Source organism: Mycobacterium asiaticum, from assembly GCF_001673635.1.
In the GTDB taxonomy this organism is placed as follows: Bacteria; Actinomycetota; Actinomycetes; order Mycobacteriales; family Mycobacteriaceae; genus Mycobacterium; species Mycobacterium asiaticum_C.
In genome coordinates, this window is record NZ_LZMH01000051.1 from 1 (window position 1) to 115343 (window position 115343).

General features: G+C 68.1%; 101 protein-coding genes and 3 pseudogenes (1 of these 104 running past the window's edge). 42 read left to right on the forward strand and 62 right to left on the reverse strand.

The features are described 5' to 3' along the window. Positions 1-110: 110 nt before the first annotated feature. From secA to A5645_RS14275, 3 genes are all read right to left on the reverse strand, one after another. Entirely contained in the window at positions 111-2969 is a 2859-nt protein-coding gene (gene secA, locus A5645_RS14265; RefSeq protein ID WP_065129966.1) for a preprotein translocase subunit SecA, read from the reverse strand. Between the two features lie 74 nt (positions 2970-3043). Next, complete coding sequence (gene hpf, locus A5645_RS14270) at positions 3044-3730, reverse strand: ribosome hibernation-promoting factor, HPF/YfiA family (protein WP_065033858.1); 687 nt, start codon at positions 3728-3730, stop codon at positions 3044-3046. 301 nt (positions 3731-4031) lie between these two features. Further along, the gene (locus A5645_RS14275) at positions 4032-4664 is read right to left on the reverse strand and encodes a ComF family protein (RefSeq protein WP_065129967.1); all 633 of its coding nucleotides are present in this window, start codon (positions 4662-4664) and stop codon (positions 4032-4034) included. A 159-nt stretch (positions 4665-4823) separates the two neighbouring features. Between A5645_RS14275 and A5645_RS14280 the strand changes: the two genes are divergently transcribed. Continuing rightward, complete coding sequence (locus tag A5645_RS14280; RefSeq protein ID WP_081288351.1) at positions 4824-5711, forward strand: L,D-transpeptidase; 888 nt, start codon at positions 4824-4826, stop codon at positions 5709-5711. Between the two features lie 9 nt (positions 5712-5720). Here the strand turns inward: A5645_RS14280 and A5645_RS14285 are convergent, their stop codons facing one another. From A5645_RS14285 to A5645_RS14335, 12 genes are all read right to left on the reverse strand, one after another. Then, positions 5721-6254, reverse strand: coding sequence for a hypothetical protein (locus A5645_RS14285; RefSeq protein WP_231122943.1), 534 nt, complete (start codon positions 6252-6254; stop codon positions 5721-5723). 258 nt (positions 6255-6512) lie between these two features. After that, entirely contained in the window at positions 6513-7355 is an 843-nt protein-coding gene (locus tag A5645_RS14290; RefSeq protein WP_065129969.1) for a hypothetical protein, read from the reverse strand. Between the two features lie 28 nt (positions 7356-7383). Then, complete coding sequence (gene lpqB, locus A5645_RS14295; RefSeq protein WP_065129971.1) at positions 7384-9141, reverse strand: MtrAB system accessory lipoprotein LpqB; 1758 nt, start codon at positions 9139-9141, stop codon at positions 7384-7386. Then, a complete protein-coding gene (gene mtrB / locus A5645_RS14300) occupies positions 9142-10839 on the reverse strand; it encodes an MtrAB system histidine kinase MtrB (protein ID WP_065129973.1) in 1698 nt (565 codons plus the stop codon). It lies immediately after the preceding gene. Between the two features lie 34 nt (positions 10840-10873). Beyond that, on the reverse strand, positions 10874-11560 hold the full coding sequence (mtrA, locus tag A5645_RS14305) for a two-component system response regulator MtrA (RefSeq protein ID WP_036353256.1): 687 nt from the start codon (positions 11558-11560) through the stop codon (positions 10874-10876). 90 nt (positions 11561-11650) lie between these two features. Next, complete coding sequence (locus A5645_RS14310; RefSeq protein WP_065129975.1) at positions 11651-12283, reverse strand: dTMP kinase; 633 nt, start codon at positions 12281-12283, stop codon at positions 11651-11653. Positions 12284-12376: 93 nt separating this feature from the next. Further along, on the reverse strand, positions 12377-13855 hold the full coding sequence (gene ahcY, locus A5645_RS14315) for an adenosylhomocysteinase (RefSeq protein WP_065033886.1): 1479 nt from the start codon (positions 13853-13855) through the stop codon (positions 12377-12379). A 136-nt stretch (positions 13856-13991) separates the two neighbouring features. After that, positions 13992-14597 (reverse strand): TetR family transcriptional regulator AlkX, encoded by a 606-nt coding sequence (gene alkX / locus A5645_RS14320; RefSeq protein WP_065033889.1) that lies wholly within the window; start codon positions 14595-14597, stop codon positions 13992-13994. Positions 14598-14638: 41 nt separating this feature from the next. Next, positions 14639-14821 (reverse strand): rubredoxin, encoded by a 183-nt coding sequence (locus A5645_RS14325; RefSeq protein WP_036353246.1) that lies wholly within the window; start codon positions 14819-14821, stop codon positions 14639-14641. A 12-nt stretch (positions 14822-14833) separates the two neighbouring features. Further along, on the reverse strand, positions 14834-15013 hold the full coding sequence (locus A5645_RS27130) for a rubredoxin (protein WP_081288353.1): 180 nt from the start codon (positions 15011-15013) through the stop codon (positions 14834-14836). Further along, complete coding sequence (locus tag A5645_RS14330) at positions 15010-16266, reverse strand: alkane 1-monooxygenase (RefSeq protein ID WP_065033885.1); 1257 nt, start codon at positions 16264-16266, stop codon at positions 15010-15012. The genes A5645_RS27130 and A5645_RS14330 overlap by 4 nt, the downstream gene beginning before the upstream one ends. Before the next feature lie 120 nt (positions 16267-16386). Next, the gene (locus tag A5645_RS14335; protein WP_065129977.1) at positions 16387-17877 is read right to left on the reverse strand and encodes an APC family permease; all 1491 of its coding nucleotides are present in this window, start codon (positions 17875-17877) and stop codon (positions 16387-16389) included. Between the two features lie 63 nt (positions 17878-17940). Here A5645_RS14335 and A5645_RS14340 point away from each other — a divergent pair, with 63 nt between their 5' ends. Beyond that, entirely contained in the window at positions 17941-19356 is a 1416-nt protein-coding gene (locus A5645_RS14340; protein WP_065129979.1) for an FAD-dependent oxidoreductase, read from the forward strand. On the opposite strand, the gene manA is transcribed toward A5645_RS14340, so the two are convergent. The 4 genes from manA to A5645_RS14360 all read right to left on the reverse strand — a co-directional run bounded on the left by manA (position 19340) and on the right by A5645_RS14360 (position 23617). After that, the gene (manA, locus tag A5645_RS14345; protein ID WP_065129981.1) at positions 19340-20578 is read right to left on the reverse strand and encodes a mannose-6-phosphate isomerase, class I; all 1239 of its coding nucleotides are present in this window, start codon (positions 20576-20578) and stop codon (positions 19340-19342) included. The two genes, A5645_RS14340 and manA, sit on opposite strands and share 17 nt — an antisense overlap. Positions 20579-20585: 7 nt before the next feature. Further along, entirely contained in the window at positions 20586-21653 is a 1068-nt protein-coding gene (locus A5645_RS14350) for a TobH protein (protein WP_065129983.1), read from the reverse strand. Beyond that, positions 21650-23047 carry a phosphomannomutase/phosphoglucomutase gene (locus tag A5645_RS14355; RefSeq protein ID WP_065129986.1) on the reverse strand — a complete coding sequence of 466 codons (1398 nt, stop codon included), beginning with the start codon at positions 23045-23047 and terminating at the stop codon, positions 21650-21652. The genes A5645_RS14350 and A5645_RS14355 overlap by 4 nt, the downstream gene beginning before the upstream one ends. A gap of 90 nt (positions 23048-23137) precedes the next feature. Further along, positions 23138-23617, reverse strand: a complete 480-nt coding sequence (locus A5645_RS14360) for a DUF3499 domain-containing protein (protein ID WP_216638316.1) — start codon at positions 23615-23617, stop codon at positions 23138-23140. A 170-nt stretch (positions 23618-23787) separates the two neighbouring features. On the opposite strand from A5645_RS14360, the gene A5645_RS14365 reads away from it, so the two are divergent. Next, a complete protein-coding gene (locus A5645_RS14365) occupies positions 23788-24207 on the forward strand; it encodes a metallopeptidase family protein (RefSeq protein ID WP_065037384.1) in 420 nt (139 codons plus the stop codon). A gap of 15 nt (positions 24208-24222) precedes the next feature. On the opposite strand, the gene A5645_RS14370 is transcribed toward A5645_RS14365, so the two are convergent. Continuing rightward, complete coding sequence (locus A5645_RS14370; protein WP_081288361.1) at positions 24223-24573, reverse strand: WhiB family transcriptional regulator; 351 nt, start codon at positions 24571-24573, stop codon at positions 24223-24225. 351 nt (positions 24574-24924) lie between these two features. Between A5645_RS14370 and cofD the strand changes: the two genes are divergently transcribed. Genes cofD through A5645_RS14390 form a run of 4 tightly spaced genes read left to right on the forward strand, consistent with a single transcriptional unit; the run spans position 24925 to position 29400 of the window. After that, positions 24925-25911, forward strand: a complete 987-nt coding sequence (cofD, locus tag A5645_RS14375) for a 2-phospho-L-lactate transferase (protein ID WP_065129990.1) — start codon at positions 24925-24927, stop codon at positions 25909-25911. 20 nt (positions 25912-25931) lie between these two features. Further along, positions 25932-27272 (forward strand): coenzyme F420-0:L-glutamate ligase, encoded by a 1341-nt coding sequence (locus A5645_RS14380; RefSeq protein ID WP_253867006.1) that lies wholly within the window; start codon positions 25932-25934, stop codon positions 27270-27272. Next, positions 27269-28849 carry an Eco57I restriction-modification methylase domain-containing protein gene (locus tag A5645_RS14385; protein WP_065129994.1) on the forward strand — a complete coding sequence of 527 codons (1581 nt, stop codon included), beginning with the start codon at positions 27269-27271 and terminating at the stop codon, positions 28847-28849. The genes A5645_RS14380 and A5645_RS14385 overlap by 4 nt, the downstream gene beginning before the upstream one ends. Then, a complete protein-coding gene (locus A5645_RS14390; protein WP_065130062.1) occupies positions 28846-29400 on the forward strand; it encodes an NUDIX domain-containing protein in 555 nt (184 codons plus the stop codon). Before A5645_RS14385 ends, A5645_RS14390 begins: the two co-directional genes overlap by 4 nt. 77 nt (positions 29401-29477) lie before the next feature. Here A5645_RS14390 and A5645_RS29105 read toward each other — a convergent pair whose 3' ends face one another. The 4 genes from A5645_RS29105 to rfbD all read right to left on the reverse strand — a co-directional run bounded on the left by A5645_RS29105 (position 29478) and on the right by rfbD (position 34714). Beyond that, the gene (locus A5645_RS29105; RefSeq protein ID WP_065129996.1) at positions 29478-31457 is read right to left on the reverse strand and encodes a PE family protein; all 1980 of its coding nucleotides are present in this window, start codon (positions 31455-31457) and stop codon (positions 29478-29480) included. 378 nt (positions 31458-31835) lie between these two features. Beyond that, positions 31836-32915 carry a mannose-1-phosphate guanylyltransferase gene (manB, locus tag A5645_RS14400; RefSeq protein ID WP_065037328.1) on the reverse strand — a complete coding sequence of 360 codons (1080 nt, stop codon included), beginning with the start codon at positions 32913-32915 and terminating at the stop codon, positions 31836-31838. Position 32916: 1 nt separating this feature from the next. Beyond that, positions 32917-33828, reverse strand: a complete 912-nt coding sequence (locus A5645_RS14405) for a glycosyltransferase family 2 protein (protein ID WP_036353207.1) — start codon at positions 33826-33828, stop codon at positions 32917-32919. Next, entirely contained in the window at positions 33821-34714 is an 894-nt protein-coding gene (gene rfbD, locus A5645_RS14410) for a dTDP-4-dehydrorhamnose reductase (protein WP_065129998.1), read from the reverse strand. The genes A5645_RS14405 and rfbD overlap by 8 nt, the downstream gene beginning before the upstream one ends. Before the next feature lie 64 nt (positions 34715-34778). Between rfbD and A5645_RS14415 the strand changes: the two genes are divergently transcribed. From A5645_RS14415 to ctpC, 4 genes are all read left to right on the forward strand, one after another. Continuing rightward, positions 34779-36269 carry an LCP family protein gene (locus A5645_RS14415; RefSeq protein ID WP_436405500.1) on the forward strand — a complete coding sequence of 497 codons (1491 nt, stop codon included), beginning with the start codon at positions 34779-34781 and terminating at the stop codon, positions 36267-36269. A gap of 49 nt (positions 36270-36318) precedes the next feature. Beyond that, on the forward strand, positions 36319-36993 hold the full coding sequence (locus tag A5645_RS14420; protein ID WP_065130063.1) for a TIGR03089 family protein: 675 nt from the start codon (positions 36319-36321) through the stop codon (positions 36991-36993). Between the two features lie 98 nt (positions 36994-37091). Next, positions 37092-37373 (forward strand): DUF1490 family protein, encoded by a 282-nt coding sequence (locus tag A5645_RS14425; RefSeq protein WP_065037332.1) that lies wholly within the window; start codon positions 37092-37094, stop codon positions 37371-37373. Positions 37374-37376: 3 nt separating this feature from the next. After that, positions 37377-39548: a manganese-exporting P-type ATPase CtpC gene (gene ctpC / locus A5645_RS14430; protein WP_065037333.1), complete on the forward strand. Its 2172-nt coding sequence runs from the start codon at positions 37377-37379 to the stop codon at positions 39546-39548. Between the two features lie 9 nt (positions 39549-39557). Here the strand turns inward: ctpC and A5645_RS29110 are convergent, their stop codons facing one another. The 3 genes from A5645_RS29110 to A5645_RS14445 form a co-directional block, all read right to left on the reverse strand. Next, the gene (locus A5645_RS29110; protein WP_065130002.1) at positions 39558-40910 is read right to left on the reverse strand and encodes a PPE family protein; all 1353 of its coding nucleotides are present in this window, start codon (positions 40908-40910) and stop codon (positions 39558-39560) included. Positions 40911-40958: 48 nt separating this feature from the next. Beyond that, entirely contained in the window at positions 40959-42374 is a 1416-nt protein-coding gene (locus A5645_RS14440) for a PPE family protein, SVP subgroup (protein ID WP_065130004.1), read from the reverse strand. A gap of 208 nt (positions 42375-42582) precedes the next feature. After that, entirely contained in the window at positions 42583-43233 is a 651-nt protein-coding gene (locus A5645_RS14445) for a cation efflux transmembrane domain-containing protein (protein WP_065130006.1), read from the reverse strand. A gap of 81 nt (positions 43234-43314) precedes the next feature. Here A5645_RS14445 and A5645_RS14450 point away from each other — a divergent pair, with 81 nt between their 5' ends. The 3 genes from A5645_RS14450 (at position 43315) to A5645_RS14460 (ending at position 47902) form a co-directional block, all read left to right on the forward strand. Beyond that, positions 43315-44244, forward strand: coding sequence for an SAM-dependent methyltransferase (locus tag A5645_RS14450; RefSeq protein WP_065130008.1), 930 nt, complete (start codon positions 43315-43317; stop codon positions 44242-44244). Then, positions 44244-45416, forward strand: coding sequence for a CoA transferase (locus tag A5645_RS14455; RefSeq protein ID WP_065130010.1), 1173 nt, complete (start codon positions 44244-44246; stop codon positions 45414-45416). The genes A5645_RS14450 and A5645_RS14455 overlap by 1 nt, the downstream gene beginning before the upstream one ends. 236 nt (positions 45417-45652) lie before the next feature. Beyond that, positions 45653-47902 carry a SulP family inorganic anion transporter gene (locus A5645_RS14460; RefSeq protein WP_065130012.1) on the forward strand — a complete coding sequence of 750 codons (2250 nt, stop codon included), beginning with the start codon at positions 45653-45655 and terminating at the stop codon, positions 47900-47902. A gap of 11 nt (positions 47903-47913) precedes the next feature. Here A5645_RS14460 and A5645_RS14465 read toward each other — a convergent pair whose 3' ends face one another. From A5645_RS14465 to A5645_RS14490, 6 genes are all read right to left on the reverse strand, one after another. After that, entirely contained in the window at positions 47914-48354 is a 441-nt protein-coding gene (locus tag A5645_RS14465; RefSeq protein WP_065037340.1) for a response regulator, read from the reverse strand. Continuing rightward, a complete protein-coding gene (locus A5645_RS14470) occupies positions 48338-49879 on the reverse strand; it encodes a sensor histidine kinase (protein ID WP_081288362.1) in 1542 nt (513 codons plus the stop codon). Before A5645_RS14470 ends, A5645_RS14465 begins: the two co-directional genes overlap by 17 nt. Before the next feature lie 74 nt (positions 49880-49953). After that, complete coding sequence (locus A5645_RS14475; RefSeq protein WP_065130016.1) at positions 49954-51108, reverse strand: PP2C family protein-serine/threonine phosphatase; 1155 nt, start codon at positions 51106-51108, stop codon at positions 49954-49956. Positions 51109-51304: 196 nt separating this feature from the next. Next, complete coding sequence (locus A5645_RS14480; RefSeq protein WP_065037343.1) at positions 51305-52474, reverse strand: acyl-CoA dehydrogenase; 1170 nt, start codon at positions 52472-52474, stop codon at positions 51305-51307. Positions 52475-52496: 22 nt separating this feature from the next. Then, positions 52497-53012, reverse strand: a complete 516-nt coding sequence (gene purE / locus A5645_RS14485; RefSeq protein WP_065037344.1) for a 5-(carboxyamino)imidazole ribonucleotide mutase — start codon at positions 53010-53012, stop codon at positions 52497-52499. Between the two features lie 51 nt (positions 53013-53063). Further along, positions 53064-54326: a 5-(carboxyamino)imidazole ribonucleotide synthase gene (locus A5645_RS14490; protein ID WP_065130018.1), complete on the reverse strand. Its 1263-nt coding sequence runs from the start codon at positions 54324-54326 to the stop codon at positions 53064-53066. 99 nt (positions 54327-54425) lie between these two features. On the opposite strand from A5645_RS14490, the gene A5645_RS14495 reads away from it, so the two are divergent. After that, entirely contained in the window at positions 54426-55115 is a 690-nt protein-coding gene (locus A5645_RS14495) for a GtrA family protein (protein ID WP_065037346.1), read from the forward strand. Here the strand turns inward: A5645_RS14495 and A5645_RS14500 are convergent. The 3 genes from A5645_RS14500 to A5645_RS14510 are packed head-to-tail and all read right to left on the reverse strand — an operon-like array spanning position 55070 to position 58044. Further along, positions 55070-55588: a PH domain-containing protein gene (locus A5645_RS14500; RefSeq protein WP_065037347.1), complete on the reverse strand. Its 519-nt coding sequence runs from the start codon at positions 55586-55588 to the stop codon at positions 55070-55072. The genes A5645_RS14495 and A5645_RS14500 overlap by 46 nt on opposite strands. A 41-nt stretch (positions 55589-55629) precedes the next feature. Continuing rightward, on the reverse strand, positions 55630-56454 hold the full coding sequence (locus A5645_RS14505) for a biotin--[acetyl-CoA-carboxylase] ligase (protein ID WP_065130020.1): 825 nt from the start codon (positions 56452-56454) through the stop codon (positions 55630-55632). A 9-nt stretch (positions 56455-56463) separates the two neighbouring features. Beyond that, positions 56464-58044, reverse strand: a complete 1581-nt coding sequence (locus tag A5645_RS14510) for an FAD-binding protein (RefSeq protein ID WP_065130022.1) — start codon at positions 58042-58044, stop codon at positions 56464-56466. Between the two features lie 73 nt (positions 58045-58117). Between A5645_RS14510 and A5645_RS14515 the strand changes: the two genes are divergently transcribed. The 8 genes and pseudogenes from A5645_RS14515 to A5645_RS14550 all read left to right on the forward strand — a co-directional run bounded on the left by A5645_RS14515 (position 58118) and on the right by A5645_RS14550 (position 65092). Further along, entirely contained in the window at positions 58118-59767 is a 1650-nt protein-coding gene (locus A5645_RS14515; protein ID WP_065130024.1) for an acyl-CoA carboxylase subunit beta, read from the forward strand. 47 nt (positions 59768-59814) lie between these two features. Then, positions 59815-60030: pseudogene (locus A5645_RS14520) on the forward strand (acyl-CoA carboxylase subunit epsilon); the annotation flags it as partial. Further along, positions 60027-60680: a Maf family protein gene (locus tag A5645_RS14525; RefSeq protein ID WP_065130028.1), complete on the forward strand. Its 654-nt coding sequence runs from the start codon at positions 60027-60029 to the stop codon at positions 60678-60680. The pseudogene A5645_RS14520 and the gene A5645_RS14525, both read left to right, overlap by 4 nt. Positions 60681-60782: 102 nt before the next feature. Beyond that, entirely contained in the window at positions 60783-61271 is a 489-nt protein-coding gene (locus A5645_RS14530) for a pyridoxamine 5'-phosphate oxidase family protein (protein WP_065037353.1), read from the forward strand. A gap of 13 nt (positions 61272-61284) precedes the next feature. Then, entirely contained in the window at positions 61285-62175 is an 891-nt protein-coding gene (locus tag A5645_RS14535; protein WP_065037354.1) for a sulfurtransferase, read from the forward strand. After that, positions 62175-62609 carry a SufE family protein gene (locus tag A5645_RS14540; RefSeq protein ID WP_065130030.1) on the forward strand — a complete coding sequence of 145 codons (435 nt, stop codon included), beginning with the start codon at positions 62175-62177 and terminating at the stop codon, positions 62607-62609. Before A5645_RS14535 ends, A5645_RS14540 begins: the two co-directional genes overlap by 1 nt. Positions 62610-62700: 91 nt before the next feature. Beyond that, on the forward strand, positions 62701-64485 hold the full coding sequence (locus A5645_RS14545; protein WP_065037356.1) for an acetyl/propionyl/methylcrotonyl-CoA carboxylase subunit alpha: 1785 nt from the start codon (positions 62701-62703) through the stop codon (positions 64483-64485). A 211-nt stretch (positions 64486-64696) separates the two neighbouring features. Next, complete coding sequence (locus A5645_RS14550) at positions 64697-65092, forward strand: STAS domain-containing protein (RefSeq protein WP_231123272.1); 396 nt, start codon at positions 64697-64699, stop codon at positions 65090-65092. On the opposite strand, the gene A5645_RS14555 is transcribed toward A5645_RS14550, so the two are convergent. The 4 genes from A5645_RS14555 to A5645_RS14570 all read right to left on the reverse strand — a co-directional run bounded on the left by A5645_RS14555 (position 65063) and on the right by A5645_RS14570 (position 67504). Further along, a complete protein-coding gene (locus A5645_RS14555) occupies positions 65063-65851 on the reverse strand; it encodes an RNA polymerase sigma factor SigF (protein ID WP_065037357.1) in 789 nt (262 codons plus the stop codon). The genes A5645_RS14550 and A5645_RS14555 overlap by 30 nt on opposite strands. Before the next feature lie 7 nt (positions 65852-65858). After that, positions 65859-66296: an ATP-binding protein gene (locus A5645_RS14560; protein ID WP_065037388.1), complete on the reverse strand. Its 438-nt coding sequence runs from the start codon at positions 66294-66296 to the stop codon at positions 65859-65861. Between the two features lie 412 nt (positions 66297-66708). Next, positions 66709-67020, reverse strand: a complete 312-nt coding sequence (gene usfY, locus A5645_RS14565; protein WP_065037358.1) for a protein UsfY — start codon at positions 67018-67020, stop codon at positions 66709-66711. 100 nt (positions 67021-67120) lie between these two features. Further along, positions 67121-67504, reverse strand: coding sequence for a hypothetical protein (locus A5645_RS14570; protein ID WP_065130032.1), 384 nt, complete (start codon positions 67502-67504; stop codon positions 67121-67123). Between the two features lie 174 nt (positions 67505-67678). On the opposite strand from A5645_RS14570, the gene A5645_RS14575 reads away from it, so the two are divergent. From A5645_RS14575 to nei2, 3 genes are read left to right on the forward strand one after another with little or no spacing between them, the layout of a single operon-like run. Then, positions 67679-68356 (forward strand): TetR/AcrR family transcriptional regulator, encoded by a 678-nt coding sequence (locus tag A5645_RS14575; RefSeq protein WP_065037360.1) that lies wholly within the window; start codon positions 67679-67681, stop codon positions 68354-68356. Between the two features lie 41 nt (positions 68357-68397). Next, positions 68398-72951 carry an ATP-dependent helicase gene (locus tag A5645_RS14580; protein ID WP_065130034.1) on the forward strand — a complete coding sequence of 1518 codons (4554 nt, stop codon included), beginning with the start codon at positions 68398-68400 and terminating at the stop codon, positions 72949-72951. 2 nt (positions 72952-72953) lie between these two features. Continuing rightward, complete coding sequence (nei2, locus tag A5645_RS14585; protein ID WP_065130036.1) at positions 72954-73721, forward strand: endonuclease VIII Nei2; 768 nt, start codon at positions 72954-72956, stop codon at positions 73719-73721. A gap of 7 nt (positions 73722-73728) precedes the next feature. Here nei2 and A5645_RS14590 read toward each other — a convergent pair whose 3' ends face one another. The 3 genes from A5645_RS14590 to pstS all read right to left on the reverse strand — a co-directional run bounded on the left by A5645_RS14590 (position 73729) and on the right by pstS (position 77071). Further along, entirely contained in the window at positions 73729-74646 is a 918-nt protein-coding gene (locus A5645_RS14590) for an extracellular catalytic domain type 1 short-chain-length polyhydroxyalkanoate depolymerase (protein WP_065037363.1), read from the reverse strand. 27 nt (positions 74647-74673) lie between these two features. Then, positions 74674-75834, reverse strand: coding sequence for a PPE family protein (locus tag A5645_RS14595; protein WP_065130038.1), 1161 nt, complete (start codon positions 75832-75834; stop codon positions 74674-74676). Positions 75835-75952: 118 nt separating this feature from the next. Then, positions 75953-77071, reverse strand: a complete 1119-nt coding sequence (gene pstS / locus A5645_RS14600) for a phosphate ABC transporter substrate-binding protein PstS (RefSeq protein ID WP_065037365.1) — start codon at positions 77069-77071, stop codon at positions 75953-75955. A 307-nt stretch (positions 77072-77378) separates the two neighbouring features. On the opposite strand from pstS, the gene A5645_RS14605 reads away from it, so the two are divergent. Both A5645_RS14605 and A5645_RS14610 read left to right on the forward strand, forming a co-directional pair. Next, positions 77379-77642 carry a DUF732 domain-containing protein gene (locus tag A5645_RS14605; protein WP_231123273.1) on the forward strand — a complete coding sequence of 88 codons (264 nt, stop codon included), beginning with the start codon at positions 77379-77381 and terminating at the stop codon, positions 77640-77642. Positions 77643-77721: 79 nt separating this feature from the next. Continuing rightward, a complete protein-coding gene (locus tag A5645_RS14610; RefSeq protein ID WP_065037367.1) occupies positions 77722-77934 on the forward strand; it encodes a hypothetical protein in 213 nt (70 codons plus the stop codon). Here the strand turns inward: A5645_RS14610 and A5645_RS14615 are convergent. The 4 genes and pseudogenes from A5645_RS14615 to A5645_RS14630 form a co-directional block, all read right to left on the reverse strand. After that, positions 77931-80834 (reverse strand): arylsulfatase, encoded by a 2904-nt coding sequence (locus A5645_RS14615; RefSeq protein WP_065037368.1) that lies wholly within the window; start codon positions 80832-80834, stop codon positions 77931-77933. The genes A5645_RS14610 and A5645_RS14615 overlap by 4 nt on opposite strands. Further along, positions 80831-81697 (reverse strand): pseudouridine synthase, encoded by an 867-nt coding sequence (locus A5645_RS14620; protein ID WP_065130040.1) that lies wholly within the window; start codon positions 81695-81697, stop codon positions 80831-80833. The genes A5645_RS14615 and A5645_RS14620 overlap by 4 nt, the downstream gene beginning before the upstream one ends. Then, entirely contained in the window at positions 81694-83433 is a 1740-nt protein-coding gene (locus A5645_RS14625) for a glycerol-3-phosphate dehydrogenase/oxidase (RefSeq protein ID WP_065037370.1), read from the reverse strand. Before A5645_RS14625 ends, A5645_RS14620 begins: the two co-directional genes overlap by 4 nt. An 18-nt stretch (positions 83434-83451) precedes the next feature. Then, positions 83452-84944: pseudogene (locus A5645_RS14630) on the reverse strand (NAD(P)H-quinone dehydrogenase); the annotation flags it as partial. 168 nt (positions 84945-85112) lie between these two features. Between A5645_RS14630 and A5645_RS14635 the strand changes: the two are divergent. Further along, a complete protein-coding gene (locus tag A5645_RS14635; protein ID WP_065037372.1) occupies positions 85113-85592 on the forward strand; it encodes a gamma-glutamylcyclotransferase family protein in 480 nt (159 codons plus the stop codon). Positions 85593-85709: 117 nt separating this feature from the next. On the opposite strand, the gene A5645_RS14640 is transcribed toward A5645_RS14635, so the two are convergent. The 3 genes from A5645_RS14640 to A5645_RS14650 all read right to left on the reverse strand — a co-directional run bounded on the left by A5645_RS14640 (position 85710) and on the right by A5645_RS14650 (position 89173). Then, on the reverse strand, positions 85710-86597 hold the full coding sequence (locus A5645_RS14640; RefSeq protein WP_065130044.1) for a type IV toxin-antitoxin system AbiEi family antitoxin: 888 nt from the start codon (positions 86595-86597) through the stop codon (positions 85710-85712). A 228-nt stretch (positions 86598-86825) separates the two neighbouring features. Next, positions 86826-87995, reverse strand: a complete 1170-nt coding sequence (locus A5645_RS14645; RefSeq protein WP_036353101.1) for a M20 family metallopeptidase — start codon at positions 87993-87995, stop codon at positions 86826-86828. Continuing rightward, positions 87992-89173 carry an amidohydrolase gene (locus tag A5645_RS14650; RefSeq protein ID WP_065037374.1) on the reverse strand — a complete coding sequence of 394 codons (1182 nt, stop codon included), beginning with the start codon at positions 89171-89173 and terminating at the stop codon, positions 87992-87994. Before A5645_RS14650 ends, A5645_RS14645 begins: the two co-directional genes overlap by 4 nt. Positions 89174-89226: 53 nt before the next feature. On the opposite strand from A5645_RS14650, the gene A5645_RS14655 reads away from it, so the two are divergent. Both A5645_RS14655 and A5645_RS14660 read left to right on the forward strand, forming a co-directional pair. Next, positions 89227-90033, forward strand: a complete 807-nt coding sequence (locus A5645_RS14655; protein ID WP_065037375.1) for a purine-nucleoside phosphorylase — start codon at positions 89227-89229, stop codon at positions 90031-90033. Continuing rightward, a complete protein-coding gene (locus tag A5645_RS14660; protein ID WP_065130046.1) occupies positions 90033-91592 on the forward strand; it encodes a phospho-sugar mutase in 1560 nt (519 codons plus the stop codon). Before A5645_RS14655 ends, A5645_RS14660 begins: the two co-directional genes overlap by 1 nt. A gap of 1 nt (position 91593) precedes the next feature. On the opposite strand, the gene upp is transcribed toward A5645_RS14660, so the two are convergent. Next, positions 91594-92217, reverse strand: a complete 624-nt coding sequence (gene upp, locus A5645_RS14665) for a uracil phosphoribosyltransferase (protein WP_065037377.1) — start codon at positions 92215-92217, stop codon at positions 91594-91596. Positions 92218-92308: 91 nt separating this feature from the next. On the opposite strand from upp, the gene A5645_RS14670 reads away from it, so the two are divergent. The 3 genes from A5645_RS14670 (at position 92309) to A5645_RS14680 (ending at position 95121) form a co-directional block, all read left to right on the forward strand. Further along, positions 92309-93172 (forward strand): alkaline phosphatase family protein, encoded by an 864-nt coding sequence (locus A5645_RS14670; protein ID WP_065037378.1) that lies wholly within the window; start codon positions 92309-92311, stop codon positions 93170-93172. A 33-nt stretch (positions 93173-93205) separates the two neighbouring features. Beyond that, a complete protein-coding gene (satS, locus tag A5645_RS14675; protein WP_065037379.1) occupies positions 93206-94534 on the forward strand; it encodes a protein export chaperone SatS in 1329 nt (442 codons plus the stop codon). Between the two features lie 128 nt (positions 94535-94662). Continuing rightward, positions 94663-95121 (forward strand): PE family protein, encoded by a 459-nt coding sequence (locus tag A5645_RS14680; RefSeq protein ID WP_065037389.1) that lies wholly within the window; start codon positions 94663-94665, stop codon positions 95119-95121. 31 nt (positions 95122-95152) lie between these two features. Here the strand turns inward: A5645_RS14680 and A5645_RS14685 are convergent, their stop codons facing one another. The 6 genes from A5645_RS14685 to A5645_RS14710 all read right to left on the reverse strand — a co-directional run bounded on the left by A5645_RS14685 (position 95153) and on the right by A5645_RS14710 (position 100317). Further along, the gene (locus A5645_RS14685; RefSeq protein ID WP_065037380.1) at positions 95153-96046 is read right to left on the reverse strand and encodes an alpha/beta fold hydrolase; all 894 of its coding nucleotides are present in this window, start codon (positions 96044-96046) and stop codon (positions 95153-95155) included. Further along, on the reverse strand, positions 96046-96627 hold the full coding sequence (locus A5645_RS14690; RefSeq protein ID WP_065037381.1) for a hypothetical protein: 582 nt from the start codon (positions 96625-96627) through the stop codon (positions 96046-96048). Before A5645_RS14690 ends, A5645_RS14685 begins: the two co-directional genes overlap by 1 nt. Positions 96628-96706: 79 nt before the next feature. Next, the gene (locus A5645_RS14695; protein WP_081288356.1) at positions 96707-97210 is read right to left on the reverse strand and encodes a PE family protein; all 504 of its coding nucleotides are present in this window, start codon (positions 97208-97210) and stop codon (positions 96707-96709) included. 343 nt (positions 97211-97553) lie between these two features. Beyond that, positions 97554-98636, reverse strand: a complete 1083-nt coding sequence (locus A5645_RS14700) for an adenosine deaminase (protein ID WP_065130049.1) — start codon at positions 98634-98636, stop codon at positions 97554-97556. Continuing rightward, entirely contained in the window at positions 98633-99919 is a 1287-nt protein-coding gene (locus A5645_RS14705) for a thymidine phosphorylase (RefSeq protein ID WP_065130050.1), read from the reverse strand. The genes A5645_RS14700 and A5645_RS14705 overlap by 4 nt, the downstream gene beginning before the upstream one ends. Further along, positions 99916-100317, reverse strand: coding sequence for a cytidine deaminase (locus A5645_RS14710; protein WP_065130051.1), 402 nt, complete (start codon positions 100315-100317; stop codon positions 99916-99918). The genes A5645_RS14705 and A5645_RS14710 overlap by 4 nt, the downstream gene beginning before the upstream one ends. Positions 100318-100578: 261 nt before the next feature. On the opposite strand from A5645_RS14710, the gene sdhC reads away from it, so the two are divergent. The 4 genes from sdhC (at position 100579) to A5645_RS14730 (ending at position 104025) form a co-directional block, all read left to right on the forward strand. Next, positions 100579-100917: a succinate dehydrogenase, cytochrome b556 subunit gene (gene sdhC, locus A5645_RS14715; protein WP_036353070.1), complete on the forward strand. Its 339-nt coding sequence runs from the start codon at positions 100579-100581 to the stop codon at positions 100915-100917. Then, positions 100914-101381: a succinate dehydrogenase hydrophobic membrane anchor subunit gene (locus tag A5645_RS14720; RefSeq protein WP_065033737.1), complete on the forward strand. Its 468-nt coding sequence runs from the start codon at positions 100914-100916 to the stop codon at positions 101379-101381. Before sdhC ends, A5645_RS14720 begins: the two co-directional genes overlap by 4 nt. Before the next feature lie 98 nt (positions 101382-101479). Then, on the forward strand, positions 101480-103234 hold the full coding sequence (sdhA, locus tag A5645_RS14725; RefSeq protein WP_065033736.1) for a succinate dehydrogenase flavoprotein subunit: 1755 nt from the start codon (positions 101480-101482) through the stop codon (positions 103232-103234). Then, positions 103234-104025, forward strand: coding sequence for a succinate dehydrogenase iron-sulfur subunit (locus tag A5645_RS14730; RefSeq protein ID WP_065033735.1), 792 nt, complete (start codon positions 103234-103236; stop codon positions 104023-104025). The genes sdhA and A5645_RS14730 overlap by 1 nt, the downstream gene beginning before the upstream one ends. An 81-nt stretch (positions 104026-104106) precedes the next feature. Here A5645_RS14730 and A5645_RS14735 read toward each other — a convergent pair whose 3' ends face one another. Continuing rightward, complete coding sequence (locus A5645_RS14735; protein ID WP_081288358.1) at positions 104107-106743, reverse strand: serine/threonine-protein kinase PknD; 2637 nt, start codon at positions 106741-106743, stop codon at positions 104107-104109. Between the two features lie 63 nt (positions 106744-106806). Here A5645_RS14735 and A5645_RS14740 point away from each other — a divergent pair, with 63 nt between their 5' ends. After that, on the forward strand, positions 106807-107667 hold the full coding sequence (locus A5645_RS14740; RefSeq protein WP_065130052.1) for an SCO6745 family protein: 861 nt from the start codon (positions 106807-106809) through the stop codon (positions 107665-107667). On the opposite strand, the gene A5645_RS14745 is transcribed toward A5645_RS14740, so the two are convergent. Further along, complete coding sequence (locus A5645_RS14745; protein ID WP_065130053.1) at positions 107588-108124, reverse strand: condensation domain-containing protein; 537 nt, start codon at positions 108122-108124, stop codon at positions 107588-107590. The genes A5645_RS14740 and A5645_RS14745 overlap by 80 nt on opposite strands. 71 nt (positions 108125-108195) lie before the next feature. Here A5645_RS14745 and A5645_RS14750 point away from each other — a divergent pair. Both A5645_RS14750 and A5645_RS14755 read left to right on the forward strand, forming a co-directional pair. Then, a pseudogene (locus A5645_RS14750) lies at positions 108196-108834 on the forward strand (carboxymuconolactone decarboxylase family protein); the annotation flags it as partial. Positions 108835-108843: 9 nt separating this feature from the next. Further along, positions 108844-110241 carry a PE family protein gene (locus tag A5645_RS14755; protein WP_065130054.1) on the forward strand — a complete coding sequence of 466 codons (1398 nt, stop codon included), beginning with the start codon at positions 108844-108846 and terminating at the stop codon, positions 110239-110241. Positions 110242-110262: 21 nt separating this feature from the next. Here the strand turns inward: A5645_RS14755 and A5645_RS14760 are convergent, their stop codons facing one another. Further along, positions 110263-111174, reverse strand: coding sequence for a sigma-70 family RNA polymerase sigma factor (locus tag A5645_RS14760; RefSeq protein WP_065130055.1), 912 nt, complete (start codon positions 111172-111174; stop codon positions 110263-110265). Between the two features lie 32 nt (positions 111175-111206). Between A5645_RS14760 and A5645_RS14765 the strand changes: the two genes are divergently transcribed. Further along, positions 111207-112535 carry an aspartate aminotransferase family protein gene (locus A5645_RS14765; RefSeq protein ID WP_065033729.1) on the forward strand — a complete coding sequence of 443 codons (1329 nt, stop codon included), beginning with the start codon at positions 111207-111209 and terminating at the stop codon, positions 112533-112535. An 85-nt stretch (positions 112536-112620) separates the two neighbouring features. On the opposite strand, the gene A5645_RS14770 is transcribed toward A5645_RS14765, so the two are convergent. Both A5645_RS14770 and A5645_RS14775 read right to left on the reverse strand, forming a co-directional pair. Next, a complete protein-coding gene (locus A5645_RS14770) occupies positions 112621-114876 on the reverse strand; it encodes a VIT domain-containing protein (RefSeq protein ID WP_065033728.1) in 2256 nt (751 codons plus the stop codon). After that, on the reverse strand, positions 114873-115343 hold the 3' portion of the coding sequence (locus A5645_RS14775; protein ID WP_172830537.1) for a MerR family transcriptional regulator. It continues 99 nt past the right edge of the window; 471 of the gene's 570 nt are visible here — the last part of the coding sequence; its start codon lies beyond the right edge, outside the window; it ends in the stop codon at positions 114873-114875. The genes A5645_RS14770 and A5645_RS14775 overlap by 4 nt, the downstream gene beginning before the upstream one ends.

Genomic DNA, 115343 nt, shown 5'->3' on the forward strand with positions numbered 1-115343 from the left:
CCCCCCACTGGCGCCGCGCCCCACAACTTGGCGCGGCTGGGCCCCCGCGCGCACCCGCGAAAGCCCCCGACACGCCGAGCGTGCGGGGGCTTTCGCGTCTGCTCGCGGGTCTAACGCTTCTTGACCGATTTCGGCGGCTTGGCGCCGCGGCCCTGCTGTCGCGCAGCGGCGCGCCGTTCCCGTCGACTGCCACCGGCGGCGGCCCCCGCTGCGGCCTTGGCCGCCGCACCACCGTTGCGCTGCACCTGCGCCGAACCGTCCTCCGACGGCCCGCTGTAGGTGAGCGCCGGCGCCTCGTTCTCAATTCCCTTGGCGCGCAACGTGCTAACCGGTTCCTTGAGAGCCGGCGTGGGCGCCGGTGCTTCGTCGGCCGTTTCGTCGCCGGCCTCAGCGGAACCCAACTCGGCAAGGCCTTCCGGCGGTTCGACCGGGGCGAGGTCGACCTGCGGGGCCGGGACCGCTTCCACGCTGACGTTGAACAGGAAGCCGACCGACTCCTCTTTCATGCCCTCGAGCATGGCGGTGAACATGTCGTATCCCTCGCGCTGGTACTCCACCAGCGGGTCGCGCTGGGCCATCGCGCGCAGCCCGATGCCCTCCTTGAGGTAGTCCATCTCGTAGAGGTGCTCGCGCCACTTGCGGTCGATGACGTTGAGCAGCACGTTGCGCTCGAGCTGCCGCATTGCGCCCTCGCCGGCGATCTCCTCCAGCTCGGCTTCCCGTTTCGCATAGGCACGGTCGGCGTCCTCGAGCAGCGCCTCGAGCAGCTCTTCGCGGGTCAGGTCGTCGCGCTCGGACTCCTCGTCGCGATGGGTGAGCTCCTCGTGCGAGATGCCCACCGGATACAGCGTCTTGAGCGCCGTCCACAGCGCGTCGAGGTCCCAGTCCTCGGCGTAGCCCTCGGCGGTAGCGCCGTTGACATAGGCGGTGATGACGTCGGTCAGCATCTCCTTCGCCTGCTGCTGCAGGTTCTCACCCTCGAGGATGCGGCGACGCTCGGCGTAGATGACCTTGCGCTGCTGGTTCATCACCTCGTCGTACTTCAAGACGTTCTTACGCATCTCGAAGTTCTGCTGCTCGACCTGCGTCTGCGCGCTCTTGATGGCCCGGGTGACCATCTTGGCCTCGATCGGCACGTCATCGGGCAGGTTCAGCCGGGTCAGCAGGCTTTCCAGCGCCGCCCCGTTGAAGCGGCGCATGAGCTCGTCGCCCAGCGAGAGGTAGAACCGCGACTCGCCGGGGTCGCCCTGGCGGCCGGACCGGCCGCGCAGCTGGTTGTCGATGCGGCGCGACTCGTGCCGTTCGGTGCCCAGCACGTAGAGACCGCCGGCCTCGATGACCTCCTCGGCCTCCTCGCCGGCCTCTTCCTTGACCTTCGGCAGCTCCTCGTGCCAGGCCTGCTCGTACTCGTCCGGCGTCTCCACCGGGTCCAGGCCGCGCTCGCGCAGCCGCTTGTCGGTGAGAAAGTCGACGTTGCCACCCAGCACGATGTCGGTGCCACGGCCGGCCATGTTGGTGGCCACGGTGATGCCACCGCGCCGGCCCGCCTCGGCGATGATGCCGGCCTCTTGTTCGTGGTACTTGGCGTTGAGCACATTGTGCGGGATGCGCCGCTTGGTGAACTGGCGGGACAGGTACTCCGAGCGCTCCACGCTGGTGGTGCCGATCAGCACCGGCTGGCCCTTCTCGTAGCGCTCGACGACGTCGTCGACCACCGCGATGTATTTGGCCTCTTCGGTCTTGTAGATCAGGTCGGACTGGTCGGTCCGGATCATCGGCTTGTTGGTCGGGATCGGCACCACACCCAGCTTGTAGATCTCGTGCAGCTCGGCCGCCTCGGTCTGGGCGGTACCGGTCATGCCGGCCAGCTTGTCGTAGAGACGGAAGTAATTCTGCAGGGTGATGGTGGCCAGCGTCTGGTTCTCGGCCTTGATCTCGACGTGCTCCTTGGCCTCGATGGCCTGGTGCATGCCCTCGTTGTAGCGGCGGCCGATCAGCACGCGGCCAGTGAACTCGTCGACGATCAGCACTTCGCCGTTGCGGACGATGTAGTCCTTGTCGCGGTTGAACAGCTCCTTGGCCTTCAGCGCGTTGTTGAGGTAGCTGACCAGCGGGGAGTTGGCGGCCTCGTAGAGGTTGTCGATGCCGAGCTGGTCCTCGACGAACTCCACACCCTTCTCGTGCACGCCGACGGTGCGTTTGCGCAGGTCGACCTCGTAGTGGACGTCCTTCTCCATCAGCGGCGCCAGCCGGGCGAACTCGGTGTACCAGCTGGAGGCGCCGTCGGCCGGCCCCGAGATGATCAGCGGGGTGCGCGCCTCGTCGATCAGGATGGAGTCGACCTCGTCGACGATCGCGAAGTTGTGGCCGCGCTGCACCAGGTCGTCCAGCGAGTGGGCCATGTTGTCGCGCAGGTAGTCGAAGCCGAACTCGTTGTTGGTGCCGTAGGTGATGTCGGCGTTGTAGGCGACGCGGCGCTCGTCGGGCGTCATCTGGGCGAGGATGACGCCGACCTCCAGGCCCAGGAAGCGGTGCACCCGGCCCATCCACTCGCTGTCGCGTTTGGCCAGGTAATCGTTGACGGTGACGACGTGGACGCCCTTGCCGGCCAGTGCGTTGAGGTAGGCGGGCAGCACGCAGGTCAGCGTCTTGCCTTCACCGGTCTTCATCTCGGCGACGTTGCCCAGGTGAAGGGCGGCCGCCCCCATCACCTGGACGTCGAACGGGCGCTGGTCCAGCACGCGCCAGGCGGCCTCGCGGGCCACCGCGAACGCCTCGGGCAGCAGGTCTTCGAGCGTCTCGGGGTTCGTGTCGTCGTTGAGACGCTTCTTGAACTCGTCGGTCTTGGCCTTCAGCTCCGCGTCGGTGAGTTTTTCAACGTCGTCGGACAACGTGTTGACATAGTCGGCCACCTTCTTGAGGCGCTTGACCATGCGACCTTCACCAAGGCGCAGCAACTTCGACAGCACAGCTATGTCCCTCGCGGGTAGGAGTCTCGGGCGACCCCCATCCTAGGTGACGACCGAGCGAAGGCCGCTGATCGTCAGGCCAGCCGGATCAAGCCGTAGTCGTAGGCGTGCCGGCGGTAGACCACCGAGGGCCGTTCGGTCTCCTTGTCCAGGAACATGAAGAAGTCGTGCCCGACCAGCTCCATCTCGTAGAGGGCGTCGTCGACCGACATCGGCTTGGCGGGGTGCTCCTTGACGCGCACGACCCGGCCGGGCTGGTGGTCTGGCACCTCGCCGTAGTGGTCGTGCGGTTCGGCCGGCTGGCTGTCGAAGGGGTTGTCGCCGGGCACCACGGCCGTGGCCTCGGCCAGCGACACAGGCGTCTTGTCTCCGTAGTGCACCTTGCGACGATCCTTGGTGCGCCGCAGCCGGTTCTCCAGCTTGCTGACGGCGGATTCCAGCGCGGCGTAGAAGCTGTCGGCGCAGGCCTCGCCGCGCACGACCGGCCCGCGACCGCGCGCGGTGATCTCGACGCGCTGACAGGATTTGCGTTGGCGACGGTTGCGCTCGTGGTCGAGTTCGACGTCGAACAGATAAATGGTTCGGTCGAACCGCTCCAAGCGTGCGAGCTTCTGTGAAACGTAGATGCGGTAGTGGTCGGGGATTTCGACGTTGCGGCCCTTGAACACGATTTCGGCGTTAGCCATCGGTTCCGTTTGGCCGTCGTCAGCCGCCGGCGTCTGGTCCAGAACTTGTTCGGAATCCACGGTAAGCCTTGACATTCGTGACAACTCGTTTCTCTCTTCACGTCACACGCGCCCTGCGTGCCGGTTATTCGGATACGCGCCGACGAGGGTGTAAGCGGTTAAGACACATCGAGAGATGTTCGCCGCCGCAGGCTGCCCGCCGGAGCAAGAAATCGAATTCTCACCTCCTACTCCGGGGTGCTGATCAACCTGGCATTTCGCGACAGTGAGTCGTTGATTCTGATGTCGACGTTAGCCCGAGTTCGCCCAAGCGTGCCACCCCATTCGCGGACCTGTTGCGAGTTCTTCACGTTCTCTTGCGGATTGCTGATTTTCTTCAGGCGCTGGCGATCGTCAGCACCGCCGCCACCGGCACTCCCACGGCGCGCAGCACCCGCACCGATTCGCGCGCCGTGGCGCCGGTGGTGACGATGTCGTCGACGATCAGGACCTCGGTGCTCGGCCGAGGCCCGCGCAGCAGCACCCGCCCGGTGATGTTGCGTTCCCGGGCCGCGGTGCCCAGGCCCACCGAGTCGCGCGCGAACGCCCTGATGCGCAGCGCGGCCGCGACGGCGATGTCCGGGTGCCCGGCGACCGCCAGCCGCGTCATCCGCGCGACCGGGTCACCACCGCGTCGGCGCGCCGCCGAACGCCGCGTCGGCGCCGGCACCACCGTCAGAGGCGTGTCGACCATGCCCCAAACCAGCAGCCGATGGATGCCGAGGGCCAAATGCCGGGCCAGCGGCGCGACGAGGTCCGCGCGGCCCCGTTCCTTGACGGCCAGCAACGCCTGGCGGCGGGCCCCGGTATAGCGGCCCAGGGCGAACACCGGCACCTGCGGGTCGACCCGCGGACACACCACATGCGGCTCGTCGGCCTTGACCGCGAGCTCTCGCGCACAGGACCCACACCATGGGGTCGCCGGTGCGCCGCACCCCGCGCACTGCAGTGGAAGGACCAGGTCAAGCACGGTGCCAGTGTGCCGGACCTGGGTGACACACCGATTTCACCAGTGACCAACCTGTAACCGAACCCTGACCGAAACGCTCACTGTCGCTTGCATATTCGCACGTCGCGCCGGCCCTACGATCGACGGCAATCTGCTATTTGAAAGGTGTTGAAAAAAGCGATGCGGGCGGCAATGCGGTCGGTTCTTGTGGTGATCGGTATCGCTGCGACGGTGTTGGCCGGGCCCACCGGCGTGACGATGACGAGCGCGTCGCGGGGTTATTTCGACATCGCATCGATCGCGCCGGGGCGCGGCGCGGTGGTCGGCGTCGCGCATCCGGTGGTGGTGACCTTCCACAATCGGGTGGTCAATCGCGCCGCGGTGGAACGCGCCATCGCGGTGACGTCGGTGCCCGAGATGACGGGCCGGTTCGAGTGGATCGAGGACAACGTCGTGCAGTGGGTCCCAGACAGGTACTGGCCGGCGCACAGCACGATCGCGCTGTCGGTGGGCGGCCTGCGTACCGACTTCAAAACGGGTCCCAAGGTCGTCGGCGTCGCCAACATCGCCAACCACACCTTCACCGTGAGCATCGACGGCGCCGACCCGGAATCGCCGCCGTCACTACCCGCACCGCATCACCGTTCGCACTTCGGCGAGACCGGGGTGCTGCCGGCCAGCATGGGCAGACCGGAGTTCGCGACGCCGGTCGGCACCTACACCGTGCTCGCCAAAGACCGTTCGGTGATGATGGATTCGAGCAGTGTCGGCATCCCCGTCAACGACCCCGACGGTTACCGGCTCAACGTGGAGTACGCCGTCCGAATCACCAACCGCGGTCTGTACGTGCATTCCGCGCCCTGGGCGGTGCCGTCGATGGGGGTCGACAACGTCAGCCACGGCTGTATCAGCCTTACCCCCACCGACGCCGAGTGGTACTACGACACCGTCCACATCGGCGACCCGGTGATCGTCGAGGAAGGCGTCGCCACGATCCGCAGCGACAAGGAAGCGGACCCGAAACCGGTGCAACCGTCGACCCTCAACCCTGAGCGGCCGCCCTCATGAGACGCAGCGCTACTGCGCCGGAGCCAGGGCCGCCCCACAGGTTGGCAGCGCCGTCGTCATACCGGCCAGGAACGCCGGAATGGGCGCGGGCGGCGGCACTTCGGCCGCGGCGGGTGCTGCCGGACCGGGCACCACCACCGGCGCGGGCGCCGGCGCTACCGTGCTCGGTGCGCCCTTGCCCGTCCCCGCCATGGTGGTCAGCGGAGCACCCGGGACAACGTCGGCGGGCAGCGCCGCGCCGGCACCCGCAGGCACCACCGGCGGCACCACCGGCACCGGCGGCACGACCGGCACGGGCGGTGGCCCCGCCAGCGGCGGCACGACCGGCACGGGCGGCACGATCGGCGCCAGCGGCACGGCGCCGGCTACCGGACCGGGCAGCACCACCGGTGCAGCCGCACCCAACCCGGCCTGCTGCTCAATGCAGCTCGCTCCGCCGGTCGGGAACGGGGTTGCCCCCGCGCCCGGGCTGAAGGCCAGAGCCGCACCACACAACCCCGCGCCGGCAGCAACCGCTACGCAGAATCGATTCTTGATTGGCAACGCCAACTCCGTTCGTCTTCCCCATCGCCCCCGCAGTCATTCGACAATGCGGAACCGTATCGGCGCGTCGAATCCTTGCCTAGACCACCGATTTGTTGGATGCCGAACCGATACCGCGCCCCCGCCGGGTCGTGATCGCGGCTTTCCCAAATGGTGATTTAGGCAAGGCTTTTGACCGAACGGGGCCGGGTGTCGTCGTAGCGGGCCGGCCGTGCTCAGGTAGCCGGACGAGGCTACACAGCAAACATCGGCCGCCGGTCAGTCCGACCGCCACAGCAGCGACGGCCAGCTGAAGCTGAGCGCCCCCTGGCTCAACCGCGTGATCAGGTCTTCCAGCGCCCGCATCGGCAGCTCCATGCGCCACTCGGGAAGCAGGCCGGACACCCGCAGCGAGTCCTCCGCCATCTCCACCCCGGTGATCATCAGCCCGTGTGGCAACTCGGGCAGCGGGACCTCGTACGCCGGGGTGCGTACCGGCAGCTTCCAGCGGCGCTGCCCGGTGACCAATGCCCGCGGGCGCAGCCACAACGTCGTTCCCGTCACCTCGGCGTCGACCTCCAGGCCGCCCCACCCCGGCCGGCGCGCCCAGCGCAGCCGTGTGGTCCCGTCCTGGCCCAGCTCACTGCGCAAATGTGGCGCCGCCTGTTCCAGCACGCCGTCGAAGACCTCTTTCGGCAACTCGGTGGACAACTCGGCGGGGGCGGCCACCACCAGCGGCGGGACGCCGGGCCGGATGTGGACGTTGCGCAGCACGGCAACCGCGCTCTGCAGCCGTTGCCCGGAATCGTTGTCGCCCCAGCTGATGTCGCGGGTGGCGACCCGGACCTCACCGAGCTGTCCGACGGCCAATCCCTGCGGGTCCAGCTCCGATTCCAGCTCGGTGACGGTAAGCCGCACGTCGTGCTCACCGATGCGCACCGTGACGTCCTTGCCTACGAGCAGCTGCTGCAACGTCGCGAACAATGTCCGGTAGGGCACGGTCGCCGCTTGGGTGGTGGCCGCGCTGACCGACGGCAGGCCGGTAGCCGACCACAACGAGGCCAGCGCGTCCAGCGCGCGGAACGGGTCATCCCAGCGCAAGAACGGAACCTTCGGCGACATCGGAAAAGCGCCTCCTACGTAACGCCAATCATCCCGGCAGAACCGGCGCCGCCCCACCGATCATCAAGCCCGCGACCTCCGACCAGCCCTGCTGGTTTTCGGCCGCCGACGCCGAATACATGAGTACCCCCTGCGGGCCCGCCACGTACACCGTGGACGGGTTTGCGGCGATGGCGAACAACGGGATCTGCAATCCGCGGCTGGGGGCGTCGGAGTTCACCCCGTCGAGGTTCACATAGGACACCGGGTGGGTGGCGTCGTTGCGCGTCACCACGATGTCGTCCCCGGTCCGCCAATACAGCGACACCACCGAGGTGCCCAGGCCGAAGCCGAGCCGGCGCGGATAGGTGAGCGCGAACTGGCCGGCCTGGGTCTGCTCGACGCCGGCCAGGATGACCTGTCCCCCGATCACCATCGCCGCCCGTGTCCCGTCCCGCGACAGCTGCAGGTCGGTGATCGGCCCGGGGAAGCGACTGGACACAGCCGTGGAGTCGACGGGGATGCGCGCCGGCTGACCCGACGCGGGCTCCTGGATGGCGCGCAGCACGTTGTTGGCGTCGACGACCACCCAGACCGCGTCGTCCAGCGACCAGCTGGGCCGGGACAGGTTGTGGCCGTCGGCGGACTGGACCGCTTCGCCGCCGAGATCGCCGATCCACAGCGACGCTGCCATGTCTGGGGCGCCGCGCCGCAGCGTGACCACCGAGGCCACCTGCCGCCCGCTGCGGGACAGGGCCGCCCCGGTCTGGTCGCCCATGTGCCCGAAAGCTCCCGGCACGGTGTCGATGTGCTGCCCGTTCAGCGCCACCAGCGACCCGCCCACCAGGGCGTGCAGGCCGGCGCCGGCTCCGTCGGCGACGCCCGGGTCGGTGGCGGCGACGTCAGATGTGTTCCAGCCCTGGGCAAATCGGTCGTCCAGCGGGGCGCCGTCGGCGTTGATCACGTAGGGGCCGCGAATGTCGGCGCGGGCCAGGGTCCAGATGATCTGCGCGGCGAGCAGCGCCCTGCTGTGCGGGTCGGTGGTGGCCAGCTTCTCCAGTTCGACGCGGGCGCCGCCGTAGCCCTTCCCGACGCCGCTCTTGCCGCCGTCGGCCCGGGTGACCGGTCCACGCAGCCGCAGCGGTGGCGCGAGCAGGTTGCGCACCGTGTGCGCCATCTCCGGGCGCGGCCCGGCCAGCAGTTTGGAGATCAGTTCGGTGGCCAGCTGGTCGTGGTCGGACACCGCCACGTAACGCGGATCGGGCACCACCGTCTTGCCGGTGGGGTCGGCGAAGTACAGCGTGTTGCGCTTGTAGGTCGCCTGGAACTGCTGCCAGTCCAGGAACACCCCGTTGGGCAGCCGGTCGATGCGCCAGCCGCCCGAGGTCTTGACCAACTCGATCGGGCCGGGATCCGGCAGCTGGCCTTCCGCGGTCTCGAAGACGCCCACGTCGGACAGCGAACCCAGGATGTCCGCCCGCATGTTGGCCGAAACCCGTTCTGCATCACGGGTTTCGACGAATACCACGTGGTCGATCAGCAACGCGCTACCGGCGTCGTCCCAGGAATTGGAGGCCGACTGGGTGAGGAACTGGCGCGCGGCCAGGTGCCGGTTGGCCGGGTCGGCGGTGGCCTTGAGGAATTCGCGCAGCAGCACGTCGGGGTCCATGCCCGGGGTGGGTTTGGGCAGGTTCGACGGCGCCGGCCGCTCGACGGTGCCGATCGCCTGCGGCGCCGACGAGCTGGGCACGCTCGCGCAACCGGCCAGCAGCACAGCCGTCATCAAAAGCATCAGCAGCCTGCGCATCTACCCGCCCCACTCGGCGTGCTCGCGAAGCCGCTGCTGCTCGGCCGTGTGCTCCGGCGCGGCGGGCTGCCCGTTCGGCTGCTGCGGGGGCGGCTGGGGTATCGGTTTCATGGGCAGCGGACTGGTGGTGACCTTGTGGCCGCGGACCAGCGGCAGCGTCAGCCGGAAACACGCTCCCTGGCCGGGCTCGCCCCAGGCTTCCAGCCTGCCCTGGTGCAGGCGGGCGTCCTCGATGCTGATCGCCAGCCCCAGACCCGTGCCGCCGGAGCGGCGCACCCGGGACGGGTCCGAGCGCCAGAACCGGCTGAACACCAGCTTCTCCTCGCCGGGCCGCAGGCCGACGCCGTAGTCACGAACGGTGACCGCGACCGTGTCCACATCGGCGCCCATCCGGATCCGGACCGGTTTGTGCTCGGCGTGGTCGATCGCGTTGGCGATCAGGTTGCGCAGGATCCGCTCCACCCGGCGGGCGTCCACCTCGGCGATCACCTCGTCGGTAGGCATGTCCACCAGCAACTCGATGCCGGCTTCCTCCGCCAGGTGGCCGACGTTGACCAGCGCGTTGTTGACGGTGGTGCGCAGGTCGACCGCCTCGACCGAGAGCTCGGCCACGCCGGCGTCGTGCCGGGAAATCTCCAACAGGTCGTTGAGCAGGGTCTCGAAGCGGTCCAGCTCGTTGACCATCAATTCGGTGGAGCGCCGCAGCGCCGGGTCGAGGTCGGCGCTGTGGTCATAGATCAGGTCGGCAGCCATGCGCACGGTGGTCAACGGCGTCCGCAGCTCGTGGCTGACGTCGGAAGTGAAGCGGCGCTGCAGGTTGCCGAACTCCTCCAGCTGGGTGATCTGGCGGGACAGGCTCTCGGCCATGTCGTTGAACGACACCGCCAGCCGGGCCATGTCGTCCTCACCACGCACCGGCATCCGTTCGGACAGGTGGCCCTCGGCGAAGCGCTCGGCGATCCGGGACGCCGAACGCACCGGGTTCACCACCTGCCGGGATACCAACAGGGCGATGCCGGCGAGCAGCACCAGCAGCACAACTCCCCCGGTGGCCATGGTGCTGCGCACCAGCGTGATGGTGGTCTGCTCGTTGACCAACGGGAAGATCAGGTACAGCTCCAGGTTGGCCACCCGCGAGGACGTCGGTGTGCCCACGATCAGCGCCGGCCCAGAAAACCCCTCGGTGTGCACGGTGGCGTACTGGTAGGCGGCCTGCCCCGCTTTTACGAAGCCGCGCAGGGCGTTGGGCACCTGGTCGACGGGACCTGCGGTCGAGGCGGCGCGGGGCCCGTCGCCGGGCACCATCAGCACCGCGTCGAACGAGCCGGCCAGCCCGGCGCCGGAGGCGGGATCGGTTTTGGACGTCAGCGTGTTGCGGGCCAGCTGCAGGCTGCTGTCCAGCGAGCGGGTCTCCTCGCCGTTGACGATCCCGCTCACCGTGCTGCGCGCCCGCTCGATCTGGTCGATCGCCGCCTTGACCTTGACGTCGAGCACGCGATTGGTGACCTGGCTGGTCAGCACGAAGCCCAGCGCCAGGATCACCGCCAGGGAGAGGCCAAGGGTCAGGGCCACGACTCGCAGTTGCAGTGAACGCCGCCAGACCACGGCCACGGCACGACTCAACGCGCTCATGCCGCGTGCCATGGGGCCCGAGCGCCCCCACCGACCTCGACTACGTCGCCGCGATCCCCATATCAACGCCGGCGCCGCTTTGCATCATCGGCCGGGGGGATCACGGAGGTCCGGCCTTGTATCCCACTCCTCGAACGGTCAGAACCACGGTCGGGTTCTCAGGATCCTTCTCGACCTTCGCGCGCAGGCGCTGGACGTGCACGTTCACCAGGCGGGTATCCGCCGGGTGCCGGTATCCCCACACCTGTTCGAGCAGCACATCACGAGTAAACACCTGGCGCGGTTTGCGCGCCAACGCGACCAACAAGTCGAATTCCAGCGGTGTCAGCGAGATCTGCTCACCGTTGCGCGTCACCTTGTGCGCCGGCACGTCGATGTCGACGTCGGCGATGGAGAGCAGCTCGGCAGGCTCGTCATCGTTGCGGCGCAGCCTCGCCCGCACCCGCGCGACCAGCTCCTTGGGCTTGAACGGCTTCATGATGTAGTCGTCCGCGCCGGATTCCAGGCCGAGCACCACGTCCACGGTGTCGGTCTTGGCCGTCAGCATGACGATCGGCACACCCGAATCGGCCCGCAGCACCCGGCACACGTCGATGCCGTTCATGCCGGGCAGCATCAGGTCCAACAGGACCAGATCGGGCCGCAACTCGCGTACCGCGGTCAGGGCCTGAGTACCGTCGCCGATGACCGCGGTGTCGAAACCCTCCCCACGCAACACGATGGTGAGCATCTCGGCCAGCGAAGCGTCGTCGTCGACGACCAAAATCCTTTGCCTCATGGACTCCATGGTGTCACCAGATCAGGACAAAACTGTCGCACCACACGGGCGTTTCTTGTCCGATCGGCCCAAATCTGGGCGAATCGGGGCGAAATTGTGCTAATCGGCCGTCAAAGTGGCCGCCAACCCGCCCGGATTGACGTCGGCGTCGACGACGAGCCACCGCCCGCCCCAGTGCGCCGCGGCCAGTTCGGCGTACACCGCACCGGTGCGCCGCTGCAGCCCGTCGTCGCGTTCGTAGCTGTCGCGCGCCCGGCCCGGGTCGCTCTCGGCGCGGCTGCGGGCTCGCTGGCCGGCCAGCTCGGCCGACACCGCGAGCAGGATCTGGAAGTCCGGCGCCGGGAGCGCGAGCCGCTCGTATTCGAGCTCGCGCACCCACGTGACCGCATCGCCGGTGGCGTCCTGGTGCAGGCGCGCGGCGCTGTAGGCGGCGTTGGACGCCACGTAGCGGTCCAAAATCACCACGTCGTGCTCGCCGGTCAGTCGCTCGATCTCGGCGATCGCCGCGGCGCGATCGAGCGCGAACAGCGTCGCCATCGCATAGACCGACTCGGCCAGGTCGCCATGCCGGCCGCGCAGTGCCTCGGCGGCGAGGTCGGCCGTGATCGAGTGCCCGTAGCGCGGGAAGGCCAGCGTGGCGACGGACTTGCCACCGGCTTGCAGCGCCGCCCGCAACCCGTCGGTCAGCGTGCGCTTGCCCGAACCGTCGACGCCTTCGATCGCGATCAGCACCGCGCGAGCCTATCGGTGGTGGCGCGAGCAGACGCAGATTCGCACTGGAAAGTGCTCGCTGGTGCGATTCTGCGTCTGCTCGGCGAAGGAAAATCAGTAGCGGTAGTGGTCCGGCTTGTACGGGCCCTCGACGTCGACACCGAGGTACTCGGCCTGGTCCTTGCTCAGCTTGGTCAGCTTGCCGCCAAGGGCCTCGACGTGGATGCGGGCCACCTTCTCGTCGAGGTGCTTGGGCAGCCGGTACACCTCGTTGTCGTACTCGTCGTTCTTGGTCCACAGCTCGATCTGGGCGATCGTCTGGTTGGCGAAGCTGTTGCTCATCACGAACGACGGGTGTCCGGTGGCGTTGCCCAGGTTCAGCAGGCGGCCCTCGGACAGCACGATGATCGAGCGGCCGGTCTCGCCGAAGGTCCACAGGTCGACCTGCGGCTTGATGTTGGTCCGGGTGGCACCCGAGCGCTCCAGCGCGGCGATGTCGATCTCGTTGTCGAAGTGCCCGATGTTGCCCAGGATGGCGTGGTCCTTCATCGCCTTCATGTGGTCGAGCGAGATGATGTCCTTGTTGCCGGTCGCGGTGACGACGATGTCGGCGTTGCCGATGGCCTCCTCGACCGTGACCACGTCGAAGCCCTCCATCAGGGCCTGCAGCGCGTTGATCGGGTCGATCTCGGTGACGCTGACGCGCGCACCCTGGCCCTTGGCGGCCTCCGCGCAGCCCTTGCCGACGTCACCGTAGCCGCAGATCAGCACGTTCTTGCCGCCGATCAGCGCGTCGGTGCCGCGGTTGATGCCGTCGATCAGCGAGTGCCGGGTGCCGTACTTGTTGTCGAATTTGGACTTGGTGACCGAGTCGTTGACGTTGATCGCCGGGAAGGCCAGGTCCCCCGCGGCGGCGAACTGGTACAGCCGCAGCACGCCGGTGGTGGTCTCCTCGGTGACGCCCTTGACCGACTCGGCGATCTTGGTCCACTTGCCCTTGTCGGTCTCGAAGCGGGCGCGCAGCAGGTTCAGGAAGACCTTCCACTCGGCCGGGTCGTCGTCCTCGGCGGGCGGCACCACGCCGGCCTTCTCGTACTGCATGCCGCGCAACACCAGCATCGTGGCGTCACCGCCGTCGTCCAGGATCATGTTGGCGGGCTTGTCCGGGTCCGGCCAGGTGAGCATCTGCTCGGCGGCCCACCAGTACTCCTCGAGCGTCTCGCCCTTCCACGCGAACACCGGCACGCCCTTGGGCTCTTCGGGAGTGCCGTGCGGGCCCACCACAACGGCGGCCGCGGCGTGGTCCTGGGTGGAGAAGATGTTGCACGACGCCCAGCGCACTTCGGCGCCCAGGCTGGTCAGCGTCTCGATCAGCACCGCGGTCTGCACGGTCATGTGCAGCGAGCCCGAGATACGGGCGCCCTTCAGCGGCTGGACCTCGGCGTACTCACGCCGCAGGGACATCAGGCCGGGCATCTCGTGCTCGGCGATGCGGAGTTCCTTGCGGCCGAAATCCGCGAGCGACAGGTCGGCAACCTTGAAATCGATGCCATTGAGAACGTCGGCGGTCAGCGAATTTTCGAGCGTCGTCATTGCGTGTTTCATCCTTCTGCGGGTCTAACGGGGAAGCCGGGCGGCTACGCAGGCCTGGAACTCATTGCATATGAGCTCTAGCCACTGTAGCCGCCCGGTGGTAAACCCCTGAACGGAGCCGAAGGTCAGAGGACCGTCAGGATTCGAAGTTGACGCCGTGACGCTCCGCGAATGGTGTCATCAACCTGGCCAGATCCGCGGCGACGTCATGGTCGGCCTCGGGCGGCATGGACACGTAACTCAGGCACAACCGCACGATCGCCCGGGACAGGACATTGGCGTCGTCGTCGCTGGTGGCCAACCAGGTCTGGGTGAACGCCGTCGCCAGCCGCTCGGACGCCCGGGTGATGATGGGCGCGCTGTCGGTGGTGATGAGTTGCAGCAGGTCGGGCTTGGCGACCCCGGTCAACAGCGAGATCACCAGCGGGTCGGCGGCCGTCTCGGCGAAGAACGAGCGGAACCCCTGCAGGAACGACTCGTAGATCTTGCCGATGTTGGCGTCAAGCGCGGACTTCACGGTGTCGACCAGGCGGTCGGCCAGCCGCAGGGCGTAACCCTGCGCCAGGCCCTGACGCGAACCGAACTCGTTGTAGATGGTCTGCCGGCTGATGCCGGCGGCCCGGGCCACATCCGAGAGCGTGATGGCGGACCAGTCGCGGGTGAGCAGAAGATCCCGCATCGCGTCCAGCACCGAATCACGCAGTAGGGCTCGCGACGCTTCGGCGTACGGAATCCGCTTCACAGGCGCGACGATATCTGTTTTCGTGGCGATGTTGGTGCCGATCACGACCGCGCCACCTCGACCATCACGAAGTCGGACTTGGCGGCGCCGCAGTCCGGGCAGCTCCAGTCCTCGGGGATGTCGTCCCACCGGGTGCCGGGCTCGATGCCGTCTTCCGGCCAGCCCAGCGCCTCGTCGTACTCGAAACCGCATTGCACGCACTGGTACAGCTTGTAGTCGTTCATGGTGGTGTGCTCCTAACCTTTCTGGACGGGTTCGAAATCGGGCTTCTCGCGGACGGCGCAGTCCGGACAACACCAGTCATCGGGGATCTGGTCCCAGCCGGTACCGGCTGGAAAACCTTCTCGGGCATCGCCTTTGGTCTCGTCGTAGGTGTAGTCACAGACGGGACACCTGTAGCTGGTGGAAGCCGTCATGCCGCGATCTCCTTCGGGGCGGCGTACTTGGCCAGCAGCTTCTCCCGCAGCCGCGGCTGCAGGTTCACCCGGGTGATGTCGCCGTCGTAGTGCTCGAGCACCCGGTGGTCCATCACCTTGCGCCACAGCGGCGGCAAGTAGGTCAGCGAGATCATCGACGCGTAGCCGCTGGGCAGGTTCGGCGCACCTTCCATGCTGCGCAGCGTCTGGTAACGCCGGGTCGGGTTGGCGTGGTGGTCGCTGTGCCGCTGCAGGTGGTACAGGAACAGGTTGGTGACGATGTGGTCGGAGTTCCAGCTGTGCACCGGGGCGCAGCGCTCGTAGCGCCCGTTCGCCTTCTTCTCACGCAGCAGCCCGTAGTGCTCGAGGTAGTTGACCGCCTCGAGCAGGCTGAAGCCGAATACCGCCTGGATGATCACGAACGGGATCAGGCCCACACCGAAGACGGCGATCAGCACGCCCCACAGCACCGCTGACATCGCCCACGCGTTCAGCACGTCGTTGGTGAGGTAGGTGCGGGGGTCCCACGGGCTGCGGCCCAACCGGCGGATGCGCTGTGCCTCGAGGTGGACCGAGGAGCGTGCGCTGCCGATGACACTGCGCGGCAGGAATTCCCAGAAGGTCTCGCCGAACCGGGCCGACGCGGGGTCCTCGGGAGTGGAGACGCGCACGTGGTGGCCGCGGTTGTGCTCGATGTAGAAGTGGCCGTAGCAGGTCTGCGCCAGGGTGATCTTGGATAGCCAGCGTTCCAGGGAGTCCTTCTTGTGCCCCATCTCGTGCGCGGTGTTGATGCCGACGCCGCCGAGCACGCCGACTGAGAGGGCCAGACCGATCTTGCCCAGCCAGCCCAGTCCGCCGCCGGCGGGGAAGCCGAGCCAGCTCAGGTTGGACGCGGTGAACAGGTAGGCGCCCAGGATCACGCTGGCGTACTGGAACGGGATGTAGATGTAGGTGCAGTAGCGGTAGTACTTGTCGTTCTCCAGCCGCTCCATCACCTCGTCCGGCGGGTTCTGCCCGTCCGGCCCGAAGCGCAGGTCCAGCAGCGGCAACAGGATGTAGACCAGGATCGGGCCCACCCACAGCGGAACTTGCGCTGCGGTGTGCCAGCCGAGCTGGTTGATGCCCCAGATGATCGGCAGCATCACGAAGAGCGCCGTCGGGGCGATCAGGCCCATCAGCCATAGGTAGCGCTTCTTGTCGCGCCACTCGGATGCGGCGACGCCCGCGTTGTCGGGACTGATTTGTGTGGTCATACGCCAAACCTCCTTGTGTGAGTCTCACCACTTGAGGTTGGACAATACCGAGGTTTCCGTCTCGTGTCTAGACACAGAGCGTAGTTTTGTAAACCAGGTATTCAAATGTGCAGGTTATGTCTACTCGACGGCGGCATCCTTGCTCGTGTCCGCCCGCTGACCCTGCACCGAGTGCCGGCGGCCGTAGCCGACGTAGATCGCGATACCGATCAGCAGCCAGACGCCGAACCGGACCCAGGTCAGGGCGGTGAGGTTGAGCATCAGCCACAGGCACGCAAGCACCGAGGCGATCGGAAGCAATGGGACCCAGGGGGCTTTGAAGCCGCGCTCGAGGTCCGGACGCGTCCGGCGCAGCACGATGACGCCGGCGGAGACCAGGACGAACGCGAACAGCGTGCCGACGTTCACCATCTCTTCGAGCTTGGTGATCGGGAACACCGACGCGGTGGCGGCGATCGCCACCGCGACCAGCACGGTGATCCGCACCGGGGTGCCGCGCGAACCGGTCTTGGCCAGTCCACGGGGCAACAGGCCGTCGCGCGCCATCGCGAACAGCACCCGGCACTGCCCGAGCATCAGCACCATCACCACCGTGGTCAGACCGGCCAGCGCGCCGATGGAAATGATGCCGCTGGCCCAGTCGATTCCGTTCGCCTTGAACGCGGTGGCCAGGTTGGCCTGGTGCCCGCCCGGCCTGCTGCGCAGCTCGGTGTAGGACACCATCCCCGACAGCACCACCGCCACCGCGACGTAGAGGACGGTGACCACCCCGAGTGAGGCCAGGATGCCGCGCGGCACGTCGCGTTGCGGGTTCTTGGTCTCTTCGGCCATGGTCGCCACGATGTCGAATCCGATGAACGCGAAGAACACGATCGAGGCCCCCGCCAGCACGCCGTACCAGCCGTAATTGCTGCCCCCGGCCCCGGTCAGCAGGGACAACACGGACTGGTCGAGGCCTCCCCCGCCCTGGTGTTCGGCTTCGGGCTTGGGGATGAACGGCGTGTAGTTCTCGGCCCTGATGTAGAAGGCACCGACGACGACGACCAGGATCACCACTGACACCTTGATGGCGGTGACCACCGCGGAAAACCGTGACGACAGCTTGGTGCCCAGCGCACATAACGTGGCGACCAGCGTGACGATGAGCAGCGCCCCCCAGTCCAGGTTGACCGCGCCCAGATGCGCCGTGCCGCCGCCGAAACCGAACACGGTACCGAGATAGCTGGACCAGCCCTTGGCCACCACGGCGGCACCGATGGCCAGTTCCAGGACCAGATTCCAGCCGATGATCCAGGCCAGGAACTCGCCGAAGGTGGCGTAGGAGAAGGTGTAGGCGCTGCCGGCCACCGGCAGCGTGGAGGCGAATTCCGCGTAGCACAGCGCCGCCAGCGCACAGGTGCCCGCGGCGATCAGAAACGAGATCCAGATGGCCGGCCCGGTGATGTCGCCGGTGGTGGACGCGGTGACGGTGAAAATGCCCGCGCCGATCACCACCGAGACACCGAAGACCACCAGGTCCAGCCAGGTGAGGTCCTTGCGGAGCCGGGTGGTCGGCTCGTCGGTGTCGGCGATCGATTGCTCGACCGACTTCGTGCGCCATCGATCGGCCACTTTTCAGCCCCCTCCGTCGCGCCACTTCGCTGTGCACCGCACAGTACTGGGTACCCTGCGAAAATGGTGGGGAGCGTAGGGAACAAAGATCATGCGGTAGTCATCGGCGCGAGCATCGCCGGATTGTGTGCCGCGCGGGTGTTATCGGACTTCTTCGACCGGGTGACCGTCTACGAGCGAGACGACCTGCCCAGCGAACCGGCCAATCGCGCGACGGTCCCGCAGGACCGGCATCTGCACATGCTGATGGCGCGCGGGGCCAACGAATTCGAAAGCCACTTCCCCGGTCTGCTCGACGACATGGTGGCCGCGGGTGTGCCGATGCTGGAGAACCGGCCGGACTGCATCCACCTCGGAGCCGCCGGGCACGTGCTGGGGACCGGCCACACCCTGCGCGACGAATTCACCGCCTACGTGCCCAGCCGGCCGCATCTCGAGTGGCAGATCCGGCGCCGGGTGCTCGACATCAACAACGTCGAGATCGTGCAACGCCTGGTGGCCGAGCCGCGCTTCGAGCCGGCGTTGCAGCGCGTCACCGGTGTGCTGCTGGATCCCGGCACACCCGGCGCCGAGCCCGAATTCGTCGCCGCCGACCTCGTCGTCGACGCCGCCGGCCGGGGCACCCGCCTGCCGGTCTGGCTGGAGCAGTGGGGGTATCAGCGCGCGCCGGAGGCAACGGTGGATATCGGCATCCACTACGCCTCCCACCAGTTCCGGATCCCCGACGGCCTGATCCAGGAGAAGGTCGTTGTCGCGGGCGCGTCGCACGACAAGTCGCTGGGCATGGGCATGCTGCATTACGAGGACCGCACCTGGGTGCTGACCACCTTCGGGGTGGCCAACGTCAAGCCCCCGCGGACGTTTCCCGAGATGCTCAAGCTCGTCGAAGAACTGCTGCCACCGCACTTCCACGCGGCTCTGCTGCAGGCCGAACCGTTCGGCGAACCGGCGTTTCATGCCTTCCCGGTGAGCAGGTGGCGCCGCTACCACAAGGTCGAGCGTTTTCCGGAGGGGATCGTCCCGTTCGGCGACGCGGTGGTCAGCTTCAACCCGACCTTCGGGCAGGGCATGACGATGACGTCGCTGCAGGCGGGCCATTTGCGGCGCGCGCTGGAGACCATCCGGGGCGGGCACGAGGGCAGCCTGGCCGCCGAACTCAACCGGCTGACCGCCAAGACCACCTTCCCGGTGTGGATGATGAACGCGATCGGCGACGTCACCTTCCACCACGCCACCGCCGACCCCGAACCGCGCTGGTGGAAGTCGGCGGGATCGCTGTTCGACCAATTCCTGGGCGCCGCGGAAACGGATCCCGTTCTGGCCGAATGGTTTTTGCGCCGCTTCTCCCTGCTCGACAGCCTCTACATGATCCCGCCGGCGCGGATCTTCGGCCGCACCATCGCCCACAACATGCGGCTGTGGCTGGGCGAGCAGAAAGAACGACTCCCGGACCGGCGGACCGTCACAGCCCGACGGTAGCCCGGAACAGCTTGGCCGGCTCCTGCGCGGAGAACCGGATCGGCCCGTCGTCGGCGCCGACCCACGCAGCCGCGCCCCGGTCCAGGGTGAGCGAACCGGACTTACCGTGCACGGTCAGTGATCCCTCGGCGCACAACAGGATCTGCGGGCCGTCGTGGCGCGACGAGGCGTCGATCTCGTGACCGAGGTCGTCGTCGGTGAACACCAGGAGCGCCACCGCGAATTCGTCGGCCGGGGTGTCGTAGAGCAGCTCCAGGCCGTCGCGGTGCACCGGGGCGCGCAGCTGCGATTCGGGGGTGGGCGTGAAGTCCAGCACCCGCAACAGCTCCGGCACGTCGACGTGCTTGGGCGTGAGGCCGCCGCGTAACACGTTGTCGGAGTTGGCCATTACCTCCAGCGCGAATCCACGCAGGTAGGTGTGCAGGTTGCCGGCCGGCAAAAACAGCGCCTCGCAGGGCGCCAGCGTGATGCGGTTGAGCAACAACGCCGCCAGCACCCCGGCGTCGCCGGGATAGCGCTCGCCCAACTCCAGCACCGTCTTCACCTCGGCGGCGAACTCCGTTGCGCCCGAGCTGATGTACTGAATGGCGCCGTCGAGCACGGCCGGTACCAGTACGTCGATGTCGGGCTGGGGAGCGGTGATCCAGGTGGTGAACAACGCACGCAGGCCGTCGGCATCGGAGTGGACGCCGGAACCGTCGCCGAGCAGCTCGATGAACGGGTCGAGGTCGGAGACGGCGAGCGCCTGCAGCAGCTGCTTGGTGCGAGACGCCTGCCGGAAGCCGGCCAGTGCCTCGAACGGCTGCAGGGCCACCAGCAGCTCGGGCTTGTGACTGGTGTCGCGGTAGTTGCGCACCGGCGAGTTCACCGGAATGCCCATCCGCTCTTCACGCCGATAACCTTCGACCGCCTGCGCGGCGCTCGGGTGAGCCTGCAGGGACAGTGGCTCATCGGCGGCCAGCACCTTTACCAAGAACGGCAACAGGTCACCGAACCGCTCGCGGGCCGCCGAACCCAGCTGTCCCTCGGGGTCCTCGGCCAGCGCGGCCAGCAGCGACGTCTCGCCGTCCGGGGTGGCCAACCAGGCTGGGTCGCCGGGGTGCGCCCCGAACCAGAGTTCCGCCTCGGGGTGGGCGGCCGGCACCGGTCGCCCGGTGAATTCGGCGATGTCGGTGCGGGATCCCCAGGCGTACGTCCGTAACGCTCCGCGTAGAAGTTCCACTATCTAACTATCCCCGTGCCAGTCGCAGGTAAACCGCAGCCATCTCCAGCCGAACGGCCAATACTGCCAGTTGCTGCTCGGCGCGCTGAACCGCGGTCGGCGCCGGAGCCTCCGGGATGTCCTCCGCCCCTACCAGATACACGTCGTCCAGGCCGGCCACGCGCGCGGCCACCACCGTCCGCTCGGCGGCCAGCGTCAGCGCCAGCACCCGCAACCTGCTCGGCAACGGGCCGTCGATCTGTTCGTCGTGGAACAGCGCGTCGGTGGGGTCGGCGAAACCACGTGGGCCGTCGCGCAGCGCGGCCACCGCATCGGCCAGACCGGTGGCGGCGGTGGCATGGTGGGCGACCCGCAGCAGCACCGAGCTGCCGTGCCGCGCCAGCGCCAGCGTCGCCGCACTGTCGCCGGCCAGGGCCACCTGCGCATCGGACATGCGGGTGGCCAGTGTCTTGGCCGGGTTGGTGAACAGGTCGCGGGCCGCGCTGTTGCGCAGCACCTCGGCGTCCACCTCGTCGGCCAGGGCAGCCAGGTCGATGCGCAGCTTGGGGTCGACGGTCTGCAGGACGGCCAGCCCGGCGGCCAGATAGCGGCACAAGCCGAACTCGTCGGGCCCCCACAGCCGCGGACTCAGCACCCCGACGCGGCCTGCGGTGGAATCGCGCAGCGGGCCCTCGTACGGAGCCACCACCACCACCCGCGCCCCGCGGCGTACGCCGGTGGCGGCCGCCCCGACCAGCGCGGGATCACCGGGATCGTCACCGGCTACCACCATGACATCGAGCGGACCGACCCACGGGGGCGCCTCGGTGACCAGCGCGATCGGCTCGGCGGCCGCGGTGGCCAACGTCGCTGCGAGCAGCGTGCCCGCGGTCTCGGCGGTGCCGCGTCCGGCCACCCAGATCAGGCTGCGGACCCGATCGGCACCGCGCAACGAATCCAGCTCGCCTTCCTCGAGCGCGGCTGCCACGGTGCGTACCTGGGCCCCAGCGCCCGACGCGGCCCGCAGCAGTCCGTCCCGATCGGCGGCGATCAGGCCGTCGGCGTCCTCGAGGTCCACGGCGCCGATGGCGCTCACGGGGCGCCTTCGCGGGCAGCCGACTGCGCGGCGATCTCGGCGCTGACCTGCTCGACCACCGCGTCCACATCCTCGATGCTGCGCCCCTCCACGTTCAGCCGCAACAACGGCTCGGTGTTGGAGCTGCGGAGGTTGAACCAGCTGTCCTCACCCAGGTCCACCGTCACCCCGTCCAGGTGATCGATGGACTGGATCCGGCCGGCGAACGCCTTCAGGACGGCGTCCACACAAGCCGGTGCGTCGGCGACGGTGAAGTTGATTTCACCGGAGGATTCATAGCGCTGGTAGTCGGCGGTCAGCTCGGACAGCGGCCGGTGCTGCTCGCCGAGCGCCGCCAGCACGTACAGCGCCGCCAGCATGCCGGAGTCCGCTCCCCAGAAGTCGCGGAAGTAGTAGTGCGCGGAATGTTCCCCGCCGAAGATCGCACCGGTCTCGGCCATCAACGCCTTGATATAGGAGTGCCCGACGCGGGAGCGCAGTGGCGTGCCGCCGCGCTCGACGACCAGCTCGGGCACCGCGCGGGAGGTGATCACGTTGTGGATCACCGTGGCGCCGATCTCGCGGCCGAGCTCACGGGCCGCCACCAGGCTGGTCACCGTCGACGGCGCGACCGGCTCGCCGCGCTCGTCGACCACGAAGCACCGGTCGGCGTCGCCGTCGAAGGCGAGCCCGATGTCCGCGCCGGTCTGCCGCACATAGTTCTGCAGATCCACCAGGTTCGCCGGGTCCAGCGGGTTGGCCTCGTGATTGGGGAAGGAGCCGTCCAGCTCGAAGTACAAGGGCAGCAACGTGATCGAGTCGATGGCACCCAGCACGGCCGGCGTGGTGTGACCGGCCATGCCGTTGCCGGCATCCACCGCCACGCGCAGCGGACGCAGGCCGGCGGTCTTCACCAGCGAACGCAGGAACTCGCCGTAATCGGCCAGCACATCTTTGTCGGTGACGGCTCCACGCGGCCCGTCGTGCGGCGGGACACCGGCGATCAGGTCCTCACTGATCGCGGCCAGCCCGGTCTCCTTGCCGACCGGAAGCGCTGAAGCGCGGCACAGCTTGATGCCGTTGTAGGCCGCCGGATTGTGACTGGCGGTGAACATCGCGCCGGGGCAATTGAGCAGTCCGGAAGCGAAATACAGTTGGTCGGTGGATGCCAGACCGATGCGCACCACGTCCAGTCCCTGGGCGGTGACCCCGTCGGCGAAGGCGGCGGCCAGTGCCGGCGAACTGTCGCGCATGTCGTGGCCGATGACCACCTGGCCGGCTCCCTCGCCGCGCATCGACCGTGCGAAGGCGGCGCCGACGTCGCCGACGAAGGCCTCGTTGATCTGTTCGCCTACCAGTCCACGCACGTCATAGGCCTTGATGACACTGTGCACAGCCTCCGCGGGCCACGACATTCTGCGGTGCTCCTGACGACCTGGAACTCTTCGACTCTTTCGCCGCCAGCCTATCGGCCCGACGGAGTCGCAGACCCCAACGGTCGGGAATCAGCCAGGGGGATCCGGCAGTACCCGCAGGTGGCCACGTCGGCGTCCGTTGCGGTGTTCGGGCGGCGCCAGCAGACCACCGCCGGGCGCGGTGGCGTGAGATCCGGCGCCGTGCAGATGCGTGTCGACGGCGGCACCCGCACGTGGGACTTCGTCGAATCCGTCGTAGGCACTGAAGCCGTTGACGGCCGCGCCGGTGCGCGCCGTGCCGGCGGCACCCTCGCGCACCGCGTCGGCGAGTGCCACGAGTTCATCGTCTTCGTCCGGATGGGTGGGCAGCGGTCCGGCATGGCGCACCAGCTCCCAGCCGCGCGGCGCGGTGATGCGGCCGGCATGGTTGACACACAGATCCCACGAGTGCGGTTCCCGCGCGGTGGCGAGGGGGCCGACCACCGCCGTCGAGTCCGAGTAGACGAACGTCAACGTTGCCACTGCATAGTGCGGACACCCGGGCCGGCAGCAGCGACGGGGTACGTTCACGCTCGAAAGGCTATCGCGCGCAAACGCTGCGCAAGCGCCGGACACGCGCATCGGCGGGTGCGATGTGTAACCGTTACCATCGGCGCGTGAGCGATTCCCGCGGCTTCGGTCAACGGGGACGGCCAGGGGGCAAACCGGTGTCTCGGCGTGGCCGGCGGCGCGGGCGCGACCTGCGCGGTCCGTTGCTGCCTCCGTCGGTGCCGGGCTGGCGCAGCCGGGCCGAGCGGTTCGACATGGCAGTGCTGGAGGCTTACGAACCCATTGAGCGGCGTTGGCAGGAGCGAGTCGGCGAACTCGACGTCGCGGTCGACGAGATCCCGCGCATAGCCGCGAAGGACCCGCAGAATGTGCAGTGGCCGCCAGAGGTCATCGCCGACGGGCCAATCGCACTGGCCCGGCTGATCCCGGCCGGGGTCGACGTCCGCGGCAATGCTACGCGTGCGCGAATTGTGCTGTTCCGCAAGCCAATTGAGCGACGGGCGAAAGACACCGTGGAGCTCGGTGACTTGCTGCATGAAATCCTGGTGGCCCAGGTGGCGATCTATCTGGACGTGGAGCCCTCGGTCATCGACCCCACGATCGACGACTGACTGTCGGGCCTGCGGTCAGACGATGCCGCGCTTGAGGCGACGGCGCTCCCGCTCGGAGAGGCCGCCCCAGATGCCGAACCGCTCGTCGTGCGCCAAGGCGTACTCCAGGCACTCATGCCGGACCTCGCAACCAAGGCAGATCTTCTTTGCCTCGCGGGTGGAGCCGCCCTTCTCCGGGAAGAAGGCTTCGGGGTCGGTCTGGGCGCAGAGCGCCTTGTCCTGCCATTGGTCGGCGGGCACTTCGGGGAGTGGTTCCGGCTCGAATGCGACAGGCGCATCGGGAACCACGCTCAAATGAGGACGCACAGGTGCCGCTGGCTTGAGCACTGTGACAGAAGAGTCGAGAGTGGTCGGTGTGCTTCCCATTACGCCCCGAAGGTACTCATAGGACATGCCTCCGCCTCCTCACTTGTAGAGAGTGAAATGGTTTCCCACTGTTTTGATGTACAGATACCCAATTCGAACAAGTGATCGAATCTCGGTCTGCGACACCGGAACCGGCCGGCCAACCGGGAAATGACACTGATGTGATTAGACACGGGTTGCTGACCCTGGTCAAGCACTTCGGCGCGATTCCATACCATCTCGTAATCAATTTTCGGCGATTCTGTTGCGGTCGGACTCTGGCGTGTCGAACACAAATTGATCACAAGTCCCTTGCGCCACAGTGGTTACCGGGATCAGCTTGCCACACTCGGCGGGGTACTGTCCTGCGATGTGAGGATCACCGTTCTGGCCGGGGGCGTCGGGGGCGCCCGTTTCCTGCTCGGGGTCCAGCAGTTCCTCGGTCTTGGCCAGTTTGCTCAGGGCGACGATAACGACCACGTTCTGAACGCCGTCGTCAACGTCGGCGACGACGCCTGGATCCACGGTGTCCGGGTCTGCCCGGACCTCGACACCTGCATGTACACCCTGGGCGGTGGGGTGGATCCGGAGCGAGGCTGGGGTCACCGTGACGAAACCTGGCATGCCAAAGAGGAACTGGCCCGCTACGGGGTACAGCCCGATTGGTTCGGGTTGGGCGACCGTGATCTGGCCACTCACCTGGTGCGAACTCAGATGCTCAATGCCGGCTATCCGCTGACCCAGATCACGGCCGCGCTATGCGACCGCTGGCAGCCGGGCGCACAGTTGCTGCCGGCCAGCGACGACCGTTGCGAGACGCACGTGGTGATCAGCGATGAACCCGATGGCGCTCGCCGTGCCATTCACTTCCAGGAGTGGTGGGTGCGCTACCGGGCTCAGGTGCCGACCTACAGCTTTGCCTTTGTCGGTGCCGAAAAAGCCACGGCCACAACCGAAGCGGTGGCGGCGATCACCGACACCGACGTCGTCATGGTGGCGCCGTCCAACCCGGTCGTCAGCGTGGGCGCCATCCTGGCGGTGCCCGGCATCCGCGCCGCGCTGCGGGCCACCGCCGCGCCGGTTGTCGGCTACTCCCCGATCATCGGCGGAAAACCGGTGCGTGGCATGGCCGATGCCTGCCTGTCGGTGATCGGGGTGGACTCCACCGCGCAAGCCGTCGGCCGGCATTTCGGCGCCCGCAGCGGCACCGGGATACTTGACTGCTGGCTTGTGCATGAGGGCGACGAGGCCGACATCGACGGGGTCGCGGTGCGATCCATACCGTTGTTGATGACCGACCCTAAGGCCACCGCGGAAATGGTGCGCGCCGGACTCGAACTCGCTGGCGTGCCGACTTGACCGGCCCCAGCCTTCCCCCTATCGGCGAGCACGGCAGCGCCGCAGCGGTCGAAATCCTGCCCGTCGCAGGACTTCCTGAGTTCCGGCCCGGTGACGACCTCGCCGCCGCCGTGAGCACCGCCGCGCCGTGGCTGCGCGACGGCGACGTCGTGGTGGTCACCTCCAAGGTGGTGTCCAAGTGCGAGGGCCGGCTGGTGGCCGCGCCCGAGGATGACGAGGAACGAGACCGCCTGCGCCGCAAGCTCGTCGAGGACGAGGCGGTGCGCGTGCTGGCGCGCAAGGAGCGGACACTGATCACCGAGAACCGGCTCGGGTTGGTCCAAGCCGCCGCCGGCGTCGACGGATCCAATGTCGGCCGTGGTGAATTGGCGCTGCTGCCTCTCGATCCTGATGCCAGCGCTGCCGCACTGCGGGCCGGGCTGCGTGAGCGCCTCGGCGTCACCGTCGCCGTGGTCATCACCGACACCATGGGCCGGGCCTGGCGCAACGGCCAGACCGACGCCGCCATCGGTTCCGCGGGATTGGCTGTGCTGCATAACTATTCGGGCGCGGTCGACCAGCACGGCAATCCGTTGGTGGTCACCGAGATCGCCGTGGCCGACGAAATCGCCGCTGCGGCAGACCTGGTCAAGGGCAAGCTGACCGCGATGCCGGTGGCGGTGGTCCGCGGCCTCGACGCCGCCGACGACGGTTCGACGGCCAGGCAGCTGGTGCGGGCCGGCCAGGAGGACCTGTTCTGGCTCGGTACCGCCGAAGCCATCGACCTCGGCCGCCGACAGGCGCAATTGTTGCGCCGATCGGTGCGCCGGTTCAGCGACCAGGCGGTTCCGCCGGAGCTCGTTGAGGCCGCCGTCGCCGAGGCGCTGACGGCCCCGGCCCCGCACCACACCCGGCCGGTGAGGTTCGTCTGGCTGCAGACCGCCGAGCTGCGCACCCGGCTGCTGGATCGGATGAAAGACAAGTGGCGGTCCGACCTGACCGCCGACGGCAGGCCGGCCGACTCCGTCGAGCGGCGGGTCGCGCGGGGCCAAATCCTCTACGACGCATCGGAAGTCATCATCCCGATGCTGGTACCCGACGGTGCCCACAGCTACCCCGACGCCGCGCGCACCGACGCCGAGCACACCATGTTCACCGTCGCCGTCGGCGCCGCCGTGCAAGCGCTGCTGGTTGCGCTGGCCGTGCGCGGGGTGGGCAGTTGCTGGATCGGGTCGACGATCTTCGCCGCCGACCTGGTCCGCGCGGAGCTCGGACTGCCCGACGACTGGCAGCCCCTGGGCGCCGTCGCCGTCGGCTACGCCGCGGAGCCGACCGGGCTACGCGACCCGGTACCCGTCGGGGATCTGCTGATCCGCAGATGACGACGTTCGCGGGCAAGGCGGCGGCTTCGGCGGACAAGATCCGCGGGGGGTACTACACCCCGGCCCCGATCGCCCGCTTCCTGGCCGACTGGGTTACCCAGGCCGGGCCGAGGATCCTGGAACCGTCATGCGGTGACGGCCGCATCCTGCGCGAGCTGGCGGCCCGCACCGATCGGGCGCACGGCGTGGAGCTCGTGGCCGCCGAGGCCGCCAAGGCGCGCCTGTTCGCGCCGGTCGACATCGGGAATTTGTTCACTTGGTCCGGCGGCTCTGACTGGGACGGAGTGGCCGGCAACCCGCCCTACATCCGGTTCGGCAACTGGCCCGCCGACCAGCGCGACCCGGCGCTGGAGCTGCTGCGGCGCGAAGGACTGCGCCCCACCAAACTCACCAATGCCTGGGTTCCGTTCGTGGTGGCGAGCACCGGCCTGGTCCGGGACGGCGGCCGGGTGGGACTGGTGCTGCCCGCCGAGCTGTTGCAGGTCTCCTACGCCACACAACTGCGCGATTTTCTGGTGAGCCGCTTCCGTGAGATCACCCTAGTGAGCTTCCGGCGCCTGGTGTTCGGTGGCGTGCTGCAGGAGGTGGTGCTGTTCTGCGGTGTCGTGGGACGTGGAACCTCCGGCGCCCCGGCGCACATCCGCACGGTGCAACTGGACGACGCCGACGCGCTGGCCGGCGCCGATCTGGACGTGCCGTCGGCGCCCGCGCTGTCGCATACGGCGGAGAAGTGGACGACCTACTTCCTCGACCCCGCCCAGGTCCAGACGCTGCGCGCCGTCCGGGCCGCCGGCACGCTGACCACGGTCAGCAGCGTGGCCGCCGTCGACGTCGGCATCGTCACGGGCCGCAACAGCTTCTTCACCTTCACCGAGACCCAGGCACGCGACCTGAAGCTGACGCCGCACTGCGTCCCGCTCGTGTCGCGCAGCGCCCAGCTGTCCGGGCTGGTCTATGACCTCGATTGCCGCGCCGGCGACGTCGAGGCCGGACACCGGACCTGGCTGCTGCACGCCGCCGCGCAGCCGGGCGACGCCGCGTTGCGGGCGCACATCGAGGCGGGCGAAGCGGCCGGGGTGCACCGCGGGTACAAGTGCTCGCTGCGCAAGCCTTGGTGGATCACACCGTCGCTGTGGACCCCGGATCTGTTCATGCTGCGCCAGATTCACCTCGCGCCGCGGCTGACGGTGAACGCAGCGGCGGCGACCAGCACCGACACCGTGCACCGGGTCCGGGTCGGGCCCGGCACCGACCCGCGCGCACTGGCAGCGGTCTTTCACAACAGCGCCACGTTCGCGTTCGCCGAGATCATGGGCCGCAGCTACGGCGGCGGCATCTTGGAGCTCGAGCCCGCCGAAGCCGAGCGGCTGCCCATCCCGCCGCCGTCCTGCGCCGACCCGGACCTGGCCACCGACGTCGATCTGCTGTTGCGCGCCAACGAGATCGAAAAGGCGCTCGATGTGGTGGACCGACGGGTGCTGATCGACGGACTGGGCTGGCCGGCGCAGACGGTGGCGCAGTGCCGAGCGGCGTGGGTGGCGCTGCGGGACCGCCGGACGCGGCGGCGGTCCCGATGAGCGCCGCGAGCCTGCGGGACTCGGTGATCACCATGTTGCGCGAGTGGCCGGCTCCCGACCCGGGCCAGGATTCGCTGCGGCATGCCGTGCTGGCGTTCGTGCTGGCCCGCGAAGACGCCTGCCTGCGCGAGTGCGAACCGGGCCACATCACCGCCTCGACCGTGGTGCTCGACGACGGCGGCACCCGCGTGCTGCTGACCCTGCACCCGCGGCTGGGCCGCTGGGTGCAATTGGGCGGGCATTGTGAACCCGGTGACGAGGACATCCTGGCCGCGGCCGAGCGCGAAGCCACCGAGGAATCGGGCATCGGCGGCCTGCGTGTCGAGCCCAAACTCGTTGCGCTGCACGTGCACCCGGTGACGTGCTCGCTGGGGGTGCCGACCCGGCACCTGGACCTGCAGTTCGTCGCGCACGCGCCGCCGGAGGCGCGGATCGTGGTCAGCGACGAGTCGGTCGACCTGAGCTGGTGGCCCGCCGACGACCTACCGCCGGACACCGATCACGCGCTGGCGTACCTGGTCAGTTGCGCGAGAAGACGCAAAAGCCCCTGATTCGTGCCGAATCAGGGGGCTTTTGCGTCTGCTCGCCACACCCCGGCGCCCAGCTCGACTGACGAAAGGCGCTGCGACTAGCCGCCGTTGCCGCCGTGCCCGCCGGTTTCGGTGCCGGTGCTGCCGACAAAAGCTGAATCGAGGGCGGCACCGCCACCACCACCGCCACCCAAGCCGCTGCCGGCGCCCGTTCCGCCACCGCCGCCCGTGGCGCCGCTGCCCGTCCCCCCGGTGTTGCCGGGACCGCCGTTGCCGCCGTCCGTTCCGCCCGGGCCGCCGGCAGGTTTGCCCGAGGCGAAACCGGTGTCGACATTTCCGCCGGCGCCGCCGGCGCCGCCGGTGCCGCCGAGGATGCCGCCACCGCCGCCACCACCGCCGCCGGCCGCGCCGACACCCTTGCCGGTGAGGGAGGCACCCGTGCCGCCACTGCCGCCGCCGGCGCCGGCGCCATCGGCTCCGGTGCCACCGGTTGGACTGATGTCAGTCTGAAAACTGGCAAAGGCAGCACCGCCGCCACCACCGGCGCCACCATAATTTCCGGTCGTGCCGGGGCTCCCGGTCCCGCCGCCGCCACCACCGCCACCGAAGCCAATGATGGGCGCGCCGGAGGGGTTGAAGGGTTTGATTGTGGCCGCACCTCCGGCCCCACCGTTACCGCCGTTGCCACCGACTCCGTCGCCGCTGCTGTCGCCACCGACGCCGCCGCCGCCGCCACCGCCACCGGCGGCGCCCGCCTGGGTATTTTGATTTGGGACGTTGAGGGTCGCGGAACCGCCGTTCCCGCCGTTGCCGCCGTTGCCGCCGATGGGGCCAATGCCGCCGTTGCCTCCATTGCCGCCGTCACCGGCGATCAAGTTGACGTTGTTGACGGTGGTGCTCGTCAAGACGGTGCCGCCGTTGCCGCCGTTGCCGCCCGCGCCCCCGATGCCGGCACTGCTGATGCCGCCGTCACCACCGTTGCCGCCGCTGCCGGAGCCGTGGGTGTCGCTGCCGGCGCCGCCATCACCGCCCGCACCACCTGCTCCGCCAGTGATGCCATTCCCACCGGTGCCGCCGTTGCCGCCGTGGGCGCCGTCGCCGGCGGCGCCCGCAGCGCCGCCTGCACCGCCGGCACCACCGATACCGCCGCTGCTGCCGCTACCGCCGTCACCGCCCCTGCCACCAATGCCGGCAGCGGTGACCCCGTTGTCGTTGGCGCCGGCACCGCCCACACCGCCCTTGCCGCCACCGCCGAGGGCGCCGTCGTTGCCGTCGATACCGCCGAACAGGAGGCTCGCGTGGCCGCCGGCCCCGCCCTGGCCGCCCTCGCCGCCTTGGCCACCGTTGGTGCCGTTGAGCGCAGCGGTGTTACCGGCAACACCGGCCCCGCCCATTCCGCCGGCGCCGCCGAAGCCGCCGATGCCGCCGGCGCCGCCATTTCCGTAGAACAGGCCTCCAATTCCCCCGGCGCCGCCGGCCGTGCCGTTGCCACCGGTGCCACCCGCGGTGGCCCCAGTCGCCGAGCCCGTGCTGCCGGTAAAGCCAGTGCCCCCGGCGCCGCCCCGGCCACCGTTGCCAAACAAGAAGGCGTTGCCGCCGCGTCCGCCTGGCAGCCCAGTCGAGCCCGACCCGCCGTTACCGCCGTTGCCCCACAACAATCCGCCCGGCCCACCGTTCTGCCCGGTCCCGGCCACACCGTCGGTGCCGTTGCCGATCAACGGGATTCCCAGCAGCAGGTTGGTGGGCGCGTTGATCACCGCGAGGATGTCGTCGGCGATGGTCTGCAACATCGGCGCGTTGGCCACCTCGGCCAGCGCGAAAGCGCTCCCCGAACCGTTCAGCGCTTGCACGAACTGGCTGTGATACGCCGCCGCTTGAACGCTGAGTTGCTGAAAGGCCTGCCCGTGCGAGCTGAACAGCGATGCCAGCGCCAGTGACACCTCATCTTCGGCGGCGGCCAACATTCCGGTGGTTTGGGCCGCCGCCGCCGCAGTGACCGCATCGAGCGTTGAGCCAATGCCCGCCACGTCCGACGCCGCCGACGTCAACAATTGCGGAACCGCCAGCAAGTACGACATTTTCGTCCCTTCAAGCCATTCAGCGCTGGTTACGGAACGGAATCGACCGTTGAGGGATCGGCGCCGCGATTCGCTACGGATCGAGTTGTGCGAGCCTTGGTATCAGAACATATAAGCAGTTCATATATGCCACATATGATCCAAATTTTAATTTTCGCCCGCGTCACCTGTGCGGATGCTGCCTGCACCCTGACCCGCCTCAGGACCGCTTCCGGCGCTCTCGGCGGCCTACGGCGCCGAGATAGCACCCGTCGTAGCTTTTGCTGGCAGCCGCCAAAATGAGGCGCCGAGGTTATCCGGATTGGTTGCGCGAGAAGACGCAAAAGCCCCTGATTCGTGCCGAATCAGGGGGCTTTTGCGTCTGCTCGCCCTATCTCGCTACACGTCGGACGAGTACCGGATCCCGCCATCGGGGATCGAGACGCCCGGCCACACCCGCGCCCCCCGCAACAATTCGCACCGCGCGCCGATATCGGCGCCGTCGCCGATCACACCGTCGCGGATCAGCGCCCGCGGGCCGATCCGCACGCCGAAGCCGATGATCGACCGCTCGATGACACTGCCCGCTTCCACCTTGACCCCGTCGAAGATGACCGCGCCATCCAACCGCGCGCCGGCACCGATCTCCGCACCCCGCCCGACAACCGTGCCGCCGATCAGCAGCGCACCCGGCGACACGGCCGCGCCGTCGTGCACCAGCTTCTCGCCCCGCTGGCCCTGCAGCGCCGGCGAGGGCGCGATCCCGCGCACCAAGTCGGCCGAGCCACGCACGAAGTCCTCCGGAGTGCCCATGTCGCGCCAGTACGTGGCGTCGACGTAGCCGCACACCTTGACGTCGGCGGCCGACAGCAGCGACGGGAACACCTCGCGTTCCACCGAGACCTCGCGGCCGCGGGGAATGCGGTCGATGATGTCGCGCTGGAACACATAGCATCCGGCGTTGATCTGGTCGGTCGGCGGGTCCTGAGTCTTCTCCAGGAAGGCGGTGACCCGTCCTTCGCTGTCGGTCGGCACGCAACCGAACGCACGCGGATCACCCACCCGCACCAGATGCAGCGTCACGTCGGCGCGGTGGTCGGCGTGAAATTGGAGGAGTTCGCCGAGGTCGGCGCCGGAGAGCACGTCACCGTTGAAAACCATCACCGTGTCGTGGCGTAGCTTGCCGGCGACATTGGCGATGCCGCCGCCGGTGCCCAGTGGGTTCTCTTCGGTCACATACTCGATTTGCAGCCCGAGCTTGGACCCGTCGCCGAACTCCGCCTCGAACACCTCGGCCCGATATGAGGTGCCCAGCACCACGTGCTCGATGCCGGCCGCGGCGATCCGCGACAACAGATGGGTCAGGAACGGCAGCCCGGCGGTCGGCAGCATCGGCTTGGGCGCGGACAACGTCAGCGGCCGCAGCCGGGTGCCCTTGCCGCCGACGAGAACAACCGCATCTACCGGGTGAGTTGCCACGTCAACGCCGCCCTTCTGCCACGTTCGGCTCCACCTTGCGGGATCTGCGCACGGCATTGCGGACCATCACTCGCGAACGCACCGCGAGTGATCCCCGCAGTGTCCAGCGCAGCGGAGCCCGCCACCATCCCGAGTGCCGATCCGCCAAGAAGATATAGGTACTGCGGTGATGGGCCGCCAGATGCCGGGCCGGATCGCTGCCGGTCGAGTGGCCTTTGTGGTGCAGCACCTCGGCCGTGGGCACGTAGACCGACAGCCAACCCGCCTTGCCGAGCCGGTCGCCCAGGTCGACGTCTTCCATGTACATGAAGTAGCGCTCGTCGAAGCCGCCGATCTGCTCGAACGCCGACCGGCGAACCAACAGGCACGACCCGGACAGCCAGCCCACCGGCCGTTCACTGGGTTCCAGGTGCTCCTGGCGGTAGGCCCTGGTCCATCGATTGCGCGGCCAGACCGGTCCGAGCACCGCGTGCATGCCGCCGCGGATCAGGCTGGGCAGGTGCCGGGCCGACGGGTAAACCGACCCGTCGGGGTCGCGGATCAGCGGGCCCAGCGCGCCCGCGCGCGGCCACCTGCTGGCGGCGTCCAACAAGGCGTCGATGCTGCCCGGGCCCCACTGCACATCCGGGTTGGCCACGATGACCCACTCGTCGACATAGGGCTCGTCCTGCTGATCGAGCACGGCGACGGTGCGGTTGACCGCGGTGCCATAGCCCAGGTTGGCACCGGTGGGCAGCAGCCGCACATTGGGGTAGCGCTCGACGGCCGCCTCCGGTGTGCCGTCCGTGGAGCCGTTATCGGCCAGCAGCACGTGCACCGGCCGTTCGGTGGCCAGCGACAAAGACGCCAGAAACCGCTCCAAGTGCGGTCCCGGCGAGTAGGTCACGGCCACGACCGGCAGAACGTCAGTCACGCATAGAGGGTAACGGTCGATTCGAAGCCGTCGTCAGTGCCGCGACCAGCGCACTGCGCCACGGCCGCAACGGCGTCAGGCCCGCCGCGGCCCATTCCAGGCCGGACAACGCGGAGTACGGCGGGCGCACCGCCGGCCGCGGAAACTCGTCGCTGGTGCACGGCTGCACGCGGTGCGGGTCGGCGCCGCTTTCTTCGAACACCGCGCGGGCCTGCTCAAACCGCGAGACCACGCCCTCGTTGGCGGCGTGCAGCAGGCGCCCGCGCAGCTCGCTGTCGGCCAGCTCCAGCAGCGCGACGGCCAGGTCGTCGGCGTAGGTCGGCGAGCCGACCTGGTCGTCGACCACCTTGATCGGGCCGTCACCGCCGGCCAGCCGCTGCATCACGGCGACAAAGTCGCTCCTGTCCGGCCCGCCGGTGTAGACCCAGGCGGTACGCACCACCACGGCCTCCGGGAACGCCCCGAACACAGCCTGTTCACCGGCCAGCTTGCTGCGCGCGTAGACGCTCTGCGGACCGGTCGGGTCGCCGGGCTCATACGGGCGGGGCCGGGCACCGCCGAAGTCACCGTCAAAGACAAAGTCGGTCGAGATGTGGATCAGCCGCGCACCGACGGCCGCGCAGGTGCGGGCCAGAATATCCGGGCCGGTGGCGTTGACGGCGTAGGCGCCGGCCTCGTCACTTTCGGCACCGTCGACGTTGGTGTAGGCCGCGCAATTGATCACCACGTCGCCGCTCTGGATGTGGCTCGCCGCCGCGTCGGGGTCGGTGATGTCCCATTCCGACGACGTTTTGGCCAGCACTTCCCGGCCCGCACGCTGGGCGCGCGCCGTCACCAGGGTGCCCAGCTGCCCACCGGCGCCGGTGACCACAAGCCGTCCTGACATGTCATCGAGTCTGGCACGCCGAGCCGAGCTACCCGGAAAGCGGCTGTTGCACAAGTAGCCTACAGTGATGCCTGCGCAAAGTGTGGCTCGTGTTGCTTATGTGGTTCGCCTGCTCTCCGGGGCGCTGGCGATCGCTGTCGTACTCGGCACGGGGGTGGCCTGGAGCAACGTGCGGTCGTTCGAAGACGGCATTTTCCACATGTCCGCGCCCTCGCTGGGGCACGGCGGCGACGACGGCGCGATCGACATCCTGCTGGTCGGCCTGGACAGCCGGACGGACGCGCACGGCAACCCACTGTCGGCCGAGGAATTGGCGTCGTTGCGGGCCGGCGATGAAGAAGCCACCAACACCGACACCATCATCTTGATCCGCATCCCGAACAACGGGAAGTCAGCCACCGCAATCTCCATCCCGCGCGACTCCTATGTTCAGGCACCCAATCTGGGCAAGACCAAGATCAACGGCGTCTACGGCCAGACGCGCGAGACCAAGCGGGTCAACCTGGTGCAGGCGGGCGCATCGGCGACCGAAGCCGCCGCGGCGGGCACCGAAGCCGGGCGCGAGGCCCTGATCAAGACGGTCGCCGACCTCACCGGCGTCACCGTAGACCACTACGCCGAGATCGGCCTGCTCGGCTTCGCGCTGATCGCCGATGCACTCGGCGGCGTCGAGGTATGCCTCAAAGATGCTGTCTACGAGCCGCTTTCGGGTGCCGACTTCCCCGGCGGCCGGCAGCGACTCAACGGGCCGCAGGCCCTGAGCTTCGTCCGTCAGCGGCACGAGCTGCCGCGCGGCGACCTGGACCGGGTGGTGCGTCAGCAGGCGGTAATGGCTTCGCTTGCTCACCGGGTCATCTCCGGCAAGACGCTGTCCAGCCCCGCCACGATGAAGCGACTGGAACAGGCCGTGCAGCGGTCGGTGGTGCTGTCCTCGGGCTGGGACATCATGGATTTCGTCCAGCAGGTGTCCAAGCTGACCGGCGGCAACGTCGCGTTCGCGACCATCCCGGTGCTCGACGGCGCCGGTTGGAGCGACGACGGAATGCAGAGCGTGGTGCGGGTGGACCCGCATCAGGTCCAGGACTGGGTCGCCGGCCTGCTGCACGAACAGGACGAAGGCAAGACCGAGGAGCTGGCCTACACGCCGGCCAAGACCACCGCCAACGTCGTCAACGACACCGACATCAACGGGCTGGCCTCGGCGGTCTCGGACGTGTTGAGCTCCAAAGGCTTCACTCCCGGCACCGTCGGCAACAACGACGGCGGGCACGTCAAGAACAGCCAGGTGCGCGCCGCCAAGACCGACGACCTGGGGGCCCAGCAGGTCGCCAAGCAACTCGGCGGCCTGCCCATCGTCGCCGACGCGTCGCTCCCGCCCGGCACGGTCCGGGTGGTGCTGGCCAGCGATTACACCGGCCCGGGCTCGGGACTGGACGGCGGGACCATCACCCAGCAGGCCCGCGTCACCAATGCCGGCTCGCCGAATGGCAGCACCGTCCCGGCTCCGTCGCCGATCCTCACCGCGGGCTCAGAGAATCCCGAGTGCATAAACTGACCACTCAGTGCAACCACTGAACACGCTCAGCGGCGGGATCCTGGACCCGATGCTGCGCGCCGACCCGGTCGGCCCGCGCATCACCTACTACGACGACGCCACCGGCGAGCGCATCGAACTCTCGGCGGTGACGCTGGCCAATTGGGCGGCCAAAACCGCCAACCTGCTGCGTGACGAGATGGGTGCCGGCCCGACCAGCCGGATTGCGGTCCTGCTGCCCGCGCATTGGCAGACGGCGGCGGTGCTGTTCGGCGTGTGGTGGATCGGCGCCGAGGCGGTGCTGGACGGGCCCGCCGACCTCGCGTTGTGCACCCTGGACCGCCTCGACGAAGCAGACGACGCCGTGGCCGGAGGTGAGGTCGCGGTGCTCTCGCTGGATCCGTTCGGGCGGCCGGTCGCCGACCTGCCGGTCGGCGTCACCGACTACGCAACGGCCGTGCGGGTGCACGGCGACCAGATCGTTCCCGAGCCGCAGCCTGGTCCGGCGCTGGCCGGCCAATCACCGGCTCAATTGCTGACCGCCTGTGCGCAATCCGCCGCGAAGCAGGGCCTGACCTCGTCCGACCGGGTGCTGTCCACCGCAACCTGGGAGCGCCCCGAGCAGCTGGTGGACGGGCTGCTGGCGATCCTGTCGGTCGGCGGATCGCTGGTCCAGGTGGCCAATCCCGACGCCGCGGCCCTGCCCCGGCGTATCGAGATGGAAAAGGTCACGCGGGTGCTCTGACCGGCCACAATTCCCCTCGTCGGCCAACACATATTGATATCGCTATATTTCGATGTTAGCTTCGGAAGCACGACACATCACAGAGGAAGGTTTGTGCAATGGCGGTGCAAGTGCTCTTGGCGAAGGCAGCTTCGACGGTGATCACCGGTTTGGCTGGGGTGACCGCCTACGAAGTGCTGAAGAAAGCCGCCAAGAAGGCGCCACTGCACGAGACGGCGGTCAAGAGCGCCGAGCTGGGCCTGCGCGGCACCCGCAAGGCCGAGGTGGCCGCGGAATCCGCCCGCTTGAAGATCGCCGACGTGATGGCCGAAGCGCGTGAACGGATCGGTGAGGAGGCACCCACCCCGGCCGTCGGTGACGTCCACGATCACGATCACTGAGCCATGGCCCTCGCGCTGGTTCCTGACCTCGAAACGACGGACCCTGCCCTCGAGGTGATTTCGGACGCCGCCGGCCGGATGCGGGTGCGCGTCGACTGGGTTCGCACGGACTCGCGACGCGCGGTCGCCGTCGAGGAGGCGGTCGCCAAACAGAACGGCGTGCGCGTCGTGCACGCCTACCCGCGCACCGGTTCGGTGGTGGTCTGGTATTCCCCGCGCCGCTGCGACCGCGAGGCGGTGCTGGCGGCGATCAGCGACGCCGCTCACGTTGCCGCCGAACTGATCCCCGCCCGCGACCCGCATTCCTCGGAGATCCGCAACAGCGACGTGTTGCGGATGGTGATCGGCGGCGCCGCGCTGGTGCTGCTCGGCGTGCGCCGCTACGTATTCGCCCGCCCACCCCTGCTGGGCCCGAGTGGCCGGGTGGTTGCCACCGGCGTCACCATCTTTACCGGCTACCCGTTCCTGCGCGGTGCGTTGCGCTCGGTCGGGTCGGGCAAGCTGGGCACCGACGCGCTGGTGTCTGCGGCGACGGTGGCCAGCCTGATCCTGCGCGAGAACGTCGTCGCGCTCACCGTGCTGTGGCTGCTCAATATCGGTGAGTACCTGCAGGATCTGACGCTGCGCCGCACCCGGCGGGCCATCTCGGAGCTGCTGCGCGGCAACCAGGACACGGCGTGGATTCGCCTGACCGACGGCACCGAGGTGCAGGTCCCCATCGACTCCGTACAGATCGGCGACCAGGTGGTGGTGCACGACCACGTCGCGATCCCGGTCGACGGCGAGGTGGTCGACGGCGAGGCGGTGGTCAACCAATCCGCGATCACCGGCGAGAACCTGCCGGTCAGCGTCACCACCGGGACACATGTGCACGCCGGTTCGGTGGTGGTGCGCGGACGGCTGGTGGTGCGCGCCGAGGCAGTCGGCAACGAGACCGCCATCGGCCGGATAATCTCCAGAGTTGAAGAGGCGCAACATGATCGGGCCCCGATCCAGACCGTTGGGGAGAACTTCTCGCGCCGCTTCGTGCCGACCTCGTTCATCGTCTCGGCCGTCACGTTGCTGATCACCGGCGACGTCCGGCGCGCGATGACGATGCTGCTGATTGCCTGCCCGTGCGCGGTCGGGCTGTCCACTCCGACAGCCATCAGCGCCGCGATCGGCAACGGCGCCCGCCGCGGGATCCTGATCAAGGGCGGATCCCACCTCGAGCAGGCCGGCCGGGTGGACGCGATCGTGTTCGACAAGACCGGGACGTTGACGGTCGGACGCCCGGTGGTCACCAATATCGTGTCGCTGCACAAGGATTGGGAGCCCGAGCAGGTGCTGGCTTACGCCGCGAGCTCGGAGATCCACTCCCGGCACCCGCTGGCCGAGGCGGTCATCCGCTCGACCGAGGAGCGCCACATCAGCATCCCGCCGCACGAGGAGTGCGAGGTGCTGGTGGGGCTGGGCATGCGCACCTGGGCCGACGGCCGCACCCTGCTGCTGGGCAGTCCAGGACTGCTGCGCGCGGAGGACGTCAGAGTTTCCAAGAAAGCATCGGAGTGGGTCGCCAAGCTGCGCGCCCAGGCCGAGACCCCGCTGCTGCTGGCCGTGGACGGCAAGCTGGTGGGCCTGATCAGCCTGCGCGACGAGGTGCGTCCCGAAGCGGCCGAGGTGCTGAACCGGTTGCGCGCCAACGGCGTTCGCCGCATCGTCATGCTGACTGGGGATCATCCCGATATCGCCCAGGTGGTCGCCGGCGAGCTGGGCATCGACGAATGGCGCGCCGAGGTAATGCCCGAGGACAAGCTTGAGGTGGTGCGCGGGCTGCAGGAGGAGGGCTACGTCGTCGGGATGGTGGGCGACGGCATCAACGACGCGCCGGCGCTGGCGGCCGCCGACATCGGCATCGCGATGGGTCTGGCCGGTACCGATGTTGCCGTCGAAACCGCCGACGTCGCGCTGGCCAACGACAATCTGTACCGCCTGCTCGACGTGCGCGACCTTGGTTCCCGCGCGGTGGACGTCATCCGGCAGAACTACGGCATGTCAATTGCGGTGAACGCCGCCGGGCTGCTCATCGGTGCGGGCGGCGCGCTGTCACCGGTGCTGGCCGCGATCCTGCACAACGCGTCGTCGGTGGCCGTGGTGGCCAACAGCTCGCGGCTGATCCGCTACCGGCTGGACTGAGCTACTGGCCTACTGGCCGAACGAGATCTCGAGCAGCATTTTTTTCTGCTCGGCGTAGTCATGTTCGCTCAGCAGGCCGGCGGCACGCTGTTCGGCGATGTCGCGGATCGCGGCGGCGACGCCGGTCATGACCGTCCGCGGGGCGGGCACGACGTCGACGTCATCGTCCGGTGCGTCCTCGGTGCGACCGGTGAGCCACGCCGGCTTGGCGTTCCCCTCGCCGTTCGCGGCAGCCGGCGGGCCGGCCATCGCCTGGCCGGCCATAGCGCCTGTTCCCATCTGGTTCAGCGTGCTTGCCGCGCCTACTTCGGCTGCCGGTCCCGCTGCCGCGTTCGTGCCCGACAATGGTGTGGTCAGTGCGGTCGGGCGGATTTCTATTGCGCCATCAGCGATTTGGGTCCAACTCGGCGGCACTGTCAGTGTTCCGATCGTGTTCGCCCCGCCGAATGCTGCTGTCATCGTCGGCGCCGGAAGCCCGCCAGGCGGTAAGCCCAGAAGGGGCGCCACAAATGGCTCGACGGGTGCCGGTTCGGTACTTGGCCAGGGCTCTACCCCGTTCATGGCGCTGATCTTGCGATCGTCATCGGCACCCGACGCAGTGGTGAAAGCGGCGAGCGGAAAATCCCCGAAATTGGCAACGACCTCTGCCGGTATGAGCCCGAAAGTAGCCGCGATGTCGGTCGGTGCAACGATGAATAATGCGGCCAGACTGGCCAGCAGTTCGAGGTCGACCAACTCGGCCTGGGCCGGTAACGCCATTGCGGATAACGCTTGCGGCACAACCGATATGGCATCTTGCGCAGTGCCGGCGACGGCTTGGCCGGCCGTCGCGGCCGGGTCGGTGTTCGGGTCCGGCGAGGAAAACGGAGTCAGCACGGCCGCGGCAGCCGACGAAGCTGCGTAGTTGTACATCGCCAGGCTGTCCTGCCCCCACATCTCGGCGTAAAGCGCCTCGGTGGCCGCGATTGCCGGTGTGTTCTGTCCCAGAAAATTAGTCGCCACCAGCGCTGCCAGCAGGCTGCGGTTGGCGGCGATCTCCGGTGGCGGCACCGTGGCTGCGAACGCCGCCTCGTAAGCGGCAACCGCCGTCCATGCTTGGGCGGCGGTCTGCTCAGCTTGTGCAGCGGTAGCACTCAGCCATTCCACATAGGACTCGGCCGCTGCGCTCATCGCCGCGGACGACGGACCCGTCCAAGCCCCTTCGGTGAGTTCGGACACCGCCGACTGATATCCCGAGATCGCTGTATACATCTCGTCGGCCAAGCTGTCCCAGGCCTGCGCAGCGGCCAGCAGCGGCCCCGGTCCCGGTCCGGTGTACATCCGGCCGGAGTTGATCTCCGGCGGATAGATCCCGAAATCCACTGCTGCGCATACCTTTTCTTGCTAGCCGCTGCTGTTGTCAGACGGAGTTCAGCGACCGAGCAGGCGGTTCTTCTGCTCGGTGTATTCCTCGTCTGTCAAAATCCCCTCGTCACGGAGCTTGGCGAATTCGCGCAACTCGGCCGCGACCCCGGTGACCACAGCCCGAGGCTTGTCGGGCTTGTCGCTGGGCGCCTCGCCGTCTTCGCCAACCTTTGCCTTGCCACTGGCGGCCGCGGCAGTTCTGGCGCGAGCGGGGCCCCCCGCTTTCTTAGCCGCCTTGCCCCCGCCCGTACCCACGATCCCGCCCATGGCCCGACCGGCCAGGCCCGCAAGTGCCATCTGGCTCAGCGTGCCCGAGCTGATTTCCGCCGCCGGCGCGGCGGCGGCCTTCGCCGCGGTTTCACTCAACGCCGGCAGCGTGTACGAGACGGGGCGCACCGCCGGGGTGGCGACGGTCCACGTCGGTGGCACGGATAGAGCCCCGACGGTGTTCGCCTCACCCAGGCCGGCCGACAGCCTCGGCGGTGGCACCGTCCCCTCCGGCAGGTTGAGCAGCGGCGCCGGGAACGGCTTGACCGGCACCGACCCCGTGCCCGGAAAGGGCTCCTCGCCGTTCCAGCCGCTGAGGATCTCGTCGGTGTGCAGACCCACCAGGGTGCCGTAGATGGCCACCGGAAAGGCGGTCAACCCGACCACGTTGGAAGGTATGCCGACACCAAGGGCGGCGATACCCGCTGTCACGCCGAACGTCAGGGTGGCCAGGTCGGCCAGCAGGCCCAACCACTCCAATTCCTCGAGCGGAAGTGTTGCCGCCGGGGCCGCGGCCGAACTCTGCAGCAGATTGGGCACCGCGGAGAACGCCTGCTGGACGGTGCTCTGCGCGACGCCGCCGATGCCGGCTTCACCGACGGCGGCTGCTTGTTCTGCTAAGCCGCCTGGGTCAGTGGTCAACGGGGGTTGGATGAACGGCGCCAGGGCCGTCGCTGAGGCTGACGAAGCCGCGTAGCCGTACATCGCCGCCGCGTCCTGGGCCCACATCTCCGCGTACTGCGCTTCGGTGGCCGCGATCGCCTGGGTGTTGATTCCGAAAACATTGGTCGCGATCAGGGTCATCAGCTGACTGCGGTTGGCCGCAACCATCGGCGGCGGAACCGTCGCCGAAAACGCGGTTTGGTAGGCAGCGGCGGCGGCCTTGGCCTGAGCGGAAGTTTCTTCGGCCTGTGCGGCGGTGGCTCGCAACCACACCGCATACGAGGCGGCCGCAGCGCTCATCGACGCCGACGACGGGCCCAACCAGGGACCCGCGGTCAATGCCGATACCGCCGCTTGGTAGGAACTGGCCGCCGACTGCAGTCCCGCGGCGAGCGCAGCCCACGCCTCGGCCGCGGCCAGTAACGGTCCTGACCCGGCACCGGCAAACATGCGGGCCGAGTTGACCTCTGGCGGATAGCTCCCGAAATCCATGGCTGCGTTGCTCCTCGAGATACCTTGGCCGGAACGAAACCATCGTGCCCCCACTCGTGGTGCTGCGACCCGACGACCACGTACCGAAGTGCCCACGGTACATCGCCCTGGCAAATCGCGCCTGCTATAGCCGCTCGTGCTGACTCTGCGTCCGGGGCAAAGAAGTGCGGGTGGCTGACGCCCTCAGCGCAGAGTCACGGCCTTAGCTTCAGCAGCACTCCTGGCCACGCCAGGCCCGCACACCCTGCCACACCGCGACGCCCGCGACGCCCAGCCCGATCACCGGGTCGATCCACCACCCGCCGGGCCAGGCCGCGGTGACGGCCAAGCCGAGTAGCACCCCGGCCGCCTGGATGGCGCACAAATAGTTCTGTGTGCCTTCGCCTTTGGTGGCATCCGAGCGCAGGCGTGCACCGAGCCGGTGGTTGGCCCGGCCCAGCACCGGCATCAGCACCAGCGCCAGCGAGGTCAACACGATGCCTACCACCGAGGTCTCGGCGTGCTCGCCGCTGAGCAGGTGACGGATCGACTCGGCCGCCACATACGGGGCCACCAGCCAGAACGACAGCGCCACGCCGCGCTGTGCGCGCCGCTCCGCCGTCTCGGACAGAACGCGGTCGCCACTGAACCGCCAGATCACCATCGCGCTGGCCAGACCCTCGGACCCGCCGCCCAATGCCCAGCCGGTCAAAGCGATGGAGCCGACCGTCAGGCCCTCCCACAATCCCACGCCGCCCTCGACAAGCAGCACGGCGAGACTGACCCACGCCAGCCGACGAGCCAGCTGCGCATTGCGCCGCCAGTCGGCGTCTCGCGCAACCGGAGTCGCCGGCGCGTGGGAGTGGGCCGCGATTTCCATCCCACGATGCTAGCGGCGCCGCCGGCATTCCCAGCGCACCGAGTGTGGGCGCGGCCGACGGCTGGTTAATGTGTCTAAACGATGGCCCGCACGGACAACGACACCTGGGACCTGGCGTCCAGTGTGGGCGCCACGGCCACCATGGTGGCCGCTGGCCGCGCTCGAGCCAGTCGAGCGGCCCTGATCGATGACCGGTTCGCCGAACCGTTGGTCCGCGCCGTCGGCATCGAGTTCTTCACCCGCTGGGCCACCGGCGAGCTGGATACCGTCGATGTCGACTTTCCCGATGCCCCGTGGGGCATGCAACGCATGACCGAACAGCAGGCCGCGCGCACCCGCTACATCGACGACTTCTTCACCGGTAGCCAGGCGGCCGGGATTCGGCAGGCGGTCATTCTGGCCTCCGGACTCGACGCCCGGGGTTACCGGCTGCAGTGGGCGACCGGCACGGTGGTCTTCGAAATAGACGTCCCGCAGGTCCTGGAATTCAAAGCCAGCACGCTAGGGGCGCTGGGCGCTGTCGCGGCTGCGGACGTGAGGGGCGTGCCGGTAGATCTGCGCCACGACTGGCCGTCGGCGCTGCGACGGGCCGGCTTCGACCCGCAAAAGCCAACCGCATGGGCCGCCGAAGGCCTTTTCGGGTACCTGCCGCCCGACGGTCAGGACCGCCTCCTGGACGACATCACCACGCTCAGCGCCGACGGCAGCCAGCTGGTGGCCGAAGTGTTCTTCAGCGCCCCGGCCAGCCGCGAACTCTACGACGCAATTTTTGCCCGGTGGTATGAACACGGTCTCGACGTCGAGATGGACCGGCTGGGCTTTCCCGGTGAGCGCAACGACGTCGCGACCTATCTGGAACGGCACGGCTGGCAGGTAGCGCGCACCAAGCTCAACGAGTTGTTGGTGGCCAACGGTTTTCGGCCGCACGCCCGGGACAACTCCGCCGACGAAACTTTGTTCACCGAGAATTACTACTGCACCGCGGTGCTGCATCCGGAAAGGCCCCTTTGATGCCGAACAACGCCCCCAAGCCGCTGGACGGTTTCCGGGTCCTCGATTTCACCCAGAATGTCGCCGGGCCACTGGCCGGGCAGGTGCTGGCCGACCTCGGCGCCGAAGTCATCAAGATCGAAGCGCCCGGCGGAGAGCAGTCCCGCCGCCTCACCTCGGTGCTGCCCGGACGGCCACCGCTAGCCACCTATTTCTTGCCCAACAACCGCGGCAAGAAGTCGGTGGCAGTGGACCTCACCACCAACGAAGCCAAACAGCAGATACTGCAGCTCGCTGACACCGCCGACGTCGTGCTGGAAGGCTTCCGGCCCGGCGTGATGGAGCGTCTCGGCCTGGGTCCGGACGAGCTGCGGGCCCGCAACCCCCGGCTGATCTATGCGCGACTGAGCGCCTTCGGCGGCAACGGGCCCAACGGCACCCGACCCGGCGTCGACCTGATGGTGGCCGCCGAGGCCGGCATGAGCACCGGCATGCCCACCCCGACCGGCAAACCGCAGATCATCCCGTTCCAGTTGGTGGACAACGCCAGCGGGCATGTCCTGGCTCAGGCGGTGCTGGCCGCGCTGCTCAATCGGGAACGGCACGGGGTGGGCGACACGGTGCGAGTGGCGATGTATGACGTCGCCGTGGGACTGCAGGCCAACCAGCTGACCATCCACCTGAACAAGCCCAGCGCCCAACCGGCCACCAAACCCGCGGCGCCGGCCAAGAAACGCAGAGGCGTGGGCTTTGCCACCCAACCGTCGGACGCCTTCAAGGCCGCCGACGGATACCTCGTGATCAGCGCGTATGTCCCCAAGCACTGGACGAAGCTGTGCCAGGTCATCGGCCGGCCCGAGTTGATCGACGACGAGCGGTTCGCCGATCAGCGGTCCCGGGCGATCAACTATCCCGAGTTGACCGACGAGCTGGAGTCGGCGCTGGCCGCCAAGACGGCCGCCGAATGGGTGCAGCTCTTGCAGGAAGCCGGCCTGATGGCCTGCCTGGCCTACACCTGGAAACAGGTGGTCGACACCCCGCTGTTCGCCGAGAACGACCTCGCACTGGCGGTGGGCAGTGGCGACGACGCCGTCACCGTGATCCGCACTCCGGCAACCTACGCCACGTTCGACGCCAGGGTCACCGAACCGCCCCCCGACGTGGGCGAACACAACGATTTGTTTCTCACCTGACTTTTTGAATGCTGCGCGCTAAACCATCTTTTTATTTGAATTACTCATGAATCGGCGCGGAGTTTGGCGCGGGGCCCTGACCTGCGTGGAGTATTTGACCATACGGCTACAACGGGATTCACATATTTGCTGACGGCAAATATGTGCGTTGCGTTCTGACGCCCGGCGGATACCCAATCGACCCAATCCGTTCACGCCCGTCGGGAAGGGTCTGCAGGACCGGCCCAAGGAGTTCTATGAGCAGCGCTGCCAACGGCGCCCACGCGGCGCCCCAATCACACCGAATACGGGACAACCTGCGCTACGACATACCGGCTTCGCTGGTCGTCTTCCTGGTCGCGTTGCCCCTCTCGCTCGGCATCGCGATCGCCTCGGGGGCTCCGCTGGCCGCGGGACTGATCGCCGCGGTGATCGGCGGCATCGTCGCCGGTACCTTCGGCGGTTCGGCTGTGCAGGTCAGCGGCCCAGCCGCGGGTCTGACGGTGGTGGTCGCCGATCTGATCCAGGAGCTCGGCTGGGAGATGTTGTGCGTCATGACCGTCGCGGCGGGCGCGCTACAGATCCTCTTCGGGGTGAGCCGGATGGCCCGCGCCGCCCTCGCGATTGCTCCGGTGGTGGTACACGCCATGCTGGCCGGCATCGGCATCACGATCGTGCTGCAACAGATCCACGTGCTGGTCGGCGGAACCGCCCACAGCTCGGCTTGGGAGAACCTGGTGGCGCTGCCCAACGGCCTCCTGCACCACGAACTGCACGAGGTGATCGTTGGCGGCACGGTGATCATCATCCTGCTGGCGTGGTCAAAACTGCCGCCGAAATTACGCATGATTCCCGGCGCCCTGGTCGCCATCGTGCTGGCAACCGTACTCGCCAAGCTCGTCGGATTGGATGTCGAGCGCATCAATCTGTCGGGTAGCTTCTTCGACGCCATCGGGCTGCCGCAGCTATCGGACAAATCCCCGGGCGGTCAGCCCTGGACCCACGAGATCAGCGCCATCGTCTTAGGCGTGCTGACGATCGCGCTGATTGCCAGCGTCGAGTCGCTGCTGTGTGCCGTCGGCGTCGACAAGCTGCACAGCGGCCCCCGTACCAACTTCAACCGGGAGATGATCGGGCAGGGCAGTGCGAATATGTTGTCCGGCTTGCTGGGTGGGTTGCCGATCACCGGTGTGATCGTGCGCAGTTCGGCCAACGTGGCCGCCGGTGCGCGCACCCGGATGTCCGCGATCCTGCACGGCGTCTGGGTTCTGCTGTTTGCCTCGCTGTTCACCAACCTGGTCGAACTCATCCCGAAGGCGGCGCTGGCCGGTCTGTTGATCGTTATCGGCGCCCAGCTCGTAAAACTGGCTCACGTCCAACTAGCTTGGCGTACTGGCAACTTCGTGATCTACGTCATCACCATTGTGTGCGTCGTGTTCCTCAACCTGCTTGAGGGCGTGGCGATCGGCCTCGGCGTCGCGATTCTGTTCCTGCTGGTGCGGGTGGTGCAGGCACCAATCGAGGCCAGGCCCGTCGGCGACGAGGCGAAGAAGTGGCACGTCGACATCGACGGCACCCTGAGCTTCCTGTTGATGCCGCGACTGACCGGTGTGCTGGCGACCCTGCCACAAGGCTCGGACGTGACACTGAACCTCAACGCTGACTACATCGATCACTCCATCTCCGAGGCGATCTCGGACTGGAAGGCGGGCCATGAGGCCGGCGGCGGCAAGGTGACCATTCACGAGACGTCACCGGCCGGCCTGTCCAGCGCGCACCACGCCCCGCCTAAGCGCCACATTTCCCGCTCGCTCCGGGAACCGTGGCCGTCGCGGCGCGACCACGACCACGAACATGAAGAGCCGTCGATTCGGCACGGCATCGAGGAATATCACCGCAACGGGGTGGGTAGGCTCCACCACCACGTTCCGGAACTGGTCGATTCACAGAACCCCGATACGGTGTTCATTACCTGCGCCGACTCCCGGATCCTGCCCGACGTGATCACCGCTAGTCGGCCCGGCGACCTGTACATCGTCCGCAACGTGGGCAACCTCGTTCCCAACAATCCCGACGAGCACTCCGTGGACGCCGCTCTGGACTTCGCGGTAAACCAACTAGGGGTGAGTTCGGTTGTGATCTGCGGACATTCGTCCTGCCGAGCGATGCAGGCACTGCTCGATCACGAGCAGCCCGGTGAACACTCGGGGGCCATGGACCAATGGCTCGAGTACGCCGAGGAGAGTCTTGCGCGATACCGCGACGGCCATCCGGCAAGGGTAAGCGCCACCTCCAACGGCTACCGCTTCAGCGAGGCCGATCAGCTGGCGATCGTGAACGTGGCTGTGCAGGTGGAAAGGCTTTCCCGGCACCCGATGTTGGCCGCTGCGGTTGCCAACGGGTCACTGCACGTCGTAGGCATGTTCTTCGACTTCGCCACGGTCCACGTGCACGAGGTGACTCCGGACGGCCTGGTGCACGAGGTCGAAGGGATACCTACGCACTAGCGCGGGACGCCCTAGCTCTGCGGCAACCGCACCACCTGCAGGAAGAACTCGTCGATCTGCCGCACCGCGGTGATGAACTGGTCCAAGTCGACCGGCTTGGTGACATAGGCGTTGGCGTGCAATTTGTAGCTGCGCAGGATGTCCTCCTCGGCCGACGAGGTGGTCAGGACCACCACGGGGATGCGGCACAGGTCGGGGTCGGACTTGATCTTCTCCAGGAGCTGCCGCCCGTCGTACTTCGGCAGATTCAGGTCCAGCAGGATCAGGTCCGGTCGCGGCGCGTGCTCAAACGAGCCACGCCGGTAGAGGTAGTTCAGTCCCTCTTCGCCGTCGTGGGCCACGTGCAGCCGGTTCTTGAGCTTGTTTTGCTCGAAAGCTTCCCGGGTGATCAGCTCGTCCCCCGGGTCGTCCTCGACGAGCAGGATGTCGATCGCTCTACCGGTCGGTACCATTGCTTGCTCCCTCTGTGGCCAAGTGTTTCTCCGCCGCACCTGTCCTGGCGGCGACAGGCAGCGTGAACTCGAACCGGGTTCCCCCGGTGTAGGACGTGTCGATCCGGATCGTGCCGCCGTGATGCTCGACGATCTTCTTGCACATCGCGAGACCGAGCCCAGTACCGGTATACATCTCGCGGCCGTGCAGGCGCTGGAAGATGACAAACACCTTGTCCGAGAATTCCGCCGGGATGCCGATGCCGTTGTCGGTAACGGTGATCAGCCAGTGGCCCTCTTGGTCCCCGCTACCTAGGCGGCAATCGATGACGATGCGCGGCGCCTCGCCCTCGCGGCGGAACTTCATGGCATTGCCGATCAGGTTCTGCCATAGCTGCGTCAAAAGCGTGGAATCGCCGTAGATTTCGGGCAGCCGGCTGGGGCGCACGATCTCGGCGCCGGATTCATCCCGCGCCGCGGCGAGGTTGCCCAACGCCATGTCCAGCGTGGTGTCCAGGGCGACCGCACCGTATTTGGTGTTCAGCCGGCCGACCCGGGAAAAACTGAGCAGGTCGTTGATCAGCACCTGCATCCGCTTGGCGCCGTCCACCGCGAAGTTGATGTACTCGACGCCGCGTTCATCCAGCTTGTCGCCGTAGCGCTTCTCGATCAGTTGGCAGAACGAGGCGACCTTGCGCAGCGGCTCCTGCAAGTCGTGCGAAGCCACGTACGCGAACTGCTCCAATTCGGTGTTGGAACGCAGCAACTCCTTGGCCTGCTCGTCCAGTTGCGCTTGAGCCGAGCGCGACGCCTCGAGTTCTGCCACGATCCGCTGCCGCATGTTCTCCACGTCGACCGCGATGCCGCGGATGTCGGCCGGTCGTGCCGGCGGCGTGATGCTGTCGCCGAAATGGCCGTCGGTGATTCGACGGCACGCCGCGGCCAGCTGTTCGAGCGGCCGCGTGACCGAGCGCTGCACCAGGAGCCCCAGCAGCGCAGCCGTGGCGATGAAGCTCAGCACCATGGCGCCCAGCACCCGGTCGCGCCAGTCATTTATCCGCTCGATCTTCGCGGCGCCAGCATCCCGGGCGGCACTTAGATGCGCGGTCTGGACATCGAAAAGGGCACGCAGGTAGTCGAATTCGGCTTTGCCGAGCGCCGACATGGCGCCCGGCAGCACGGTCGGCTCGTTGGGGGTCACCCGGCCGATCAGGGGCTCGGCGAAGTCTCTGCGCCAATTGGCCGCCGCGGTCTCGATGGCATTGAGGTCGGCGAGCAGGTCCTTGTGTCCGGCCAGCCGGGTGCGGATGTCTCGGGAAGCCGCTTCTTCGACGCGGATCCCGTCGTAGTAGGGCGTCAGGAACTGCCGATCGGCCGAGATCAAGTATCCCCGCAGTCCCGTTTCCTGATCGCGCAAGGCCGACTGCAGCTGGGAAGCCGCAACCCGCGCCGGTTGAATGTCGTCGCGCAGCGATCGCGACACCTCGTCGGTGCGCTCCAGGAGGATGGCACCGACCACCGCGCCGATCAGCACCAGCAGCCCCATCGTCGAGAGCACCAGGGCGAGCCACCCGCGCACGGTCAGGCGCGGCTTGTCCAGCGAGCCCGACGCGTCGCTTCTCACGTTTGGGTCCGCTCCACCCGGACCACGGCAATGTCGTCGGTCAGCCCGCCGTGGCTCTGCGCCAGTTGCTGGGCACCGTCGATCAACGCGTCGACGAACTGCGGCCCGGGCAAATGTGCGTGGCTGCGTGCCAGTGCGAGCAGTCCGTCTTCACCGAGGCGTCGGTTTCCTTGGCCGGAGTAGCCCTCGAAAAGCCCGTCCGTCAGCAGCAACAACCCGCAGCCCGCGGGCAGCACCAGCTCGTGTTGCGGCCAGTCGTCGCCCTGCAGCCCCAGCGCCGGCCCGTAGGGCGGCTCCAGCCAGTCCACGGTGCCGGCACCGTGCAACAGCATCCCCGGGTGACCCGCGCGGACCGCCCTGACCGGATAGGAGTTGGGCGGACCGGCCGGGATGGCCAGGCTCAGCACGGTGGCGAAGACACCGTTCTCCGCACGCTCGGCGTGCAGCAGCCGATCCAGTTGCTTCATCTGTGCCGCGCCATGGATACCGGCGAAAGTCAGTGTCCGCCAGGCGATCCGCAGCGCCGCCCCCAGCGCGGCCTCGTCAGGGCCGTGTCCGGCGACATCACCGATCAGCACATGGGTGACCCGGTCAGGGGTCTGCACGACATCGTAAAAATCGCCGCACAGCAAAGCGTTCTCCCGGCTTGGCCGGTACCGAGTGACGATTTCGACGCCCGGGTTGTCCAGCAGCAGCGGCGAAGGCAGCAGTCCACGTTCCAGCAGTGCGTTCTCGCGGGCGCGGACCTGGCTGGCCTGCAGGTCGGCGGCGATCAGTTCGGCACGCTTGCGTTCAATCGCATAGAGCAGCGCCCGCCGCAGCATCTCCGGCTCGACACGCCCCTTGACCAAATAATCCTGCGCGCCGGCGGCCACCGCGGAAGCGCCGAAGTATTCATCGTTGAGGCCGGTCAGCACGACGATGGGGACGGTGGAATCGCTTTTGAGGATGCGATCGAGGGCGTCGATCCCGTTGGCGTCCGGCAGGTTGAGGTCGAGCAGCACGCAGTCGGGACGGGCGGAGGCCAGCATGCGCTCGGCGTGCGCGATCGACTGCGCCCAGACCACCTCGATGTCGGCGACGGCATCGGCGATCAAATCTTCGACGAGTACCGCGTCGGCTCGGTCATCTTCGACCAATAAAAGGGACAACGACTGCCAGCTGGGCGCCGGGGCAACGGAATCACCTACCGACGTCAAGTTCCGATCACCTCACACCCTCCTGGGCAGCCGGAAACTCCATGTCCGGAACGCGTAGCCGACCATCCCGACTGGTGGCTCAATCGCGTGGACCTGGTCAGCAGGATCCTAAGCGGTGGGCTGGCTTTTACGGTCCTGTTCGGGAAAGTCAGCGCAGTAATGCGCGCGACATCACAACCCGCTGGATCTGGTTGGTGCCCTCGTAGATCTGGGTGATCTTGGCGTCGCGCATCATCCGCTCGACGGGGAAGTCGGCGGTATAGCCGGCGCCGCCGAACAACTGCACGGCGTCGGTGGTGACCTCCATGGCCACATCGGAAGCCAGACACTTCGAGGCGGCCGAGATGAATCCCAGATTGCCCTCACCGCGCTCAGCCCGCGCCGCCGCCGAGTAGACCATGAGCCGGGCCGCCTCAACCTTCATCGCCATGTCGGCGATCATGAACTGCACCGCCTGAAAATTACTGATCGACTGGCCAAACTGCTTGCGGTCCTTGGTGTATGCGATCGCCGCATCCACGGCGCCCTGCGCGATACCCACGGCTTGGGCGCCGATGGTGGGACGGGTGTGGTCCAAAGTGGCGAGCGCCGTCTTGAAGCCGGTGCCGGGCTCACCGATGATCCGGTCGCCCGGGATTCGGCAGTTCTCGAAATACAACTCGGTGGTGGGCGAACCCTTGATGCCCAGCTTGCGCTCCTTGGGACCAACGACGAAGCCCTCGTCATCGATGTGCACCATGAACGCCGAGATGCCGTTGGCGCCCTTGTCCGGATCTGTCACGGCCATCACCGTGTACCAGGATGACTTGCCGCCGTTGGTGATCCAGGCTTTTGCGCCGTTGAGGATCCAGTCGTCGCCGTCGGCCTTGGCGCGGGTACGCATGGAAGCGGCGTCCGAACCTGCCTCCCGCTCACTCAGCGCGTAGGAGGCCATCGCCGTGCCGTCGGCAACCTGCGGCAGCACCTGCTTCTTCAGCTCGTCCGAGCCACGCAGGATCAGGCCCATGGTGCCCAGCTTGTTGACGGCGGGGATCAGCGACGCCGAGGTGTCGACCCTGGCGACCTCCTCGATGACGATGCACGCCGCCACCGAGTCCGCACCCTGCCCGCCGTACTCCTCGGGCACGTGCACGGCGTTGAAGCCCGAGGCGTTCAACGCATCCAGCGCCTCCTGCGGGAACCGCGAGTTCTCGTCGACGTCGGCGGCGTGCGGGGCGATCTCCTTCTCCGCCAGCGCGCGGATCGCGGCCCGCAGCTCCTGGTGCTCTTCGGGCAGTTGGAACAGATCGAACGACGGATTTCCGGCCCATCCAGCCATTTTGAGACCTCCTAGTCTCTTGCTACTCGCGGGTAACTTTACCCTGCAGCTGTTGTAACGCCGCATCCTTGGCCGCAACCGTCTCGGCCAGCTGATCCTGGAACGCCACCACCCGGGCCAGCAGTTCCGGGTCGGATGACCCCAGCATCCGCACCGCCAACAGGCCGGCGTTGCGGGCGCCGCCGATGGACACCGTGGCCACCGGCACCCCGGCCGGCATCTGCACGATCGACAGCAGCGAGTCCAGACCGTCCAGGCGCGCCAGCGGCACCGGCACCCCGATCACCGGCAACGGCGTCGCGGCGGCGACCATGCCGGGCAGGTGCGCGGCTCCCCCCGCGCCGGCGATGATCACTTCAAGGCCCCGGTCGGCGGCCGTCCGGGCGTAGTCGAACATCACCGCCGGCGTGCGGTGGGCGGACACCACCCGCACCTCGTGCGGGATGTCGAATTCGGCGAGCGCCGCGGCGGCGTCCTGCATCACCGTCCAGTCGCTGTCGCTGCCCATGATGACCCCGACGCGGGGCGAATCAGGCATTACGCCGCTCCTCCTCATCGCTTCGCTCTGCATCGTCGCCGGCGTGGACCATCAACGCCGCCCCTCCTCATCGCTTCGCTCTGCATCGTCGCCGGCGTGCGGATCCCATCCATCCGTCCACTCAGCATGTGACAACCAGTGTGCCGCCAGCTCGGCACGTTCCCGCAGGCTCGTCAGATCCTGCGCGTCCGCGATATCCGTGCCGACGAAGTTGATGTGGCCCACCTTGCGGCCGGGACGCTCGGTCTTGCCGTACAGGTGGACCCGGGCGTCGGGCATCCGGGCGAACAGGTGGTGCAGGCGCTCGTCGACGGTCATGACCGGTTCCTGCGCGGCCCCCAGCACGTTGGCCATCACGGTAACCGGCGCCACCGCGTCGGTATGACCGAGCGGATAGTCCAGCACCGCCCGCAAATGCTGCTCGAATTGGCTGGTCAGCGACCCGTCCATGGTCCAGTGCCCGGAATTGTGCGGCCGCATCGCCAGCTCGTTGACCAGCAGCGAACCATCGGCCGTCTCGAACAGCTCCACTGCGAGCACCCCGACCACACCCAGTTCGCCGGCCAGCCGCAACGCCAGCCGCTGGGCCTCGGCGGCCACGTCTTCGGGCAGGTCAGGAGCCGGGGCGATCACCTGGACGCAGATACCGTCGCGTTGCACGGTCTCCACCACCGGCCATGCCGCACCCTGACCGAACGGTGAGCGGGCCACCAGCGCCGAGAGCTCCCGCCGCAATTCCACCCGCTCCTCGATCAGCGCCGGGACGCCGCCGGCCAGGTAGTCGCGGGCGATGTCACGCGCCTGCGCTACGTCGTCGGCAACCCGCACGCCTTTGCCGTCGTAGCCGCCCCTGGTGGCCTTGACCACGATCGGAACGCCGACGGTCGCGGCGAATGCGTTCAGCTCGTCGATGCGTTCGGCGCTCTCGATGCCCAGGTACCGCGGCACCGGCGCGCCGAGTTCCTCCAGCCGCCGCCGCATCACCAGCTTGTCCTGGGCATGCAGCAACGCCTGTGGTGGCGGGGCCACATTGATGCCCTCGGCGACCAGCTTGTCCAGCAGTTCGGGCGGCACGTGCTCGTGGTCGAATGTGAGCACGTTGGCTCCCGCCGCCACCCGGCGCAGGTCCTCCAAATCGGTGTGCGACCCGATCACCACGTCCGGGGAAACCTGGGCGGCGGGCTCGTCGGCGGAGTTTGCCAGCACACGCAGGCTCTGCCCCAGGGCGATGGCGGCTTGATGGGTCATTCGGGCCAGTTGGCCGCCGCCGACCATGGCGACGAGTGGGGTGCGGGGACTCGGCACGGCAATCATGTTGTCACGGCGCTTGACCGGCGTGTTTGCCGGCTAGGCCGCCAAATCGTTATGTACCATTTTGCGCCGGTTTCGAGATCAACCGTAGACTGGCGCACTGTGTCCTTTGCCGATGCCACAATTGCGCGCCTCCCCGGGGTCCTTCAACCCTTCGCGATGCGCCACCATGAGCTGATCAAATTCGCCATCGTCGGCGGCACCACATTCATCATCGACTCAGCAATTTTCTACACGCTGAAGCTGACAATTCTTGAACCCAAGCCGGTCACCGCCAAGGTGATCGCCGGCATCGTCGCGGTCATCGCGTCGTATGTGCTGAATCGGGAGTGGAGTTTCCGGGACCGCGGTGGGCGCGAGCGTCACCACGAAGCGCTGCTGTTCTTCGCGTTCAGCGGCGTCGGCGTGCTGCTGAGCATGGCGCCGCTGTGGTTCTCCAGCTACGTCCTGCAGCTGCGCGTTCCCAACGTGACCCTGACGGTGGAAAACCTGGCCGACTTTTTGTCGGCCTACATCATCGGGAATCTGCTTCAGATGGCGTTCCGGTTCTGGGCGTTTCGGCGCTGGGTCTTCCCCGACCAGTTCGCGCGCAACCCGGACAAGGCGCTGGAGTCCGCGCTGACGGCGGGCGGGATCGCCGAGGTCTTCGAGGACGCGATAGAGGGTGGCTTTCCGGACACAAACGTCACGGTGCTGCGGGCGTGGCGCAACCGTCGGGCCAGCCGGGCGACGAGCCGGGCGGGGTCTCAGCTCGGCGACTCCTCCGAGCCCAGGGTGTCGAAGACTTCGTGATACAGCAGCGCGTGCACCTCGCGCAGGCGCGGAATGTTGTAGAACTCCAACGGGTCTTGTGACGCCGACTCGATAATCAGCGTCCCGGTCCGGAACATCCGTTCGGAGATCCGGTCACGGAATTCCACGCTGTTGATCCGGGCCAACGGGATGTCGATGCCGTTGCGGGTCAGCACGCCGTGCCGGTACATCACGCGCCGGTTGGTAACCACAAAATGCGTGGTCAACCACGTGAGGAACGGCCAGACCGTCAGCCAGCCGATGATGATCAGCCAGATCCCCCAGATCACGCCGTACAGAATTTTCTTCGCCATCGGCTGCCACTGGGTGGACTCGACGAACCCCGTCCCCAGGGCAGCCAGTCCGGTCAGCAGGATCAGCACCACGATCGGCAGGATCAGCCGCTTCCAGTGCGGATGGCGATGCAGCACCACTTTCTCACCGGCGGCCAGGGCGTTGTCCGGATAGCTCATTCCGTGACCTTAATCGCCGGTGGAAGCCCGCAGCGCGGATTTCAGCGCAGATGCACGACGTCGCCGGCGGACACCACCGTCTGGCCCGATTTGCTCGCGTCGTTGGGATCCCAGGTTTCCAGGCAAAGCCGGCCCTGTTCGTCGATATCGCGGGCGATACCGACCAGAGCCTGACCGCCCGGCAACTCGGCGCGCACCCGGGAGCCGATGGTCAGGCTGCGGGCCCGGTAATCATTGGCCAACCGGGAGTCGGCTCCCGACGCAACACGCCAGGCCGCGATGCGGTCCCCCAGTTCGCGCAACAGCCGGCAGGTCAGCACCGTCCGGTCGGGGTTCGCGACGCCCTGGTCCAGCAGCGAGGTGGCACCGGGCCCCTCGACGTCCGCGGGAACCCCGGTGACGTTGAGGCCTACCCCGATCACCGCGAAGGGGCGCGCGACCTCGGCCAGGATGCCGGCCAACTTGGCACCGTTGGCCAGCACGTCGTTAGGCCACTTCAGGCCCGCCTCGACGGTGCTGACCCCGGCAACCGAGTCGACCACTGCCAGGCCGGTGGCCAGCGACAGCCATCCCCACGCCGCGGCCGGGACGTCGTCCACCCGCACCCCGACCGACATGGTGATCTGCGCCCGGGGCGACGCCGACCAGCCACGGCCGTGCCGGCCCCGCCCGGCGGTCTGGTGCTCGGCGATCAACACCGCGCCGTCGATATCGGCACCGGACGCTGCCCGCGCCAGCAGGTCGGCGTTGGTGGAGCCGGTTTCGGCAACGACGTCGAGTTGCCGCCAGTACGACGAGTCGCCGATCACCTCGGCGCGCAGGGCGGACTCGTCGATCGGCGGTGGGAGCTGATCGCGGTCGGTCACCCGGCAAGCTTAAAGACCCGGCGCGCGTCCCAGCATGTCCCGTACCGCCAAATGACTGAACAGCATGCTGGTGCCGATCGGGTTACCCCCGCCCGGATACGCCGTGCCGCTGGGCGCTGCCATGGTGTTGCCGGCCGCGTACAGGCCGGGGATGGGGTGGCCCGAGCGGTCCAGCACCCGGGCGGCGGCGTCGGTGCGCAAGCCGCCCTTGGTGCCCAGGTCCGAGATGCCGAACGCCGCGGCATGAAACGGCGGCCGGTCGATCGGCACCAGCGGGGAGGCGCCGCCGGAAAACGCGCGGTCGAACGCCTCGTCGCCGCGGCCGAAGTCCTCGTCGACGCCCGTAGCGGCGAAGCCGTTGAACCGGGCGACCGTGGCCACCAGCGCATCAGGCGGCACACCGATCTTGCCGGCCAGTTCCTCAAGGGTGTCAGCGGTGTGCCACAGCCCGGCGTCCACATACTTCTGCGTTTCGACGATGGACACGTTGGCAGCCTTGACCGGCGGTACCTCGCCCTCCCGGTCGTCGTAGATCATCCAGTACGGCAGTGTCACCGACCCGTCCTGCAGCTGGGCGATGATCTCGCGGCCGGCCCGGTCGTAGGCGCGCGACTCGTTGACGAACCGGTTGCCGTCCTGGCTGACGAAGATGCCGCCGGTGAACCACAGCGCAAACGCCGAGCGGCCGTCGGGATGGGTCATGCCCGGTGACCACCACGCCTGATCCAGCAGGTCGGTGTCGGCGCCGGCCGCGATGCCTGCCTGCAACGCCAGACCGCGGCTGCCGGGACCACCCATCGTGTCCCGGGCCACGCCGGGCACGCCGTACTGGCGGCGCAGGTCTTCGTTGCTTTCGAAACCGCCGGCCGCCAACAGGACACCCCGTCGGGTACGGATCGCGGTGCGTTGGCCCGCGTTCTCGACGACGGCGCCCACCACCTTGCCTCCGTCGACCACGAGATCGACCAGCGCGGTGTGGCGGCGTAGCGTCGCGTTCGGGTACTGGGCGATGGCTTTGAGGAAGCGTGCGATCAAGGCGCGACCGCCGATGTAGTAGTCGGGCGGAGTGGGCGCGCCGAGCCGGTCGGTGTCCAGCGGCCCGCGGATCGCGTCCCGCAGCTCGGGCGCGGCCGCGACTTTGAGCGGCTTCGCCGCGATGTGCCGTTGACCGTCCAGACGGGCCTTGGGTGCCTTGCCGTAGTAGTCGGGCCACGGCAACGGGACGAATTTGAGGTCAGGATCCTGCTCGAGGTATTCGACCAGCGGGGCACCGCCGCGGACGTAGGTTTCTTGTAGTTCTCGTGGCGTGCGATCGCCGACCACTGCGCGGTAATAGGTCAGCGCGTCTTCGATGGTGTCTTCGATACCGCCCCAGTTACCGGTCCGGATCAGGACCGGATTGCACGGGAACCACACCCCGCCGCCGCCCGAATACGCGGTGGTGCCCCCGAACTTGTCGGTCGCTTCGACAAGCAGCACGTCGAGGCCCTCGCGGGCGGCGGTATAGGCGCCGGTCACGCCTCCGCCGCCGGAACCAGCGACCAGCACGTCGTGTTCTTCGGTCCACTCCACGGCCTGACGGGCGCCCATCAGCGGAGACTACTTAAGGACTCTTTAAGGGCCACCGAAGGGTCCGGTGGCGTTGCCGATAACATCGACTCCCATGACAAGCGTTACCGACCACTCTGCCCATACCGCAGAACCTGCAGGCGAGCACGTCATTGACATTCACACCACCGCAGGCAAGCTGGCCGAACTGCACAAGCGCCGGGAAGAGTCGCTGCACCCGGTCGGTGAGGCCGCCGTTGACAAGGTCCACGCCAAGGGCAAGCTGACGGCGCGCGAACGCATTACCGCGCTGCTGGACGAGGATTCGTTCGTCGAGCTCGACGCGCTGGCCAAGCACCGCAGCACCAACTTCGGGCTAGAAAAGAACCGTCCGGTCGGCGACGGCGTCGTCACCGGCTACGGCACCATCGACGGTCGCGACGTGTGCATCTTCAGCCAGGACGCCACCGTGTTCGGCGGCAGCCTCGGCGAGGTGTACGGCGAGAAGATCGTCAAGGTGCAGGACCTGGCCATCAAAACCGGTCGGCCGCTGATCGGCATCAACGACGGTGCCGGAGCCCGCATTCAGGAAGGCGTCGTCTCGCTCGGCCTGTACAGCCGGATTTTCCGCAACAACATCCTCGCGTCCGGCGTCATCCCGCAGATCTCGCTGATCATGGGCGCCGCGGCCGGTGGGCACGTCTACTCCCCCGCGCTTACCGACTTCGTGATCATGGTCGACCAGACCAGCCAGATGTTCATCACCGGACCCGACGTGATCAAGACCGTCACGGGCGAGGACGTCACCATGGAGGAACTGGGCGGCGCCCACACCCACATGGCCAAGTCCGGGACGCTGCACTACGTCGCATCCGGTGAGCAGGACGCGTTCGAATACGTGCGGGAACTGCTCAGCTACCTGCCGCCCAACAACGCCACCGACCCGCCGCGCGAACCGGCCCCGCTGCCGGTCGGCGCGATCGAGGACAACCTGACCGACGAAGACCTCGAGCTGGACACGCTGATCCCGGATTCGCCCAACCAGCCCTACGACATGCACGAGGTGATCACCCGCATCCTCGACGACGACGAGTTTCTGGAAATCCAGGCGGGCTACGCGCAGAACATCGTCGTCGGGTTCGGCCGTATCGAGGGCCGCCCGGTCGGCATCGTCGCCAACCAGCCGACGCACTTCGCCGGCTGCCTGGACATCAACGCCTCGGAAAAGGCGGCCCGGTTCGTGCGGACCTGCGACTGCTTCAACATCCCGATCGTGATGCTCGTCGACGTCCCGGGCTTCCTGCCCGGCACGGGCCAGGAATACAACGGCATCATCCGGCGCGGCGCCAAACTCCTCTACGCCTACGGCGAGGCGACGGTCCCGAAGATCACCGTCATCACCCGCAAGGCCTACGGCGGCGCGTACTGCGTCATGGGATCCAAGGACATGGGCTGCGACGTCAACCTGGCCTGGCCCACCGCCCAGATCGCGGTGATGGGCGCCTCCGGGGCGGTCGGGTTCGTGTACCGGCAGAAGCTGAAGGAAGCGGCCCAGGCCGGCGAGGATGTCGAGGCGCTTCGCCTGCAACTGCAGCAGGAGTACGAGGACACCCTGGTCAACCCTTACATCGCTGCCGAGCGCGGGTATGTCGATGCGGTGATTCCGCCCTCGTACACGCGTGGGTACATCGGGACGGCGCTGCGGCTGCTGGAACGCAAGATCGCGCAGTTGCCGCCGAAGAAGCATGGGAACATCCCGCTGTGAGCGAGGTGACGGACGTGACGGCCGAAGCAGCCGAAGCCCCCGAGGCTCCGCAGCCGCATGAGCCGCACATCCAGGTCCTCAGGGGTGAACCGACCGTCGAGGAACTGGGCGCGCTGATCGCCGTCCTCGGCACGATCGGCGGCGGAACCGCACCGCCCCCGCCCGAGCCCGCCCGCTGGGGGCTGCCGGTGGACAAGTTGCGCTATCCCGTCTACAGCTGGCAACGCATCACCCTGCAGGAAATGGTGCACATGCGTCGATGACGCGGCTGGTGCTCGGGTCGGCCTCCTCCGGTCGACTCACCGTGCTCCGCCAGGCCGGCGTGAACCCGCTGGTGCTGGTGTCCGGCGTCGACGAAGACGAACTGATGGCCGCGCTGGGGCCCGACGCCGCGCCCGATGAGGTGGTGCGCGCCTTGGCCCGCGCCAAGGCCGAACACGTGACGGCCACGCTGCTCGACCGTGGCTCCGATGTCACCGGGGATTGCGTGGTGCTGGGCTGCGACTCGATGCTCTACCTGGACGGCGGGCTGTGCGGCAAGCCCGGCTCGATCGAGGCGGCGCGGCGCCAATGGCAGTCGATGGCCGGCCGCACCGGCCACCTGCACACCGGGCACTGTCTGATCCTTATCCGCGACCACCGCGTCGTGCATCTGGCTGCGCAAACGTCGATCACCACGGTCCGTTTCGGCCAGCCGTCGCAGCCCGATCTCGAGGCCTACCTGGCCAGCGGCGAGCCGTTGAGCGTCGCCGGCGGCTTCACCCTGGACGGCCTGGGCGGCTGGTTCATTGACGGCGTCGACGGTGACCCGTCGACGGTGATCGGGGTGAGCCTGCCGCTGCTGCGCGCTCTGTTGGCGGGCTGTGGGCTGTCGGTGGCGGCCTTATGGGCCGGCAATGGTGGATCCGCTTGATGAACGTGCGCCGAGCGTGGGGCTCACGCAGCAAAATCGTCCCGATCTCCTACCGGAGGCCCACGCTCGACGCCCCGCAGCGCCAACCAGAGGAGGAGTGACGTGATCACCTGGGCCGAATTCGCCGCCGCCGCGCCGCGCATCGCGGCCGTTTTCCGCCGCCGCCACCGCGCGACAGGCAATCTGTGCATGCTGGCCACCTTGCGGTCGGACGGGTACCCGCGAATCAGCCCGATGGAGCCGCGTATCTTCGAAGACCAGCTGTGGATCACCGGAATGCCGAACACCACCAAATACCGTGATCTGCAACGAGATCCACGCCTGTGCCTGCACACCGCGACCGTGGACACCGCGGTTACCGAGGGTGACGCGAAGCTGTGGGGCCGGGCGTATGTCGTTCCCTACGGCGAGTTGCACCGGCGTTTCGCCGCGGCACTGTTCGACGAGATCGGGCTTGATCTGCGCGATCAGGAGTTCGACCTCATCGGCGTCGACATCACCGGCGCGTCAGCGGTCGAAGTCCAAGACGACCACCTCGACATCACCGTCTGGAAGCCGGGCCAGCCCGAGCGGGTGGTACGCAAGCACTGAGTAGGCTTTAGGCGTGCCGCTACCCCCAGATCCAAGTCCCACCCTCTCGGGCTACGCCCATCCCGAACGGCTCGTCACCGCTGACTGGTTGTCCGCCCATATCGGCGCGCCCGGTCTGGCCATCGTCGAATCGGACGAGGACGTGCTGCTTTACGACGTCGGTCACATCCCGGGGGCCGTCAAGATCGATTGGCATACCGACCTGAACGACCCGCGCGTGCGCGACTACATCAACGGCGAGCAGTTCGCCGCGCTGATGGACAGCAAAGGCATCTCCCGCGACGACACGGTGGTGATCTACGGCGACAAGAGCAACTGGTGGGCGGCCTATGCGCTGTGGGTGTTCACCCTGTTCGGCCACCCGGATGTGCGCCTGCTCAACGGCGGGCGGGACCTGTGGCTCTCCGAGCGCCGCGACACCACGCTGGACGTCCCGACCAAGACCTCCACCGGCTACCCCGTCGTGGAGCGCAACGACGCCCCCATCCGCGCGTTCAAGGATGACGTGCTGGCGTCGCTGGGCAGCCAGCCGCTGATCGACGTGCGCTCACCCGACGAGTACACCGGCAAACGCACCCACATGCCCGACTACCCCGAGGAAGGGGCGCTGCGCGGCGGCCACATTCCCACCGCGCGGTCCATCCCGTGGGGCAAGGCCGCCGACGAGAACGGTCGGTTCCGTAGCCGCGACGAGCTGGAACAGCTCTATGACTTCGTCACGCCGGACGACAAGACCATCGTCTACTGCCGGATCGGCGAGCGGTCCAGTCACACCTGGTTCGTGCTGACCCACCTGCTGGGCAAGCCGGGGGTGCGCAACTACGACGGCTCGTGGACGGAGTGGGGCAACACCGTGCGGGTGCCGATCGTCGCCGGTAGCGAACCCGGAGCGGTGCCCGGCTGATGGGTATGCCCGCGCCGCTGGCCGAGGTGGTGTCCGACTTCGCCGACGTCCAGGGCCAGGACAAACTTCAGCTATTGCTGGAGTTCGCGAACGAGCTTCCGGCGCTCCCGTCCGATATGGCCGAGGCCGCCATGGAACCGGTTCCGGAGTGCCAGTCGCCGCTGTTCCTGCATGTCGACGCCAGCGATCCCGACCGGGTGCGGTTGCACTTCAGCGCGCCGGCCGAAGCGCCCACCACCCGCGGCTTCGCCTCGATCCTGGCGGCCGGACTCGACCAGCAACCGGCCGCGGCGATCCTGGCGGTGCCCGAGGATTTCTACACGGAGCTGGGCCTGGGAGCGTTGATCAGCCCCCTGCGGCTGCGTGGCATGTCGGCCATGCTGGCACGAATCAAGCGCCGCCTGCGCGAAGGCGCCCAAGGGGGAACCGCCTGACCGGGCCGACGGCGCGGCGCATAAACTTCCCCCGACAGACTTGTAAGAAATTCTCTTAGAGACGACGACGTCCGGCCATACAGGAGGCGCAGTGCCCAACTCGAGGATCTCGAAGGTTCTCGTCGCTAATCGCGGCGAGATTGCAGTCCGGGTGATCCGGGCGGCACGGGACGCAGGCCTGGCCAGCGTGGCCGTGTATGCCGAACCGGACGCCGAGGCACCTCATGTGCGGCTCGCCGACGAGGCGTTCGCCCTTGGCGGCCAGACCTCGGCCGAGTCCTACCTGGACTTCGCGAAGCTGCTCGACGCGGCAGCCAAGTCCGGCGCCAACGCCATCCACCCCGGCTACGGCTTCCTCTCCGAGAACGCCGATTTCGCGCAGGCCGTGCTCGACGCCGGACTGATCTGGATCGGGCCCAGCCCGCAGTCGATCCGCGACCTGGGCGACAAGGTCACCGCCCGCCACATCGCCGCCCGTGCACAGGCCCCGCTGGTGCCCGGCACCCCCGAACCGGTCAAGGACGCCGACGAGGTCGTCGCGTTCGCCAAGGAGTACGGCGTGCCGATCGCGATCAAGGCGGCGTTCGGTGGCGGCGGTCGCGGCATGAAGGTGGCCCGCTCGATCGAGGAGATCCCTGAGCTGTTCGAGTCGGCGACCCGTGAGGCCGTTGCCGCGTTCGGCCGTGGCGAGTGCTTCGTCGAGCGCTACCTGGACAAGCCGCGGCACGTCGAAGCCCAGGTGATCGCCGACCAGCACGGCAACGTGGTCGTCGCCGGCACCCGCGACTGCTCGCTGCAGCGCCGCTTCCAGAAGCTCGTCGAGGAGGCGCCCGCACCGTTCCTGACCGACGCCCAGCGCAAGGAAATCCACGAGTCGGCCAAGCGGATCTGCAAGGAGGCGCATTACTACGGCGCCGGCACCGTCGAATACCTGGTCGGCCAGGACGGGCTCATCTCGTTCCTCGAGGTCAACACCCGGTTGCAGGTGGAGCACCCCGTCACCGAGGAGACGGCCGGCATCGACCTGGTGCTGCAGCAGTTCAAGATCGCCAACGGTGACAAGCTCGACATCACCGAGGACCCGACGCCGCGCGGGCACGCCATCGAGTTCCGCATCAACGGCGAGGACGCCGGCCGCGGCTTCCTGCCCGCCCCCGGTCCGGTGACCAAGTTTGACCCGCCCAGCGGCCCGGGGGTGCGGCTGGACTCCGGCGTAGAAACCGGCTCGGTGATCGGCGGGCAGTTCGACTCGATGCTGGCCAAGCTGATCGTCTACGGCGCCGACCGCACCGAGGCGCTCGCTCGGGCACGCCGCGCGCTGGACGAGTTCCAGGTCGAGGGCCTGGCCACCGTCATCCCGTTCCACCGTGCCGTGGTGTCGGACCCGGCGTTCATCGGTGACGACGACGGCTTCACCGTGCACACCCGTTGGATCGAGACGGAGTGGAACAACACCATCGAGCCATTCACCGGTGGCGAGCCCATCGACGAAGACGAGTCCCGGCCTCGCCAGACCGTGGTCGTGGAGGTCAACGGCCGACGGCTCGAGGTCTCGCTGCCCGGCGACCTGGCACTGTCCACCGGTGCGCCCGACGCGGTCGGGGTGGTGCGGCGCAAGCCCAAGCCGCGCAAGCGCGGTGCGCATTCGGGAGCGACCGCGTCCGGCGACGCGGTGACGGCTCCGATGCAGGGCACCGTCGTGAAAGTCGCTGTTGAGGAAGGCCAGCAGGTTTCCGCCGGCGACCTAATAGTGGTTCTCGAGGCGATGAAGATGGAGAACCCGGTCACCGCGCACAAGGACGGCACCATCACCGGCCTGGCCGTCGAGCCCGGCGCCGCCATCACCCAGGGCACGGTGCTCGCCGAAATCAAGTGACGCTGAACTCAAACCTGGCGCCCCCAGCCCACCGAGGGTAGGGTTCGTGACAGGTTGAGTTCACAGCCACCTGGAAATTACGTCCTGTACGTGCGTCAGGGTCGCGGGTGAATTCCCTCCGCAGATCTTTCCGGATCGCCATTCAAACACGGCTTCTCGCACACTCGATGTGATCCACAGCTCGAACGTTCGTCGACTGATGGGATTCACAATGTCTGTGACACAGCCATGGGCCAAAGCCCCACCCCCGGAATTCAAAGCCCGCTGGGCAGCTTCAAACGGTGTCGTCGCCGCCGAAGGTGAACTGGACGCCGCCAACGCCGACCAATTCGCTGAGTACGTCGCCCGCTGTATCAAGGATCAGCGCTGGCTGACCCTGGACCTGGCCGGTGTGACCTTCATCGGTACAGCAGGATTTTCGGCACTGCACCGGATCAACGTCGCCTGCTCGGCAGCCGATGTGCGCTGGGCGATGCGGCCCAGCCGCGCCGTCGCGCGACTGCTGCGCCTCTGCGACCCGGACGGCGTGCTGCCGGTCGCGGAATCGGCAACGGCGCCCGATCCCGACGAAGCTATTTCACTCCAGCTGGTCCCGGAGTCGGGCTAGCGATTTCGCCAGCAGCCGGGACACGTGCATCTGTGAGATGCCCACCCGCTCTGCGATCTGCGTCTGGGTCATCGACTCGAAGAACCTGAGCACCAACACCATTCGCTCACGTTCCGGCAGCGCCTCGAGCAACGGACGCAGTGCCTCCCGGTTCTCGATCCGGTCCAGTCCCGCGTCCACGTCACCGAGGGTGTCGGCGATGGCGCGGGCGTCGTCGTCCTCGTTGCCTCCGCCGCTGTCGATCGACAGGGTGTTGTAGGAGCTGCCGGCGACCAGGCCCTCGACCACTTCGGCCCGGTCCATACCCAACTCCGCGGCGAGTTCGGTGGCGGTGGGCGCCCGGCCCAACCGCTGCGACAACTCTGCTGTTGCGGTCCCCAGCCGCAGGTGCAGCTCCTTGAGCCGCCGCGGAACCTTGACCGACCAGCTGTTGTCGCGGAAGTGGCGCCGGACCTCACCCATGATGGTCGGCACCGCGAAAGAAACGAAGTCCGAACCGGTTTCGACGTCGAACCGGACGACGGCATTCACCAATCCCACCCGCGCGACCTGGATGAGGTCGTCGCGTGGCTCACCGCGGCCCTCGAATCGGCGCGCGATGTGATCGGCGAGCGGCAGGCACCGTTCGACGATCTTGTCTTGGTGCCGCTGAAATTCCGGCGAACCGGCAGGAAAAGCTGTCAGCTCGCGGAACATCTCCGGGACATCGGCGTATTCATTAGGTCGCGTGTTGGAACCGCCGGCAGTTTGCTCAGTCAACTGGCCGTCACTTACTGGGGGCCGCCCGTCGCGCCGTCAACGAGATGCCGAAGACGCTTCCCGTTGCATCAGGCTGGCGACCGTCGTGGAAGGTCTGGACGTCATCGGCCAGGGAGGTCAGGACATGCCAACTGAAGCTGCCCGGCGCCACGACGTCGTGTGTGTCGCAGGCGGCGGAGGCCTCGACCACGAGCTCGTCCTCTCGCGGGTCGACCACCAGGGTCAGTTTGGCGCCGGGGGTCGCCGAGCGGATCAAGCGCGTGCACACCTCGTCGACGGCCAGCCGCAGATCCGCAACGGCGTCGAAGTCCAAGTCTTCGAAGGTGCCGATGGCACCGACCAGGGTGCGCAGCATCGCCAGGTTCTCCAGGCGTGCAGCGACAGTCAATTCGACGGCGCGGTAACCGCGTTGGCGCCCGTCACTGCGCTGATCCGCATCGGTCATGTGGCCTCCCGGCAATATTCGACCGACGCTGCCCCTGGCCAGGGTCCGGTCTGCGGAGCCGGCTTGCGGTCCGCTCTGGACCACGGGGTCGAGCCGGTTGGTCATGATCGCCACCGGGTATTCAACCAGTTGTCGGCGGGACAGACGTAACCGACACAGCCCGAGCGGGCCGCATCGCGTCCCTCGCCGCTGTCGGTGGGGTTCTTTCGGTCGTGTTTCTCGTGGTTGCGGTAAGTGTCTATGTGGTTGCTGTCATGCTTGCGTCCCCCATGATGGGGTAACCACGCTGACGAAAGACTGCCGGTACTCATCATGGTGTACAACTGATTCCCGTCGCCGGAGAGCGCAAAACCCAGAATCGCTCACATTTCCGGCGGACACGCGGCTGTCGCAGCGGGGTTGCCGGGTCCCCTCAGCTGGCGAGTCGTTGCCGCCGCACTTCGGGGTGCTCGGCGTACCAACGGTCGGCGATCCGCCGGATCCGGCGGTGTTCGATGGCCAGCCACACCAGGCCGCAGACGGTGAGGACGACCGCGACCATGCCGGCCGTCATCCCCTCGGAGTAGTGGCCGCTGCCGAAGGCGGCGAGGGACGCCACGCCACCGATCACCCCGGCCACGACCAAGAGGTAGCCGGGCCAGTGCAGGACGTCGATAAGCGATTCGCCGGCAAGTGGCCGCGTCGTCCGCAAATGGTCGACGGGGTCACGAAAAGTGTCCCCCATGGCTCCTCCTGTGGTTTCTCTACGCCGTCTGCCATTACCAGGCATTACCACCAACGGTAGAACTCCGGGCACCACTTAGGGAGAGCCAGATCACATTTATTTAGAGGGCGAGGACCGGGCCAGAAACCGGCGCGACACCGAGGGAAAGCGTCAGCGCCATCAGCGTCAGCAAGAACCAGCCGACGCCATGCCAGGCCCACCAGACGCCGTGGTCGCGCCATACCCGGTAGGTCCGCAAGAACGCCCAGATCCCAGCGGCCAGCAGAATCAACGGCCCGATCACAGCCAGCGTGGCGCGCTCCGGCACGCCGCACGCGACGGTGTCGACGCTCACCCCCGGGCAGGTGCTCACCCACAACGCGGCCAAGACCAGAAATCCCACCCCGGCGGCGGCGGCGAGCACGGCGAACCGGACCGCGGCATGCACTTCGCTGTCCGCCTGCCCCAGGCGATCCCCACGCAATCCTTCATGCGCCTTTTGCATCGGAGCACCTCAATAGTTCCTGCGCCCAACAACTAGAAGGTTGCAATACCCGCTGATCAGGCACGACAAACGCGTGCGTCGCAGCTCACAGTCGCGGGCGGCGCAGCCACCGAGCGCGAGCAGATTGCTCCGTTGTACCGAAGCGCTTATTACCCGTAGGTACTATCTCTGCTTATGGCGACAGCCAGGAGGCGGTTATCCCCCGAGGATCGACGCGCTGAACTCCTCGCACTGGGGGCGGAAGTCTTCGGCAAGCGACCCTACGACGAGGTGCGGATCGACGAGATCGCCGAGCGCGCCGGGGTGTCGCGTGCGTTGATGTACCACTATTTCCCGGACAAGCGCGCGTTCTTCGCCGCCGTCGTCAAGGACGAGGCCGACCGGCTGTACGCCGCGACCAACACCCAGCCGTCGCCGGGCATGACGATGTTCGAGGAGATCCGGACCGGCGTACTGGCCTACATGGCCTACCACGAACAGAACCCGGAAGCGGCGTGGGCGGCCTACGTCGGGCTCGGCCGGTCTGACCCGGTCCTGCTCGGCATCGACGACGAAGCCAAGAACCGTCAGATGGAACACGTGATGACCCGCATCGGCGAGGTCGTGGGGGGGATCCCCGGGCAGGCCGCGCTGGAGCCGGAAGTGGAGCGCGACCTGCGGGTGATCCTGCACGGCTGGCTGGCTTTCACCTTCGAAATCTGCCGTCAACGGATCATGGACCAGAGCCTGGAAGCCGACCGGCTCGCCGACGCGTGCGCGCACACGCTGCTCGACGCGATAGCCCGGGTGCCGGAGATCCCGCCGCAGCTGGCCGAGGCGATGGCGACCGCCCGTTTCAAGCCGCAGGTTTGAGGAGAAACCTTGTTGTCAGTGCCTCTTGGCACGATGGCTAGGTGAGCACTTCCCCGCCCAAAGCCCTGTCGCGATTCAGCGCGATCACCCGCGACTGGTTCGCCAGCACCTTCGCCGCGCCGACGTCCGCGCAGGACGCCGCGTGGGCGGCCATCGCGAACGGCGACAACACGCTGGTCATCGCGCCCACCGGTTCGGGTAAGACACTGGCCGCGTTCTTGTGGGCGCTCGACAGCCTGGCCAGCGCACCCGACCGGCCGGCCGGCACCCGGGTGCTCTACGTCTCGCCGCTCAAGGCGCTCGCGGTGGACGTCGAGCGGAACCTGCGCACGCCGCTGACCGGGCTGACCCGGCTCGCCGAGGCCCGCGGTCTGGCTCCACCCGCCATCAGCGTGGGCGTCCGGTCCGGCGACACCCCACCAGCCGAGCGCCGCCAGCTCATCACCCGGCCGCCGGGCGTGTTGATCACCACTCCCGAGTCGCTGTTCTTGATGCTGACCTCTGCCGCGCGCGAAACCCTGGCCGGCGTGCAAACCGTCATCGTGGACGAGATCCACGCCATCGCCGCCACCAAGCGCGGTGCGCATCTGGCGCTGTCGCTGGAACGCTTGGATGAGTTGCGCGACGGGCGCCCGGCGCAGCGCATCGGACTGTCGGCGACGGTACGTCCCGCCGAGGAGCTGGCCCGGTTCCTTTCCGGCCAGTCGCCAACCACAATCGTCGCGCCACCGTCGGCCAAGACGGTCGAGCTGTCCGTCCAGGTGCCGGTGCCGGACATGGCCAACCTCGCCAACAACTCCATCTGGCCGGACGTCGAGGCGCGGCTCGTCGACCTGATCGAGTCGCACAACTCCACGATCGTGTTCGCCAACTCACGGCGGCTGGCCGAGCGATTGACGGCGCGGCTCAACGAGATTCACGCCGAACGCTCCGGCGTCGAACTGCCGACCGGCGGCAACGCCGAGGTCGCCGGTGGGGCGCCGGCGTACGTGATGGCCAGTGGGCAGAGCTTCGGTGCGCCGACCCTGCTGGCCCGCGCCCACCACGGGTCGGTCAGCAAGGAACAGCGCGCCATCGTCGAAGAAGATCTCAAGAGCGGCCAGCTCAAGGCCGTGGTCGCCACGTCCAGCCTCGAGCTCGGTATCGACATGGGCGCGGTCGATCTGGTGATCCAAGTTGAGGCGCCGCCGTCGGTGGCCAGCGGGTTGCAGCGGATCGGCCGGGCCGGCCATCAGGTCGGCGAAGTGTCGCGCGGGGTGCTGTTTCCCAAGCACCGAACCGATCTGCTGGGCTGCGCGGTCAGCGTGCAGCGAATGCTGACCGGCCAGATCGAGACCATGAAGGTGCCGGCGAATCCGCTCGACATTTTGGCTCAGCACACCGTGGCCGCGTCCGCCCTCGAGCCGATTGACGCAGACCGCTGGTTCGACACCGTGCGTCGCAGCGCGCCGTTCGCGACGCTGCCCCGCAGCGTGTTCGAGGCCACCCTGGATCTGCTGTCGGGTAAGTACCCGTCGACAGAGTTCGCCGAGCTGCGGCCCCGGCTGGTCTATGACCGCGACAACGGCACGCTGACCGCCCGTCCCGGCGCCCAGCGGCTGGCCGTCACCTCCGGGGGCGCCATCCCCGACCGGGGGTTGTTCACCGTCTACCTCGCCACCGATTCCGAGAAACCTTCGCGGGTCGGCGAACTGGACGAGGAGATGGTCTACGAATCCCGCCCGGGTGACGTCATCTCGCTGGGCGCCACCAGTTGGCGCATCGTCGAGATCACCCACGACCGGGTGCTGGTGATCCCCGCCCCAGGTCAGCCGGCGCGGCTGCCGTTCTGGCGCGGCGACGACGTTGGCCGGCCGGCCGAACTCGGCGCCGCCCTGGGCGCGCTCACCGGCGAGTTGGCATCGATGGACCGGGACGCGTTCGGCAAGCGTTGCGCCGGTTGGGGTTTCGACGAGTACGCGACGGACAATCTGTGGACGCTGCTGGACGAGCAGCGCGACGCCACCCGGGTGGTGCCCACCGATACCACGCTGCTGGTCGAGCGGTTCCGCGACGAGCTGGGTGACTGGCGAGTCATCCTGCACTCGCCGTATGGCCTGCAGGTGCACGGACCGCTCGCCCTGGCGGTCGGCCGGCGGCTCCGCGAACGCTACGGACTCGACGAGAAGCCGACCGCCTCCGATGACGGCATCGTGGTGCGGCTGCCCGACACCGGATTCTCCACCGGTGAGGACAGTCCCCCGGGCGCCGAACTGTTCGTCTTCGACCCCGACGAGATCGACCCGATCGTCACCGCGGAGGTCGGCGAGTCGGCCCTGTTCGCGTCGCGCTTCCGGGAGTCGGCGGCCCGCGCGCTGCTACTGCCCCGCCGCCATCCCGGCAAGCGGTCACCACTGTGGCATCAGCGGCAGCGCGCCGCCCAGCTGCTGGAGGTCGCGCGCAAATATCCCGACTTCCCGATCGTGCTGGAAACGATCCGTGAATGTCTGCAGGACGTCTACGACGTCCCCACCCTGACCCGCCTGATGGCGCAGATCGCCCAGCGCAAGGTACGGGTCGCCGAAGCCGAGACCGCCCGGCCGTCCCCATTCGCGGCGTCACTGCTCTTCGGCTACGTCGGGGCGTTCATGTACGAGGGCGACGTCCCGCTGGCCGAGCGCCGTGCCGCGGCCCTCTCCCTGGACAGCACGTTGCTGGCCGAGCTGCTCGGCCGCGTCGAGCTGCGCGAACTGCTCGACCCAGACGTCATCGCCGGCACCGGGCGCCAATTGCAGCACCTCTCGGAAGACCGGGCGGCCCGCGACGCCGAGGGCGTCGCGGACCTGCTGCGGTTGCTGGGCCCGCTGACCGAGGAGGAGGTGGCCGCCCGGACGACCGCCGCGGATGTGGGCGGCTGGCTGGAAGGCTTGCGCGCCGCCCGCCGGGCTCTGACCGTGTCGTTCGCCGGGCGCAGCTGGTGGGTGGCTGTCGAGGACATCGGCCGGCTGCGCGACGGCGTGGGGGCGGCGGTGCCGGTCGGGCTGCCGATCGCGTTCACCGAAGCGGTGGCCGATCCCCTGGGCGAGCTGCTGGGTCGCTATGCGCGCACGCACACGCCGTTCACCACCGCCGAGGCGGCCGCCCGATTCGGTTTGGGGTTGCGGGTGACCGCAGATGTGCTGGGCCGGTTGGCGAGTGACGGGCGACTGGTGCGCGGTGAGTTTGTCGCCACCTCGGCCGGCGCCGGGTCCGAGCAGTGGTGCGACGCCGACGTGCTGCGGATTCTGCGGCGACGCTCCCTGGCGGCGCTGCGGGCCCAGGTCGAACCGGTCAGCACGGCGGCCTACGGACGGTTCCTGCCGGCCTGGCATCAGCTGGGGGACGCCTCCCGCGCCTCCGGCCTGGACGGTTTGGCCTCGGTGATCGACCAGCTCGCCGGCGTCCGGATCCCGGCCTCGGCGCTCGAGCCCCTGATACTCGGCCCCCGCGTGCGCGACTACTCCCCCGCCATGCTCGACGAGTTGCTCGCCACCGGGGAGGTCACCTGGTCGGGCGCCGGGTCGATCTCGGGCAGCGACGGCTGGATCGCGTTCCACCACGCGGACTCCGTCACCATGACGCTGGCCCCGCCCGCCGAGATCGACTTCACCGATGCACACCGGTCGATCCTGGACAGCCTGTCCGGAGGCGGCGCGTACTTCTTCCGTCAACTCGCCCAGGGAGGGCACGCCGAGTCCGAGCTCAAAGCCGCGCTGTGGGAGCTTGTTTGGGCAGGCTGGATCACCGGGGACACGTTCGCACCGGTGCGCGCGCTGCTCGGCGGTGGGCCCGGCGCCCGTAAGCGTTCGGCGCCGGCGCACCGCACCCACCGCCCGCCGCGGTTGAGCCGCTACAGCGTTGCGCATGCGCAAGCGCGCGCCTCGGACCCGACGGTCGCGGGCCGGTGGTCGGCGTTGCCGGCGGCCGAGCCGGACTCGACCCTGCGCGCCCACTTCCAGGCCGAGTTGCTGCTGAACCGGCACGGCGTGCTGACCAAGGGCGCGGTCGCGGCCGAGGGGGTGCCCGGCGGTTTCGCCACGCTGTACAAGGTGCTCAGCGCGTTCGAGGATGCCGGCCGATGCCAGCGCGGGTACTTCGTCGAGTCGCTGGGCGGGGCGCAGTTCGCGGTCGCCTCCACCGTCGACCGGCTGCGCAGCTATCTCGACGGTGTCGACCCGCAGCGTCCGGATTATCACGCGGTGGTGCTGGCTGCCGCTGACCCGGCCAACCCGTATGGCGCGGCGCTGGCCTGGCCCACCGCTCAGGCCGAGGGCGCCAACGTCGGCGCCCGGCCGGGCCGCAAGGCCGGGGCACTGGTGGTGTTGGTGGACGGCGAGTTGGCTTGGTTCCTGGAGCGCGGCGGGCGCTCGATGCTGACGTTCACCGAGGACGCCGAAGCCAGTCGCGCGGCGGCCGTCGCGCTGGCCGATCTGGTCACCGCACGCCGGGTGGCCTCGATCCTGGTCGAACGGGTTGACGGCGTGTCCGTGCTGCAGCCCGGTGGCCCCGACACCGTGGTGACGGCGCTGGTGGACGCCGGGTTCGCCCGCACCCCCCGCGGATTGCGGCTGCGGTAGGCATGCCCGAAGGCGACACCGTATGGCACACCGCGGCCACGCTGCGCGAGCACCTGGTCGGGCGCACACTGACGCGCTGCGACGTCCGGGTGCCTCGCTATGCCACAGTCGATCTCACCGGGCACCCGGTGGACGAGGTGCTCAGCAGAGGCAAGCATCTGTTCATCCGCGTCGGCTGGGCCAGCATTCATTCGCACCTGAAGATGGACGGCAGTTGGCGCGTCGGTGATCACCGGGTCCGGATTGACCATCGGGCCCGAATCATTCTGGAAGCCGGTGACATTCGCGCGGTCGGGGTCGACTTGGGAGTACTCGAGATCCTCGACCGCGAGGACGACGTCACCGCCGTCGCCTACCTCGGGCCGGACCTGTTGGGTCCGGACTGGGATCCTAAGCTGGCGGCGGCCAACCTGACCGCCGATCCGGATCGCCCCATCTCCGAGGCGCTGCTCGACCAGCGCGTCATGGCCGGGGTCGGCAACGTCTTCGCCAACGAACTGTGCTTTGTCAGCGGGCATCTGCCCACCGCGCCGGTAAGCGATATCACCGACCCGGTGCGGCTGGTCAGCCGGGCCCGGGACATGTTGTGGGCCAACCGGATGCGCTGGAATCGCTGTACCACCGGCGATACCCGGGCCGGCCGGCAGGTGTGGGTCTACGGGCGGGCCGGGCAGCGTTGCCGGCGGTGCGGGACGCCCATCGCCCACCGGGAACCGCCGGGCGGGACCACCGAACGGGTTCAGTACTGGTGCCCGGTCTGCCAGCGCTGAGGCCGCATCAGTCCCGGCCGTGGCTCAAAAAGAACTCGGCGATGACTTCCGAGCCGTCGAATGCGCGGGTGGTCGACCCGATCACCGCTTTGGGCAGGTACTGCTTGCCGCCGGGCCAGGTGTGCCCGCCCTTGTCGATCCGGTAGTGCACGACTTCGGTGTTGTCGGCGCACGGACGGGAGTCGAAACGGCGCACGACGGTGCCATCGCCGACGTTGGGCAGCTCCTGGGACGACGGCTCTCCCTGGCAGCGGTCCACGGCCCGCCAGCGGTCGAGCATGCTATTCACCGAGATGGAGTGGCTGATGCCGCCGCGGCCGCGGACGGCGCCGCCGTTGTACGGGACCACCGAGTCACCCGTGCCGTGTGCGTCGAGGACCGACACCGGGCGCGACGGGTTGCACGGCACGCCGATGCCCAGCGTGCCCGACACCGGAGCGATCGCGGCGAAAAGCTCGGCGTGATCGCACGCCAGACGATTGGACATGAAGCCGCCGTTGGACATTCCGGTCGCGAAGACGTGTCCGGCCGGGACGTTGTAGTCGCTGCGCAGCTTGTTCACCAGCGACACCAGGAACCCCACGTCGTCGAGATGCTTGCGGTCGGCCGGTGCCGCCCCGCGCCCGTCGGCCCAGCTCTTGTCATAGCCGTCGGGATAGACCACCAGGAAGCCATTGGCGTCGGCGATGGAGTCGAAGTTAGACAGCCCGCGCTGCCCGGCGCCGGTGCCTCCACCCCCGTGCAGGTTGAGCACCAGCCCCACGGGCGGCCCGGGCGGCAGGTGCACCAAGTAGGTGCGGTTCAGGCCGCCGTAGGGCAGCATCCCCGCCTGGTCGCGGGCGCGCGCAGCCTGGACTTGGCGTTCGTTGCACCCGACCAGCAGGACGACGAGCACAGCCAGCGACAGCAATCGCAACCACGGCATGACGTCAAAAGTACCGATCGACCGCGCTCACCCCGCCGAGGGCGGGCGTGGCATGAAGGTGCCCTTGAGCTCCAAGCCCATCGCCAGGTCCTCGTACTTCTGTTCCTTGCGCTTGCGCCAGCCGCTGCCAGCCGCGATCGGCGGCGCCATCAGCGGCGGGAGCATCGGGAAGCCGGACCCGGCGTCGCCGGCGGGAAGCGGCGACACCGCGGACGCGAGCTGCACCGGCATGTGCGCGGCGGTCAGCACTCCCGTCGCCGCGGGTGGCGCCGACAGGCTGCCCATCGAGACCGCGACGCCCATCGCCGCCGTCGGCGCCTCGACCGCGCCGAGTGCTCCGGCGGCGCTGGACAGGCTGGTGGCCGCGGAGCCCAGCGCGGATTCCCCTTCCGATAGGCCCTCGGCGATGTCGGGGGCGACGGATTGCAGCGCTTGGGCGGAGCTGCTCTGCGCCATGTAACTGAGCAGGTTGATCGGGAAGCCCGATGAGACGAACTGGTTGGCATAGGTGTTGGCCAACCCGAACCATCCCTGGTTCGGGTCGAAAGTGACACCGATCGCCTGCAGGACCGAGTCGAACGGAGAAACCGGGGGCGGGACCGCGTCCGCCGGCGCCACCGCCGCGGCGGCGCCCACCGCGTTGGCCTGTGCCGCTGTGGCGGCGGGATCAGCGATCGATGGCGGCGAAACGAACTGCGGCAGGGCGGTGGCCTGCGCCGAAGCGGCCTCGTAGCGGTACATCGCCGCCGCGTTGTTCGCCCACATCCGCTCGTACTGCGCTTCTGTTGCGGCGATCGCCGTCAGATTCCGGCCGAGTCCATTGGTGGCTAGCAGCTGGGCCAACTGCGTCCGGTTCGCCGCGACCTCCGCGGGCCGCACCACGGCTGCGACGGTGGAGCCGTATGCCGCCACCGCGGCCTGCACCGAAGAGGCCAGCTGGTGGCACTGCTGGGCGGTGGCGCGCATCCAGGTGAGGTAGGGCACGGCGGCGTCGATCATGGCCAGGGTCGAGGGGCCGTGCCAATCGCTGGCCAGTGCCGAGAGCACGGCGGTGTAGGCGCCGGCCGTCTCTTCCAGATCGGTGCCCAGCCGCTGCCACGCGCCCGAAGCCTCGATCAACGATTCCGCGCCGGGTCCGGCGTGAATCAGCGCCGAGGTGACGTCGGGGGGCAGTGCTGTGAACTCCATAGCATCTTTATATGACGTGACGGGGAAAATTTTGGAAACATTGCGCTGACCAGGTTGGGAAAAACCCTGGAACATTGCGGGTCGGCTGGGCCCGGATGGGCTGCCCCGAAACCTTAGCTCAGGTGACGGCGTTCACCGCGGTCGTCAGTCGTGACTTAAAATCAGCCGGAACGGGAATGTATCCGTTCTCGATCAGGCCGTTCTGACCGTCGCCGATCGCGCTCTGCAGAAAAGCCTTCACCGCCCTACCCACCTGCGCGTCCGGATATTTCGAGCAGACGATTTCATACGTCGCAAGCACGATCGGATAGGCGCCCGGCTGGTTCGGGCGATAGAACGAAATCGTGTCGAAGGCGAGGTCGTTGCCCGGCCTGATGAACCAAGCCGCACCGATCGTCTTGCCCACCGTGCCAGGGTCGATGCCTACCGGTTCCGGACCTGCGGAAGTGACGACCTTGGCGATATTCAGCCGGTGCGCCAGAGCAAACGACCATTCGACGTAGGTGACCGACCCTTCCGCCCCCTCGACGGCCGCGGCCGCGCCCTCACTGCCGGCAACACCTTCGCCGACCGCGCCGTTGAATGTCCGCCCGGCGCCGCGGCCCCAGGCTCCGCCCGAGGCGGTGTCGAGATACCGCTGGAAGTTCTCCGAAGTCCCGGACTGGTCACTGCGGAAGATGACCCGAATTGGCTTCGCGGGCAAGCTCAGGCCTTGGTTCAGCGCTTGAATTGCGGGGTCATTCCAGTCGGTGATGGCGCCGTTGAAAATCTTGGCTGCCGTAGGCCCGTCGAGGTTCAGCGAGTCCACCCCCGTGACGTTGTAGGCAATGGCGATGGGCCCGAACACGATCGGCAGATTCCACACCGGTGACCCGCACCGCTGCTGGGCCCTGCCGTATTCGTCCCTGCTCAGCGGCGCGTCGGAACCCCCGAAATCGGTTAGCCCGGTCAAGAATTCATCGATTCCCGCACCGGAGCCGTTGGCCGTGTAATTCAGTGAGCGACCGGGACAGGCTTGTTCGAAGGCGCGGGCGAAACGGGTTATCGCGTTAGCCTGTGCGGTCGAACCGCTGGCCCTAAGGGTTGCGTTGCTGCCGCAGTCGGCGTTCAGCGTCGAGGCAGGGGTTGTGCTACCGCCCTGAGCGGGGTTGCCGCCATTAGCGCATGCCGACACTGTCGACGAACCGACAACGATTGCGATGAGCGGGGCCGCGAATCGGCTGAGCTTTGGATTCACGAGGCATGGTAACAAGTTTCGCGCACGACGATTTGTTCTCGCCCGGAGCAGCCGCCATCTGGACGCGATCATTTCGTCCGCAGTTTCTTTCCGGTTCACGGTCCGGACAGCCGGTGCGGTCACCGTCACGGAAAACAGGGATGTCACTCGTCGACGATCGTTACGTGCGATGATCGCAATGTAAGCAACGTGTTACGTCAGGCGTGAGGAGGCTTCAACGATGGCCGTCAGCCACCGGCGTTCGCCCATCCTCCTGCGATCGTTCGTAGCCGCTCCGGCCGTCGCCGCGGCCCTCACTCTGACAGGAATGGTGACGGACTCGGCCGCCCACGCCGACGGGATCGACAGTCAATTCCTCGGTGCCCTGCAGGCGCACAACATCAACTTCGGGACGCCGCAAGCGGCGATCCTGGCGGCTCATCAGGTTTGCGACGAGCTGGACAACGGTAGGCAAAAGGCCGAGGTCGCCAACGAGGTGACGAGCAGCAGTAACCTCGACGGCTACCACGCCGGATATTTCGTCGGAGTGAGCATCGCCGCGTACTGCCCGCGGCATCACTCGACGAACTAGCCAACATTTACTGAGTCGTAACGATCGGGCGTCGTTCACCCACATACACTTTCGATACGCAACTCACGGGTGGTAATGGGTGATCAGAAAAGTGTTGTCCGCGGTGGCGATCGCGGTCGCCGCCGCGACGGCGACCGCGAATCCGGCCGGCGCCGATCCGAGTGTGTATGGCGGCCTCAGCTGCGGCTGCGAAGGCGGCGAAACCATGTTCCCGAGCCGGGGCACCATGCGTGAGCAAATCGATACCGGGATCGAGAACGGTTTGACCGACCTGCTGGGTGACGACAGCTAGTTCGCCGCTCCGCGGCCCACCGCCTGCACCGAGGCGTGCTCGTGCAACGCCTGCTCCGCCTCGGGCGGCACGGGTTTGAGGTCGATGACGACCTTGCGCACGGTGCCGCTGAACGGGTACGGCGCCCTGTCCTCGTACTCCCGGTCGACGACGAGGCCGTTGTCGCGTCCGACGTCCAGTCCCGCGTAGGACGTGAAAGCCAGGCTGACCGTCTGGGGCAGCTCCCCTTCGCCGATACGACGGTCATTGGCCCACAACGTCACTCGGCCACCGGAGCCGACGACGGGCCGCTCGGTTTCGAACAGCATCCGCACGGTGACCGCGCCGGTGGGGATGGGTTCGGTGGACACCTGTCGATAGGTTTCGATGCCGAGGTAGGAGTAGGTGTGGTGCAGCAGGCCCGCCTCGTCCACCCACAACGCGAACCCGCCCATGAAGTCGGCATTGGCGACGATCACGCCCTGCGCGCCGTCCTCGGGCACGAGCAGGTGCGCTTCGATCGCGTACGACCGCCCGAAGACGCGGGGCACCATGCCGCGCTGGATGTTCTGTATCCCGCCCTGGAAGGTGACCTGCGTGGTGGGCGGCAGCGGCGGCAGGTCACCGAACATCACTGCCAGCCCGCCCAGCAGCGGCAGCACCCGGTTGCGTTCGGCCTCTTCCCACCACAGCTCCTGCAGCTCGGCGAGCTTCTCGGGGTGCTTGGCAGCAAGATTGTTGGCCTGCGAGAAGTCGCGCGGCAGGTAGTAGAGCTCCCACACGTCCTGGTCGGGGTCGTAGGTGCCGGGCGCGAACCGCGCCATGGTCTCCGGCGAGAGGTCCCACGGCGCCTTATCCAGCCGAGCGCAGGCCCACCAGCCGTCCTTGTACAGCGCGCGGCTGCCGAAGTTCTCGAAGTACTGCAGCGTGTGACGCTCCTCGGCCTTGGCGTCGGCGAAGGTGTGCAAGAAGCTGATTCCGTCCATCGGTTCCTGATCGAACCCGTCGACACTGACCGGTTCTGGTAGGCCGATGGCCTCCAGCACGGTGGGCGCGATGTCGATGCAGTGTGCGAACTGGCTGCGGATCCCACTGCCGGCCGGGATGCGGCTGGGCCAGGCCACCACCATCGGGTCACGGGTGCCGCCGAGGTGACTGGCCATCTGTTTGCCCCACTGGAACGGGGTGTTGTTGGCGTGCGCCCAGCCGCTGGCGAAATGGGGTGCGGTGAATTCGTCGCCGAGCGCCTCGATACCGCCGTACTGCTCGATGAGCTCCAGTTGCCGGTCGGCGTCCAGGTCCAATCCGTTGAGGAAGGTCATCTCGTTGAACGAGCCGGTGTTGGTGCCCTCCATGCTGGCACCGTTGTCTCCCCAGATGTAGAACACCAGGGTGTTGTCCGACTCGCCAAGGTCGTCGATCGCGTCCAGCAGCCGGCCCACGTTCCAGTCGGCGTTCTCCGAGAACCCGGCAAACACCTCCATCTGACGGGCATAAAGCTTGCGCTGACTTTCCGAGAGGCTGTCCCACGCCGGGAACAGTTCCGGGCGTTCGGTGAGCTCGGCCTCCGGCGGGATGATCCCTAGCTGCTTCTGACGCTCAAATGTCTTCTGCCGGTACACATCCCAGCCCTCGTCGAACTGCCCCTTGTACTTGTCGGCCCACTCCTTGAACACGTGGTGCGGTGCGTGGGTGGCACCGGTCGAGTAGTACAACATCCAGGGCTTGGTGGCGTTCTGCGCACGCACGGTGTGCAGCCATTCGACGGCCTTGTCGGTGAGGTCGTCGGGGAAGAAGTAGGGGCGGCCATCGTCGCCCTGCGGAATGCCGATGACCGTGTTGTCCTGGCTGATGATCGGGTCGTATTGGCCCGCGGCCCCCGACGGGAAGCCCCAGAAGTGGTCGAATCCCCAGCCGATCGGCCAGTTGTCGAACGGCCCCGCCGCGCCCTGGACGTTGTCCGGAGTCAGGTGCCATTTGCCGAAAGCGCCTGTCACATAACCGTTGTCGCGCAGGATCCGGGGCAGCGCGGCGCAACTGCGCGGCTTGACCGTCGAGTAGCCAGGGTACGGGCCAGGAAACTCGCACACCGATCCGAAGCCGACACGGTGATGGTTGCGGCCGGTCAGCAGCGCCGCGCGGGTAGGCGAGCAGACCGCGGTGACGTGAAAGCGGTTGTAGGCCAGGCCGGTCTCGGCCACCCGGGACAGGGTCGGGGTGTGGATGCCGCCACCGAAGGTGTCCGGACCGCCGAAGCCCGCGTCGTCGATGAGCACGATCAGCACGTTGGGCGCGCCCGCCGGCGCGGCGGCACCGGGCACGATCGTCCAGTCACCGACCGACTCGGCTACGGTGCGCCCGATGGTGCCACCGAAGTTGCCGGGCGGTATCGGCAGCCTGGTGCGGTCCGGGTTGAACTTGCCCATCGCCTGTTGCAGCGCGGACCCGAGCGCCCGCAGCGACGAACGGCTGAGTTCGGCAACGGATTTCATCGGCGAACCGGCCAGGGTTTGTTCCACCGGCAGGCGCCCCCGCGCAGGCGTGACGGCGATGATCAGGGCGCTGCCCGCGGCCAGCGCTTGGCCGATCTTGTCGGCCAGCCCGCTCTTGATCCGATGGTGGGCGAACGTGCCGGCCAGCGCACCGGCCGCGGCGCCCACCGCCGTCGACGCCAGCAGCGCCGGCGAGAAGAGCCCGACGGCCAGCCCCGCGCCCGCACCGAGCGCCGCGCCCCGGCGACCGAGCTTGTTCCCGGTGTCCAGCACCACGTCGTTGCCATCGGCGTCCTTGCCCACCAGCACCGCGCCCTGCAGCGGCAGCGTGTCGGCGTTGGCCCGCCCGGTCAGGTTCTCGAAGTCACCGCGGGCAGCGTCGAGATCCTGGTATCCGGCGACGATTACCAGCGCATTCTCTTCACTCATAGCGACCCTTCCTCTCGTCGGCTGATGAACTCGCGGCGTGACCCCGTGATTGGGTCGTCGAACTCGATGCCCTGCGCCAGTAGTTGCAGCGGCGTGCTGAAGTCGTCGTCCGGTACGGGAACGATGTTGGGGTACAACGAGTCTCCCAGTATCGGCACCCCGAGCCCCGCCATGTGCAGCCGCAGCTGGTGGGTACGGCCGGTACGCGGGGTCAGCCGGTACAAGCCGTCCGGCGAGATCAGCTCGATGAGCGTCTCGGCGTTCGGCTCACCCGGCACCACCACGGCCTGTAACTGCCCGCGGCGCTTGACGATTCGGTTAGACACCAGTTGCGGCAGTACCAGTTGCGGGTCGACCGTCGCGCGGGCCAGATACGTCTTGCGCACCTCGCCGCGCGCGAAAAGTGTTTGGTACCTGCCCCTTAACTCGCGCCGGGTGGTGAACAGCAGCACCCCGGCGGTCAGCCGGTCCAACCGGTGTGCCGGGCTGAGTTCCGGTAGATCCAGTTCACGGCGCAGGCGCACCAGCGCGGTCTGCGCCACGTGGCGGCCCCGGGGCATGGTGGCCAAGAAGTGCGGTTTATCGACGACGACGATGTCGTCGTCGCGGTGCAGCACCTCGATTCCGAACGGCACCGGCACCTCTTGCGGCAGGTCCCGGTAGAGATACACGCTCGCCCCGGCGGGCAGCACCGTCGTGTCGTCGACCGCCACACCGTCGGCGTCGACGACTTCTCCGGCAATGACTTTCGCCCGCGCCGCGGCGCCGAACCGGGTGGTCAGCTCGGTCAGCACCGTGCCGCCGTGCAGCCGGACGCGCGCCGGCCCCAGTCCGTCGCGAACCGGAAGCGGCGCGGGCCTCAATTGAGCGGTACCGGCTCGAGGATCTCGGCCCGCGCCTCGGGTGCGCTGGCGCGCAGCTCGTCGGCGGACACGTCGTCGGGCTGGGCCTGGGAGAGGACTTCCGCCTCCACCCGCGCCTTGTAGTTGGCGACCTCGCGGTCCACGTCGGCTGAACTCCAGCCCAGCACCGGGGCTACCAGCTCGGCCACCTCGCGCGCGCAGTCGACGCCGCGGTGCGAGTACTCGATCGAGATCCGCATGCGCCGCGCCAGGATGTCCTCGAGGTGCAGCGCCCCCTCCGCGGCGACCGCGTACAGGGCCTCCACCTTCAGATAGCCGGGTGCCTCTTTGATCGGGCCCAGCAGGCTGGGATCCTTCGCCGCCAATGCCAGTACCTCGTCGATCAACGACCCGTAGCGGTCCAGCAGGTGGCGCACCCGGTAGGGGTGCAGGCCCCGCATCGCGCCGACATTCTCGGTCTGGTTGATCAGGGCGAAGTAGCCGTCGGCGCCCATCAGGGGAACCTTCTGGGTGATCGACGGCGCCACCCGGGCCGGGATGAACTCGGCCGCCGCGTCCACCGCGTCCGCCGCCATCACCCGGTAGGTGGTGTATTTGCCGCCGGCGATGGCGACCAGACCGGCCGCCGGCACCGCGACCGCATGCTCGCGGGACAGCTTGGAGGTCTCCTCGCTCTCCCCGGCCAGCAACGGGCGCAACCCGGCGTACACCCCATCGATATCGGCATGCGTGAGCGGGGTCGCGAGCACGGTGTTGACGGTGCCCAGGATGTAGTCGATGTCCGCCTTGGTCGCCGCCGGATGGGCGAGGTCGAGGTTCCAGTCGGTGTCGGTGGTGCCGATGATCCAGTGGCTACCCCACGGGATGACGAACATGACCGACTTCTCGGTGCGCAGGATGATCGCGACGTCGCTGACGATGCGGTCGCGGGGAACCACCACGTGCACGCCCTTGGAGGCGCGCACCTTGAAGCGGCCGCGCTGCTTGGACAGCGCCTGGATCTCGTCGGTCCACACGCCGGTCGCGTTGATCACCACGTGACCGCGGACCTCGGTGATCTCGCCGTCCTCGGAGTCGCGCACCCGTACGCCGGTGACCCGGTCCCCCTCCCGCAGCAACGCCACCACCTGCGTGGAGGAGCGCACCACCGCGCCGTAATGGGCCGCGGTCCGCGCGACCGTCATGGTGTGTCGGGCGTCGTCGACGACGGTGTCGTAGTACCGGATACCGCCGATCAGCGAGCTGCGCTTGAGTCCCGGACTCAACCGCAACGCCCCCGCCCTGGTCATGTGCTTCTGCGCCGGGACCGACTTCGCGCCACCCAGGCTGTCGTAGAGGAAGATGCCCGCGGCGATATACGGGCGCTCCCACACGCGCTTTGTCAGCGGAAACAGGAACGGCATCGGTTTGACCAGATGGGGCGCCAGCGTGGTCAGCGACAGCTCGCGTTCGTAGAGGGCCTCGCGCACCAGGCCGAACTCGAGTTGTTCCAGGTAGCGCAGGCCGCCGTGGAACATCTTGGACGAGCGACTCGATGTGCCGGAGGCGAAGTCGCGCGCTTCGACCAGCGCGACCTTAAGTCCGCGGGTGGCCGCATCCAGGGCGCAGCCGGAGCCCACCACACCGCCGCCGATGACGACTACGTCGAACTGTTCGGTACCGAGCCGCTGCCAGGCCGCCGCGCGCTGCTCAGGTCCCAGCGAAGCGGCAGGCTCGTTCTCGATCGGGTTGCTCACGACAACAGGCTCCTGTCGGTTACTCGTCGGTAAGCGGTGCTCAGGCAAGGTTAGTTGCTTCGCGGTCCGAGAGTCGGCCTTCGCTGTTTGAATTCGGCCTAATCCAGATCGTCATGCGCCATCAGGCGCCGGGCGGCCTCGGTGATCGACCCGGACAGCGACGGGTAGACCGCGAGCGTCTGGGCCAACTCGTTGACCGTGATGCGGTTGGTCACAGCCACCGCGATCGGCAGGATCAGCTCGGAGGCGATCGGCGCGACCACCACGCCGCCGATCACCACGCCGGTGGACTTGCGGCAGAAGATCTTGACGAAACCCTGCCGCAGCCCGGACATTTTGGCGCGGGCATTGGTGTGCAGCGGCAACATGATGGTGCGCGCGCTGAACGATCCGTCGTCGATGGCCGACTGCGGAACGCCGACGGCGGCGATCTCCGGCCGGGTGAACACCGTCGCGGCGACGGTGCGCAGCCGGATCGGGCTGACTCCTTCGCCCAAGGCGTGATACATCGCGATGCGACCCTGCATCGCGGCCACCGAGGCCAGCAGCAACAGGCCGGTGCAGTCGCCCGCCGCGTAAATGCCCGGCACTGAAGTCCGCGACACCCGGTCCACCTTCAGGTAGTCGCCAGGAGCGAGCTCGATGCCCACGCGTTCCAGGCCGAGGCCGCTGGTGTTGGGCACCGAGCCGATGGTCATCAGGGCGTGGCTGCCTTCGACGGTGCGCCCGTCGGTCATGGTCACCAGGACGCCGGCGTCGGTGCGCTTGACCGATTCGGCGCGGGCATTCTTGAACAGCTGCACGCCGCGTTCGGCGAACGATTCCTCCAGGACCGCGGCCGCGTCGGCGTCCTCGTAGGGCAGCACCCGGTCCCGGCTGGCGGCCACACTGACCTGCACGCCCAGCTCGGTGTAGGCGTGGACGAACTCGGCGCCGGTGACGCCCGAGCCCACCACGATCAGGTGTTCCGGCAATTCTTTGAGGTCGTAGAGCTGGCGCCAGGTCAGGATCCGCTCGCCGTCGGGCTGGGCCGAGGGCAGCACCCGCGGACTGGCACCCGTGGCGATCAGCACGAAGTCGGCGTCGTACTCGGTGACGGTGCCGTCCGCGGCGGTTGCCTTGATGCGGTGCCCTGCGAGGCCGGGAACCGGATCGATCAGCTCGCCGCGCCCGGCGACCAGTTGGACGCCCACATCGCGCAGCTGGGTCGCGATGTCGTCGGACTGTTCGGCGGCCAGGCGCCGGACCCGGGTATGGATCTGCGCCAGATCGATTTTCGCGTCGTCGATGTCGATGTCGAAGCCCAGCCGTGGCGCGCGGCGCAGTTCGGTGCGCAGCCAGGTCGAGGCGATGAACGTCTTGGACGGCACGCAGTCGTCGGTGACCGCCGCTCCGCCGATGCCGTGGGAGTCGATCACGGTGACTTGGACGTCGGGGCGGGCGTTGGCGGCCACCAGGGCGGCTTCGTACCCGGCTGGGCCACCGCCGAGGATCACGATGCTAGTCACCACTTGAACCTAGCGTTGCGACGATGCGGCCGCCGGGCGGCCGAGAAGGAGCCGCGCCATCAAACCCAGCGTTGCGACGATGCGGCCAGCGGTCGAGCAGCGGGGAATTCACGTCGGCGGGCGCAGCCTGGAACGTGCAGGGAGCCCCACCGCGCCGTCTAAGCTTTCCCCGTGCCGCTTTACGCCGCGTACGGATCGAATATGCATCCCGAGCAGATGCTCATGCGCGCACCGCACTCGCCGATGGCCGGAACTGGCTGGTTGCCGGGGTGGCGGCTGACGTTCGGCGGCGAGGACATCGGCTGGGAAGGCGCGCTGGCGACAGTGGTCGAGGACCCCGATTCGCGGGTGTTCGTCGTGCTCTACGACATGACCCCAGCCGACGAGATGAACCTGGACCGCTGGGAAGGCTCCGAGTTCGGCGTGCACAAGAAGATCCGGTGCCGGGTGGAGCGTGAAACGTCGGACACCGACATTGATCCCGTGCTGGCGTGGCTGTATGTGCTGGATGCGTGGGAGGGTGGACTGCCGTCGGCGCGGTATCTGGGAGTAATGGCTGACGCCGCCGAAATCGCCGGAGCGCCGGCGGAATATGTGCACGATCTGCGCACCCGGCCCGCCCGCAATATCGGCCCGGGAACCAGCGGTTAGGTCTCTTCCCGCGTAGGTCTCGCATCCGGCCGCCGCTGGCCATTCCTGCCACGAACGTGCGTAGATGTCCGGCGACACGCCGCCGCGGCTGGCAATCTACGCACCCTCGCGCGCCGCTCAGGCCGCCATCGCGCGCTCCATCCGCGCTCTGAGCCGTCGGACGAGATCGCTGGGATACCGGCGCACGTCCTCGGCGACGATCGGGACGACCACCCAGTTGAGGTCCTGAGCTGCCGTCCAGCGGTCGCGGTCGTTGAGGAATGCCGCCGGGCCGCTGTGCCAGTCGAGGCCGTCGTACTCGGCGACGAGTCGGTATTGCGGCCACGCGAAGTCGAACCGCCGAAGCTTGCCGGAAAGGTCGACGATCTCGTACTGCAACAACGGGGTCGGCAATCCGCCGTCGATCATGACCAGCCTCGCTTCGCTCTCCATCGGGGACTCCGCTAGCGGCGAGGCAAGCGCCAATAGTTCGCGGACGTGCACGATGCCACGGCGACCGGCTTGCAACTCGACGACGCGCGCCAGATCGCTGCGGCTACAGGCATTGCTGCGTAGCGCGGCGTCCAGCGTGGCCAACGTACGGGGCCGGCGCAGTGTGCGGGCCACTTCGATCGCCGTCCAGGCGGGCGTGGTGACTGGTCGACCGGCAAGCACTTTCAGCGGCGCGCCGTTGCGCCGATGCACGACCAGGCCCGGAGCCGGCCGCAGCTGTCGGCGAATGGGATTGAGCACGTGCACATCTGAGGTGCGCTCGGTGTCAAAGCCGTATGCCGCTGCGGCGGTACCCATACACGCCGCAACTGTCGTGCCGGCGGCCAAGTCGAGTCCACGCAACCGCTGGGCCGTCGTGGGAGTGCCTCGGCAGTAGACGCCATACCAAACCCGTTGCAGCGCAGCACAGTTCAAATGCACCCCGAGCTCGCGACGGGTTAGGAACTTCCGGACTTGCGCGGCGGTCGCGACTCCGCCTTGGGCGGCCAGCAGTTGGTCGAGGTCTGCATTCATGCCGGATATCGTCGGAGCCCGTTCAGACCCACACAATTCACCGCGCGAAGGTGCGAAGAATGCCGGCGAGCGCGGCGTGTCGCCGGACATCTACGCACGCTCGCGCGGAAGGGGAGGGCCCCGCGGAGCAAGGGCGTCGCGCGGAAGAGGAAGGCGCGCGGAAGAGGAAGGCGCGCGGAAGAGGAAGGGCACAAGGGCAGCCCGCCGGCCCGACGCCCGGCACAAGACTCAGAAGGCGCCGGACTGCTCGATGATGTTCACCATCACCCGCACCCCGATGGCCAACGCGCGCTCGTCGAGGTCGAACGTCGGCTGATGCAGGTCAAGCTGCGGGCCCTCCCCGGACCACACGCCCAGCCTTGCCATCGCGCCAGGGATCTCTTCGAGGTACCAGGAGAAGTCCTCACCGCCGCCGGACTGGCGGGTGTCGGCCAGCACGTCAGGCCCGACGGCTTCGATGGCGTGGGTGAGGATCCGCGTCGAGACATCCTCGTTGACCACCGGCGGCACGCCGCGCCGGTATTGCAGCGTGTGCTCGATCGCCAGCGGCGACAACAACCCGGCGACGGCCTCGCGGATGATCCCCTCCAGGTCGATCCAGGTCTGCCGGCTGGCCGTGCGCACGGTCCCGGCCAGCACCCCGCTCTGCGGAATCGCGTTGGGCGCCACCCCCGCATTGACCGCCCCCCACACCAGCACGGTGCTGTTGCGCGGGTCGATGCGACGTGACAACACCCCGGGCAGGCCGGTGATCACCGTGCCCAGCCCGTAGACCAGGTCGGCCGTCAGATGCGGGCGTGAAGTATGACCACCCGGCGAGTACAGGGTGATCTCCAGCTGGTCCGCCGCGGACGTGATGGGTCCCAGCCGCACCGCCACCTTGCCCACCTCGAGCCGGGGATCGCAGTGCAACGCGAAGATGCGCGACACCCCGGTCAGCGCGCCGGCCGCGATCGCGTCTATCGCGCCACCGGGCATCAGCTCCTCGGCGGCCTGGAAGATCAGCCGCACCCCCACCGGCAGCTCGGGCACCGACGCCAGCGCCAACGCCGTCCCGAGCAGGATTGCGGTGTGCGCGTCATGACCGCAGGCGTGGGCGATGTTCGGCATCGTCGAGGCGTACGGCGCGCCGGTCAGCTCGGCCATCGGCAACGCGTCCATGTCGGCCCGCAGCGCGATCCTGGGCTGATGCTCGGGTCCGAAGTCGCAGGTCAATCCCGTCCCGCCGGGCAGCACCTTGGGGTTGAGCCCGGCGTCGCCCAACCGCTCGGCGACGAACTGGGTGGTCGCGAACTCCTGCCGGCCCAGCTCGGGGTAGCGGTGGATGTGTCGACGCCACGCCACCAGGTCCTCGTAGTGGGCGGCCAGCCAGGATTCGGCGCTGTCGACCAGACTCATGAAGCCGCCCTACGCTGCTGCGCCGTCAGCACCCGTTCCCGCTGGGCGGGGTCCTCGGCGAGCGCGACGACCGCGCGCGCCAGCATGATAGCCCCGTCGACCACCGCCAGGTCAGCGCTGGGTCCGGCCGCGGCGGCGGCGAAGGCCCGCTGATGCACCGTCGCGCCCCCCGCGTCGACACCGATGATCGGATGGATCCCCGGCAGCACGTGCGTCACATTGCCCATGTCGGTGCTGCCCAGCGGCAGCCCCGCCTCGATTTCGGCGGGCACCGGCTGGCGTCCCAGCCTGCGCATCTCCGCGCGGCACGCGTCGGCCAGCCATCGGTCGGGCCGCAGTTCGGCATACGCCGGGCCGGCCTCCTCGATCTCGTATTCGCAGCCCGCCGCCAGCGCGCCGGCCGCGAAGCAGGCGTACATCCTGCCCTCGAGTTCACGCAGTGAATCGGACTCCACCGCCCGCATCGCATATTTCAGTGCGGTCTGCCCCGGGATCACGTTGACCGCCTGCCCGCCGTCGGTGACGACCCCATGGGTCATCTGTCCGGGCGCCAACTGCTGGCGCAACAGGCCGATGGCCACCTGCGCGACGGTGACCGCGTCGGCGGCGTTGACCCCAAGGTGCGGCGCGACGGCCGCGTGCGACTCCTTGCCGCGGTAGTGCACGGTCACCTCGGACAGCGCCAACGAGCGCGCGCCGGCGATGTCGGACGGGCCCGGGTGCACCATCACGGCCACCGCGACGTCGTCGAACGCCCCGGCACGCAGCATCAACTCCTTGCCACCACCGGACTCCTCAGCCGGCGTGCCCAGCAGCGCGACCGTCAGGCCGAGGTCGTCGGCCACCTCGGCCAGCGCCAGCGCGGTCCCCACCGCCGAAGCCGCAATGATGTTGTGCCCGCAGGCGTGCCCGATCTCGGGCAGCGCGTCGTACTCGGCGCACACCCCCACCACCAGCGGACCGCTGCCGAAGTTCGCCCGAAACGCCGTGTCCAGGCCCGCAACTGGGTTCATCTCGAAGCCGCGTTCGGCGGCTAGTGCCTTGGCCTTCGCGCAGCTGCGGTGTTCGTCGAATGCCAACTCGGGCTCGGCGTGGATCGCGTGCGACAACGCGACCAGATCATTGCCCCGGCGCCGCACCGTCGCCTCGACAGTGTCGGGTGCGCTGAGTGCGGGCATTCTCGCAGTATCTCATCGCCGGACCACCTACCTGGCCAGTAGTCTCGCCCAGTGTGACCAGCCTGACCTCCGAGCCGGATGATCTTGCGTCCCAAGCCGCCGAGGTCATCGGTGAGCGCACCGGCATCGACGGGCACGACGTCGCCGTCGTGCTCGGTTCGGGGTGGTCGCCCGCCATTGCGGCGCTGGGCACCCCCATCGCGGTGCTGCCGCAGGCGGACGTCCCCGGATTCGCGCCGCCGCGGGCCGCGGGTCACGTCGGCGAGCTGCTATCGGTCCCGGTCGGCGGGCACCGGGTGCTGGTCCTGGCCGGCCGCATCCATCCGTACGAGGGGCATGACCTGCGGCACGTTGTGCACCCGGTCCGGACGGCGTGCGCGGCGGGGGCGCGGATCGTCGTGCTCACCAACGCGGCCGGCGGCCTGCGACCGGACATGCAGGTCGGCCAGCCCGTCCTGATCAGCGACCACCTGAACCTGACGGCACGGTCACCGTTGGTGGGCGCGCAATTCGTCGATCTGACCGACGCGTACGCGCCGCGGTTGCGGGCGCTGGCCCGCGAAAGCGATCCCGAGCTGGCCGAGGGCGTCTACGCCGGGCTGCCGGGGCCGCACTACGAGACGCCCGCCGAGATCCGCATGCTGCGGATCCTCGGTGCCGACCTGGTGGGGATGTCGACAGTGCACGAGACGATCGCCGCGCGGGCGGCGGGCGCCGAAGTGCTGGGCATATCGCTGGTGACGAACCTCGCGGCCGGCATCACCGGCGAGCCGCTCAGCCACGCCGAGGTGCTGGCCGCCGGGGCCGCGTCCGCCCAGCGAATGGGGTCGCTGCTGGCCGACGTGATAGCCCGGTTCTAGTGACGCCCGAGGAGTGGATCGTCCACGACCCCGACCCGCGGACGGCCGCCGAACTGGCCGCGCTGGGTCCCGACGAACTGGCCGCCCGGTTCGCCCGCCCGCTCACCTTCGGTACCGCCGGCCTGCGCGGGCCGGTGCGGGGCGGCCCGGACGCGATGAACGTTGCGGTGGTGCTGCGCGCGACCTGGGCGCTGACGCAGGTCGTCGACGGGCCCGCCACGGTGGTGGTGGGCCGCGACGCCCGGCACGGCTCGGCAAAGTTCGCCACGGCAGCCGCTGAAGTACTTGCGGCGCAGGGGTTTTCGCTGATTCTATTTGGCGACCCGGTGCCCACTCCGGTTGTTGCGTTCGCGGTGCGCCAGCTCGGCGCCGCCGCGGGAATACAGATCACCGCCTCGCACAATCCGGCTGCCGACAACGGGTACAAGGTCTACCTGGACGGCGGGATGCAGATCGTGTCCCCCACCGACCGGCGCATCGAAGCCGCGATGGCCGCGGCTCCCCCGGCCGACGAAATTCCGCGCCAACCCGTGCGGCCCTCCGATACCGACCTGATCGAGCGCTACCTGCAGCGCGTGGCAAGCATCCGCCGCGGCAGCGGCGCGGTGCGGGTGGCCCTGACGCCGATGCACGGGGTTGGTGGCGCGCTAGCCGTCGAGGCGCTGCGGCGGGCCGGCTTCGAAGACGTGCACACCGTGCCCGCCCAATTCGCACCCGCCCCCGACTTCCCCACGGTCGCGTTCCCCAACCCCGAGGAGCCCGGCGCCACCGACGCGCTGCTCACACTGGCCGCCGACGTCGGAGCCGACGTGGCGATCGCGCTGGACCCCGACGCCGACCGATGCGCGCTCGGGGTTCCCGACCGAACCGGCTGGCGCATGCTCTCCGGCGACGAAACCGGTTGGCTACTAGGCGATTACATTCTTTCTCAGTCCGCGGCGGGGCCGAGGACGGTGGCCAGCACGGTGGTGTCCTCGCGCATGCTCGCCGCCATCGCCAAACACCACGGCGCCACCCACGTCGAGACGCTGACCGGTTTCAAGTGGTTGGCCCGCGCCGACGCGGACCGACCCGGCACGTTGGTCTACGCCTACGAGGAGGCGATCGGTCACTGCGTCGACCCGCCCGCCGTGCGCGACAAGGACGGCATCAGCGCCGCGGTGTTGTGCTGCGATCTGGTGGCCGCACTGCGGGGCCGCCCGGTGTCCGACGTGTTGGACGACCTGGCCCGGCGTCACGGCGTGCACGAGGCCGCCGCGGCGCCACGCCGGGTCGCCGATACCGACCAGGCCGCCGCGCTGATGCGCAGGCTTCGCGATGCCCCGCCGGACCGGCTGGCCGGCTTCGCCATCACCGTCACCGACATCACCGACGCGCTGATCTTCACCGGCGGTGACGACGACACGTCGGTGCGGGTGGTGGTGCGGCCGTCGGGCACCGAACCAAAGCTGAAGTGTTACACCGAGGTTCGCTGCGCACCAACCCCGGACCTGGAGCTGGCGCGGCAGCGCGCCCGCGCCCGGCGCGACGAACTCGTCGCGGCGATCAACCGGTGGTGACTCAGCGCGGCCCGAACTGACGGTCCCCGGCGTCACCGAGGCCCGGCACGATGTAGGCGATCTCGTTAAGCCCGTCGTCGACCGCCGCGGTGAACAATCGCGCGCTCGGGGCCACCTTCTCCACCGCCGCGATGCCTTCCGGCGCCGCCACCACGCACAGCATGGTGATGTCGGTGGCTCCGCGGTCCTGCAGCAGCCCGACGGTGTGGGTCATCGATCCGCCGGTGGCCAGCATCGGATCGAGGACCATGACCGGCAGGCCGTCGAGGTCGTCGGGCAACGACGCGAGATAGGGCACCGGCCGGGCGGTCTCCTCGTCGCGCGCCACGCCGACGAAGCCGACGTGCGCCTCGGGCAGCACGGCATGCGCCTCGTAGACCATGCCCAACCCGGCCCGCAGCACGGGCACCAGCAGTGGCGGCTTGGCCAGCCGGGACCCCGTGGTCGGCGCGAGGGGCGTGCGGATTTCGACCGGTGCGCAGGGCGCGTCGCGGGTGGCCTCGTAGACCAGCATCAGCGTCAGCTCCCGCAGCGCGGCCCGGAAGCCGGCGTTATCGGTGCGTTCGTCGCGCAGCGCGGTCAGCCGGGCCGCCGCCAACGGGTGGTCAATGACGCGGACCTGCACGCAGCGACCCTATATAACAATCGGGTTCAGTCCTGCTGACTCGGGCATTTTGGTCCGTCCCCGGCGTTCGGCCCCCTCATATACTCCCGACATGCGGGGCCTCCGACAGCACTTGACCTGGGTTTTTGTCGTCCTGGCGGCACTGGGCGCGACGGTCCTGCCCTGCCACCGGGTGGCGCTGGCCGCGGCGACCCTGCCCAGCTACGCCCACGTGGTGATCGTGGTCGAGGAGAACCGGTCGCAGGCCAACATCATCGGCAACAAGCAGGCGCCGTTCATCAACGCGCTGGCCGCGGGCGGCGCGATGATGGCGCAGTCGTTCGCCGAGACCCATCCCAGCGAGCCGAACTACCTCGCGCTGTTCGCCGGGAGCACCTTCGGCGTCACGAAGGACAGCTGCCCGGTGAACGCCGGCGCCGCTCCCAACCTGGCTTCGGAACTGCTGGCCTCGGGCCGCACCTTCGCCGGGTTCTCCGAGGACCTGCCGGCGGTGGGTTCGACGGTGTGCAGCGCGGGCAAATACGGCCGCAAGCACGTGCCGTGGGTCAACTTCACCAATGTCCCGCCGACGGTGTCGGTGCCGTTCTCCATGTTCCCGGCGCCCGGCAACTACGCGAGCCTGCCGACGGTGTCGTTCGTGATCCCCAACAACGACAACAACATGCACGACGGGTCCATCGCCCAGGGCGACGCCTGGTTGAACCGGCAGATGACGCCGTACGCCAACTGGGCGAAGGCCAACAACAGCCTGCTGATCGTGACCTGGGACGAGGACGACGGCGGGCCCCGCAACCAGATCCCGACGGTGTTCTACGGGGCGCACGTGGCGCCGGGCACCTACAACGACACGATCAACCACTACAACGTGCTTGCCACGCTCGAGGAGATGTACGGGCTCCCGAAAACCGGCTACGCGGCAAACGCTCCTGCCATCACGAGTATTTGGGGCGGATAAGCGCCAACGGGCCGGGTCGCTATTGTGTGCCGCATGGCTGCTGACCTCGTGCCGATCCGCCTGAGCCTGTCCGAAGGTGACCGCTACACACTGTGGGCGCCCCGCTGGCGTGACTCCGGGGACGAGTGGGAAGCGTTCCTGGGCAACGACGATGACCTGTACGTTTTCGAGAGCGTCGCCGACCTGGTGGCGTTCGTGCGCGGCGGCAGCGAGAACGATCTGGTCGACCACCCGGCCTGGAAGGAAGTTACCGAGGCGCACGCGCACAAGCTGAACCCGGCCGAGGACAAGCAGTTCGATCTGGTTGCGGTCGAGGAGCTGGTGGCCGAAAAGCCGACCGAGGAGTCGGTGAACGCGTTGGCCGCGACGCTGGCGATCGTGTCGTCCATCGGCTCGGTGTGCGAGCTGCCGCCGATATCGAAGTTTTTCAACGGCAATCCCCTGCTGGGTACCGTTTCGGGGGGCATCGACCATTTCAGCGGCAAAGCGGGCCAGAAGCGCTGGAATGCGATCGCCGAGATCATCGCGCGCAGCTGGGACGACGTGCTCGAGGCCGTCGACGAGATCGCCACGATCCCCGAGGTCGACGACAAGCTGGCCGAAAAAGCCGCCGAGGAACTCGAGGAGGAAATCGAGGCAGAGGAGGCCGCGGCCGAGGTCGAAGAGACCGACGAGGACGCCGGTGAGTCTGGAGCGTCGGACGAATCGGACGAAGCCGACGAGTCCGATGCCGCCGAGGACGAATCCGACGACGAAACCGACGACGAATCCGAGGATGACCGCGCCGAGGGTGACACCGTCGTGCTGGGTAGCGACGAGGACTTCTGGCTGCAGGTGGGCATCGACCCGATCAGAATCATGACGGGTTCGGGCACCTTCTACACGCTGCGTTGCTATCTGGACGACCGGCCCATCTTCCTGGGTCGCAACGGCCGGATCAGCGTGTTCACCTCGGAGCGGGCGCTGGCCCGCTACCTGGCCGACGAGCACGACCACGACCTGTCCGACCTGGCCACGTACGACGACATCCGTACCGCCGCCACCGACGGTTCCCTCAACGTCGACATCACCGACGAGAACGTCTACGTGCTCAGCGGACTGGCCGATGATTTCGCCGACGGGCCAGAGGCGGTCGACCGCGAGCAACTCGAGCTAGCGGTCGAACTGCTGCGCGACATCGGCGACTACTCCGAGGAGACCACCGTCGACAAGGCGCTGGACCCGGGTAAGCCGCTGGGCAAGCTGATCGCATACGTGCTGGAGCCCGACTCGGCGAGTAAGCCCGCCGGGCCGTATGCGTCGGCGGTGCGGGCGTGGGAGAAGCTCGAAGCGTTCGTGGACGGGCGGCTGCGCCGGGAGTAGCGCTGGGCCGGGGTTGCTGCCGCCCGAGCGCTACCGAAGTCTCGGGCAGAAGTCGGTCGCGCCACAGCTGAGTAGCGGTCCGCGGCGCCGCTTGCCGTCCTTGAGTCGGCGGTGATTCCATGATCGTCATGTCCGCGGTAGTGGCCGTGCCAGCGCTGATCGCCGCCGCCGCCGACAAATTGGCGGCCATCGATTCGACGCTTATCGGGGCCGCCCCAATCCAAGCCGTCGCGCCCGCGGCAGCCGACGAGGTGTCCCAGAGCATCGCGCACCTGTTCTCGCAACACGCGCAGGACTACCAAAAGGTCGCCGGCCAGGCGGCCGCTTACAGCCAGCAGTTCGTGCAGCACTTGAGCGCGGCCGCGCGCGCGTATGCCGGCGCCGACGCTGCCAACGCATCGGTGTTAGGGACGGCCGCCGTCGGCCTCCCGTCGTTCGATTCCTTGGTGGATACCGTCACGACGCTGTTCTTCCAGGTTGCCGCGGCGGCGTATTACCTGCTGTTCCCGATTCTGCTGCCGCCCATTTTTCTCGCGCTGGCTCTTTGGCTGCCGCTGGCGTTCTTGGGTTCGATCTTTCCGGTCTAGGAACAGCCTTCCCCCTTGGCATTCGCTGGGCTCACCCGTCCACTTCGGCAGCGCAGGCAGCCAGAATTGCGTCCCAGTCCTCGATGTTGAAATGCCCCTTGCCGGTGGCCCAATGCAAGTCCACTCCGGGAATCGCGCGCTCGAGGTATTCGCCCATCGCCCGCGGGATGAAAGAGTCGCGATCGCCCTGCCAGATATGCGTGGGCACCGCCACGTCGCCGACGTCGAAGCCCCACGGCCGGTAGTCGAGGAACGATTCGTACGCCGCCCCGCGACCACCCTGCCGGAACGCCTCGAGTTGCATCGCGCGGAAGTGCATCGAGAAGCGCTCGTCACGCATGTGCTCCTGGTCGACGTCGGGCAGGGAGGCCGTCACCAACCGGCAGAACAAGTCGGGCAGATACCGGGCGCACCAACCGAGCGGTGCGAAGGCGGCATCGAACGTCCAATGGCCGCTGCGGGCCAGCCGCGTGTAGAGGGCGTCAGCCTTATTGAGGTCGCGCACGATCTCCGGGGTGGCCAGCGGGCCCCACGGCCCGAGCGCGCCGACGAACCGCAGCCGGGCGGGTGGGATGAACGCCCCGCAGGCAAACAGATGCGGTCCGGCGCCCGAGTGACCGACGACGCCGAACTCGTCCAGGCCGAGCCCGTCGGCCAGGGCGCACACATCGGCCGGCCAATCCCGGAATCTGCGGCCCCGCTGAAACGTCGAGCGGCCGTAGCCCGGTCGATCGACCGCGATCAGCCGGAAACCCTGGCGTTTGCCGGCGCCGTCGGCGAAGGCGCATTCCAGCCGTGAGCTCGGCGTGCCGTGAAAGTAAAACGCGGGGTAGCCGGCGGGATCACCGCATTCCTGGTAGGCCAGCGCACGGCCGTCGGGCAGCCGGAACGCCGCCGAGTCGGTGCGGACGCGCTCGGGCAGCATTAGCGTCCCGATTCCAGAAACGCTCGCCCGCGCGGCGACAACCGGTAGCCGACGTCCAGGCTGATGGTCAATCCGAGCTCTTTGAGCCGACGCACCCGGCGCTTGAACCGCGGCACGTCCAGACCCTCCCCGGCGGCCAGGTCCGGGGCACGCACCGCCTCGTTGCCGGCGATCAGCCCCAGGTAGCGCCGGGTCCATCGCCCCGATTCGCTCCTGGCGTCCAGCCGGTCGAGGCGGGCCGCGATGGCATCGATGTCGGCGGCCGACAACGCGGCATCAGCGGCCAATGCCGGTCGCTCGTCGGCGCCGACGAACGACACCGCGATCAGGTAGGTGTGTGCCGCCGGGCGGCGGTCCAAATCCGCCTGCGCGGCAGCGGCGTCGGCGTAACCGGCCGCGCGCGCCTGCCGCGCGGTGACCCGGTAGTCGGCTGGGCGCTCCTGCACGTCGTCGATGCGCACGGTGCCTGCCATGGTTCGCTGCCTACCGCCAGGCTTGGCGCGAGGGACGTCCCAGCGTCGCAGCACCAGGCTGACTTCGCCGCGGGCAATGCCTTCGGCCGTTGCGCGGTTCAGCAGCACATCAGCGATGGTATTCGGCGCTGGTAGTTCACGTCCGCGAGCGAGGTAGCAAGCGAAGGCGAGAAGGCCGAGAGAGGCGCTAGCCCGCGCCCGCGGCGACCGGGGTGAGCAGCTGCAAGATGGTGGGAAGCCCATAAACGAGAACGGTGAGAGACAGCACGACCGGCGGCCCGAGGACAAGTGCCAAAAGGATGCCGAGCAACGGAGCTGTGATCTCCTCAAGGGTGGTGGGAATCGTCACGCCTAACACGTTTGCGGCGGCGCTGCCCGCACTGACAGCGACGGGCTGAAGCAACGCGGCGTTCCCCGTTTCGGCGCTCGCGTAGGTGCCCGCGGCGGCGGTCAGGTGCTGCACGAACTGGTCATGGAACGCAGCAGCGTGCCCGGCCGTCTGCTGATAGTGCTCGCCCTCCCGGGAGAACAGCTGCGCGATAGCCGCCGATACCTCGTCGGCGGCCGCGGGCTGGATGGCGAGCGTAGGTCCCGCCGCTTCGATGTGCGCGGCGCCGAGAGTCGAACCCACCGTCGCCAATTCCGTTGCCGCCGCCTTGATCAGCTCCGGCGTCGCCATCACATTCGACATGCCCGATACGATCCCCCATTTGCTCGAACAGCGCCTGCGGATTCCGGGATTTGGTCGAGCCGGATCACCACCACCGGCGGTTCATCGCGCGGGACATGCAGGAATCGTCTAAGAACGAGTGGCGCCTGGGGTGGGATACCCGCTCGGGTGAACGGTCACGGCGGGTGGATGCTGCGGGGTTGCGGGTCAGGTACTTCATGTCGTGCTCCTCGGGATAGAACGGGATGATTCGACTGTGCCCCGTCCGGCCCCAACAACCATCGGTAGGAACGCGTAATTCCCCTGGTCCGGAGTCGTACGTGCCACCGGCGCCGAAAGCGGGCCTACGTGCTTTCGCTGACGGTCAGCCGATCAGCACCGCGTACCGAGGCTTGATGACGTCGTCGATGATCTCCAGTCGTTCGTCGAACGGGATGAACGCCGACTTCATCGCGTTGATCGTGAAGCGCTCCAGATCACTCCACCCGTAGCCGAACGCCTCCGACAGCCGGCACATCTCCTGGCTCATCGTCGTATCGCTCATCAGCCGGTTATCGGTGTTCACCGTCACGCGGAACCGGCTACGAGCCAACAGGTCGAACGGATGCTCGGCGATGCTGTTCACGGCGCCGGTCTGCACATTCGAGCTCGGGCACAGTTCCAGCGGAATTCGCTTGTCCCGCAATATTGCTGCCAACCTGCCCAGGGCAACCTCGCCATCCGGGCCGATGGAGATGTCGTCGACGATGCGCACCCCGTGCCCGAGCCGGTCGGCACCGCAGAACGCGATCGCCTCGTGGATGGACGGCAGCCCGAAAGCCTCTCCGGCGTGAATTGTGAAGCGGGCGTTGTGGTCTCGCATGTACTCGAAGGCGTCCAGATGCCGGGTCGGCGGGTAGCCGGCTTCGGCGCCGGCGATGTCGAATCCAACCACGCCCTTGTCCCGGAATCGGATTGCCAACTCCGCGATCTCCCGCGACATCGCGGCGTGCCGCATCGCGGTCACCAGGCAGCGGACCTTGATCGGACGGCCGTCGGCAACACTCGCCTTCTCGCCGGCGGCGAAACCGGCCAGCACCGCGTCGACCACTTCGTCGAACGACAACCCGCGGTTGATGTGTAACTCGGGAGCGAAGCGGATCTCGGCGTACACCACCGAGTCGGCGGCCAGGTCCTCAACGCATTCGTGCGCGACGCGGTACAGCGCGTCGGGTGTCTGCATGACGGCGACGGTGTGCGAGAACGGCTCGAGATAGCGCTCCAGCGAGCCGCTGTGCGAGCGGGTGCGAAACCACGCCGCCAGCGCGTCGACATCGGTGGCCGGCAGGCCGTCGTAGCCGATCTCGCCGGCGATCTCCAGCACGGTGGCCGGACGCAGCCCGCCATCGAGGTGATCGTGCAGCAGCGCCTTGGGCGCTTGCTTGATCCTGTCCAGACTCAGGCTCATCGCGTGATCCGATCGATAATCAAGGGCCGCGGCGGCGGCGGTTCGTCCACCACGCTGAAGGCGCCGTCCAACTCGGCTATCGCCGGCGCCAGGCGGTCCGGGGTGTCGGTGTAGAGGGTGAAAAGCGCCTCGCCGGCGGCCACCGGCTCACCGCGGCGGCGGTGGATCCGCACGCCCGCGCCGTGCTGCACCCGCGCACCCGGCCGGGATCTTCCCGCACCGAGCCGCCAGGCCGCCAACCCAACTGCCATTGCGTCGATGTCGCCCATTGTGCCGCCCCGAGCGGCCGGCACGGTTTCCGAATGCCGACCAATCGGCAACGGTTTCGCCAAATCACCACCTTGGGCGGCCACCAGGCGGCGGAACGTGTCCATCGCGGAGCCGTCACGCAAGGCGTCGGCGGGGTCGCGCCCGCCGATCCCGGCCAGGTCAAGCATCTCGCTGGCCAACCGCACGGTCAGCTCCACCACGTCGGGTGGTCCGCCCCCCGCGAGCACCTCCAGGGACTCCTCCACTTCGAGCGAGTTGCCGACCGTGGCCCCCAGCGGCGCCTCCATGTCGGTGAGCAGGGCGCGGGCGGGCACCCCGTGCGCGATGGCAAGCTCGACCATGGTGTGCGCCAGGTCCCGGGACTCGGCCTCAGACTTCAAGAAAGCCCCGGAGCCGACCTTCACGTCCAGCACCAGCGCCGCCGCAGCCTCAGCCAGCTTCTTGCTCATCACCGAACTGGCAATCAGGGGCAGCGATTCGACGGTCCCAGTGACATCGCGCAGCGCGTACAGCTTGGCGTCGGCGGGTGCCAGCTCACCCGCGGCGAAGATCGCGGCACCGATGTCCCGCAACTGCTCTCGCACTCGCTGGTTGGACAGCTCCGCGGTGAAACCGGCGATGGATTCCAGTTTGTCCAGGGTGCCACCGGTGTGGCCGAGCCCGCGACCGGCGGCCTGCGGCACCGCCGCCCCGCAGGCGGTCACCACGGGCACTAGGGGCAGCGTGATCTTGTCGCCCACGCCGCCGGTGGAGTGCTTGTCCACCGTCGCCAGACCCAGGTCGGTGAAATCCAGCCGCGGTCCCGACGCCAGCATCGCCGCGGTCCAGCGGGCGATCTCGCCGCGATCCATGCCGCGCAGGAAGATCGCCATCAGCAACGCCGACATCTGCTCGGGAGCGACGCGGCCGTCGGTGTAGGCCTCGATCACCCAGTCGATGGCGGCATCCGAGAGCCGGGCACCGTCCCGCTTGCACCGGATGACCGTCGGCGCATCGAATACGTTGTCCGTCAACGGCTTACCCGCGCAATATCGTCGGGACCGAAGGGGTCGGGCAGCAACTCGGCGAGTCGACGGGGCCCGTCGGCATGGTCGATCAACAACTCCGGTCCGCCGTGTTCGAGCAACAGCTGACGGCATCGTCCGCACGGCATCAGCAACGAACCGACGGCATCAACACAAGCCAGCGCGAGCAACCGGCCGCCGCCACCGGAATGCAACGCACACACCACCGCGCATTCCGCACAGAGACCAAGGCCATATGAGACATTCTCCACATTGCATCCGGCGATAATGCGGCCGTCGTCGACCAATGCCGCGGCGCCCACCGGGAACCTCGAATATGGCGCATACGCGCCGTATGCAGCCTGAATTGCCCTGTTGCGCAATAGATTCCAATTCACTTCCGGCATTTGGCAACTCCGCTCGCCGTTGGGCTCAATTGAGCAAGGCCACCCTAACCTGTGCTGCGACACACAATTCGGATGGGACTGTTTGGTACCGCTCGCTCGTTGCTCAAGTTAAGCTCGGTTGCCCGGCTAGGACCCGTTTACTGACGGTTTTGGGAGGCGGTGGAAATGGTAAGTAGCCAAGCGACAACCGCGGATCCGGCAACGCCCTCGACGTCACGTAAGCGGCGGCCACCTCGGACCCTGTATCGAGGCGATCCCGGAATGTGGGCGTGGGTGCTGCATCGCATCAGTGGCGCCACGATCTTCTTCTTCCTGTTCGTCCACGTTCTGGACGCGGCAGTGCTGCGGGTCAGCCCGCAGACCTACAACGAGGTGTTGTCGACCTACAAGACCCCGATCGTCGGCCTGATGGAATACGGCTTGGTGGCCGCGGTGCTCTTCCACGGGCTGAACGGGATTCGGGTCATCCTGATCGACTTCTGGTCCGAAGGGCCCCGCCACCAGCGGACCATGCTGTGGATCGTGGCGGTCGCCTTCCTGGTGCCGCTGGTGATGGCCGGCGTCGTCATCGGCATCCACGCCTGGGAGCACCTGCGATGAGCATCAACGACCTGCAGCTCGGCCCCGGCCAGACGGCGCCGATCCGCCAGCGCAGCCACGACCGGCCCGCCAGCCTGGACAACCCGCGCTCGCCGCGCCGCCGCGCCGGCATCCCGAACTTCGAGAAGTTCGCCTGGCTGTTCATGCGGTTTTCCGGGATCGCGCTGGTGTTCCTGGCCATCGGCCACCTGTTCATCATGCTGATGTGGGACGACGGCGTGTACCGCATCGACTTCAACTTCGTCGCACAGCGCTGGGCGTCGCCGTTCTGGCAATTCTGGGATCTCGCGCTACTGTGGCTGGCGCAATTACACGGCGGCAACGGGCTGCGCAACATCATCGACGACTACAGCCGCAAGGACGTCACCCGCTTCTGGCTCAACAGCATCCTGCTGCTGTCGATCGGCTTCACCTTGGTGCTGGGAACCTACGTCATCGTGACCTTCAACCCGAACATCTCCTGAAAACTGTTGGAGACCCACATGTCTACGCCTCCTCTTCGCTTCGTCCCCCTCGCCGCTTCGCGGCTGGGGGTGCCCCCACTGCATCGCCGGAGGCGGCCTTGATCCAGCAACACCGATACGACGTCGTCATCGTCGGCGCGGGCGGTGCCGGGATGCGCGCCGCGGTCGAGGCCGGGCCGCGCGTACGTACTGCCGTGCTGACCAAGCTGTATCCCACCCGTAGCCACACCGGCGCCGCCCAGGGCGGCATGTGCGCGGCGCTGGCCAATGTCGAAGAGGACAACTGGGAGTGGCACACCTTCGACACCGTCAAGGGCGGCGACTACCTCGCCGACCAAGACGCGGTGGAGATCATGTGCAAGGAAGCCATCGACGCGGTGCTCGACCTGGAAAAGATGGGGATGCCGTTCAACCGCACCCCGGAGGGCCGCATCGACCAGCGCCGCTTCGGCGGGCACACCCGCGACCACGGCAAGGCGCCGGTGCGCCGGGCCTGCTACGCCGCCGACCGCACCGGCCACATGATCCTGCAGACGCTCTACCAGAACTGCGTCAAGCACGACGTGCAGTTCTTCAACGAGTTCTACGCGCTCGACCTCGCGCTGACGCAGACCCCGACCGGTCCGGTGGCCACCGGCGTGGTGGCCTACGAACTGGCGACCGGAGACATCCACGTCTTCCACGCCAAGGCCATCGTGCTGGCGACCGGCGGTTCCGGCCGGATGTACAAGACCACCTCCAACGCGCACACCCTGACCGGCGACGGCATCGGCATCGTGTTCCGCAAGGGACTTCCGTTGGAGGACATGGAATTTCACCAGTTCCATCCGACCGGACTGGCCGGTCTGGGCATCCTGATCTCCGAAGCCGTGCGCGGCGAGGGGGGCCGGCTGCTCAACGCCGACGGCGAACGCTTCATGGAGCGTTACGCCCCGACGATCGTCGACCTGGCACCGCGCGACATCGTCGCCCGGTCGATGGTGCTGGAAGTGCTGGAAGGCCGCGGCTGCGGCCCGCACAAGGACTACGTCTACATCGACGTCCGGCACCTCGGTGAGGACGTGCTGGAGGCGAAGCTGCCCGACATCACCGAGTTCGCCCGCACCTATTTGGGCGTTGATCCGGTGCACGAACTGGTGCCTGTCTACCCGACGTGCCACTACGTGATGGGCGGCATCCCGACCACCGTCACCGGGCAGGTGTTGCGTGACAACACCAACACCGTGCCCGGGCTGTTCGCCGCCGGCGAGTGCGCGTGCGTGTCGGTGCACGGCGCCAACCGGCTGGGCACCAACTCGCTGCTGGACATCAACGTGTTCGGGCGACGGGCGGGTATCGCCGCGGCCGCGTACGCCCAGGGGCACGACTTCGCCGACATGCCGCCGGAGCCGGCGGCCATGGTGGTCGGCTGGGTGGCCGACATCCTGTCCGAGCACGGCAACGAACGCGTCGCCGACATCCGCGGCGCCCTGCAGCAGACGATGGACAACAACGCCGCGGTGTTCCGCACGGAGGAAACACTCAAGCAGGCACTCACCGACATTCACGCACTCAAGGAGCGGTATTCCCGAATTACCGTGCACGACAAGGGAAAGCGCTTCAACAGTGACCTGCTGGAGGCCATCGAACTGGGCTTCCTGCTGGAGCTGGCCGAGGTCACCGTGGTGGGAGCGTTGAACCGCAAGGAATCCCGCGGCGGGCACGCCCGTGAGGACTACCCCAACCGGGACGACGTCAACTACATGCGGCACACCATGGCGTACAAGGAGGGGCCCGACCTGCTCAGCGACATCCGGCTGGACTTCAAACCCGTCGTGCAGACCCGGTACGAACCGAAGGAGCGCAAGTACTGATGAGCGCTGAAACCGACGTCGAAACCCTCGACCCGCCGCTGCCCCCGGTGCCCGAGGGCGCGGTGATGGTGACGGTGAAGATCGCCAGGTTCAACCCCGACGACCCGGATGCCTTCGCCGCGACCGGCGGCTGGCAGAGCTTCCGGGTGCCGTGCTTGCCGAGCGACCGGCTACTCAATCTGCTCATCTACATCAAGGGCTACCTGGACGGGACGCTGACCTTCCGGCGGTCCTGCGCGCACGGCGTGTGCGGCTCCGACGCGATGCGGATCAACGGCGTCAACCGGTTGGCCTGCAAGGTGTTGATGCGCGACCTGCTGCCGAAAAAGCCGGGCAAGAAGCTGACCATCACCGTCGAGCCGATTCGCGGACTGCCCGTGGAGAAGGACCTCGTGGTGGACATGGAGCCGTTCTTCGACGCCTACCGCGCCATCAAGCCCTACCTGATCACCAGCGGCAATCCGCCTACCCGCGAACGCATTCAGAGCCCGACCGACCGGGCCCGCTACGACGACACCACCAAATGCATCCTTTGCGCGGCCTGCACCACCAGTTGCCCGGTGTTCTGGCACGAGGGTAGCTACTTCGGTCCGGCCGCGATCGTCAACGCGCACCGATTCATCTTCGACAGCCGCGACGAGGCCGCCGCCGAACGGCTGGACATCCTCAATGAGGTGGACGGGGTGTGGCGCTGCCGAACCACGTTCAACTGCACCGAAGCCTGCCCGCGTGGCATCGAGGTGACGAAGGCGATCCAAGAGGTCAAGCGCGCGACGATGTTCTCGCGCTAGGGTCGCGTTGCCTGGCGCGAGCAGACGTAAAAGCCCCCGCACGCACGGCGTGTCGGGGGCTTTTACGTCTGCTCGCGCAAACTAACTGGGCGGCAACTTCAGCACCCGGTTGTTCCCGGTGTCGACGACGTACACATTGCCGGCGGCGTCGACCGCGATCCCATGCGGATTCTTCAGCCCCTGGAAGGGCAGCGCGTCCGAGGTGTTCGATGCCTTGACCAGCTTCACGACCTTGTTCGCGTGGCCGTCGGACACATACAGGTCATCGCCCCCACCGACGGCCATGAAGTCGGGCCGGTCGACCGCATAGGGCAAAACGGTCGCGACGATCGCGGTCGGCGGCAGCCTCAGGATCCGTTCGTTGTCCCGGTCGATGACGAAAAGGACACCGTCTTTGTCCACCACCACCGCCGAGGGATGCTCCAAACCGGTGAAGGGCAGCTCGGTCTGACCGGTGGGCTGCAGCGTCAGCACCCGGTTGTGCAGCGAGTCAGCCACGTAATAGATCCGGTCGGCTCCGCGTGCGTAGACCGCAACACCGGTGGGCTCGGTGAGGTCGGTGAACGGAAGAACGGTGGGACTGGTCGAACCGGCCGGCAGCTCCAGCACCCGACTGTTGGCGGTCTCGGCAACCACCATGTCCCCCTGTCCGTCGACCGCGATGGCGGTCGGATGGTTCAGGTCGGCGAACGGTGCGACGGTCTGGTTCGTCGAGCCCGCGGCCAGCTGCACCACCCGGTTGTGGCCACTGTCGGTGACGTAGACGGTGCCGTTGGCGTCGACCGCAACGCCGACCGGCCCGTCCAGGCCCTGGAACGGCAAGACGGTTTGCGCCGAGTCCGGTGCCGAATGAAAAGGGTTGGCCAGCAACATGATTGCGGCGACGGCCAGGGCGACGGTCACGGCGGCGGCCAAGGTCAGGACGAGCGGCCGCCGACTTCGGCGCGGGGGCTCGACCGGTGCGAGCACCGCGGCGTCCTGTGTCGAGTCAGCGGGACCGGTGCCGGGTGTGGGTTTGGCGTGCCTGGGTCCCGCGGCGGTCAGTGCCGTACGCGCGGCCGCAGCCAGTTCGCTGGCCGACTGATACCGGTCATCGGGATTCTTCGCCATGCCGCGCGCGATCACCTCGTCGAACTTGACCGGGATCGCGGGCTGGGCCTCGCTCGGCCGAGGCGGCTCGTCACGTAGGTGAGCCACGGCCAACCCCTCCACACCGCCGCCGCTGAACGGCAGCTTGGCGGTTAAGCATTCGTACAGCACACAGGCCAGCGAGTAGACGTCGGCGCGAGCGTCGGCGGTCCCCTCCCCGGTGAAGCGCTCCGGAGCCATGTACCCCGGAGTTCCCGGAGTCACGTTGGTGAGCGTCAGGCGAGCGGCCGAGGCTTCATGCACGAGGCCGAAATCGATCAGATAGACGAAGTCGTCGCCGACCATCAGGATGTTCGACGGCTTCACATCCCGGTGCACCAACCCCGCCCGGTGCGCCGTGTCCAGCGCCGCGGCAACCTGTTCGATCACCCGCGCCGCCTTGGCGGGACTCATCGGCCCGTCCCGCTGCAGCACGGTGTGCACATCGACACCGTCGACCACCGGCATCACCAGATAGAGCCGCCCGTCGATCTCGCCGGCCTCGTAGATCGGGATGATGTTTGGGCTGCTGAGCCGGCCGGCGGCGTACGCCTCGCGGCGGAATCGCTCCTGATAGCCCGGCTCGGTGGCCAGTTCCGGCCGCAACACCTTGACCGCCACGTCCCGCCCCAGAGCGGTGTCGTGAGCGCGGTACACCGAACCCATTCCCCCCGAACCCAGCATTTCGAACAGCCGATAGCGGCCGAACTCCACCTCACTGAGCGAGCCCGCCGACGCAATCGTGTTGGACGCGAGCGCATTTCGCGCAGCACCGGCCAATTCGCGGGACGATTGGTAGCGGTCGTCGGGATTGGTGGCCATGCCGCGCGCAATCACCTCGTCGAATCCGACCGGGATTGCCGGATTGACGTCGGTCGGTTTCGGCGGTCCACTTTCCAGGCGGGCGGCGACCACCTGCTCGAGGCTGTCACCTGCCACAGGCGGGCGCCCGGTGAGGCATTCGTAGAGCACTGCGGCCAGCGCGTAGGTGTCCGCGCGGACGTCCGGAGGTTCGGACTTGATGCGCTCCGGCGCCAGATACGGCCAACTCTGCCTCGCGTCGTCGTCGGCCCGGTCCGCGGCCGGCGTCTGGGAGGCGACCCCGAAATCGATCAGGTACACGAATTCGCCGCCGACCACGAACAGGTTCGATGGCTTCACATCGGCGTGCACCAGCCCCGCCGAGTGCATGGCGTCCAACGCCGCGGCGGCCTGCTCGATCACCCGCACCGCCAGCGTCGGGTGCATCGCCCCGTCACGGCGCAGCAGACTGCCCGCGTCCACGCCGTCCAACAGCGGCATCACCAGGTAGCGCTGACCATCGATTTCGCCGGCCTCGTAGATCGGGATGATGTTGGGATTGTTCAGTTGAGCCGCGATGGACGCCTCGTGGCGAAATTGCTCGTCAGACTGCGACTCGCCGGCCAGCTCGGTCGGAAGCACCTTGATGGCGACTTCGCGCGTCATCATCGTGTCCCGGGCCCGATACACGGTCCCCAACCCGCCCCATCGAAGCACTTCGAGCAGCCGGTAGCGACCGAAAATCTCCCCGTCCACTCCCGTCTCCAGCGAAGCCTCCTCCGAGCTCATGAGTGGTGCCTGATGCTACCAACGCGACTTTGCGTTTGGGCCGCCGTCGGCAAAGCTGCAAGCATGCAACGCACACCCGATCTGGCCCGGCGGTTCTACGACCGGTTCGAGCCGATTCACGCCCTGACGTATTTCGCCCCGGAGGCGCGTTCGGCGCTGGACGGTCTCGGGTACCGCGGCTTCTGGATGGGCTATTTCGCCGCCCGCTCGGCTCCTTTCGGTGTGGTGCCGCCGCAGGTCGTGACCGCGGTGTTCTACAACTTCGCGCCGGCCCGGGTGGCCAAGGCGCTGCCGGCGGCCTGGGACATCGCCGGGCCGGAGCTTGCGCTGCGGGCCCGGCAGGACTCGGCGGTCGCCGCGCTACGCCGCTGCGGCGTCACCGATGACGAAAATGTCGTCACCGCAGCGCAATTGGCGTTGCGCGCGGCACATCAGACGCCGGTGGACGGTCGGGCATTGTTCGCGGCCAACATCGCCCTGCCCGAGCCGTCGGACCCGGTGGCCGCGTTATGGCATGCGACGACGTTGTTGCGGGAGCATCGCGGCGACGGACACATCGCGGTGCTGGCCGCCGCGGGCATCACCGGACGCGAGTCGAACGTGTTCCACACCGTGGCCAGCGCGCTGCCCGCCGAATACATGAAGACCACGCGGCATTACGACGACAACGAATGGTCGGATTGCGCGCGGCGCCTCGCCGACCGCGGCCTGCTCGCCGACGACGGATCGCTGACCTCGGCCGGACGTGAACTCAAGGACCACATCGAGACGACCACCGACGCCCTGGCGTTGCGGGCGTTCGACGGACTCGACGACGACGAGCTACAGACGTTGTTCAGCGCGCTTACGCCGATAGCGCGACAGGTGATCGGCGGCGGCGACTTGCCCGCCACCACCCCCATGAGTGTGCGCCGCGACTTCTAGCCCGGTAGCTGGCGTCGGGCGCCAGCACGCCCCCGTTGTAGGCCGACATCACGCTGTGCACCACGTTGCTCCACAACTTGGCGTCGGCGCACAGGTGGCTGGCGGTGAGCACCAGGCGCTCTGGGACGCCGGGAAGCAGCGACACCGCGAACAACCGGCCGGTGCGCATGTCGAAACTCCCGCGGTGCCGGGCGATCACCTCGGGCACGGTGACGCCGGGGGGCTCGACCGCCCAGCTCCAGTCGCCGCCGGGGCGTGACAGCCAACGGTCCCGACTCGGTTCGAACACCGCACCCAAGTTGGGGTGGGCTTCGAAGACGGCGTCGATTGCGGCACGGATTCCGGTCTGGTCCAGGCGCGAATCGGCGACCAGGACCTCCTCGTGCGTGCTGTCCTCGAGGTCGTTGACCATCGGAATCTCGGAATAGGTCCAGTAAGAAGATGTTCCCTGCTCCACCGAGCCAGGCTCGGACGCAGCGCTTGAAGGATTCTTGAAAGATTCTTGGAAAGGGCCGGTGACCTGGGCTGTCACGTCTGGGCGGGCTACCTCGTCTGACTGGTATGACACAGAAAACCCGCATCGAGCCCCTTCCCCCCAAGCGCGCCGGCCTGTTGGTTCGCGCCATGTACCGCGTCGCGAAGCGGCGCTTCGGTGAGGTCCCGGAACCGTTCAGCGTCGCCGCGCACCACCCACGGCTGCTGATCGCCAACGCCGTGCACGAGACGATGCTGCAGAGCGCATCGCGCACGCTGCCGGCCAGTGTGCGTGAGCTGGCGGTGTTCTGGGCCGCGCGCACCATCGGCTGCTCGTGGTGCGTCGACTTCGGTTCCATGCTGCAGCGACTGGACGGCCTGGACATCGAGCGCCTCAAGGACATCGACAACTACGCCACGTCAACGGCCTTCACCGACGACGAGCGCGCCGCGATCGCCTACGCCGACGCCATGACCACCGACCCCCACTCGGTGACCGACGAGCAGGTCGAAGACCTGCGCGCCCGGTTCGGCGATGCCGGCGTCATCGAGCTGAGCTATCAGATCGGCATCGAGAACATGCGGGCCCGGATGTATTCGGCGCTGGGCATCACCGAGCAAGGTTTCAGCTCGGGGGACTCCTGCCGGGTGCCGTGGGCCGATTCGGGAACCAACTCCGTTTCGGCTGGCTAACATGCGGTGATGTCGTCGTATCTAACCGCAGTGCCCGAAGCGCTTGCCGCGGCGTCGGCAGACCTGGGCGGCATCGGGCAGGCGATCAGTGAGGCCGCCGCGACCGCAGCGCCGTCCACAACCCGGATTCTCGCGGCGGCCGGCGACGAGGTCTCGGCCGCCGTCGCGAGTCTGTTGGGCGGCTATGCGGACGAGTTTCAGGCGCTGATCGCGCGGACGGCCCTCTTCCACGCCGAGTTCGAGCGCGCCTTGGGCGCGGCCGCGACGGCGTATGCGACGGCCGAAGCGGCGAGTGTGCCTGCGCTGCAGACGCTGTTGCAGCAAGTTGAGAGCTTCCGGCGGCCGCTTTTCGGCGGCACCGGGGCCGCGACGCTGGGCGCCGTGCTCAACTGGGCCAGCGACACCGTGGGTCTGGGCGGGGTACTCAACTTTCCCTCGACGGTGGCCGTCGCCGGCACCGACGGCGTAACCGGGGTCAGGATCGGATTCTCCTTCCTGCAGATCCCGGTCGGCCCAAGTTCATTCCTGGGCCTGACGATTCCTCAGTTCAACTACCCCGCCCCGGCGCTGTGGTACTTCCCGACGCAGGCGAGTGGGGTGGTGAACGCCGCCGGCACCGTTTATCTGCAGCACGGGTTCGCCGCGATCGGGTGGTTCTACCAGCCGCTGGCCATCGAATTGGCCAGTCAGACCAACAGCGTCGTGCTCACCCCCACCATCCCGTCGGTCCCGTTGCCGTTCGGGGTCTGGCTGAGCAGCCCGCAGATGCAGCAGGGCGTGGGCTCGCTGTTCCTGGGCGACCAGACGGCGCTGAACACCGCCGCCCGCTGGGCGGGTTTTGCGGGCACGCTGCCGCAGGACTTCGTGCTGACCGGCCACTCCGCCGGCGGTGGCCTGGCGACGATGGCGGCCAGCAATTACGTGACGAACCTCGGGGCGGGCACCAACCATCTGCTCGGCGTGGTGATGTTCGACGGGGTCGCCAACAATGCCGCGGCCTTCGGGTCTGCGGTGGCCAACCTGCAGGCGGCGAGCATCCCGCTGTATGCGGTCGTCGCGCCGCCGCAACCGTGGAATGCGTTCGGCGCCACCACAACTCAACTGGCCGCCCTGTACCCGGGACAGTTCTCCGGCATCGAGATCGTGGGCGGTTCGCATGTGGACTCGATGCTGGGCGGGAGCCCGCTCGTCGACCTCGCCGCCCAGCTGCTGACCGGGTTCTCCCCGCCAGGAGCCACCGCGGCGGTGTACACCCTGGCCACCGGCTGGATCAACGACTTCTATACCCCGGGTGCCAGCCCAACGACGCCGGCGCACGGCATCTACGGGCCGACCGGGCCCTACGTGGCGCCGGGCGGCCAGCTGATCATTCTGGGCCAGGCCACCGGCATCGTGCTGCCGCCGTAGGCCAGTCGTCCCGACGGGTCGCTACCCGGATTCCCGCAACGGCGAGCCGGTGAACTTGTCCGGGTTGGCGATGTCCCAGAGCGCCACGACCTTTCCGTCGCGCACCGTCATCGCGGTGATCCGCGGCGCCATCTCCCGGCGGCCCTCGGTGGCCGGGACACCCTTTGTGTACGAACCGAGTTCGCCGTTGACCAAAGCCAGTTGGTGCTCGGTGTAGAACGCGTCACCGTACCGGTTGGCCAGGCCGAGCATGAACCGAACGACCTTGTCCACCCCGTGGATGACGTTAACCGCCGTCGACGTCCGGCCGTTCGCGTCGCCGGTGAAGGTGACGTCGGGATGCAGCAGCGAGACTATGGTCTCGATGTCACCGGCCGCCATGGCCGCCATCAACCGGCCGACCACCTCCGCATGGCTGGGGTCGGGCTCGGGTGGCGGGGCGGCGGCAACCGCCTTGCGGGCCCGCGACGCCAACTGCCGGGCGGATGCCTCACTCGTCCCGAGCACGTCGGCGACTTCGGCGAACGGCATCGCGAACCCGTCGTGCAGCACAAACGCCACCCGCTGGTCCGGGCTGAGCCGCTCCAGCACCACCATGGCCGCGAACCGGGCGTCCTCGGCGGCCACCACGGCCGACAGCGGATCGGCCGGCGAATCCGAGAAGGGCGTGACCACCGGCTCGGGCAGCCAATTGCCGGTGTAGGACTCGCGCCGGTGCGCCGCCGACCGCAGCCGGTCCAGGCCGAGCCGGCTCACCACCGTGGTGAGCCACGCCTGGAGGTTGTCGATCGCACTGTCCTGGGTGGACCACCGTAGCCAAGCGTCCTGGACGATGTCTTCCGCGTCGGCCACCGTGCCGGTCAGCCGGTAGGCGACCGACATGAGATGTGGCCGCAGCGCCTCGAACTCGGAGACTTGTTGGGCTACCGCCATGTTCTGAGCGTAACGCTAGGCTCGCGATCACTATGTCCAGAAATCTTTGGTTGCACTTCGCCCAGCACGGTAACGGCATCACGCCGCCCGTCATCACCCGCGGCGAAGGGGTCACCATCTTCGACGACCGCGGCAAAAGCTACCTCGACGCGCTGTCGGGTCTGTTCGTCGTGCAGGTCGGCTACGGCCGCACCGAACTCGCCGAGGCCGCCGCGCGCCAAGCCGAGAAACTGGCGTTCTTCCCGTTGTGGGGCAACACCACGCCGCCGGCCATCGAATTGTCCGAGCGCCTTGCCGGTTACGCACCGGGCGACCTGAACCGGGTCTTCTTCACCAACGGCGGCACCGAGGCTGTCGAGACCGCGTGGAAGGTGGCCAAGCAGTACTTCAAGCTCGTCGGCAAACCCGGTAAATATAAAGTGATTTCGCGCGCGATCGCCTATCACGGCACCACCCAGGGCGCGTTGTCGATCACCGGCTTACCGAAGTACAAGGAAGCGTTCGAGCCGCTGGCCCCGGGCGGTTTCCGGGTGCCCAACACCAACTTCTATCGCGCGCCCGAACCGTTCGACGCCGACCCCAAGATGTTCGGCCGGTGGGCCGCCGACCGCATCGCCGAGGCCATCGAGTTCGAGGGCCCCGACACCGTCGCCGCCGTCTTCCTGGAGCCGGTGCAGAACGCAGGCGGCTCCTACCCGCCGCCGCCGGGTTATTTCGAGCGCGTCCGCGAAATCTGCGACTCCTACGACGTATTGCTGGTTTCCGACGAGGTGATCTGCGCCTTCGGCCGTATCGGATCGATGTTCGCCTGCGACGATTTCGGCTACCAGCCCGACATGATCACCTGCGCCAAGGGCATGACGTCCGGCTACTCGCCGCTGGGCGCGATGATCGCCAGCGACCGGGTGTTCGAACCGTTCAATGACGGCAAGACGACGTTCCGGCACGGCTACACCTTCGGCGGCCACCCGGTGTCGGCGGCGGTGGCGCTGGCCAACCTCGACATCTTCGAACGCGAGGGCCTCAACGACCACGTCAAAGAGCAGTCCCCCACCCTGCGCGCCACCTTGGAAAGGCTCTACGACCTACCGATCGTCGGCGACGTTCGCGGCGAGGGCTTCTTCTTCGGCATCGAACTGGTCAAAGACCAGGCGACCAAGCAGAAGTTCCCCGACGACGAACGTTCCGCACTGCTCAAGCGGGTCGGCGCGGAGCTGTTCGAAGCCGGGTTGTACTGCCGTACCGACGACCGCGGCGACACCGTCATCCAGATCGCCCCGCCGCTGATCAGCGGTCCCGCCGAGTTCGACGCCATCGAGTCGATCCTGCGCGGCGTGCTCAGCGACATCGGCCTGGACTGACGCGTGCTGGTGCGCGAGCGTGCACAGATGCGCGGCGACACGCCGCTGGTACCGGCAATCTGCGCACGTTCGCGCGCGGAAGGAATCACGTCCAGAAACGCCGCTTACTCGCCGGCCTGCCGTGCAACGCCAGCGCCCGCTTGACCGCGTCGACCGCGACCAGCAGCTGGCGCCCCTGTGGTCCCGTCGGGTGCTCCAGGAACCGCGCCAGTGCCGCGCACAGCTGGTCGAGCGCCGCGCGCAGTTCCCGATCCGACTCGTTGTCGCGGTGCTGCCTCAATTCGGACAGCACCGTGTCGAGCCCGGAACGACGGACCTGCGCGCTCTTCTCCACCACCTTGAGCAGCTTGTCCAGCGACCGCAGCGTCGCCGGCTTCGCACCGGCTGGCGGCGGGGCGGCGGCCATGGCCGCGGGCGCGGGCATGACCATGTCGAAGTGCGGCGCGGACGCCTTCGCCGCTTGCACGAAGCCCACGGTCGTCGCCCATCCCGACGGCTCCTCGACGGGCTGGATCACCTCGGTCAACGGTCCGGCGTCGGTGCGTTCCGGGTCGACGGCCACGAAAGCGGTGAACCGGGACAGCACCCCGAACCGGACGGAATGCGCGACGATTCGCTCGGCCAACTCCTCGTCCGCTCCGTACGACGCGTAGTCGTCCTCCAGGTCACGGACCACCGATCGCGCCCAAATCGTCCGCACCGCAACGGCTTGCGGGGCCACTCGGGCGGGCAGCGACACCGCCGCCGAGTCTCCCGCCACCTGTAGCGTCGCCGCACCGCCGCCCCGGTAACGCCCGGAAACGACCCAGGGAACACCGGCGAAAGCGTCCGGCAACCGGCCGGGCGTGAGAGTGCCGTCGATGATCTCGACCCCTTCGGCGCTCACCCGCAATCCGGTCAGCGCCGGGCGGCCGATGGTTCGCGCCAGCCGCGCCATCGCCTCGTCCAGGCGCTCCTCGGACTCGACCAGTTCGGAGCGGCCGCGGCCCAGCTTGGCCAGCCTGTCCAGGAAGCCGGCGTTGACCGCCCGGTCGATTCCCACGCAATAAATGCGCGAGTCGCCCAGGACCGGTGCCAGCGTCCCCAAAAGCTGGTCCTCCCCGGTAATCTGCCCATCGGTCACCAGCACCACACTGGCCAGCCGGTCTTCGCCCGAGCCGGCAAGGAGCTCCGCCGCTTTGAACAGCGGCTGGGCCATCTCGGTCCCGCCGCGGCTTTCCAGCCCGCCGAGCCACGACGCGGCCGCGAATCGGTTTCGATCGCTGGCATCGACCAAACCGGCAGGCAGCCCCGACGGACTGTCGATGCGGTCATCGAAGGCCAGCACGCAGAACCGGTCGGCGGCATCCAGCATGTCCACGATCCGGCCCGCGGCCCGGCGGGCGGCGATCATCTTCCAGCCGTGCATCGAACCCGAGCGGTCCAGCAACACCACCACGTCGCGCGGTGCGCTGCTGGTCTCGGCGGGTGGCACCAGCGTCACCGACCAGGTGCCCTCGTCACCCTCGGCGTCCGGGACCAACAGCGCCGACGACGACAGCTCGCCGCGGTCGATGCGGAAGCGCAGCACGAAGTCCCGGTCGGCCCGGGCGCCCGGCTCCACCAGCAACCGGGTCGCACCCTCGGTTTCGGACACCGCGGTGGGCAGGCTGGACCGCAGATCGGACACCGGCAGGCCGGCTCCGTCGACGGTCAGCGCGATCTGCAGATCGGGGCGCTCGTCCTCCGCGGCCAGGCGCGGCGGCGTCACCCGTGACGCGTCGGGCACCGCGTCGGTGTCGTCGGCCAGGCCGGCGCCGGTCCGGTCGCCCGGCAGAGGTTTGCCGGCCGTGTAGCGCGGGGCGACCACCAGCGGGAATCGGAACGTCGCTTCGCCGTCCTCGAACGACAGCGGCCCCGTCAGCCGCAACTCGATGGTGGCTTCCTCGCCGGGCCCGAGGTTGCCGACGCGCACCGAGAACACGTCCGAGCGGTCCTCCTCGACGATCGCGGCACGCTGGCCGGCGAGCAGCGCCTGCTCGTAGTCGGCGCGGGCGTGACCTCGTTCCTTGAGGACCCCGATCACGCGCCGCCCCGCCAGATCGGCGGCGAAGTCGGTCACCCCGGCGCGAGCCGGCAGGGGAAATACGTAGGTCGCTTCGATGGTGGTGTCGCCGGTGTTGACGAACCGCTGTCGCACGGTGGACGTGGCGGTCAGGCCGACCAGGGCGGCGTCGACGGTGAGCGACTTCAGTGGGAGGGATCGGCCGTCCGGTCCCGACAACTCACCGCACGTCGGCTTGCCCGCCCGCACCGGGTGGGCGGGGCCGGCGGGTAGCAGGGGTAACAACTGAGCACTCATGACGAGTCCTTTCGGGTGTGGGCGAGCAGGTCCAGCAGCGGGGCAGCGGCGTGGCGCAGGGCATCGAGGGACGGCAGCCCGTCGCCGTCGACCAGCAAGGTGACAGTGTCGGACAGCCGCACGGCCTGCAGGCTGGTGACGGGCGGCTCGGGCGCCGGCGCGGCAGCCCGGTCAGGGACCGTCCGCCAGAACGGGCCGGCGGCGCGCGCGGGTTCGGGCGTCGGTTCGGGGTCGCCCAGATCCGCCGGCATCGCCGCCGCTGGGATGGCCGCCAGCGCCTCTTCCTCGGCCGCTGTCATGCCGTCGAGCCGCTCGGCGATCTCCTCAAGTGAGAAGCCCTGGCCCTGCAGCCGCTTGATGGCGACCAGCCGGATCAGGTGCGAGCGCCCGTAGGTCAGTGCGCGGCCCCGGTTACCCGGCCGGGGCAGCAGGCCCCGCGCGGTGTAGTAGCGGACCATCCGCTCGGC

Excerpts from the sequence above, each read along its gene's own strand:
- usfY (WP_065037358.1), bottom strand. The coding sequence starts at position 67,020 with ATGGGGGACACTTTTCGTGACCCCGTCGACCATTTGCGGACGACGCGG.
- A5645_RS14650 (WP_065037374.1), bottom strand. The coding sequence starts at position 89,173 with ATGCCCGCACTCAGCGCACCCGACACTGTCGAGGCGACGGTGCGGCGC.
- A5645_RS14695 (WP_081288356.1), bottom strand. The coding sequence starts at position 97,210 with ATGTCGAATGTGATGGCGACGCCGGAGCTGATCAAGGCGGCGGCAACG.
- A5645_RS14525 (WP_065130028.1), top strand. The coding sequence starts at position 60,027 with ATGACGCGGCTGGTGCTCGGGTCGGCCTCCTCCGGTCGACTCACCGTG.
- ctpC (WP_065037333.1), top strand. The coding sequence starts at position 37,377 with ATGGCCCTCGCGCTGGTTCCTGACCTCGAAACGACGGACCCTGCCCTC.
- A5645_RS14730 (WP_065033735.1), top strand. The coding sequence starts at position 103,234 with ATGAGCGCTGAAACCGACGTCGAAACCCTCGACCCGCCGCTGCCCCCG.
- A5645_RS29105 (WP_065129996.1), bottom strand. The coding sequence starts at position 31,457 with ATGTCGTACTTGCTGGCGGTTCCGCAATTGTTGACGTCGGCGGCGTCG.
- purE (WP_065037344.1), bottom strand. The coding sequence starts at position 53,012 with ATGCCTGATTCGCCCCGCGTCGGGGTCATCATGGGCAGCGACAGCGAC.
- rfbD (WP_065129998.1), bottom strand. The coding sequence starts at position 34,714 with ATGTCAGGACGGCTTGTGGTCACCGGCGCCGGTGGGCAGCTGGGCACC.
- A5645_RS14570 (WP_065130032.1), bottom strand. The coding sequence starts at position 67,504 with ATGCAAAAGGCGCATGAAGGATTGCGTGGGGATCGCCTGGGGCAGGCG.
- A5645_RS14680 (WP_065037389.1), top strand. The coding sequence starts at position 94,663 with ATGTCCGCGGTAGTGGCCGTGCCAGCGCTGATCGCCGCCGCCGCCGAC.
- A5645_RS14325 (WP_036353246.1), bottom strand. The coding sequence starts at position 14,821 with ATGAACGACTACAAGCTGTACCAGTGCGTGCAATGCGGTTTCGAGTAC.
- A5645_RS14765 (WP_065033729.1), top strand. The coding sequence starts at position 111,207 with ATGTCCAGAAATCTTTGGTTGCACTTCGCCCAGCACGGTAACGGCATC.
- A5645_RS14490 (WP_065130018.1), bottom strand. The coding sequence starts at position 54,326 with ATGATTGCCGTGCCGAGTCCCCGCACCCCACTCGTCGCCATGGTCGGC.
- nei2 (WP_065130036.1), top strand. The coding sequence starts at position 72,954 with ATGCCCGAAGGCGACACCGTATGGCACACCGCGGCCACGCTGCGCGAG.
- A5645_RS14455 (WP_065130010.1), top strand. The coding sequence starts at position 44,244 with ATGCCGAACAACGCCCCCAAGCCGCTGGACGGTTTCCGGGTCCTCGAT.
- A5645_RS14560 (WP_065037388.1), bottom strand. The coding sequence starts at position 66,296 with ATGACCGATGCGGATCAGCGCAGTGACGGGCGCCAACGCGGTTACCGC.
- A5645_RS14670 (WP_065037378.1), top strand. The coding sequence starts at position 92,309 with ATGCGGGGCCTCCGACAGCACTTGACCTGGGTTTTTGTCGTCCTGGCG.
- A5645_RS14740 (WP_065130052.1), top strand. The coding sequence starts at position 106,807 with ATGCAACGCACACCCGATCTGGCCCGGCGGTTCTACGACCGGTTCGAG.
- A5645_RS14710 (WP_065130051.1), bottom strand. The coding sequence starts at position 100,317 with ATGCCGGAAGTGAATTGGAATCTATTGCGCAACAGGGCAATTCAGGCT.
- A5645_RS14280 (WP_081288351.1), top strand. The coding sequence starts at position 4,824 with ATGCGGGCGGCAATGCGGTCGGTTCTTGTGGTGATCGGTATCGCTGCG.
- A5645_RS14450 (WP_065130008.1), top strand. The coding sequence starts at position 43,315 with ATGGCCCGCACGGACAACGACACCTGGGACCTGGCGTCCAGTGTGGGC.
- A5645_RS14685 (WP_065037380.1), bottom strand. The coding sequence starts at position 96,046 with ATGCTGCCCGAGCGCGTCCGCACCGACTCGGCGGCGTTCCGGCTGCCC.
- A5645_RS14480 (WP_065037343.1), bottom strand. The coding sequence starts at position 52,474 with ATGGCTGGATGGGCCGGAAATCCGTCGTTCGATCTGTTCCAACTGCCC.
- A5645_RS14420 (WP_065130063.1), top strand. The coding sequence starts at position 36,319 with ATGCTGCGCGCCGACCCGGTCGGCCCGCGCATCACCTACTACGACGAC.
- A5645_RS14390 (WP_065130062.1), top strand. The coding sequence starts at position 28,846 with ATGAGCGCCGCGAGCCTGCGGGACTCGGTGATCACCATGTTGCGCGAG.
- A5645_RS14550 (WP_231123272.1), top strand. The coding sequence starts at position 64,697 with ATGTCTGTGACACAGCCATGGGCCAAAGCCCCACCCCCGGAATTCAAA.
- A5645_RS14515 (WP_065130024.1), top strand. The coding sequence starts at position 58,118 with ATGACAAGCGTTACCGACCACTCTGCCCATACCGCAGAACCTGCAGGC.
- A5645_RS14640 (WP_065130044.1), bottom strand. The coding sequence starts at position 86,597 with ATGAATGCAGACCTCGACCAACTGCTGGCCGCCCAAGGCGGAGTCGCG.
- A5645_RS14470 (WP_081288362.1), bottom strand. The coding sequence starts at position 49,879 with ATGGGGCTGCTGGTGCTGATCGGCGCGGTGGTCGGTGCCATCCTCCTG.
- lpqB (WP_065129971.1), bottom strand. The coding sequence starts at position 9,141 with ATGCGCAGGCTGCTGATGCTTTTGATGACGGCTGTGCTGCTGGCCGGT.
- A5645_RS14330 (WP_065033885.1), bottom strand. The coding sequence starts at position 16,266 with ATGACCACACAAATCAGTCCCGACAACGCGGGCGTCGCCGCATCCGAG.
- A5645_RS14440 (WP_065130004.1), bottom strand. The coding sequence starts at position 42,374 with ATGGATTTCGGGAGCTATCCGCCAGAGGTCAACTCGGCCCGCATGTTT.
- A5645_RS14605 (WP_231123273.1), top strand. The coding sequence starts at position 77,379 with ATGGTGACGGACTCGGCCGCCCACGCCGACGGGATCGACAGTCAATTC.
- A5645_RS27130 (WP_081288353.1), bottom strand. The coding sequence starts at position 15,013 with ATGACGGCTTCCACCAGCTACAGGTGTCCCGTCTGTGACTACACCTAC.
- A5645_RS14770 (WP_065033728.1), bottom strand. The coding sequence starts at position 114,876 with ATGAGTGCTCAGTTGTTACCCCTGCTACCCGCCGGCCCCGCCCACCCG.
- A5645_RS14760 (WP_065130055.1), bottom strand. The coding sequence starts at position 111,174 with ATGGCGGTAGCCCAACAAGTCTCCGAGTTCGAGGCGCTGCGGCCACAT.
- sdhC (WP_036353070.1), top strand. The coding sequence starts at position 100,579 with ATGTGGGCGTGGGTGCTGCATCGCATCAGTGGCGCCACGATCTTCTTC.
- A5645_RS14355 (WP_065129986.1), bottom strand. The coding sequence starts at position 23,047 with ATGTCGTGGCCCGCGGAGGCTGTGCACAGTGTCATCAAGGCCTATGAC.
- A5645_RS14645 (WP_036353101.1), bottom strand. The coding sequence starts at position 87,995 with ATGAGTCTGGTCGACAGCGCCGAATCCTGGCTGGCCGCCCACTACGAG.
- A5645_RS14575 (WP_065037360.1), top strand. The coding sequence starts at position 67,679 with ATGGCGACAGCCAGGAGGCGGTTATCCCCCGAGGATCGACGCGCTGAA.
- satS (WP_065037379.1), top strand. The coding sequence starts at position 93,206 with ATGGCTGCTGACCTCGTGCCGATCCGCCTGAGCCTGTCCGAAGGTGAC.
- A5645_RS14340 (WP_065129979.1), top strand. The coding sequence starts at position 17,941 with ATGGTGGGGAGCGTAGGGAACAAAGATCATGCGGTAGTCATCGGCGCG.
- A5645_RS14500 (WP_065037347.1), bottom strand. The coding sequence starts at position 55,588 with ATGAGCTATCCGGACAACGCCCTGGCCGCCGGTGAGAAAGTGGTGCTG.
- A5645_RS14425 (WP_065037332.1), top strand. The coding sequence starts at position 37,092 with ATGGCGGTGCAAGTGCTCTTGGCGAAGGCAGCTTCGACGGTGATCACC.
- A5645_RS14615 (WP_065037368.1), bottom strand. The coding sequence starts at position 80,834 with ATGAGTGAAGAGAATGCGCTGGTAATCGTCGCCGGATACCAGGATCTC.
- A5645_RS14755 (WP_065130054.1), top strand. The coding sequence starts at position 108,844 with ATGTCGTCGTATCTAACCGCAGTGCCCGAAGCGCTTGCCGCGGCGTCG.
- A5645_RS14370 (WP_081288361.1), bottom strand. The coding sequence starts at position 24,573 with ATGGGAAGCACACCGACCACTCTCGACTCTTCTGTCACAGTGCTCAAG.
- A5645_RS14290 (WP_065129969.1), bottom strand. The coding sequence starts at position 7,355 with ATGTCGCCGAAGGTTCCGTTCTTGCGCTGGGATGACCCGTTCCGCGCG.
- A5645_RS14540 (WP_065130030.1), top strand. The coding sequence starts at position 62,175 with ATGGGTATGCCCGCGCCGCTGGCCGAGGTGGTGTCCGACTTCGCCGAC.
- ahcY (WP_065033886.1), bottom strand. The coding sequence starts at position 13,855 with ATGACGACGCTCGAAAATTCGCTGACCGCCGACGTTCTCAATGGCATC.
- A5645_RS14385 (WP_065129994.1), top strand. The coding sequence starts at position 27,269 with ATGACGACGTTCGCGGGCAAGGCGGCGGCTTCGGCGGACAAGATCCGC.
- hpf (WP_065033858.1), bottom strand. The coding sequence starts at position 3,730 with ATGTCAAGGCTTACCGTGGATTCCGAACAAGTTCTGGACCAGACGCCG.
- A5645_RS14445 (WP_065130006.1), bottom strand. The coding sequence starts at position 43,233 with ATGGAAATCGCGGCCCACTCCCACGCGCCGGCGACTCCGGTTGCGCGA.
- A5645_RS14735 (WP_081288358.1), bottom strand. The coding sequence starts at position 106,743 with ATGAGCTCGGAGGAGGCTTCGCTGGAGACGGGAGTGGACGGGGAGATT.
- A5645_RS14590 (WP_065037363.1), bottom strand. The coding sequence starts at position 74,646 with ATGCCGTGGTTGCGATTGCTGTCGCTGGCTGTGCTCGTCGTCCTGCTG.
- A5645_RS14720 (WP_065033737.1), top strand. The coding sequence starts at position 100,914 with ATGAGCATCAACGACCTGCAGCTCGGCCCCGGCCAGACGGCGCCGATC.
- A5645_RS14465 (WP_065037340.1), bottom strand. The coding sequence starts at position 48,354 with ATGGTACCGACCGGTAGAGCGATCGACATCCTGCTCGTCGAGGACGAC.
- mtrA (WP_036353256.1), bottom strand. The coding sequence starts at position 11,560 with ATGGAGTCCATGAGGCAAAGGATTTTGGTCGTCGACGACGACGCTTCG.
- A5645_RS14700 (WP_065130049.1), bottom strand. The coding sequence starts at position 98,636 with ATGAGCCTGAGTCTGGACAGGATCAAGCAAGCGCCCAAGGCGCTGCTG.
- A5645_RS14510 (WP_065130022.1), bottom strand. The coding sequence starts at position 58,044 with ATGGGCGCCCGTCAGGCCGTGGAGTGGACCGAAGAACACGACGTGCTG.
- A5645_RS14460 (WP_065130012.1), top strand. The coding sequence starts at position 45,653 with ATGAGCAGCGCTGCCAACGGCGCCCACGCGGCGCCCCAATCACACCGA.
- A5645_RS14595 (WP_065130038.1), bottom strand. The coding sequence starts at position 75,834 with ATGGAGTTCACAGCACTGCCCCCCGACGTCACCTCGGCGCTGATTCAC.